Annotated in this window: 101 protein-coding genes and 6 pseudogenes; 48 read left to right on the top strand and 59 right to left on the bottom strand. The window is 68.2% G+C overall.

Annotated elements, in window-relative coordinates; translation table 11 throughout:
* Window positions 1-517, bottom strand: a 517-nt coding sequence (gene cmr6, locus KUTG_RS49120; protein ID WP_063753662.1) for a type III-B CRISPR module RAMP protein Cmr6, incomplete at its 3' end; no start/stop codon positions are given.
* Between the two features lie 173 nt (window positions 518-690).
* Window positions 691-1,011: pseudogene (locus KUTG_RS49115) on the bottom strand (ArsR/SmtB family transcription factor); the annotation flags it as partial.
* A 193-nt stretch (window positions 1,012-1,204) separates the two neighbouring features.
* Between KUTG_RS49115 and KUTG_RS49110 the strand changes: the two are divergent.
* From KUTG_RS49110 to KUTG_RS49105, 3 genes are read left to right on the top strand one after another with little or no spacing between them, the layout of a single operon-like run.
* A complete protein-coding gene (locus tag KUTG_RS49110; RefSeq protein WP_043726854.1) occupies window positions 1,205-1,816 on the top strand; it encodes a cation diffusion facilitator family transporter in 612 nt (203 codons plus the stop codon).
* Window positions 1,816-1,968 carry a hypothetical protein gene (locus KUTG_RS60090; protein WP_157495356.1) on the top strand — a complete coding sequence of 51 codons (153 nt, stop codon included), beginning with the start codon at window positions 1,816-1,818 and terminating at the stop codon, window positions 1,966-1,968. Before KUTG_RS49110 ends, KUTG_RS60090 begins: the two co-directional genes overlap by 1 nt.
* Window positions 1,959-2,378, top strand: a complete 420-nt coding sequence (locus tag KUTG_RS49105) for a manganese efflux pump (protein ID WP_043726852.1) — start codon at window positions 1,959-1,961, stop codon at window positions 2,376-2,378. Before KUTG_RS60090 ends, KUTG_RS49105 begins: the two co-directional genes overlap by 10 nt.
* A 123-nt stretch (window positions 2,379-2,501) precedes the next feature.
* Here the strand turns inward: KUTG_RS49105 and KUTG_RS49100 are convergent, their stop codons facing one another.
* The 5 genes and pseudogenes from KUTG_RS49100 to KUTG_RS66870 all read right to left on the bottom strand — a co-directional run.
* Window positions 2,502-2,906, bottom strand: a complete 405-nt coding sequence (locus KUTG_RS49100) for a hypothetical protein (RefSeq protein ID WP_043726851.1) — start codon at window positions 2,904-2,906, stop codon at window positions 2,502-2,504.
* Complete coding sequence (locus KUTG_RS49095; RefSeq protein WP_052396359.1) at window positions 2,899-5,070, bottom strand: hypothetical protein; 2,172 nt, start codon at window positions 5,068-5,070, stop codon at window positions 2,899-2,901. Before KUTG_RS49095 ends, KUTG_RS49100 begins: the two co-directional genes overlap by 8 nt.
* Window positions 5,067-6,878 (bottom strand): hypothetical protein, encoded by a 1,812-nt coding sequence (locus KUTG_RS49090; protein ID WP_043726849.1) that lies wholly within the window; start codon window positions 6,876-6,878, stop codon window positions 5,067-5,069. Before KUTG_RS49090 ends, KUTG_RS49095 begins: the two co-directional genes overlap by 4 nt.
* On the bottom strand, window positions 6,875-7,918 hold the full coding sequence (locus KUTG_RS49085) for a site-specific integrase (RefSeq protein ID WP_052396358.1): 1,044 nt from the start codon (window positions 7,916-7,918) through the stop codon (window positions 6,875-6,877). Before KUTG_RS49085 ends, KUTG_RS49090 begins: the two co-directional genes overlap by 4 nt.
* A 40-nt stretch (window positions 7,919-7,958) precedes the next feature.
* Window positions 7,959-8,309 (bottom strand): annotated as a pseudogene (locus KUTG_RS66870) (hypothetical protein); the annotation flags it as partial.
* Window positions 8,310-8,958: 649 nt separating this feature from the next.
* On the opposite strand from KUTG_RS66870, the gene fdxA reads away from it, so the two are divergent.
* Both fdxA and KUTG_RS49075 read left to right on the top strand, forming a co-directional pair.
* Complete coding sequence (gene fdxA / locus KUTG_RS49080) at window positions 8,959-9,315, top strand: ferredoxin (protein ID WP_043726847.1); 357 nt, start codon at window positions 8,959-8,961, stop codon at window positions 9,313-9,315.
* A 419-nt stretch (window positions 9,316-9,734) separates the two neighbouring features.
* Window positions 9,735-10,481 (top strand): helix-turn-helix transcriptional regulator, encoded by a 747-nt coding sequence (locus KUTG_RS49075; protein ID WP_052396853.1) that lies wholly within the window; start codon window positions 9,735-9,737, stop codon window positions 10,479-10,481.
* A 64-nt stretch (window positions 10,482-10,545) separates the two neighbouring features.
* Here the strand turns inward: KUTG_RS49075 and KUTG_RS49070 are convergent, their stop codons facing one another.
* Window positions 10,546-10,788, bottom strand: a complete 243-nt coding sequence (locus KUTG_RS49070; RefSeq protein WP_043726845.1) for a DUF2249 domain-containing protein — start codon at window positions 10,786-10,788, stop codon at window positions 10,546-10,548.
* A 683-nt stretch (window positions 10,789-11,471) separates the two neighbouring features.
* On the opposite strand from KUTG_RS49070, the gene KUTG_RS54995 reads away from it, so the two are divergent.
* Window positions 11,472-11,789, top strand: a complete 318-nt coding sequence (locus KUTG_RS54995; protein ID WP_157495355.1) for a hypothetical protein — start codon at window positions 11,472-11,474, stop codon at window positions 11,787-11,789.
* A 107-nt stretch (window positions 11,790-11,896) separates the two neighbouring features.
* The gene (locus KUTG_RS49060; protein WP_043726843.1) at window positions 11,897-13,228 is read left to right on the top strand and encodes an NAD(P)/FAD-dependent oxidoreductase; all 1,332 of its coding nucleotides are present in this window, start codon (window positions 11,897-11,899) and stop codon (window positions 13,226-13,228) included.
* 2 nt (window positions 13,229-13,230) lie between these two features.
* Here the strand turns inward: KUTG_RS49060 and KUTG_RS49055 are convergent, their stop codons facing one another.
* The 4 genes from KUTG_RS49055 to KUTG_RS49040 form a co-directional block, all read right to left on the bottom strand.
* Complete coding sequence (locus KUTG_RS49055) at window positions 13,231-13,554, bottom strand: hypothetical protein (RefSeq protein ID WP_043726842.1); 324 nt, start codon at window positions 13,552-13,554, stop codon at window positions 13,231-13,233.
* A 10-nt stretch (window positions 13,555-13,564) separates the two neighbouring features.
* Window positions 13,565-13,744, bottom strand: coding sequence for a carboxymuconolactone decarboxylase family protein (locus KUTG_RS66865; RefSeq protein WP_369794685.1), 180 nt, complete (start codon window positions 13,742-13,744; stop codon window positions 13,565-13,567).
* A 105-nt stretch (window positions 13,745-13,849) separates the two neighbouring features.
* Window positions 13,850-15,610: an aa3-type cytochrome oxidase subunit I gene (ctaD, locus tag KUTG_RS49045; RefSeq protein ID WP_052396356.1), complete on the bottom strand. Its 1,761-nt coding sequence runs from the start codon at window positions 15,608-15,610 to the stop codon at window positions 13,850-13,852.
* Window positions 15,611-16,135: 525 nt separating this feature from the next.
* Entirely contained in the window at window positions 16,136-16,879 is a 744-nt protein-coding gene (locus KUTG_RS49040; protein WP_043726838.1) for a DUF2249 domain-containing protein, read from the bottom strand.
* A 436-nt stretch (window positions 16,880-17,315) separates the two neighbouring features.
* Between KUTG_RS49040 and KUTG_RS49035 the strand changes: the two genes are divergently transcribed.
* Both KUTG_RS49035 and KUTG_RS49030 read left to right on the top strand, forming a co-directional pair.
* Entirely contained in the window at window positions 17,316-17,621 is a 306-nt protein-coding gene (locus KUTG_RS49035) for an OsmC family peroxiredoxin (RefSeq protein WP_198047635.1), read from the top strand.
* A 32-nt stretch (window positions 17,622-17,653) separates the two neighbouring features.
* Window positions 17,654-18,133, top strand: coding sequence for a hypothetical protein (locus tag KUTG_RS49030; protein WP_198047634.1), 480 nt, complete (start codon window positions 17,654-17,656; stop codon window positions 18,131-18,133).
* A gap of 87 nt (window positions 18,134-18,220) precedes the next feature.
* Here KUTG_RS49030 and KUTG_RS49025 read toward each other — a convergent pair whose 3' ends face one another.
* Entirely contained in the window at window positions 18,221-18,763 is a 543-nt protein-coding gene (locus KUTG_RS49025) for a DUF488 domain-containing protein (protein ID WP_043726837.1), read from the bottom strand.
* 50 nt (window positions 18,764-18,813) lie between these two features.
* On the opposite strand from KUTG_RS49025, the gene KUTG_RS49020 reads away from it, so the two are divergent.
* Entirely contained in the window at window positions 18,814-19,068 is a 255-nt protein-coding gene (locus KUTG_RS49020; RefSeq protein WP_043726836.1) for a hypothetical protein, read from the top strand.
* 3 nt (window positions 19,069-19,071) lie between these two features.
* Here KUTG_RS49020 and KUTG_RS49015 read toward each other — a convergent pair whose 3' ends face one another.
* The 8 genes and pseudogenes from KUTG_RS49015 to KUTG_RS48980 form a co-directional block, all read right to left on the bottom strand.
* Window positions 19,072-19,398: a cupin domain-containing protein gene (locus KUTG_RS49015; RefSeq protein ID WP_043726834.1), complete on the bottom strand. Its 327-nt coding sequence runs from the start codon at window positions 19,396-19,398 to the stop codon at window positions 19,072-19,074.
* 31 nt (window positions 19,399-19,429) lie between these two features.
* The gene (narI, locus tag KUTG_RS49010) at window positions 19,430-20,173 is read right to left on the bottom strand and encodes a respiratory nitrate reductase subunit gamma (protein ID WP_043726832.1); all 744 of its coding nucleotides are present in this window, start codon (window positions 20,171-20,173) and stop codon (window positions 19,430-19,432) included.
* Between the two features lie 76 nt (window positions 20,174-20,249).
* On the bottom strand, window positions 20,250-20,903 hold the full coding sequence (gene narJ / locus KUTG_RS49005; RefSeq protein ID WP_043726831.1) for a nitrate reductase molybdenum cofactor assembly chaperone: 654 nt from the start codon (window positions 20,901-20,903) through the stop codon (window positions 20,250-20,252).
* Complete coding sequence (narH, locus tag KUTG_RS49000; protein ID WP_043726829.1) at window positions 20,900-22,498, bottom strand: nitrate reductase subunit beta; 1,599 nt, start codon at window positions 22,496-22,498, stop codon at window positions 20,900-20,902. Before narH ends, narJ begins: the two co-directional genes overlap by 4 nt.
* Window positions 22,498-26,208, bottom strand: coding sequence for a nitrate reductase subunit alpha (locus tag KUTG_RS48995; RefSeq protein ID WP_052396354.1), 3,711 nt, complete (start codon window positions 26,206-26,208; stop codon window positions 22,498-22,500). The genes narH and KUTG_RS48995 overlap by 1 nt, the downstream gene beginning before the upstream one ends.
* Window positions 26,180-28,962 (bottom strand): annotated as a pseudogene (locus tag KUTG_RS48990) (aconitate hydratase). Before KUTG_RS48990 ends, KUTG_RS48995 begins: the two are co-directional and overlap by 29 nt.
* The gene (locus KUTG_RS48985) at window positions 28,959-29,726 is read right to left on the bottom strand and encodes a succinate dehydrogenase/fumarate reductase iron-sulfur subunit (RefSeq protein WP_052396353.1); all 768 of its coding nucleotides are present in this window, start codon (window positions 29,724-29,726) and stop codon (window positions 28,959-28,961) included. Before KUTG_RS48985 ends, KUTG_RS48990 begins: the two are co-directional and overlap by 4 nt.
* Before the next feature lie 22 nt (window positions 29,727-29,748).
* Window positions 29,749-30,579, bottom strand: a complete 831-nt coding sequence (locus KUTG_RS48980; protein ID WP_043726828.1) for a hypothetical protein — start codon at window positions 30,577-30,579, stop codon at window positions 29,749-29,751.
* Window positions 30,580-30,849: 270 nt separating this feature from the next.
* Here KUTG_RS48980 and KUTG_RS48975 point away from each other — a divergent pair, with 270 nt between their 5' ends.
* The 10 genes from KUTG_RS48975 (at window position 30,850) to KUTG_RS48935 (ending at window position 41,207) form a co-directional block, all read left to right on the top strand.
* A complete protein-coding gene (locus KUTG_RS48975) occupies window positions 30,850-33,003 on the top strand; it encodes a BTAD domain-containing putative transcriptional regulator (RefSeq protein ID WP_198047633.1) in 2,154 nt (717 codons plus the stop codon).
* Complete coding sequence (locus KUTG_RS48970; protein ID WP_043726825.1) at window positions 32,987-33,901, top strand: tetratricopeptide repeat protein; 915 nt, start codon at window positions 32,987-32,989, stop codon at window positions 33,899-33,901. Before KUTG_RS48975 ends, KUTG_RS48970 begins: the two co-directional genes overlap by 17 nt.
* A gap of 66 nt (window positions 33,902-33,967) precedes the next feature.
* Entirely contained in the window at window positions 33,968-34,975 is a 1,008-nt protein-coding gene (gene gap / locus KUTG_RS48965; protein WP_043726823.1) for a type I glyceraldehyde-3-phosphate dehydrogenase, read from the top strand.
* Window positions 34,976-34,988: 13 nt separating this feature from the next.
* On the top strand, window positions 34,989-35,456 hold the full coding sequence (locus KUTG_RS48960; RefSeq protein WP_043726821.1) for a CBS domain-containing protein: 468 nt from the start codon (window positions 34,989-34,991) through the stop codon (window positions 35,454-35,456).
* 10 nt (window positions 35,457-35,466) lie between these two features.
* Window positions 35,467-36,537 carry a pyruvate dehydrogenase (acetyl-transferring) E1 component subunit alpha gene (pdhA, locus tag KUTG_RS48955; RefSeq protein ID WP_043726820.1) on the top strand — a complete coding sequence of 357 codons (1,071 nt, stop codon included), beginning with the start codon at window positions 35,467-35,469 and terminating at the stop codon, window positions 36,535-36,537.
* The gene (locus KUTG_RS48950; protein WP_043726818.1) at window positions 36,534-37,526 is read left to right on the top strand and encodes an alpha-ketoacid dehydrogenase subunit beta; all 993 of its coding nucleotides are present in this window, start codon (window positions 36,534-36,536) and stop codon (window positions 37,524-37,526) included. The genes pdhA and KUTG_RS48950 overlap by 4 nt, the downstream gene beginning before the upstream one ends.
* 10 nt (window positions 37,527-37,536) lie before the next feature.
* Entirely contained in the window at window positions 37,537-38,142 is a 606-nt protein-coding gene (locus KUTG_RS64880) for a biotin/lipoyl-containing protein (protein WP_232241360.1), read from the top strand.
* 5 nt (window positions 38,143-38,147) lie between these two features.
* Window positions 38,148-38,807 carry a dihydrolipoamide acetyltransferase family protein gene (locus KUTG_RS64875; RefSeq protein WP_232241359.1) on the top strand — a complete coding sequence of 220 codons (660 nt, stop codon included), beginning with the start codon at window positions 38,148-38,150 and terminating at the stop codon, window positions 38,805-38,807.
* 43 nt (window positions 38,808-38,850) lie between these two features.
* A complete protein-coding gene (gene tal, locus KUTG_RS48940; RefSeq protein WP_043733469.1) occupies window positions 38,851-39,963 on the top strand; it encodes a transaldolase in 1,113 nt (370 codons plus the stop codon).
* A 5-nt stretch (window positions 39,964-39,968) separates the two neighbouring features.
* Window positions 39,969-41,207, top strand: a complete 1,239-nt coding sequence (locus tag KUTG_RS48935) for an NAD(P)/FAD-dependent oxidoreductase (RefSeq protein ID WP_043726817.1) — start codon at window positions 39,969-39,971, stop codon at window positions 41,205-41,207.
* Between the two features lie 78 nt (window positions 41,208-41,285).
* Here KUTG_RS48935 and KUTG_RS48930 read toward each other — a convergent pair whose 3' ends face one another.
* Together KUTG_RS48930 and KUTG_RS48925 are read right to left on the bottom strand one after the other, a co-directional pair.
* Entirely contained in the window at window positions 41,286-42,443 is a 1,158-nt protein-coding gene (locus tag KUTG_RS48930; RefSeq protein ID WP_063753661.1) for a tellurite resistance/C4-dicarboxylate transporter family protein, read from the bottom strand.
* Window positions 42,444-42,453: 10 nt separating this feature from the next.
* Window positions 42,454-42,828, bottom strand: a complete 375-nt coding sequence (locus KUTG_RS48925) for a DUF488 domain-containing protein (RefSeq protein ID WP_043733467.1) — start codon at window positions 42,826-42,828, stop codon at window positions 42,454-42,456.
* 155 nt (window positions 42,829-42,983) lie between these two features.
* Here KUTG_RS48925 and KUTG_RS48920 point away from each other — a divergent pair, with 155 nt between their 5' ends.
* The gene (locus KUTG_RS48920; protein WP_043726815.1) at window positions 42,984-43,196 is read left to right on the top strand and encodes a cupredoxin domain-containing protein; all 213 of its coding nucleotides are present in this window, start codon (window positions 42,984-42,986) and stop codon (window positions 43,194-43,196) included.
* 74 nt (window positions 43,197-43,270) lie between these two features.
* Complete coding sequence (locus KUTG_RS60085; protein ID WP_157495354.1) at window positions 43,271-43,636, top strand: hypothetical protein; 366 nt, start codon at window positions 43,271-43,273, stop codon at window positions 43,634-43,636.
* Here the strand turns inward: KUTG_RS60085 and KUTG_RS48910 are convergent.
* The 10 genes from KUTG_RS48910 to KUTG_RS54990 all read right to left on the bottom strand — a co-directional run bounded on the left by KUTG_RS48910 (window position 43,633) and on the right by KUTG_RS54990 (window position 58,481).
* The gene (locus KUTG_RS48910) at window positions 43,633-44,703 is read right to left on the bottom strand and encodes an integrase core domain-containing protein (RefSeq protein WP_043733465.1); all 1,071 of its coding nucleotides are present in this window, start codon (window positions 44,701-44,703) and stop codon (window positions 43,633-43,635) included. The genes KUTG_RS60085 and KUTG_RS48910 overlap by 4 nt on opposite strands.
* Before the next feature lie 384 nt (window positions 44,704-45,087).
* Window positions 45,088-47,970, bottom strand: coding sequence for a DEAD/DEAH box helicase (locus KUTG_RS48900; RefSeq protein ID WP_255361060.1), 2,883 nt, complete (start codon window positions 47,968-47,970; stop codon window positions 45,088-45,090).
* A gap of 56 nt (window positions 47,971-48,026) precedes the next feature.
* Window positions 48,027-49,469 (bottom strand): Wadjet anti-phage system protein JetD domain-containing protein, encoded by a 1,443-nt coding sequence (locus tag KUTG_RS48895; protein ID WP_052396352.1) that lies wholly within the window; start codon window positions 49,467-49,469, stop codon window positions 48,027-48,029.
* On the bottom strand, window positions 49,466-52,531 hold the full coding sequence (locus KUTG_RS48890) for a coiled-coil domain-containing protein (protein ID WP_052396351.1): 3,066 nt from the start codon (window positions 52,529-52,531) through the stop codon (window positions 49,466-49,468). Before KUTG_RS48890 ends, KUTG_RS48895 begins: the two co-directional genes overlap by 4 nt.
* A complete protein-coding gene (locus tag KUTG_RS48885; protein WP_043726810.1) occupies window positions 52,528-53,154 on the bottom strand; it encodes a hypothetical protein in 627 nt (208 codons plus the stop codon). Before KUTG_RS48885 ends, KUTG_RS48890 begins: the two co-directional genes overlap by 4 nt.
* Window positions 53,151-53,675 carry a hypothetical protein gene (locus KUTG_RS48880; RefSeq protein ID WP_043726808.1) on the bottom strand — a complete coding sequence of 175 codons (525 nt, stop codon included), beginning with the start codon at window positions 53,673-53,675 and terminating at the stop codon, window positions 53,151-53,153. The genes KUTG_RS48885 and KUTG_RS48880 overlap by 4 nt, the downstream gene beginning before the upstream one ends.
* A gap of 1 nt (window position 53,676) precedes the next feature.
* The gene (locus tag KUTG_RS48875) at window positions 53,677-54,861 is read right to left on the bottom strand and encodes a hypothetical protein (RefSeq protein WP_052396350.1); all 1,185 of its coding nucleotides are present in this window, start codon (window positions 54,859-54,861) and stop codon (window positions 53,677-53,679) included.
* 75 nt (window positions 54,862-54,936) lie between these two features.
* Window positions 54,937-56,958 carry a hypothetical protein gene (locus tag KUTG_RS48870; RefSeq protein ID WP_043726806.1) on the bottom strand — a complete coding sequence of 674 codons (2,022 nt, stop codon included), beginning with the start codon at window positions 56,956-56,958 and terminating at the stop codon, window positions 54,937-54,939.
* Window positions 56,955-57,722, bottom strand: a complete 768-nt coding sequence (locus KUTG_RS48865; protein WP_157495353.1) for a hypothetical protein — start codon at window positions 57,720-57,722, stop codon at window positions 56,955-56,957. Before KUTG_RS48865 ends, KUTG_RS48870 begins: the two co-directional genes overlap by 4 nt.
* 99 nt (window positions 57,723-57,821) lie before the next feature.
* On the bottom strand, window positions 57,822-58,481 hold the full coding sequence (locus KUTG_RS54990; protein ID WP_052396348.1) for a Crp/Fnr family transcriptional regulator: 660 nt from the start codon (window positions 58,479-58,481) through the stop codon (window positions 57,822-57,824).
* A gap of 338 nt (window positions 58,482-58,819) precedes the next feature.
* Here KUTG_RS54990 and KUTG_RS48855 point away from each other — a divergent pair, with 338 nt between their 5' ends.
* From KUTG_RS48855 to KUTG_RS48840, 5 genes are all read left to right on the top strand, one after another.
* Complete coding sequence (locus KUTG_RS48855) at window positions 58,820-59,068, top strand: hypothetical protein (protein ID WP_043726804.1); 249 nt, start codon at window positions 58,820-58,822, stop codon at window positions 59,066-59,068.
* Between the two features lie 455 nt (window positions 59,069-59,523).
* Window positions 59,524-59,685, top strand: coding sequence for a hypothetical protein (locus KUTG_RS60075; RefSeq protein WP_157495351.1), 162 nt, complete (start codon window positions 59,524-59,526; stop codon window positions 59,683-59,685).
* A 725-nt stretch (window positions 59,686-60,410) separates the two neighbouring features.
* Window positions 60,411-61,466: a PIN domain-containing protein gene (locus KUTG_RS48850; protein ID WP_043726803.1), complete on the top strand. Its 1,056-nt coding sequence runs from the start codon at window positions 60,411-60,413 to the stop codon at window positions 61,464-61,466.
* Window positions 61,467-62,712: 1,246 nt separating this feature from the next.
* Complete coding sequence (locus KUTG_RS48845) at window positions 62,713-63,021, top strand: DUF1540 domain-containing protein (RefSeq protein WP_043733453.1); 309 nt, start codon at window positions 62,713-62,715, stop codon at window positions 63,019-63,021.
* 478 nt (window positions 63,022-63,499) lie between these two features.
* Complete coding sequence (locus KUTG_RS48840) at window positions 63,500-64,012, top strand: transposase (protein ID WP_157495350.1); 513 nt, start codon at window positions 63,500-63,502, stop codon at window positions 64,010-64,012.
* A gap of 170 nt (window positions 64,013-64,182) precedes the next feature.
* On the opposite strand, the gene KUTG_RS48835 is transcribed toward KUTG_RS48840, so the two are convergent.
* Genes KUTG_RS48835 through KUTG_RS62695 form a run of 3 tightly spaced genes read right to left on the bottom strand, consistent with a single transcriptional unit; the run spans window position 64,183 to window position 67,041 of the window.
* Window positions 64,183-65,214, bottom strand: a complete 1,032-nt coding sequence (locus KUTG_RS48835) for a PAS domain-containing sensor histidine kinase (protein ID WP_043726802.1) — start codon at window positions 65,212-65,214, stop codon at window positions 64,183-64,185.
* Window positions 65,207-66,739 (bottom strand): circadian clock protein KaiC, encoded by a 1,533-nt coding sequence (gene kaiC, locus KUTG_RS48830; protein ID WP_043726801.1) that lies wholly within the window; start codon window positions 66,737-66,739, stop codon window positions 65,207-65,209. The genes KUTG_RS48835 and kaiC overlap by 8 nt, the downstream gene beginning before the upstream one ends.
* Complete coding sequence (locus KUTG_RS62695) at window positions 66,736-67,041, bottom strand: circadian clock KaiB family protein (protein ID WP_043726800.1); 306 nt, start codon at window positions 67,039-67,041, stop codon at window positions 66,736-66,738. The genes kaiC and KUTG_RS62695 overlap by 4 nt, the downstream gene beginning before the upstream one ends.
* Window positions 67,042-67,212: 171 nt before the next feature.
* Between KUTG_RS62695 and KUTG_RS62690 the strand changes: the two genes are divergently transcribed.
* Complete coding sequence (locus KUTG_RS62690; protein ID WP_052396346.1) at window positions 67,213-67,851, top strand: response regulator; 639 nt, start codon at window positions 67,213-67,215, stop codon at window positions 67,849-67,851.
* A gap of 129 nt (window positions 67,852-67,980) precedes the next feature.
* On the top strand, window positions 67,981-68,754 hold the full coding sequence (locus KUTG_RS48815) for an ANTAR domain-containing protein (RefSeq protein ID WP_198047631.1): 774 nt from the start codon (window positions 67,981-67,983) through the stop codon (window positions 68,752-68,754).
* A gap of 663 nt (window positions 68,755-69,417) precedes the next feature.
* Here the strand turns inward: KUTG_RS48815 and KUTG_RS48810 are convergent.
* The gene (locus tag KUTG_RS48810; RefSeq protein ID WP_052396345.1) at window positions 69,418-70,833 is read right to left on the bottom strand and encodes an NF041680 family putative transposase; all 1,416 of its coding nucleotides are present in this window, start codon (window positions 70,831-70,833) and stop codon (window positions 69,418-69,420) included.
* A 230-nt stretch (window positions 70,834-71,063) separates the two neighbouring features.
* Here KUTG_RS48810 and KUTG_RS48805 point away from each other — a divergent pair, with 230 nt between their 5' ends.
* The 4 genes from KUTG_RS48805 to KUTG_RS48790 all read left to right on the top strand — a co-directional run bounded on the left by KUTG_RS48805 (window position 71,064) and on the right by KUTG_RS48790 (window position 75,643).
* Window positions 71,064-72,524: a glycosyl hydrolase family 57 gene (locus KUTG_RS48805; RefSeq protein ID WP_043726797.1), complete on the top strand. Its 1,461-nt coding sequence runs from the start codon at window positions 71,064-71,066 to the stop codon at window positions 72,522-72,524.
* 95 nt (window positions 72,525-72,619) lie between these two features.
* A complete protein-coding gene (locus KUTG_RS48800) occupies window positions 72,620-73,684 on the top strand; it encodes a polysaccharide deacetylase family protein (RefSeq protein WP_255360993.1) in 1,065 nt (354 codons plus the stop codon).
* Between the two features lie 7 nt (window positions 73,685-73,691).
* Complete coding sequence (locus KUTG_RS48795; protein ID WP_043726796.1) at window positions 73,692-75,155, top strand: glycogen synthase; 1,464 nt, start codon at window positions 73,692-73,694, stop codon at window positions 75,153-75,155.
* A gap of 32 nt (window positions 75,156-75,187) precedes the next feature.
* Window positions 75,188-75,643, top strand: coding sequence for an Hsp20/alpha crystallin family protein (locus KUTG_RS48790; RefSeq protein ID WP_043726794.1), 456 nt, complete (start codon window positions 75,188-75,190; stop codon window positions 75,641-75,643).
* 61 nt (window positions 75,644-75,704) lie between these two features.
* On the opposite strand, the gene KUTG_RS64870 is transcribed toward KUTG_RS48790, so the two are convergent.
* Window positions 75,705-75,947, bottom strand: coding sequence for a hypothetical protein (locus KUTG_RS64870; protein ID WP_084580740.1), 243 nt, complete (start codon window positions 75,945-75,947; stop codon window positions 75,705-75,707).
* Between the two features lie 317 nt (window positions 75,948-76,264).
* Between KUTG_RS64870 and KUTG_RS62685 the strand changes: the two genes are divergently transcribed.
* Window positions 76,265-76,615, top strand: a complete 351-nt coding sequence (locus KUTG_RS62685) for a hypothetical protein (protein WP_198047629.1) — start codon at window positions 76,265-76,267, stop codon at window positions 76,613-76,615.
* Between the two features lie 285 nt (window positions 76,616-76,900).
* Here the strand turns inward: KUTG_RS62685 and KUTG_RS48780 are convergent, their stop codons facing one another.
* The 3 genes from KUTG_RS48780 to KUTG_RS48770 form a co-directional block, all read right to left on the bottom strand.
* Window positions 76,901-77,542, bottom strand: coding sequence for a protein-L-isoaspartate O-methyltransferase family protein (locus KUTG_RS48780; protein ID WP_043726791.1), 642 nt, complete (start codon window positions 77,540-77,542; stop codon window positions 76,901-76,903).
* A 24-nt stretch (window positions 77,543-77,566) separates the two neighbouring features.
* Window positions 77,567-78,697: a CapA family protein gene (locus KUTG_RS48775; protein ID WP_052396344.1), complete on the bottom strand. Its 1,131-nt coding sequence runs from the start codon at window positions 78,695-78,697 to the stop codon at window positions 77,567-77,569.
* Window positions 78,698-78,794: 97 nt separating this feature from the next.
* Complete coding sequence (locus KUTG_RS48770; RefSeq protein WP_232241357.1) at window positions 78,795-79,226, bottom strand: DUF2267 domain-containing protein; 432 nt, start codon at window positions 79,224-79,226, stop codon at window positions 78,795-78,797.
* 209 nt (window positions 79,227-79,435) lie between these two features.
* Between KUTG_RS48770 and KUTG_RS48765 the strand changes: the two genes are divergently transcribed.
* A complete protein-coding gene (locus KUTG_RS48765) occupies window positions 79,436-79,936 on the top strand; it encodes an adenosine-specific kinase (protein WP_043726787.1) in 501 nt (166 codons plus the stop codon).
* A 73-nt stretch (window positions 79,937-80,009) separates the two neighbouring features.
* Here the strand turns inward: KUTG_RS48765 and KUTG_RS62680 are convergent, their stop codons facing one another.
* The gene (locus KUTG_RS62680) at window positions 80,010-80,165 is read right to left on the bottom strand and encodes a hypothetical protein (RefSeq protein ID WP_198047628.1); all 156 of its coding nucleotides are present in this window, start codon (window positions 80,163-80,165) and stop codon (window positions 80,010-80,012) included.
* Window positions 80,166-80,182: 17 nt separating this feature from the next.
* Here KUTG_RS62680 and KUTG_RS48760 point away from each other — a divergent pair, with 17 nt between their 5' ends.
* Entirely contained in the window at window positions 80,183-80,854 is a 672-nt protein-coding gene (locus tag KUTG_RS48760; protein WP_043726785.1) for a hypothetical protein, read from the top strand.
* Window positions 80,855-80,861: 7 nt separating this feature from the next.
* On the opposite strand, the gene KUTG_RS48755 is transcribed toward KUTG_RS48760, so the two are convergent.
* From KUTG_RS48755 to KUTG_RS48750, 3 genes are all read right to left on the bottom strand, one after another.
* On the bottom strand, window positions 80,862-82,184 hold the full coding sequence (locus KUTG_RS48755; protein ID WP_043726784.1) for a phosphoribosyltransferase family protein: 1,323 nt from the start codon (window positions 82,182-82,184) through the stop codon (window positions 80,862-80,864).
* 146 nt (window positions 82,185-82,330) lie between these two features.
* Window positions 82,331-82,399: a hypothetical protein gene (locus KUTG_RS66860; protein ID WP_369794684.1), complete on the bottom strand. Its 69-nt coding sequence runs from the start codon at window positions 82,397-82,399 to the stop codon at window positions 82,331-82,333.
* Window positions 82,389-83,135 carry a sigma-70 family RNA polymerase sigma factor gene (locus KUTG_RS48750; protein ID WP_198047627.1) on the bottom strand — a complete coding sequence of 249 codons (747 nt, stop codon included), beginning with the start codon at window positions 83,133-83,135 and terminating at the stop codon, window positions 82,389-82,391. Before KUTG_RS48750 ends, KUTG_RS66860 begins: the two co-directional genes overlap by 11 nt.
* A 386-nt stretch (window positions 83,136-83,521) precedes the next feature.
* Here KUTG_RS48750 and KUTG_RS48745 point away from each other — a divergent pair, with 386 nt between their 5' ends.
* The 3 genes from KUTG_RS48745 to KUTG_RS48735 all read left to right on the top strand — a co-directional run bounded on the left by KUTG_RS48745 (window position 83,522) and on the right by KUTG_RS48735 (window position 85,939).
* Complete coding sequence (locus KUTG_RS48745) at window positions 83,522-84,940, top strand: RtcB family protein (RefSeq protein WP_043726782.1); 1,419 nt, start codon at window positions 83,522-83,524, stop codon at window positions 84,938-84,940.
* A complete protein-coding gene (locus KUTG_RS48740; RefSeq protein ID WP_043726781.1) occupies window positions 84,937-85,359 on the top strand; it encodes an archease in 423 nt (140 codons plus the stop codon). The genes KUTG_RS48745 and KUTG_RS48740 overlap by 4 nt, the downstream gene beginning before the upstream one ends.
* Before the next feature lie 181 nt (window positions 85,360-85,540).
* On the top strand, window positions 85,541-85,939 hold the full coding sequence (locus KUTG_RS48735) for a CBS domain-containing protein (protein ID WP_043726779.1): 399 nt from the start codon (window positions 85,541-85,543) through the stop codon (window positions 85,937-85,939).
* 125 nt (window positions 85,940-86,064) lie between these two features.
* Here the strand turns inward: KUTG_RS48735 and ltrA are convergent.
* A pseudogene (gene ltrA, locus KUTG_RS57585) lies at window positions 86,065-87,024 on the bottom strand (group II intron reverse transcriptase/maturase); the annotation flags it as partial.
* Between the two features lie 634 nt (window positions 87,025-87,658).
* Here ltrA and KUTG_RS48730 point away from each other — a divergent pair.
* Window positions 87,659-88,951 (top strand): annotated as a pseudogene (locus KUTG_RS48730) (IS256 family transposase).
* A 326-nt stretch (window positions 88,952-89,277) separates the two neighbouring features.
* Window positions 89,278-90,063 carry a CPBP family intramembrane glutamic endopeptidase gene (locus KUTG_RS48725; RefSeq protein ID WP_043726777.1) on the top strand — a complete coding sequence of 262 codons (786 nt, stop codon included), beginning with the start codon at window positions 89,278-89,280 and terminating at the stop codon, window positions 90,061-90,063.
* On the opposite strand, the gene KUTG_RS48720 is transcribed toward KUTG_RS48725, so the two are convergent.
* A complete protein-coding gene (locus KUTG_RS48720) occupies window positions 90,054-90,722 on the bottom strand; it encodes a response regulator (RefSeq protein ID WP_052396341.1) in 669 nt (222 codons plus the stop codon). The genes KUTG_RS48725 and KUTG_RS48720 overlap by 10 nt on opposite strands.
* Window positions 90,719-91,771 carry a sensor histidine kinase gene (locus KUTG_RS48715; RefSeq protein ID WP_052396340.1) on the bottom strand — a complete coding sequence of 351 codons (1,053 nt, stop codon included), beginning with the start codon at window positions 91,769-91,771 and terminating at the stop codon, window positions 90,719-90,721. Before KUTG_RS48715 ends, KUTG_RS48720 begins: the two co-directional genes overlap by 4 nt.
* Window positions 91,772-92,117: 346 nt before the next feature.
* Between KUTG_RS48715 and KUTG_RS62675 the strand changes: the two genes are divergently transcribed.
* Window positions 92,118-92,366 carry an MFS transporter gene (locus KUTG_RS62675; RefSeq protein WP_198047626.1) on the top strand — a complete coding sequence of 83 codons (249 nt, stop codon included), beginning with the start codon at window positions 92,118-92,120 and terminating at the stop codon, window positions 92,364-92,366.
* Between the two features lie 566 nt (window positions 92,367-92,932).
* Here KUTG_RS62675 and KUTG_RS48705 read toward each other — a convergent pair.
* On the bottom strand, window positions 92,933-93,886 hold the full coding sequence (locus tag KUTG_RS48705) for an alpha/beta hydrolase (protein WP_232241356.1): 954 nt from the start codon (window positions 93,884-93,886) through the stop codon (window positions 92,933-92,935).
* Window positions 93,887-93,906: 20 nt separating this feature from the next.
* Here KUTG_RS48705 and KUTG_RS48700 point away from each other — a divergent pair, with 20 nt between their 5' ends.
* Both KUTG_RS48700 and KUTG_RS48695 read left to right on the top strand, forming a co-directional pair.
* Window positions 93,907-94,809, top strand: coding sequence for a LysR family transcriptional regulator (locus KUTG_RS48700; RefSeq protein ID WP_043726773.1), 903 nt, complete (start codon window positions 93,907-93,909; stop codon window positions 94,807-94,809).
* A gap of 377 nt (window positions 94,810-95,186) precedes the next feature.
* Window positions 95,187-95,339: pseudogene (locus KUTG_RS48695) on the top strand (IS3 family transposase); the annotation flags it as partial.
* 32 nt (window positions 95,340-95,371) lie between these two features.
* On the opposite strand, the gene KUTG_RS48690 reads toward KUTG_RS48695, so the two are convergent.
* On the bottom strand, window positions 95,372-96,196 hold the full coding sequence (locus tag KUTG_RS48690; protein ID WP_043719977.1) for a transposase family protein: 825 nt from the start codon (window positions 96,194-96,196) through the stop codon (window positions 95,372-95,374).
* Window positions 96,197-96,549: 353 nt separating this feature from the next.
* On the opposite strand from KUTG_RS48690, the gene KUTG_RS48685 reads away from it, so the two are divergent.
* Window positions 96,550-97,557 (top strand): DDE-type integrase/transposase/recombinase, encoded by a 1,008-nt coding sequence (locus KUTG_RS48685; RefSeq protein ID WP_043724064.1) that lies wholly within the window; start codon window positions 96,550-96,552, stop codon window positions 97,555-97,557.
* A 256-nt stretch (window positions 97,558-97,813) separates the two neighbouring features.
* On the opposite strand, the gene KUTG_RS48680 is transcribed toward KUTG_RS48685, so the two are convergent.
* The 3 genes from KUTG_RS48680 to KUTG_RS60060 all read right to left on the bottom strand — a co-directional run bounded on the left by KUTG_RS48680 (window position 97,814) and on the right by KUTG_RS60060 (window position 99,002).
* Window positions 97,814-98,011, bottom strand: coding sequence for a hypothetical protein (locus tag KUTG_RS48680; protein WP_043726772.1), 198 nt, complete (start codon window positions 98,009-98,011; stop codon window positions 97,814-97,816).
* Window positions 98,012-98,247: 236 nt separating this feature from the next.
* On the bottom strand, window positions 98,248-98,421 hold the full coding sequence (locus tag KUTG_RS60065; protein ID WP_157495347.1) for a hypothetical protein: 174 nt from the start codon (window positions 98,419-98,421) through the stop codon (window positions 98,248-98,250).
* A gap of 407 nt (window positions 98,422-98,828) precedes the next feature.
* Window positions 98,829-99,002, bottom strand: a complete 174-nt coding sequence (locus KUTG_RS60060; protein WP_157495346.1) for a hypothetical protein — start codon at window positions 99,000-99,002, stop codon at window positions 98,829-98,831.
* Window positions 99,003-99,236: 234 nt separating this feature from the next.
* Between KUTG_RS60060 and KUTG_RS48675 the strand changes: the two genes are divergently transcribed.
* Both KUTG_RS48675 and KUTG_RS48670 read left to right on the top strand, forming a co-directional pair.
* Entirely contained in the window at window positions 99,237-99,908 is a 672-nt protein-coding gene (locus KUTG_RS48675) for a GTP-binding protein (protein ID WP_157495345.1), read from the top strand.
* A 125-nt stretch (window positions 99,909-100,033) separates the two neighbouring features.
* Window positions 100,034-100,861 carry a glycoside hydrolase family 16 protein gene (locus KUTG_RS48670; protein WP_232241355.1) on the top strand — a complete coding sequence of 276 codons (828 nt, stop codon included), beginning with the start codon at window positions 100,034-100,036 and terminating at the stop codon, window positions 100,859-100,861.
* Window positions 100,862-100,963: 102 nt separating this feature from the next.
* Here KUTG_RS48670 and KUTG_RS48665 read toward each other — a convergent pair whose 3' ends face one another.
* From KUTG_RS48665 to KUTG_RS48655, 3 genes are all read right to left on the bottom strand, one after another.
* The gene (locus KUTG_RS48665) at window positions 100,964-101,512 is read right to left on the bottom strand and encodes a GTP-binding protein (protein ID WP_052396338.1); all 549 of its coding nucleotides are present in this window, start codon (window positions 101,510-101,512) and stop codon (window positions 100,964-100,966) included.
* A 367-nt stretch (window positions 101,513-101,879) separates the two neighbouring features.
* A complete protein-coding gene (locus tag KUTG_RS48660) occupies window positions 101,880-102,269 on the bottom strand; it encodes a hypothetical protein (RefSeq protein ID WP_198047624.1) in 390 nt (129 codons plus the stop codon).
* A 133-nt stretch (window positions 102,270-102,402) separates the two neighbouring features.
* A complete protein-coding gene (locus KUTG_RS48655; RefSeq protein ID WP_052396337.1) occupies window positions 102,403-103,638 on the bottom strand; it encodes an ISAs1 family transposase in 1,236 nt (411 codons plus the stop codon).
* A gap of 701 nt (window positions 103,639-104,339) precedes the next feature.
* On the opposite strand from KUTG_RS48655, the gene KUTG_RS54980 reads away from it, so the two are divergent.
* Window positions 104,340-105,446, top strand: a complete 1,107-nt coding sequence (locus KUTG_RS54980; protein ID WP_052396336.1) for a PucR family transcriptional regulator — start codon at window positions 104,340-104,342, stop codon at window positions 105,444-105,446.
* A gap of 124 nt (window positions 105,447-105,570) precedes the next feature.
* Here the strand turns inward: KUTG_RS54980 and KUTG_RS54975 are convergent, their stop codons facing one another.
* From KUTG_RS54975 to KUTG_RS48635, 3 genes are all read right to left on the bottom strand, one after another.
* Window positions 105,571-106,197, bottom strand: coding sequence for a PucR family transcriptional regulator (locus tag KUTG_RS54975; RefSeq protein ID WP_052396335.1), 627 nt, complete (start codon window positions 106,195-106,197; stop codon window positions 105,571-105,573).
* On the bottom strand, window positions 106,198-106,707 hold the full coding sequence (locus KUTG_RS48640) for a hypothetical protein (RefSeq protein WP_043726763.1): 510 nt from the start codon (window positions 106,705-106,707) through the stop codon (window positions 106,198-106,200).
* A gap of 378 nt (window positions 106,708-107,085) precedes the next feature.
* Window positions 107,086-108,276 (bottom strand): AAA family ATPase (locus tag KUTG_RS48635; protein ID WP_157495729.1); only part of this gene is annotated, 1,191 nt, incomplete at its 5' end.

Below are 108,276 nucleotides of genomic sequence, written 5' to 3'. Positions count from 1 at the left end.
AGGAGCGGAAGGTGGTGTCCTGCACGGCGAGGAAGTGCACCGGGATGGGTTGGTGGTATTCGGCGGGCGCGGGCGGCGGTCCCTCGCGGCGCGTGTTCTGGAAGTACTGGTAGTAGGTCGCGACGTGCGGGGTGAGTACGTCGACGACCAGGCGCGGTGGGGTCAGGGGCAGGGCGTCGGTGATGGTGACGGTGCCGCGCTGGGCGGACTCGTTGGTGTCGGCGGTGCCGGTCGGTTCGTCGGGGCGGGGACGGGGCGCGCCGCACACTCGGATGAGCTCGGTGCGCTTAGCACTGCGGGCGGCGAGGCCTTTGAGGCTGGATCCGGGAATGATCGGCACGCCGTAGGTCGGGGACATGCTCAGGCCCGTTTCGTGGACGGTGTCCTCGCCGTGGCCGACGACCAGGCGCCACAGTGGGCTGAGGTCGATGCCGATCGCGACACGCGGGGCCTCGGTGGTGTGGCGGGCGGCCAGCGCGCGGGCGGCGGCGGCGCGGCGCTGCTGCAGCGCGATCAAGTGGGCGTCCGGAACAGCGGCCGCGGCCTGCCGGACGAGGGTGAGATCGCCGAGGCGGCCGCGCTGGTCGGCCTCGGCCTGGTCGGGAGTCCAGGGTAGATATTAGCACTGCCCCGCGCCGCCGGCTCCGCTGTGTCCGTTTCTGGTGCCGGTGCGGACATCGGGGAAGGGGCGGTGCGTAGGTCCTCCAACAGCTCGACCTGCCCGGACAGCACGCCGGTCAGGATCGCGCGGGCCACCGCCAGCAGCTCGGCCACCCTGGGGCTGGTCAGGGAGTAGAAGACGTTCGAGCCTTCTTTGCGGGTGGCCACCAGGCCGGCCCGTCGCAGTACCGCCAGCTGCTGGGACAGGTTGGCCGCCTCGATGCCCACCTTGGGCAGCATCTCGGCCACGGCGTGCTCGCGTTGGCTGAGCAGTTCCAGCACCCTGATCCGCGCCGGGTGTCCCAAGGTCTTGAAGAATTCGGCCTTGAGCTGATAGAGCGGCCTACTCATGCCAGCCCCTCGCGGGAGCCGATGTCCATCGTCGTCATGTCGTCGATCCTTCCTCGTCCGCCCTCGGCACGAGGACCGACCACATGCTTCCGCAGGACTCAACAATTGCAGACCTTAGCAAGTCTTCAGGACGCATGGTAACCGGACACCGGACTGAGCTCGGCACCCACGTGCTGTTTGCAAGACTGCCCCGGTGACCACTGCCGATATCACCGCCCGACAAGCCCTGGTTCGTCGCGGCTTCGCCCTGGAATACGCCACTCTGGGCTGGAACGTGGTCGGGCTGGTCGTGCTGGCGATCACCGCGATCGGCGCCCGGTCGGTCGCGCTGGCCGGGTTCGGGTTGGACTCGCTGATCGAGATCGGCGCCTCGGTGGTGGTGATCTGGGAACTCTCCGGCACCGACGAGGATCGGCAGCGCCGCGCGCTACGCCTGATCGGAATCGCGTTCGCTCTGCTCACGGCCTACCTGACTGTCCAGTCCACCCTCGTGCTGGTCACCGGCTTCCATGCCGCGCACAGCCCGGTCGGGATCGTCTGGACCGCGCTCACCGCCACGGCGATGTTCGCGTTGGCAGCCGGCAAGGCCCGCACCGGCGCCGCGCTGGACAACCCGGTCCTGCGCACCGAGGGCAGGGTCACCCTCGTCGACGGCATCCTGGCCACCGCGGTGCTGGCCGGTCTGCTCCTCAACGCCATGCTGGGGTGGTGGTGGGCCGACCCGGTCGCCGGCTACGTGCTGGTGTTCTACGCCGCCCGCGAGGTCCACGCCATCATCACCAGCCAGCACACCGAGCGACACTGATGCCGATCCTGAAGCTCTTGGCGTTCGTCCTGCCGCTCGGGCTGGATTCCTTTGCCGTCGCCGCCGCGATCGGCGCCTCTGGGCGACTCCCAGCACAGGTGCGGTGGCGGATCTCGGTGCTGTTTCTGGCGTTCGAGGCGGGATGCCGCTGATCGGCGTCGCGCTCGGTGCGCCCCTGGCCCACGCGATCGGCGACACCGCCGACTACGTCGCCGCCGCTGCGGTCATCGCCATCGGAGCCTGGATGCTGCTGCACGGTGACGCCGATGACGAAGAGGAGAAAGCCAGCCGGCTCGTCAGTGCCCACGGTCTGGCGCTGCTGGGACTGGGCGTCAGTATCAGCCTCGACGAGCTGGCCATCGGCTTCAGCCTCGGTCTGACTCACCTGCCCCTGATCCCGGTCATCCTCGCCATCGGCGCCCAAGCCTTTGCCGCCGCCCAACTGGGCCTGCACCTGGGCAACCAGATCGCCGAACGCTACCGCGAAGCCGCCGAACGACTGGCGGGCATCGTCCTGATCGCCCTGGGCGTGTTCCTGGCTACACAGCGGCTGCTCGCCTGAGAAGGCCGCACGCTGGCAGCGAGCATTCGTTCGCCGTGATCAGCTCCCACACGGCTCGGCGAGCCGGATGTGACCTGCCGGACCGACCCGGCCACCGCCGGGCTCCCTCCTCACCATCACGTTTCAGGGTCGGGATGGAAGAGCCCTGACTGAGGACGCCGGGATCTTGGTGATCTCCTTGCGGAGGTTGGTGTTCTCGATGGTGAGCACGTGCATGGCGCGGGCGAAGGTCTCGCTCGCGATCCGGTACTCGTCGCGTTCTTCCCGCAGATTCTTGATCTTTTCCTTCAGCGTGGCGATCTCCTCCCGCAGCGTGATCTCACTGTCCGGGACGCCGTCACGGGCCTTGCGTTCGGCATAGAACAGGTCTTTGAGGTCGGTGTGCTTGTGCGTCAGCTTGTTGCGTTTCACCCCTGCTTCCTCGGCGAGGGTCACGATGTCCAGGGCACCAGAGGATCGCAGAGGAGTGCCGGCCAACAGTCGGCTGATGGCCGCGGCGATCGCCTGTCGCTCGTGCTCGTCAGTCATCGGCGTTTCCCCTCGTCACGATGCGGGAGCGAACGTGACGGTCGACGATCGCTTGAAGAGTGGGGATCCGTTGCCGGTGGCGGCGCTGGAGGGGGATGGGTGTCAGCGGGTTCGCGGCCTCCTCGGCAAGTCTGGTCATCTCCAGACGGAGACGGGTGATGTGCTGGTCGGTGCGGGAGATATTCGAGCAAGCGGGGTCGCAACGGTCAGTGGCCGGCGGTCGGTCGCGTTTGCCTCCCAGAGCGCGGTCGGGGTGGCACAGCGCTTTCGCCGGGTCGTTGTTACAGGTGAGGAACGCCTCGGGATTGTCGTAGACCTGGAACTCCGGCTCGCGCAGGACCGCCTCGGTCTGTTTGGGGGTCAGGAACATGCCCTCGAAGCGTGTCTTCGCGTCCGCTGCGGCTTTGATCATCCGCCGGGCGGCGGGGCCGGACACGCCCTCACCGTGCTCGATGCGGTCGGACAGGTCGCTGAGGTAGTCGGCCATCGACCGGGCGGTCTCGATGTCCAGGACCCGGCCAAGGCCCTGGCGGGCTCGGCCGCTGTACTTCTGTCCCGTTGCGGTGCGGAGGTGCCCGTATTGAATGGCCAGCGCGATCCGCCCGCCGGGTAGGCGCGCGATATGCCAGGCTACCGTCCTGCGGAATCGCCCGAGGGTGATGTGACCGTCTGGATCATCAGGGATCCTCTCGCTGTGCAGGCCCCGTTCGGCCACGAAGGCGTTGACCCAGGCGATGAACTCGCGGACGCGGTAGCTGGCGCCAGCGGTACTCATCGCCTCGCCAGTACGGATCGTGTTCCTCGTGCTCTCCGGCGTCCACGGTTCGTGCGCCGGGAACAGGAAGCGGCTGGTGGCGATGCGTTCGAGCACCCGGACCGCCTGGGCCACCGGGAGGATTGTCGTCCACGGGTCGTTGCGTGGCAGTCCTTCTGGGACAAGTTGGCCGTCCTCGTCGTAGGCGCCCTTGAGGAAGTTGCCCCGCAGCTCGTAGCGAAGGGTTCCGGTGCCGTCGTCGTCGGGTTCAGGACAACAGCCGACCTGCAACTCCAGGGCCTCCCCGCCCCTCAAACCGCTGAGATAGGACACCGCGACCAGGCACGCTGTGGACAGCCGTCGCATGAGTCCGGGCGCGTCGTGGAAGTTGATGTGCGTCGTCCATGGACGGCCGTGGAGTTGGCCTCGGATGGGGATCTCCAACGGTGTCTCGGTACTGATCGCGAGCCCCGGTTTCCCCAGCTTCCGCCGACGACCGCGGTATCGCGACAGGACGTTGTGCACCTGCTTCACGCTGGTCTGATAGACGGCAGCCAGATACATGTCGGCGACCCCGAGCGTGCCTTTGGGGGCAGCGCCAGGCAGCGGGATGCCTTCCGCCGCACAGTGTTCGAGGAACATCCTCAGTGCGGCGGAGCCGCCGGGGCTCGCGGTGTCCTGAATGCGTGCGGTGAGTCGCTGGTACTCCGTCCACGCGGCGATCACGTCGTCGCTGAACTCGTCGACGAACCGCAACGCCCAGATCAGCAGCGGTGACATGACGGCCGGATGGATCGGCCAGGTTCTGTTCTCGGTGCTCCGGCCGCCGGTGGGCAGGTAGTCCTTGATCGCCTCGGCTTCCCACGGCGGCATCGGAATGCGGTCCTGGACAAGCAGATGCGGAGCGAATCCCCACAGGATGCTGACCGCGTACAGGTTCCCGACCGTGGCCGTGGTCGATCGCCCCTGGCCCTTGGCGTGGCGCGCGTAGTCAACGAGGATGTCCTCGTCGACATCACGCAGGTCGGCTATCCCGCGCTGGACCAGCCACCGAGCGAACTGACGCCACTGGCCGACAACACCTTGCACCGTACCAGCCGCCGGCCATTTCACGCGGGCGGTAGACGCCCGCTCCAGCAGTTCTTCCGGAGTCGGCAAGTTGGTCAGCGCCCACCCCGCCCGGCGAAACGACTCCCGCAACACAGCGGGGAACGTGTCCCAGGCGACCGAGCGGCCTTCCTCGTGGGCGCGCAGGGTGAGAGCGTTGAGAATCCACCGGTCGGCGCCGTAGCGGGACACACTGGTGGGATCCAGACCCTCCGGCAGACGCGCGCCGCTCACGAACGGGTCGTCGTCGCGGACGTGCCATCCGGCCCGATCGCCTGGGCCGTGCCGCAGTAGGACGGTCACGCGTCGAACCCCCGGCGGAGTAGTCGGTCGATGAGATCTCGATCGGAGCCGCTGATCGTGCGCACGGCTTCCTGCTGCTGGGCGCCGGTCGTGTGCCGTGTCAGCAGCGAGGACAGCCGAAGATGATGCTCGCGCCAATCCAGCTCCCACACCTCGGCCGCCACCGTCGCGCGCAGCGACTCCAAACAGTGGTGCAGATAGACCAGCCTGGGTAGGTGTCGCCGAGTCGCGATCGCGTTCTTGCAGGCCAAACACCACAGGAAGGACGCGGTGCAGGGACCAGGACCGGTGATGGGGCTGTTGTCGAAGTCGGTGCACGCGCTGGTGGCGGTGTCGTGTTTGCCGTCCAGGATCGCCTGCGCGAGGTCGGGGTGGTCGGAGAGCTCGATCAGCACATCGGCGTCCTCTCCCAGGAGCATTTTCATCGCGGTGATCGTCCGGGCGTGTTCCAGCGCGTCAGTGAGGCCCTCGGCGATGGTGTGCTTGGCCTGCTCGCGGGTCGCCGGGTCGGGCAGCATGTAGACGGTGTCGTGGGTTTCCTGGCTGTTGTGTGCGGGTTCCTTGCGGATCAGGACCTGGACGGTGCGGCGGATGCGTCGCAGGCTCACATTCATCGCGCTGCCGTCAGGGTTGTGGAGATTCGCGTGCGCGGCGAACTGCTGCATGAGGTCGTTGTCCGGTGGGATGCCCAGGCGAAAGAGTTGATCCTTCCGCCGGGGATTCCGCAGGCGGCAGATCAGCAGCCGATCCGTTGGTGTGCCCCGCAACTGGAGGTACTGGCGGGCCAGGTCCGTCGCTTCGATCGCGCGGCCCATCAACCGTCCAGGGCTGTCGGGTCCGGCATCGACTAGGTTGTTGGTGGTGTAGCGCAGGTGGACGGGCCGACGAGCTTTGTGGACCTCCACCAGGTGGATGTCAAAGTCGTCAGCCACCGCCGGGTCGTGTTCGGGGATCCGCATCCTGTGGAGCACCGATTTGTTCCAGCTCTCGCTGGCGACCAGCAGCACCGACAGGGCACAGGCTTCTTCAGGGGTCAGGAACAGGCGACCCCAGGTCAGTTCCGGATCGTTGCCGCCCAGCAGCCGCACAGTGGACTCCGACACGCGCCGCCGGGGCCAGCGGCTTCGGGTCAGGGGCACGTCGCCGGTGCGCAGCAGGCAGTCCAGCGCGGCGCCGATCCGATCCTCGTCCGTGCCGTCGGGGATCTGCCCGTTGTACCAGCGCCGCAGATGCTCGCGGTTGGTCCTGATCCGAATCAACGCGGTGTTGAACATCGTCGCCGCGGCCCCCTTGATGCGGTCAAGGTCCTGGCGCCGGTAGGCGACCTCTGTGATCTGCTGGCGGTGTGTACCGACGCGCCGGTCCACGGCGTGCAGTGTCTCCACGGGAATCCCCTCAACCTCGGGCAGCAGCCGCTTGAGGTAGAGGATCATGGCGACGCCATGGCGGGTGTCGGGACACGAGAGCTTCCAGGACGCCCAGACAGCCGGGGTGATCTCGGCCGCCGACCGAGGTGGCCGCTCCAGATCCGCGAGGTGGCGCGTGAACCGGCGAATCGCGTAGTAGCTGTTGTCGCAGGTGTCCCAGGCGCGCCAGCGGGCGGATGGTCCCGCCAATCGGGCGAATCCGGCCGCGAGTGCCTGCTTCAGCACGAGGCTGCCGGCGAGCCTGGAGAAGTCCCACGTGCCTTCGACTCCTCCGCTCTCACCGAACAGGGTGAACACCAGGCCGGTCTCGTCCACTACGTCAGGGCGGACGTAGGTCGCGGTCGGCAACGTCGCCTTCCGCCGGTTGCGGCCGGAACTCACGCGTCCTCCGCTGTGGGGTTGACGTCCATGACGAGACGGCTGGAGTGCGCGACCCGAGTCAAGATCGCGTCGAGGTCCTCGCTCTCGTTGCCGTCGAGGATCGAGCGCAACCGTAAGCCGTTGAGGGGCGCGAGGTAGATCGTGCGCGTGGTCTCCTCGCTGCTGTGCCCGAGCAGGTCCTTGACCAGCGCGAATGCGTCACCGTAGATCTTGCGGGCGTGATCACGTTCGGACCGATCCAGGCCGAAGCGCCGGTCCAGCGCACGGTCCAGGGTGACCAGCATCTTCAGCGCGAACAAGTGCCGACAGGCGTGCGGAGTCAGATAGATCGGCTTGCCGTGCTGCTCGCATCGATCATTGGCCGCTGAGAACACCTTCTCCCAGGACCGGTAGTCCATCGGTATGCCACCCTCGGTCAGCCACAGTTGCAGCGGTTCCAGCCCACCGTCGGCTTCGATGAACAACCGTCGTCGCTCACTGGCGTCGATGGCGTTGATCGGAGCATCGCCCTTGTGCCCCAAAGCGTCCCGCCAGAACACGCGGCGTTGCCGGCCTTGAGAGATCTTGGTGACGATCTGCTTGCCGCGCAGCCGGTCATAGCGGCCCGCGCGCCGCGCCTGCCGGATCGCGGCCCGGCGCGTGGTGGCCAGATAGGTTTCGATGCCAGTCAGCGCGTCCGCGTTGAGGTAGAACATGCGCTCGCTGCGTTTGGCGATCGCCGCGGCCACGGTGCCCTCGTAGTAGGCGTAGCCGTGGATCGCGTGCGGCACTTCGAGGGTGAGCAGGCAGCCGCCCTCCCGCAGCCGCAACCCGCTCTGGAACAGCAGGTCCGCGAACGCGGTGTTGCGGCCGTCGTTGCGGCCTCGCCAGCCCTCCTGTGGTAGCCCGTGCGCGGTGTAGCCGCACAGGCCGATGTCCCGACACAGGCGGTAGGTCCGCGGGGTGACCCACTTGACGTTGGAAGCCCGCACGTCTTTCGGTTGGTTGTCGGCCACCTCGGCCGTCGTGCCGTCCCTGCGCCGCACCGTGTGCGTCGACACGGGGCTGCGCTCGACATGGGCGACGGCTGGCGACGGCCCAGTCGTACAGCAGCTTGAACGCGGCCAACTCCCGAGCCCACTTGGCCCCGCCGATCCGACTCGGATTATCCGGCGACCGCCGCCGCCACGTCTCGTAGTCATCGACGTCGTCGTGGTCTGCCTCATCCCAGAACCTGCCGCGCTTCCAGAGGAAGGTGAAGAACAGCCGGTAGTCCGTCACGTACGACCGCTGTGACCCGTCGGCGAGAAACGCGAACCGCGACCGGGTGAGGAACCAGGCGAGCCGCGGGTCCACCCTGCCCAGTGGGTCGATCAGGATCGGCGTACCGCTCTCGATATCGAGCGCACGCTCCCGCGCGTCGATGTCGGACCACTCGTCAAGCAACGCCATCCGACCGATCGGAATCTCAGCGTCTCGGGTCGTCCAGTACAGCAACCACTCATCGTCGCCACTGACAACGAGACGGTCGGGTACGTCATCAAGAGGGGGCACCGGCGGACCGTACCGGCCTGCTCAACAACACGCTTAGACCTTCCAAGGAACGGTGCTTCCCCGGAAAATCGTTGTGTTGCTGCGCTTCGTGTTGCGCCTCTCCGAGCGCGGCCCTATCGGCTTGCCGCCGGACTGATCACCGGGCACCGGCAGCGCATCGCCGAACATCGCTGGCAGCCGATGTCGCGCCGTGGCGCCGAGTACATCAGCCACGACTGGCGCCGGCTCAGACTCCGTTGGTTCTTGCCGGTTGACCACTGTTTCCAATTCTCGTAGGTAGCGCTCCGTCGCAACTGTTACGTACACGCGTGAGGTTGGTGCCGAGCTCACAAGTCGCCATCGTGGTCAGACCAATCTGGGTCATGGTCGACCACATCGCTCGCAATACCTGTCCTGTGCAGAGTCGGGTTCGCGGCAGGCTGGGCCGTGGGGAGCGCGTTTGCTGGCCCCACTGGCTGTTCTGGGGTGCCTACACTGACATTTTTTGACTATAATGATAGTAAAAATATGTGCTGCTGGTTCTTCGAGTGCGGTGAGGGGCGCAGGGATGACGTACGTGATCGCGGAGCCGTGTGTGGACGTGATGGACCGGGCGTGTGTCGAGGAGTGCCCGGTGGACTGTATCTACGTGGGTGAACGCTCGCTGTATATCCATCCGGACGAGTGCGTGGACTGCGGGGCGTGCGAGCCGGTGTGCCCAGTGGAGGCGATCTACTACGAAGACGATCTGCCGGACCAGTGGCAGGTGTATACGGAGGACAACGCCCGATTCTTCAGCGAGACCCTGCCCGGTCGAGATGGCCCACTGGGCAGCCCTGGAGGCGCAGCGAAGCTCGGAGACCTGGGAGCGGACACGCCGATGGTGGCGTCGCTGCCTCGGCCACCGCAGGAGAACCGGGCATGAGCGCTGTCCTGGATCGAATGGTCGCCCGTGGCCGAGCCAAGCCGATCTGGGCCTGTACAGCGCCTCCGGCCGCCATCGGCAACTTCTGCACCAGTCCTGCGTGCGGTGTTGATCGTTTATGGGTGGCTTCGGACACGATCTGGGTGCGGGGGCGACACCTTGGCCAGGGCGGGGGTGCCGGTGGAGCGTTAGTTGCCGAGGTGGGCTGTCGGTCGGGGGTGCCTGGCGGATGGAGAGGCGGCGCGCGGACTGGCTCGCGCTGCCGCGTCCGGTCGTGCCGGCGGTCGTCTGACCGAAGGGGCGGTACGGTCGTGCGCGGCGTCGACGTGGTGGTCTACCTGGCCGGACTGCGTCATGGCACGACTACCCGTCCACAACCTGCCTAGTTTCTACAAATGTACTCGGCTAAAATGATGGGTGTGAGCGAGTTGACGTTGACCGATCCCGGTGTGGGGCCGGTGCTCGGCGAGAGTCGGGGCCGGGTGCTGGACATGCTGCGCGCGGCCGGTGGACCGGTGGGCGTCCAGGATATTGCCGAGCATGCGGGCCTGCATCCGAACACGGCCCGGTTTCATCTGGACGGATTAGTCGACGCAGGTCTTGCCCAGCGCGAGGCCGAGGAGCGCAGCCAGCCTGGCCGTCCCCGAATGGTGTATCGCGCCGTCGCGACGGATGTGCCTGCAGGCCAGCGCAGTTATCGGCTGCTGGCCGAGATGCTCACCAGTCTGGTGGCCGACGCGTTGCCGCAGTCCGACCAGGCCGCGGTCACGGCCGGCGAGGCGTGGGGGCGTTACCTCGCGGAGCGGCCGGCACCGTCGCAGCGGGTTGACGTCGCTGAGGGTGTCCGTCGTTTGTCGACGGTGCTGGCGGATGCCGGATTTGCGCCGGACGTGGTGGATGATCCGGTGCAGCCGGTGATCCGGTTGCGACACTGCCCGTTCCGGGAGGTCGCTGAGCAGCATCGTGAGGTCGTGTGCTCGTTGCATCTGGGTCTGATGCGTGGGGTCCTGGCGGAGGTGCGGGCACCGCTGAAGGCCGATCGGCTGGAGCCGTTTGTCGAGCGCTCGCTGTGCCTGGCGCATCTCACCCCCGTTGCGCGGCAGCCGACCGGAGCCGATGGCACGGCTACCACCAAGGGCCGTCGACAGGCTAAAAGCCGGCGGTGACCGACGCGCGGAAGGGAGGGGCTTGGTCGCGACCGAGCCCTTCCTCATCTCCGGGATGTGTCGGTTATTCGGCGGCGACGCGGCCGATGTGGACCTTCCAGACCTCGGGGCCCTGTTCGAGGTCGCCCCAGGTGAACCTGCCGGTGTGTTCGGCGGCGAACTGGTAGTACAGCGGCTTGGGGTCATGGTCGTTGACAAGGACGAAGTCGTCCCCTGCGGTGAGGGCGCCGTAGGTGGCGAAGATCCGTTCGTGGCGCCGTGCCGGGATCTCCTGGCGAACGTCGAGTTCGGGACTGACGGCGGTCATGTTGTTCTCCTTCGTGGTGCCGGTGTGTGGGCCTCGTCCGGGAATCGGGCGAGGTAGTGCAGCAGGCCATTGATGTGCTCGGTCGCGCGCGGCTGGTCGGCCCAGGAGTGACCACACCCGGGCGGCCAGGGTGCTGGCCAGTTCGGGCCGGCTGGCCCCGGCAGCCAGCGGGGTAGGCGCGCTGTGGCTGATCGTCGGCCCGCCGGCCAGCACCGGCCAGGTGCTGATCGGGTTCGCCGGCTTCGCTCTGCTGGGGTGTTCGCCGAACTGCACCGCATCCAGCCCTCGTGGCACAACGCGACCATGGCACTGGGCGTGGTGTGCTGGTGTGTCGCCGGGCTGTCCTGGCTGGGCGGTCGTGACCTGAGCACGCTGGTGTCGTGGCTGGCTGGGTTCCTCGTGCTCACCATCCGCCGGAGAACGCCTGGAGTTGTCCCGGTTGGTCGCGCTCACCGCACGGGGCGGGGACAGTTCCTGGGCGCCGTCGGGCTGCTGCTGGCTGGCCTGGCGATCTCGCTCGTCACCGAATCGGCCGGGGTGCGAGTGGCGGGCGCGGGCCTGCTCGGCCTGGCCGGGTGGCTGGCCACCCACGACATCGCGCCGCACTATCCGCATGCGCGGCGTGACCCGGTACATGGCCATCGGGGTTGGGTGCGGGCTACCTCTGGCTCGCGGTGGCCGGGGTGCTGTGGCTTGCGGCCGGCTGTCTGGGCGACGGGCGGGCGTATGACGCCATGCTGGACGCGGTGTTCCTGGGTTTCGTGTACTCCATGGTCTTCGCCCACACCCCGGTCATCATGCCGGCCATGCTGCGGGTGCGGTTCGGCTTCCACCCGGTCTTCTATCTGCCGCTGGGATTGCTGCACGCGTCGCTGGCGCTGCGACTACTCGGTGGCGACGCGTCGGGCAACAGCCTGGCCTGGCAGACCGGCGGTGTGCTCAACGAGGTTGCGATACTGCTGTTTCTCTCTCAGCGGCCGCGATCGCTGTCTTCCGAGTGAGGCATCGGGGCGCGGCTATGACCAAAGACCCTGGTGCGCACACCGTCAAACCCGCCTAATATTTACAATGGATACAGTGAATATCGGGGAAAGAGGTGGGGCGGATAATGACCACAGCGCGTGGGACGCCCAGGATCCTGATCGTCGGTGGCGGGCTCGCCGGCATGCACGTGGCGCTGCGGCTGCGGCGTAGGCTGCGGCCCGGCGAGGCCACGGTCACCGTGGTCGATGCGCATTCCTACCTGACCTATCAACCGTTGCTGGCCGAAGCGGCCGCCGGCAACGTGGAACCACGCCACGTGGTCGTGCCATTGAGGCAGGTCCTGCCCGGGGTTCAAGTGATCACCAGGGCGGTGGTCTCGGTCGACCACGCGCATCGCACCGCCTATCTGGCCTCCGACATCGGCGAACCGGTACCGCTGGCCTATGACGTGCTGGTGCTGGCACCGGGATCGATCTCCCGCGTGTTGCCGGTGCCAGGGCTGGCCGAGGTCGGCATCGGATTCAAGACCGTCGGCGAGGCGATCCACGTGCGCAACCACGTGCTTGCCCAACTGGATGCCGCCGCCTCGGCCACCGCGCCGGCCCGGCGGCAGGCGGCGTTGACGTTCGTGTTCGTCGGCGGCGGCTACGCCGGTGTGGAGGCATTGGCCGAACTGGAGGACATGACCCGCGATGCCTGTGCGCACTACCCGGAGATCGACCCGACGCAACTGCGCTGGGTCCTGGTCGAGGCCGCAGGGAAGATCCTGCCCGAGGTTGGCGACCGGATGGGCCGTTACACCGTGGATCTGTTGCGACGCCGGGGAATCGAGGTTCGGTTGGCCACCCGGTTGCGGTCCGTCCTTGATGGCCACGTGGTGCTCGATGACGGAACCGAGTTCGACGCGGGCACGCTGGTGTGGACCGCGGGTGTGGCACCGCATCCGCTGCTCAAGCAGACCGATCTGCCGCTGGATGAACGCGGCCGGGTGGTCACCACCGAATATCTCTCCGTTGTGGACACTAAGGACGCGTGGGCGCTGGGTGACTGCGCCGCCGTGCCCGACGTGACCCGTGACCCGGGCATGCTGTGCCCGCCCAGCGCCCAGCACGCGGTCCGGCAGGCCACGGTGCTGGCCGACAACCTCCTCGCCACCCTGCACGGGACGCGACCGGTGGTCTACCGGCACGCCTACGCCGGGTCGGTGGCCAGCCTCGGCCTGTATCGGGGTGTCGCGCAGATCTACGGCCTGCGGTTGCACGGATTTCCGGCATGGTTGGCGCACCGCACCTACCACCTGCTGAAGCTGCCGTCGTGGAACCGGCGGCTGCGGGTGGTCGCGGACTGGACGCTGGCGTTGCTGTTCCCCCGCGAGATCGTGTCGCTGGGGGTACTGGAACACGCCCGCGACGACTTCACCACGGCTGTGGCCGCGCGTACCCACAAGGCGAGTTGAGCTCACCGGCCGGTGGGTTGAAGGTGATGGATCGTGCTCTCGGTCGAGGCATCCTGCGCGACATCGAAGGTGGACTGCGCCATGACGACCGGTGGCCCGCCGCACGGCTGGCGATGCGGCGCATGGTGCTCTGCGTGGGCCGTCGCGGGGTTCTGGTGTTGATCGCCGCCGAACTCGCAATGGTGGCAATGGCGGTGGTCGGTGGACCGATCAACCAACACGTGCTGCTCGTCATCGGCGCCGGGGTCTGCGTGGTGCTGCTGATGGCCGTGGTACTGGTCCGGTCGGCGAAGGCCGACCGGCTGGCCACATCCGATCGTTTCCATGATCTCCTCGTCACTGGCCCCGTGTGCCGAGCGAGCGCCCCGTGTGCCGAGCGAGCGTGGTGTGTCCGGCAATGCAGTAGGAGCACCGGGTCACGTGCGCCACGGCGACCGCGACGAGTTGCTTGGTCCTCTCCGGCAGAGCGCTCTCGGCGAAGACCTGTTTGCTGAACGCGTCGAAGGCTCGGCGGATCTCGGGAGCGAGCTGGCGACGCCGCTCGGCGATCTCACGTGTCGCGTGGGGTACGCATCCACAGCCATGTCCAGATCCTTCCGGTAGTCGGGCCGGGGTGCGGTGTCAGGCCGTCGGACCGGTTCCGGAGTCATCCGTAGCAGAAGGCCCAGTCGCCGCGTTGGCCGTGTCGGCGGAGCGGGAGTGGTACCTGCGGCCGAGGTGGGCTTCGGCCCGCATGCGTCCGACCATGTGCGGATAGTGCAACTCGAACGCGGGGCGTTCGGAGCGGATGCGGGGCAGCGAGGTGAAGTTGTGCCTCGGTGGCGGGCAGGTCGTGGCCCATTCCAGCGAGTTGCCGAACCCCCACGGATCGTCGACCTCGACGACCTCACCGTAGCGGTATGACTTGATCACGTTGTAGATGAAGGGCAGCATCGACGCGCCGAGGATGTAGGAGCCGATGGTGGAGACCGTGTTGAGGGTGGTGAAGCCGTCGGTGCTGAGATAGTCGGCGTAGCGGCGGGGCATACCTTCGGCACCGAGCCAGTGTTGGATCAGGAACGTCATGTGGAAGCCGATGAATGTGGTCCAGAAGTGCAGCTTGCCCAAAGGTTCGTCGAGCATCCGACCGGTCATCTTCGGGAACCAGAAGTAGATGCCGGCGAAGGTGGCGAACACGATGGTGCCGAACAGCACGTAGTGGAAATGCGCCACGACGAAGTAGGTGTCGGTGACGTGGAAGTCGATCGCCGGGGAGGCCAGCATCACCCCGGTCAGGCCGCCGAACAGGAAGGTGACCATGAACCCGATCGACCACAGCATCGGGGTTTCGAAGGTGAGTTGCCCCTTCCACATGGTGCCGATCCAGTTGAAGAACTTGATCCCGGTCGGGACCGCGATCAGGAAGCTCATGAGCGAGAAGAACGGCAGCAGCACCGCACCGGTGGCGAACATGTGGTGCGCCCACACGGTCATCGACAGGCCCGCGATACCCAGCGTCGCATAGACCATGCCTCGGTAGGCGAACATGGGTTTGCGGCTGAACACGGGAACGATCTCGGTGACGATGCCGAAGAAGGGGATCGCCACGATGTAGACCTCGGGGTGGCCGAAGAACCAGAACAGGTGCTGCCACAGGATCGCGCCGCCGTTGGCAGGGTCGTACACGTGCGCGCCCAGTTGACGGTCGGCGAGCAGGCCGAACAGTGCCGCGGTCAGGATCGGGAACGCCGACAAGATCATGATGCTGGTGATCAGGATGTTCCACGTGAAGATCGGCATCCGGAACATCGTGATCCCGGGCGCGCGCAGGCACACCACGGTGGTGATCATGTTCACCGCGCCGAGGATCGTGCCCAGTCCGGCCAGGATCAGACCGGTGATCCACAGATCGGCGCCGATCCCCGGCGAGTGCACGATGTCCGACAGCGGGGTGTAGGCGAACCAGCCGAAATCCGCCGCACCTCCCGGGGTCACGAACCCCGACAGCACGATCAGGCCACCGAACAGGAACAACCAGTAGGACAGGGCGTTGAGGCGGGGGAAGGCCACATCCGGTGAGCCGATCTGCAACGGCAGGATGTAGTTGGCGAACCCGAACACCGTGGGCGTCGCGTACAGCAGCAGCATGATCGTGCCGTGCATGGTGAACAGCTGGTTGTACTGCTCCTGCGACAGGAACTGCAGTCCGGGACGGGCCAGCTCGGTGCGCATCAGCAGCGCCATCACACCACCGACCAGGAAGAACCCGAACGACGTGCTCAGGTACATGATGCCGAGCATCTTCGGGTCGGTCGTGCGGATCGCCCGCAGCAGGTACGCACCCTTGACCGACTCCCGTGCTGGATAGGGGTGAATGGTGATCGGACGCTGCGTCGTGGTCACAGTGCGTGTCCTCCCGGAAGGTCGGCACGGCGCAGTGTCGGCGGATACGTCGTCGCTGACCGGGCAGGGCGCGGTGGGTGACCGTCGCACGGTCGTTTCGGGTATCGGGAATTGACGGCGAGATAGGCCAGGCCGCCGGCGTCGGCCCTCACAGCGTCCCCATCATGAGACAGCCACAGCAGGATCCCGGGGCGCAGCCGCCGGGAACGAAGATGAGTGCGGACGCTGCCACATCCGGCGAGGACGAGGATCCAGGCATCGACATCCGGTTCGGCCGGGCTGCCGGTGCGGTGGCCCGGCGGGATCAGGACGAGAGTGGCGTCCGGCCGCTGACCGTGCCATGTCCACGGCCGCGGTCGTTCGATCGGGCCTCCCCGTGGTGCGGACCGTGCATCCATCGGGTGCGTCACCTCCCCGTTCTCCGTCGTGCTGTGTCGGCGGCCGGCACCTCTTCGACGTCCACCTGCGGTGGCCGGTGTGCTGTGGTTTCAGTATGTGTCGGGTGGCTTGCGAAATCCCTGCGCGCTACGCCGGTACCGCGGGGCGCCCGATGCGGATCCGCCACTGGCTCGGGCCGGATTCCAGGTAGTCCCAGGTGAACTCGCCAGGATGGGTGGCGGTGAACTCGCGGCGCAACGGTTTCGGGTCGTGGTTGTTGACCAGCACGAACGACTCACCGGGAACCAGTCGCGCGTAGCGACCGAAGATCCGCGGGTGTCGCTGTCCGTGCGGAACCGGGCGCACGTCAAGGACCTCTGGGACATCCAGTTCTCCGCCGTGCAGCAGGGTGCGCAGCTCCTCGGCCAGACTGGGTAGGTCGGCACCGGGCAACTCGGCCAGGGCGGGCAGCAACACGGTGTGTTCGATGTCCACGCATACCGCCAGTACCGCGCCCACCGCGCGCGCGGCGCGGGTCGTCTGTGCGGTGGTGCTCGCCGCGACGAGGTCGTCGATGTGTCGGCTGACGGCCTGCTGCTGGCGGCGCAGGGCGCGGACCAGCAGTCGGGTTCCGGGCGCGCCTGCCGCGGTGGCGTACAGGACGCGGTCGGTCACGGCCAGATGGTGGCGCAGTTGGTCGGTGCTGAAGTCCACCAGCCTGGTGTGCGCCTCCTGCCGGGTCGCGCCGTCGAGTTCCAGTTCGGTCACCAGGGCGGCCTTCGCCTGGTACGCCCGGAGCAGGCGGTCGGTATCCTCCCGGATCGCCGCCCTCGCCCGGAGTGCCGGGTCGTCGCGGGTGCCGCTGATGTAGACGTCGGATGTCGTGGTCATGAGGAGTCCTCTCGCTGACCGAACCCCCGAGTTCGTTATATTTACGATTGATGCTAGTATAAATGTGAGCCGCGTCAAGTCATCACAGTCGCGGGCCCGCGACCAACCCGGCGCGCCAGGACGGTGGTCATCAACCGCGATGATGGCATCGTGGGCAGCACCACCACGGCGCTCGACTGACCAGCACCCCTGCATTATTAACCAGAATAGTTGTAGAAATGGAAGGGATAGTGCGGTGTCCGCGGACGTGCCGGAGACCGAGCGCGGGACTCTCGGAGGAGTTGGAGGGAGACTGGCATGGCGATCGCGGAACGTCCCGCGGAAACCACCTGGGAGGGCACGTTCGGCGGTAGTCGAGGGACGGTCCGCGCCACCAATGGTGCCCGGGACGCCCTGCCCGTGACCTGGGCGGCCCGCACCGAGCACCCGGGCGGGGATGAGCAGTCCGGAGGAGTTGGCCGCGGCGGCACATTCCGCCTGCTTCGCGATGGCCTTGGTGTTGCGGCTCGGTGAGCGCAAGGCCCGAGCGGAGCGGCTGACCGTCACCGCTACCGTGACCTTGGCGGAGGTCGACGGTGTTTCCACCATCGTGTCCTCGGCACTGCGGGTGGGCGGCCGCGTGCCGACGGTGGACGCGGCTGGGTTCCAGTCCGCGGTCGACGAGGCCGCGGCCCTGTGTCCGGTGTCCCGCCTGTTCGCCGGGGCGAAGGTCACGGTCCACGCCGAAATCGAGCAGGTCTGACCCGAGCCTGCTCCGAAAGGATGCACCCAGCGGTGTCCACGATCACGTCCGCGGCGCATGCCGCACTCACTGGTGTACTCATCCTCGCCACCGCCGTCTGGCTCGGAGGTTTCATCACGATCGCCGTGGTGGCGCGGGTGGCCCAGCACGCCCTGGGGCCGACGGAACGAGTCGCGTTCTTCCAGGCGCTGGGCCGCGCCCACGGGATCGTCAGCGGTCTGGCCTTACTGATCGGGTTCGCCACCGGTGCGGTGCTGGTGTCCGGCCGGCCGTGGGACGGGCTGCTCGTCACGACGGTCGCGGTGGCCGGACTGTTGGCTGCGACCACCGCCATCGGCGTGGCCCAGGCACGGCGAATGACCCGCCTGCGCCGGCACACCCTGAATCAGACCGACAACCTGCTGTTGGCCAGGCTGGTGCGCCGGGAGGCACGCGGCGCGGGACTGTTGCGCGCGGGAATCGGCGGCCTCAGCCTTGCTCTGGTCGCCCTCGGCGTCCTGCTGGCGATGTGACACATCCGAGGGTGCTTAGCTCTGTGCCACGCGGGCGAGCAAGCAACGCTGAGGAAACCCGGCCATGCCCGCGGTCGGCGTCAGGGCTCACGACTTCAGAGGTGACTGGCCGGCGTCGTAGACGAGCAGGTTCCCCTCAGCAGCCGGCCGTGCTTCGGGACTGGTGTGGTGCGGGCGCAGCGTGCCGTCGTGCATGAGATGGCATACCTCGATCTCGCGGACCAGCACGAGGAAGTCGGCGATCATCTTGCGGTGGCAGCGCCACCACACAGATTCGGCGCACATCACCGTGGTTGGTTCCTCGGCCGCGGTGGTCAGCAGGTCGTCGATGGCAGCGAGGAACTCCGGTGAGCGCATGTGTCCGGCGTACCCGCTGAAGGCTCGGTTGCGCAGGGCGGTGTCCGGGGTGTCCGGCCGGGGTTTTCGCCAGCCGCCGAGCCGCTTGTCCCACCGGTAGTCGATGCCGGCCTCGGGCAGCCATCGCGACATCGCGTCCCGGGTGGCGTCGGGATTGTGCCGGCTGCCCGGTGCGGTGCGCACGTCGACTAGTCGCCGTACTCCGGCGGCGCGCAGCAGCCGGGTCATCTGTTCGGCATCCGCGGTGCCGTGGCCGAAGGTCAGGACACGCATAACCACCCAATATCACGCCGACGCGGCCGTGGAAGACGCATGCTGAAACTGTGAGTGCGGACGTGTCGGCCGAGGTTGTGGCGTGCGCGCTGCGTCGTGTCCGGCCCACCGCCTATCGGATCGAGCGCAGTAACGGCGTTACCACGATCACGTTGGTGGTGAACGTCAGCGCGGCCGGCCGGCGCAACGCCGCGGCGAGGATTGTCGCCGCGTTGGCCGACAGCGGCTTGGAGTTGACCGACGACGATCCGATCCAGGCGCTGGCCGGCGACCGCAGCCCGTTGGTGGTGCGGCGGCATCGGTGATGGCTAGGTAGCGACGGTCAGCAGGACGACGCTGTCCTCCAGCGCGTCCAGGCTGTGCCGGGCCTGAGGGATGACGAGCAGGTCGCCGGTGCGGCCGTCCCACGAGATCTCGTTGGCGTGCAACCGAACTCGCCCGCGCAGCACGACGAGGGTTGCTTCGCCGGGACTGGTGTGCTCAGTCAGGCCGGCGCCGGAGACTAGCGCGATCAGCGTCTGGCGCAGTGCGTGCTCGTGGCCGCCGTAGACGGTGGCAGCACTGCGCCCGGACGATGCGGCGGCGGCCCGTTCGAGATGTTCCCGGGCCAGGGCCTCCAGCGAGAACTTCTCCATACCCATGCTCCTTCCAGCCGCTGTCCGTTGGTCAGTACCGAACTCCGATGCGGCGCCAGCGTCGGCCGCTGGTGCCGGGTTCGCTGGGCGGTGCGGGGACGCGGCTGCGGTAGACGATGAACGGGCGCCACAGGTACCACAGCGGATAGCTCCAGGCGTGCACCAGGCGGGTGAACGGCCATACGGCGAGGATGGCCCAGGCCGCGGTGGCGTGGATTTGGTAGATCAGGGGTGCGTGGGTGATGGCGGCGACGTCGGGGTTGCCGGCGAACAGGCCACGGAACCACAGTGCCACGCTCTCCCGGTAGTCGTAGCCGCCGCCGAGCAGGTTGACCCCGATGGTGGGGATGATGCCGAGCACGATCACGATGCCAAGTAGGACGAGCGCGACCCAGTCGACCGGGCTGGTGGTGGCCCGGACCTTCGGGATGACGGTGCGCCGGTAGGCGAGCATGGCCACACCGATGATCACGCCGAGCGCGGCGACGGTGCCGGCGGCCGAGGAGAACCAGCGGTACGCGGTCTCGGGGATGCCGAGGGCGTGGGTGAACGATTCGGGAATGAGGATGCCGATGACGTGTCCGGCGATCGCGGCGAAGGTTCCGTAGTGGAACAGCGGGCTGCCCCACTTCAGCAGCACCCGTTCCTGCAGTTGGGTGGAGCGGCTGGTCCAGCCGAACTGGTCGTAGCGCCAGCGCCATACGTGCCCGACGACGAAAGTGGCCAGGGCGAGGTAGGGCAGGATCACCCACCACCACAGGTCCCACGCACTCATCGACGTCCTCGCTTCGCTGCGGGCGCGGATGAGGCTCCACGCACGCTGTGTTGGATGATTCGTTCGCTGCGCTCACTCATCGATGCTCTCCCGCGAGGTATTCGGGTGGCGCGAACGGCTCCAGCCCCACCACTTCGCTGGGTGGCCCGGTGGCGGCGAGCGCGCGCAGATTGTCCCGGTCCCGTTGGTGGAGTTCGGGTAGCCGGTCGCGGATCATGTCGAGCAGTCCGGCGTAGGGGCTGTTCGCGTCGCGTAGGGCATCGGCGAGCAGTTCCAGGCCCGCCTGGCACTGGATCAGGATGCGGTGGCCGGGTTCGGGTGCGAGCGCGGCGAATTCCAGGACCAGGGGCAGAAAGTCGGGCAGCTCGGACTCCGGAGCGGGGTATCCGGCGTTGCGGTAGAGGTGTTTGAGCGCGAGCAGGGCCATGCCGCGCGCCCGGGTGTCGCCGTGGCGGTAGTAGGTCAGGTACAGGCTACGGCGACGGGTGTGGTCGAACGTCGTGACATAGTGCGCAGCGGCCTCGGTCGGCGTCATTGCCGCCATCCAGTTCACGAAGCCGGCCACGGACGCCCGGGGTGTGGGAGCCCCGATCGTCGGGAGCGCGGCGGTCACGTCGTCGAGCCGAGCGTGTACTCGTTCGTCCGGGTAAGACAGCAGGATCGAGGCGATCTTGTATAGCAGCGCGGTGTCCGCCGGATTGGGCGCGCTGCGGCGCCGCAGCCGGGTCATCGGCCCCCCTCGCCGAACAGGTTGGGTGCGCGCGTGGTCGCGTTCCAGCCCAGCAGGTTGAACCGCACCCGGCCATCATCGTCCCGGAACTGGCTGCCGCCGCCGGTCGCCGCGAGGGTGTCCGCGGCGTGCGTGCTGGGGGCCGTGACCGGGTCGGGATAGCCGACGGAGCAGTGTTGTGCCTGCAGGCTGCCGGTGTCCTCGGCGTGCACCTTGGGGATGACGTAGCGCTCGTCGTATTTGGCGATGGCCAGGGTCCGGTACAGGTCCTCGACATCGTCAGCCGCCATGTCCACCGAGGACAGTAGTTCGTCGTCGATCGGATCGCCGAGTTGCTGGGCGCGCATGTGGGTGCGCAGCACGGTCAGCGTGCGCAGTACCCGCTCCACCGGTCGGGTGTCTCCGGCGGTGAACAGGTTGGCCAGGTATTCCATCGGGATCCGCAGGGATTCGATCGCGGCGAACACCTGGTCCGGGTCGTCGTCGTGGTAGCCGGTGGCGTGTACCGCGTCGGTGACCGGGGACAGCGGCGGGACGTACCAGACCATCGGCATCGTGCGGTATTCCGGGTGTAGTGGCAGCGCCACCCGGTGTTGCTTGATCAGCGCGTAGGCCGGTGACCGTTGGGCGGCCTGTATCCAGTCGTGGGCGATGCCGTCGCGTTCGGCCTGTGCCTGGACATCCGGGTCGTGTGGGTCGAGGAATACCGACAGCTGCGCCTCGTAGAGGTCAGTGTCGTCGGGGACGGATGCGGCGGCGAGGACGGCATCGGCGTCGTAGAGCATCACGCCGAGGTGACGCAGGCGGCCGACGCAGGTTTCCGAGCAGATGGTGGGCTGGCCGGCTTCGATGCGTGGGTAACAGAAGGTGCACTTCTCGGCTTTGCCGGTGCGGTGGTTGAAGTACACCTTCTTGTAGGGGCAGCCGGACACGCAGAACCGCCAGCCGCGGCAGCGGTCCTGGTCGACCAGGACGATGCCGTCCTCTTCTCGCTTGTACATCGCGCCGGACGGGCAGGACGCCACGCAGGACGGGTTGAGGCAGTGCTCGCAGATGCGGGGCAGGTAGAACATGAACGCCTGCTCGAACTCCATCCGCACCTGTTCGGACAGGCCGGTCAGGTTCGGGTCGGCGGTCGCGTGCTCGGGTGCTCCGGCGAGGTCGTCGTCCCAGTTCGGCCCGGCCGAGGGTGCCATGTCACGGCCGGTCAGCTGCGATTTCGGGTGCGCGCTGGGCAGGTCGTCGGACAGCGGTGCGGTGGTGAGCTGCTCGTAGTCGTAGGTCCAGGGCTCGTAGAAGTCGTCCAGCGACGGCAGTTCCGGGTTGTAGAAGATCGTGAGCAGCTTGTGCAGCCGGCCGCCGGCCTTGAGTTTCAGCTTGCCGCGCCGGTTGAGTGTCCAGCCGCCCTTGAATCGCTCCTGGTCCTCGTAGCGGCGGGGGTAGCCGACTCCCGGTTTGGTTTCGACGTTGTTGAACCACATGTATTCGCTGCCGGGCCGGTTTGTCCAGGTCTGTTTGCAGGTCACCGAACACGTGTGGCAGCCGATGCACTTGTCCAGGTTCATCACCATCGCGACCTGCGCCATGACTCGCATCAGAATTCCACCTCCTGGGCGCGGCGGCGGATGACGGTGATCTCGTCGCGTTGGTTGCCGGTGGGGCCGATGTAGTTGAAGCCGTAGGAGAACTGGGCGTAGCCGCCGATCAGGTGGGTGGGTTTGATCAGCAGGCGGGTCAGCGAATTGTCCCCGCCGCCGTGCCGTCCGCTGATCTCGGTTTTCGGCACGTTCAGGTGCCGGTCCATGGTGTGGTACATGAACACCGTGCCTTCGGGCATGCGGTGGGTGACCACCGCGCGGCAGGCGACCACGCCGTTGCGGTTGTACGCCTCGATCCAGTCGTTGTCCGCGACCTCGATCTTCGCCGCGTCGGCGGGGCTCATCCAGATCACCGGGCCGCCGCGGAACAGGGTGAGCATGTGCAGGTTTTCCTGGTATTCGGAGTGGATCGACCACTTCGAGTGCGGGGTCAGGTAGCGCACGACCACCTCCGGCCGACCATCCACACCGGACTTGGGTGTACCGAAGTGGGCGAGCATGTTCAGCGGGGGCCGGTAGGTGGGCAGTTGCTCGCCGAACTCGGCCATCCAGTCGTGGTCGAGGAAGAAGTGCTGTCGCCCGGTCAGCGTGTGCCACGGTTTGTGCCGCTCCACGTTGACGGTGAACGGCGAGTACCGGCGGCCGCTGGTCTCGCTGCCCGACCATTCCGGTGAGGTGATCACCGCGCGAGGTTGGGTCTGGGTGTCGGCGAAGGTGATCCGGTCGCCTTCCCGCTCGCCGGCGAGGTCGGCCAGTTCGACGCCGGTCTGTCGTTCCAGCGCACGGAATCCAGCCACCGCCAGGCGCCCGTTGGTGGTGCCGGACAGCGTCAGGATCGCCTCGCAGAACTGCTCGTCCCGCGCGATCGAGGGTCGGCCGTCGGCAATTCCGCCACGCACGGCGCCGTTGTGGTGGCGCAGGTAGTCGATCTCGCGCTCGGGTGTCCACGTGATGCCCTTGGTCGTGGTGCCCAAGGTGTCCAGCAGTGGCCCGATCGCGGCCATCTTCGCCGCGACCGCGCCGTAGTCGCGTTCGACCACGATCAGCTTCGGCATGCTCTGCCCGGGGATCGGCTCGCACTCGCCGACCTTCCAATCCTGCACAACGCCGTGTGGTTGGGCCAGTTCGTCCGGGGTGTCGTGGGCCAGGGGTGCGGCGATGACATCCCGGCGCACGCCCAGGTGCGTGCTGGCCAGTTCGGAGAACCGCGTCGCGAGCGTGTGGAAGACGTCGAAGTCGGTGCGGGCCTCCCAGGGCGGGGCGATCGCCGGGTTGAAGGCGTGCACGAACGGGTGCATGTCCGTCGACGAGAGATCGTGCTTTTCGTACCAGGTTGCGGCGGGTAGCACGATGTCGGAGAACAGGCAGGTGCTGGTCATCCGGAAGTCCACTGCCACCGAGAGGTCCAGCTTGCCCACCGGTGCCGGATTCCGCCAGGTCACCTCCGTGGGCCGCAATTCGGGTGGGGTTTCGGTGGCGGTGACCGCGTCGCTGGTGCCCAGCAGGTGCCGCAGCAGGTATTCGTGGCCCTTCATCGACGAGGCGAACAGGTTGGCCCGCCACACCATCAGCACGCGCGGGAAGTTCGCCGGGTCGTCGGGGTCCTCGGCCGCGAACCGCAGCGTGCCGGCCTTCAGTTGCCCGACCACGTAGTCCGCCACGGCCATGCCGGCGTGCTCGGCCTCGTCGCACAACTCCAGCGGGTTGCGGTTGAACGCCGGGTGCGAGGGCATCCACCCCAGCCGGGCGGCCAGCGCGTTGCAGTCCGGCAGGCTGCGTCCGGCCAGCCGTCCCGCGCCCAGCGGGCTGGCCAGCGCGTCAGCGGGAAAGGCTTCGTAACGCCACTGGTCGGTGGCCAGCCACCACAACGGCGTGCCCACCATGTGCCGGGTCGGGCGCTGCCAGTCCAGCCCGAACGCCAGATGGAACCAGCCGGTCAGCGGCCGCACCTTCTCCTGCCCCACGTAGTGCGCCCAGCCACCGCCGTTGACGCCCTGACAGCCGCACAACTGGAGCATGGCCAGGAACGCCCGGTAGATCTGGTCGGAGTGGAACCAGTGGTTGGTGCCCGCGCCCATCGCGATCATCGACCGGCCACCGGTGCGTTCGGCGTTGCGGGCGAACTCCCGCGCCACCCGCGCCGCCGCCTTCGCCGGCACCGAGGTGATCGTCTCCTGCCAGGCAGGCGTGTACGGCGCGGCCGCGTCCTCATAGCTGGCCGGCCAGTCGCCCGGCAGGCCGTCCCGAGCCACCCCGTACTGGGCCATGACCAGGTCGAACACCGTGGTCACCAGATGGCCGCCAACCCGCGTGGCCGGCACACCGCGCCGCAGCACGCCACCCGACTCGCCGGGTCCGGAATCGAAGCGCGGCAGGTCCACCGCCACCGCCCCGCCGCGAGCTCCGCCGTGGAGGGTGAGTGCCGGCCTGACGTCGTCCAGTTTCAGGTTCCACCGGCCCGGCGAGGCGCCCCAGCGGAACCCGACCGAACCGTTGGGCACGACGGGCCGACCGGTGTCCTCGTCCAGGAACACCGTCTTGAATGCGGCATTGTCGGTGTCCTCGGCAGTGTCATCGAGATCGGCGGCGGTGAGGAACTTGCCGGGCACGAACGCATCCCCATGTTCGGTCAGGGTGACCAGGAACGGCAGGTCCGTGTAGGACGTGGCGTAGTCGAGGAAACGCGGCACCTGCCGGTCGCGGTAGAACTCGGTGAGGATGACATGGCCCATCGCCATCGCCAGCGCTCCGTCGGTGCCGGGCGCGGCGGCGAGCCAGTCGTCGGCGAACTTGGTGTGGTCTGAGTAGTCCGGGGACACCACCACGACCTTCTGTCCTCGGTAGCGGGCCTCGGTCATGAAATGCGCGTCCGGCGTTCGGGTGATGGGCAGGTTCGTCCCCCACACGATCAGGTAGCCGGCGTTCCACCAGTCCCCGGACTCCGGCACGTCGGTCTGGTCGCCGAACACCTGCGGCGAGGCCATCGGCAGGTCGGCGTACCAGTCGTAGAACGAGGAGATCGTGCCGCCGATCATGGACAGGAAACGGGTGCCGGCCGCGTAGGAGACCATCGACATGGCCGGGATCGGGGAGAACCCGACGATCCGGTCCGGCCCGTACCGCTTGATGGTGTGCACCTGTGCGGCGGCCATCAGTTCGGTGACCTCCGCCCAACTCGACCGAACGAATCCGCCCTTGCCACGCGCCCGCTTGTAGCTCGCCGCCGCCACCTGGTCGTCCACAATGGATTCCCAGGCGGTTACCGGGTCGGCGTGCTCGGCGCGGGCGGTGCGCCACAGCTCCAGCAGCGGGCCGCGCACGTACGGGTATCGGATGCGTGTGGGCGAGTAGGTGTACCAGGAGAACGAGGCGCCGCGGGGGCACCCGCGGGGCTCGTACTCCGGCGAATCCGGCCCTACCGAGGGGTAGTCGGTGGCCTGTGTCTCCCAGGTGATGATGCCGTCCTTGACATACACCTTCCACGAGCACGAGCCGGTGCAGTTCACGCCATGGGTTGATCGGACTTCGCGATCGTGTCGCCACCGTTCCCGGGAGAACTCCTCCGCCCCCCGACCGCCCTCTCGATACAGCACCCGCCGGTCCGCGGACTGCTGGCCGGGGAAGAAGAACTGTGCCGAGCGCAGCAGCGTCTCGGCGGCATCGTGGGCGGGTCGCCCATCAGCGGGCGGCGATTCGGCGGAGCACATAGGGCAGGATCCCTCCGTGGCGGTAGTAGTCCGCTTCGCTGGGGGTGTCGATACGGACGTCGGCGTCGAATTCGCGGGTGTCGCCGTTCGCCGCGGTGGCGGTGACCCGCACCTGGTCGGGCACGCGCGCGCCGCCGGTCAGGCCGCGAACGGTGAAGGTCTCCTCGCCGGTCAGGCCGAGCGTGGTGGCGTTCTGACCGGGCGGGAACTGCAGGGGCAGCACGCCCATGCCGATGAGATTGGCGCGGTGGATGCGCTCGTAGGACGCGGCGATGACCGCTTTGACGCCGAGTAGCGCGGTGCCTTTGGCCGCCCAGTCCCGTGACGAACCGGACCCGTATTCCTTGCCGGCGATGACCAGCAGGGGCACGTGTTCGCCGGCGTAGCGTTGGGCGGCGCCGTAAATGGTCATCCGCTGCCCGTCGGGAAGATGCCGTGTGATGCCGCCTTCGGTGGCCGGAGCCAGCTGGTTGCGCAGTCGGATGTTGGCGAAGGTGCCGCGGATCATCACCTCGTGGTTGCCGCGCCGCGATCCGTAGGAGTTGAACTCGCCTGGTGGAATCCTGTGTTCCCGCAGGTACGCCCCAGCCGGCGAGTCGCGCTTGATGGCACCGGCCGGGGAGATGTGATCGGTCGTGACCGAGTCCCCGAGCAACACCAGGACCCGGGCGTTCTCGATATCCCCCACAGGGTCGGGTTCGGCGGGCAGGCCCTCGAAGTAGGGCGGGCGGCGGACGTAGGTCGAGGCGGGATCCCAGGCGAAGGCGTCGCCGGCTGGGGCCGACAGCGACCGCCAGCGTTCGTCGCCGGTGAACACGTCGGCGTAGTCGCGGGTGAACATCTCCGGGCGCAGGCAGGACGCGACGGCCTGGTCGATGTCGTGCGAGCTGGGCCAGATGTCGCGCAGGAACACTGATCGGCCGTCCGAGCCGATACCGAGTGGGTCGTGGGTGAGATCGATGTCCATCGACCCGGCGAGGGCGTAGGCGATGACCAGCGGTGGGGAGGCCAGGTAGTTCAGTTTCGTTTCGGGGTGGATGCGGCCCTCGAAGTTTCGGTTGCCCGACAGCACGGAGCACACCGCGAGGTCACCCTCGGCGATGGCGCGGGACACCGGTTCGGGCAGCGGGCCGGAGTTGCCGATGCAGGTGGTGCAGCCGTAGCCGACCAGGTCGAACCCGAGTTCGCGCAGGGCCGGCAGCGCATCCGCCTGCTCGAAGTAGTCCATGACGACCTTCGAGCCGGGCGCCAGCGAGGTCTTCACCCACGGTTTGCTGCGCAGCCCCCGATGGACGGCGTTGCGGGCCAGCAGTGCGGCGCCGAGCATCACCTGGGGGTTGGAGGTGTTGGTACAGCTGGTGATCGCCGCGATCACCACGGCGCCGTGGTCGAGTTCGACCGTCTGGCCGGAGTCCAGGGTCACCGCGACCGGTTTGCCGGGTCGTCCACCGGTGCCGCCGGCCTGGCGCGGCCGGACCGGCCGATCACCAGCCCGGTTGCCGGTCACCGCGATCGGATCGGAGGCAGGGAACGACTCCGCGCCACTCTCGTCCAGGCCGACCGATACCGGGTCGGCCGGCAGGTAGCCGTGCAGCGCCGTGCGAAAGACGGACGCGGCCTGGTCCAGTGGGATGCGGTCCTGCGGGCGCTTCGGCCCGGCGATCGATGGGACCACGGTGGACAGGTCGAGCTCCAGGGTGTGCGAGTAGGCGGGTTCGTGGTCGGGGTCGTGCCACAGTCCTTGTTCCTTGGCGTAGGTCTCGACCAGCGCCACGTGCTGCGGGGATCGGCCGGTCAACCGCAGATAGACCAGGGTTTCGGTGTCGATGGGGAAGAAGGCGCAGGTGCAGCCGTACTCCGGGCTCATGTTGCCGATCGTGGCGCGATTGGCCAGCGGCACCTGCGCCAGGCCGGGGCCGTGGAACTCCACGAACGTGCCGACCACGCCGTGCGCCCGCAGCAGCTCGGCGATGGTCAGCACCAGGTCGGTCGCGGTGCTGCCCTCCGGTAGCCCCCCGGTCAGCTTCACACCGATCACCTGCGGGAGGAGCATGCTCATCGGCTGGCCGAGCATCGCGGCCTCGGCCTCGATCCCGCCGACGCCCCAGCCCAGCACGCCCAGCCCGTTGACCATGGTGGTGTGCGAGTCGGGCCCACCAGCGTGTCCGGGAACGCCTGGCCGTCCTCGGCGAACACCACCCGGGCGAGGTGCTCGATGTTGATCTGGTGCACGATGCCGGTCTTGGGCGGCACCACCCGCAGGTTGTGGAACGCCTGCTGGCCCCAGCGCAGGAACTGGTAGCGTTCCCGGTTGCGCTGGTACTCCAGCTCGACATTGCGGTCGAACGCGTCGGGCCGGGCGACGTAGTCGGCGATCACGGAGTGGTCGATGACCAGTTCGACCGGGCGCAGCGGATTGATCGCCGCCGGGTCACCACCGAGCGCGACCATGGCCTCGCGCATCGCGGCGAGATCGACGATGCACGGCACGCCGGTGAAATCCTGCATCAGCACCCGGGCCGGGGTGAACTGGATCTCGGTGGCCGGCTCGGCGGTCGGGTCCCATCCGGCCAGCGCCTGGATCTGCTCGGCGGTGACGATGTGGCCGTCCTCGTGCCGCAACAGGTTCTCGGCCAGGACCTTCAGCCCGTAGGGCAACCGCCGCACGCCGGGCAGCCGGTCGAGGCGGTGGATCGCATAGGACGTCCCGGCGACCGTGAGGCGGTCGCGTGTCTCGAAGCTGTTGACGGTCATGGCTGCCCTCCGTCCGGTTGCGGTTTGTGCCGCCAGTTCGGGAACAACCGGCGCAGCGGGTCGTAGCGGCGATCGACGACGCGTTCCTTCATCGGGATGATCGCGTTGTCGGTGATGTGGATGTTCTCGGGACACACCTCGGTGCAGCACTTGGTGATGTTGCACAGGCCGATGCCGTGCGCCTCCCGGAGTTGGGTCCGCCGGTCGAGGGTGTCCAGCGGGTGCATGTCCAGTTCGGCGTGCCGGATGAACAACCGGGGACCGGCGAAGGCGACCTTGTTGTCCTCGTGGTCGCGGATCACGTGACAGACGTCCTGGCACAGCCAGCACTCGATACACTTGCGGAACTCCTGCGACCGCTCCACATCAGCCTGCCGCATCCGGTACTCACCCGCGGCGAGGTCCGTGGGTGGGGTGAAGGACGGGATCTGCTGGGCCTTGCGGTAGTTGAACGACACGTCGCACACCAGGTCGCGGATGACCGGAAACGTCCGCAGCGGTGTGACGGTGACGGCGTCGCGGGGCAATGCCGACAGCCGGGCCATGCACATCAGCCTCGGTCGCCCGTTGATCTCGGCGCTGCACGAGCCACACTTACCGGCCTTGCAGTTCCACCGCACCGCCAGGTCACCGGCCTGAGTGGCCTGCACGCGGTGCACGGCGTCGAGCACGACCTCGCCCTCCTCGACGGTCACCGGGTAGCCCACCAGACCACCGGCGGTGGCGTCGCCCCGCCAGATCCTCAGATTCAGCTGATAACCCATGCTCGGCGCGCCTCCCAACCCATCAGACGAAGCGGGGATCGTGCAGGACACCGGCCGCGTCCAGCCGCACGTACAGGTCGGTCAGCGCCACCCACACCAGCGACGCCCAGGCGAGCCGGCCGTGAATCGGGTTGATCCGCGACACCCACGTCCACAACCAGTAGCGGACTGGGTGGCGGGAGAAGTTGTTGATCCGGCCGCCCACGGCATGCCGGCAGGCGTGACAGGACAGGGTGTACAGCCACAGCAACACCGCGTTGATCACCAGCACCGCACTGCCCACACCGATCCCGATATGGCCGTCGAAGTCGAACGCGATGACCGCGTCCCAGGTGAGGACCAGATTGAACGCGACCGCCGCGTAGAAGAAGTAGCGGTGGATGTTCTGCAAGATCAGAGGGAACCAGGTCTCCCCGGTGTAGCGGCGACGGGGTTCGGGCACCGCGCAGGCCGGCGGCGACAGCCAGAACGCCCGGTAGTATGCCTTGCGGTAGTAGTAACAGGTCAGCCGGAAGCCCAGCGGGAAGATCAGAATGATTACTGCCGGGGTAATGATCCACCAGGTGCCGAACCATCCCAGGTGGGGCGCACCCGCCGAACCCGGCACCGCGCCGCAGTGGGTCGACAGGCAGGGCGAGTAGAACGGCGACAGGTACGGGTCGGCGTAGTAGTCGCGGTTGGCCAGCGCCGCGTAGGTGGAGTAGACGACGAACGCCAGCAGCACCATGAACGTTGACGCCGGGTAGGCCCACCAGGCATCGGTGCGTAGCGTCCGCGCGGTGATCGGCGCCCGGCCCGGTGCTCGGGTCCCGGACTCACCCCGACCTCCGGTCAGGGAGTGCGTCCGCGCCATCGCCGCTCCACCTCCTCACTTGCCGCCATGTCACCTGGTCTAACGAACGTTGATCCGAGGACCAAAGGCCCCATTTCGATTTCGCCAGCGTGGTTACAGTCACGGTGATGCCGGGTGCTTGCAGATTCCCTGCGAACCCACGAGCCACCGACACGACGGAAAGCCGAATCGGGCGGTGTCAGGAGCGAGGCGACACAGGGGTGTCCTGGGATGAGTGCGTCACCAGAGGGAACAGCGCCGATTGTCGCGGTCGCGTGTGTGGAGCCGCGGGTGCGCATCCAACTGCTGGGCCGGTTCGCGGTTCGCCGTGACGGCCGGGAACAACCCGCCCGACTGTTCGGAGGCCGGCTGGCCAGGCGGCTGCTGCGCATGCTCGCTCTGTCCCGCGGGACGCTGCTGTCCAAGGAGGTCGCGGCCGAGGCGCTATGGCCGACTCGGCCACCGGCCGACGCGCCGGGCAACGTGGAGATCCTGGTGAGCCGGATCCGGCGGGCGCTTGGCGACCGGTCGTTGGTCCAAACGGGTCCGGCCGGCTACACCCTGGTGGGTGACGAGCGGTGCTGGGTGGACGTGGAGGCGTTCCTGACCGGCGTGGTCCGCGGCGAGGCCGAACTAGCGCACGACCCGGTCGCGGCGCTGGCCGCGTTCCGCGGGGCCCTGGCCCTGTGGCACGGCGAACCACTGGCCGAGGACGCATACGCGGACTGGGCGGCCGAGCATCGCCGCCACCTGTGGCGCGCCCGGCTGGAAGCCCTGGAAGGGGCGGCGACGGCCGCCCTGGCGACCGGCGATCCGATCCCGGCGGTCGACTGGGCGCAGGCCGCCACCGAGCAGCAACCCCTGCGGGAAGCCTCGGCGATGCTCCTGGTCCACGCGCAGGCGGCCTGCGGCGATCGGGCCGCCGCCCTGACCATGTTCGACACGTTCGGCCGGCGCCTGGCCGACGAACTCGGCGTCAACCCGTCAGCGGAAGCCATGGACCTGCGGCAGCGAATCCTGCGCGACCAGATCCGGACCGACCACGTGGCCGCCAGCCCCCAGCCCGAGGCCGAGACCGTCCCGCCGCACCTGCCGCTACTCGACCGCGATGACGCGCTCCAGCAGATCACGGCCTCCACCGCAGGGGAGGGACCGCGGGCACTGCTGGTTCGAGGGCCGCCCGGGATCGGCAAGTCCCGGCTGCTCACCGACGCCGCAGCCCAGGCCGATGTGCCCGCGATCATGGTGCGGGCGATACGAGCGCACCGCTACGACGCCTGGGCGGTGGCCCGTGAACTGCTGCGCACCGCGACCGACGCTGACGTCGATGACGGGGATCGGCGCACGGTCACCCTCCCGATGGCGACCCGGGTGATCGAGTCCCTGGCCCGGCCGCGGTGCCTGCTCGTGGTCGACGACCTGCAGTGGGCGGATGAGCACAGCCTGGCCCTGCTGCGGATGCTGCTGCGCCGGGTGCCAGGGCTCATCCTGCTGGCCGCGTACCGACCCGAGGATGCCTCGACCGGGGTCACCCTGATGCAGGCGCTGTCCGGCGCGGACCCCGCGCTGCTGCGGTCGATCATGCTTCGAGGGCTGTCCGCGACCGCGCTGGCCGGACTGTTCGCCGACCCGAGACTGGGCGCGCTCATCGTCGACCACACCCAGGGCCACCCGGCCACCGTAGCCGAGACGCTGGCGGTCCTCGGGCGCGCGGGCCTGGTCGACGCGGACGAACACGGCCGCTGGCGCCTGCGCACGCCCGCCGACATACACCGGGCCCGCATCCTGGCCGCCGCCAGCGCGCGATCGGTCACCCAGGAGCGCATCGCCACACTGCCACCCCGCCACCGGGAACTGCTCGCCCTGATCACGATGCTTGAGCGGCACGCCCCGGCGAGCGTTCTCGCGTTGGCCGCCGGCTGGGACCTGAGGGACACCCTCGACGTGCTGGACACCCTGGCCGAGGCCGGCATGGTCGACGGGGGGACCGACGGCTGGACTGTCGCGACCGGCACCATCGGTGATGCGGTCCTGGCCCCCCTGGGATCGACCGACCAGGCCCGGCTGCATCTCCTGCTCGCCCAGGCGCTCCGGCAGCAGGAGGCCGATGCCGCCGAGATCGCCACCCACCTGGCCGAAGGCGGCGACCAACAGGCCTCGGCCGCCACCTTCGCCACGGCGGCCCACGCCCGTCTGGACCGGATCGCCGATGAAGACGCACTGCACCTGGCGGACGCGGGACTCGCACTGTCCGCCCACGGCACGGCCAAAGCCGCCCTGCTGGCGGCAAGGGCCGAGGTCCACCGACGCCGCGGCCGGCTGCCCCAAGCCCGCGCTGACCTGGAAACCGCGCTGGTCCATACGTCCACTGGACCCGACCGGTCCCGCATCCTGGCGCAGCTGGATTCTGGAGACCCGATCCCGCGACGTGATCGGCGGTGGTGAACTGGTCGAGCTGGCCATCGCGGAAGCCGGCGACGACCCAGCGGCCCGTGGCCAGGCCCTGGCCGCCGGAGCGATCACCGACCTGACTCTGCCGCGCCTGGACCGCGCGCGGCGACGCTTCCGCGAAGCCGAACACCTGCTGGATCAGGCCGGCGACACCAACGGGGCCGCGCGCCTGCTGTACTGGCGGGGTATGGCCCGGTTTGTCGCCGGCCGCCCGGCCGAGGCGGCCCGCGAACTGGACCCCCTCGCCCACCTGGTCGTCACCCCCACCGAGGTGCTGCGCCTGTGGCACCCGCGTGCGATCCGAGGTCACGCCCTGGTCTTCATGGCCGAGCCCGCCGCCGGACTGGCCGAAATCGAGGAGGTCCTGGCCTGGGCTCGCGCGGTGGAGCACCCCGTGGTGCACAGCGCCTGCCTGTGGCACCGCAGCGAAGCCCTGGCCGCGCTGGGACGCCACGCCGAGGCGGTGGACAGCGCACAGGCGGCGGTTGTCATCGCCCGCCGCGTCGGGCATGTGGAAGAGACCGCGGCGTCCCTGCGCGGACTGGGCGTCGCCTGGCACGCGGCCGGCGATCTGGACCGCGCCGAACAGGCATTCCGCAGGTCGCTGCACGCCGCCGCGACGGCTCCACTGTTCGCCGGCTGGGCAGCCGCCCGACTGGGCCTGGTCATGGTGGAACAGGGCCGCGTCGCCGAGGCCACGTCACTGATCGACACCGCGCTGCACCACCGCGTGCCCCTCATTCAGCACGAAGCCCGGTGGGCCCACGCCGAACTCATCCACGCCCGAGGCGACCACACGGCACCCCGGTTCGCCACGACCGCGCTGAACACCGCCCGAGCCAGCGGCTACCTCGCGCTGGTGCCTCGGCTAGCCGCGCTCGCGCAATCCTGAACCGCAGGCATTCCGCAAGCCACCCGTACCACGATCGAAGACGGGGACAGCGGAAGGCGGTGCGCGATGACGACGGCGGCCATCAACGGCCTGGGACGGATCGGCCGGGCCACCCTGAAAGTGTTGCTGGACAACGACCATCTCCGGATCACCGCCGTCAACGACCTCGTCCCGGTCGACAACCTCGCCTACCTGCTGCGCTACGACAGCGTGTATGGCCGCTACGCCAAGCCCGTGTCCGTCGACGGCGACACGCTGGTTGTCGACGGTCAGCCGATCCGGGTGTACGCGCGCCGCGACCCCGGTGCACTGCCCTGGGCCGAGTTGGGTGTGGAGTTGGTGTTCGAGTGCACCGGGGTGTTCCGCCGCGAAGCCGACCTGGCCGAACACCTCGCGGCCGGCGCCCGCTTCGTGGTGCTGGCCGCCCCGGCCCGCACCGAGACCATCGCCACCGTGGTGCCAGGCGCCAACCGTGCGGAAGCCGGCCAGCGGATCGTGTCCTGCGCCAGTTGCACCACCAACTGCATCACCGCGGTCGTCGAAGTGCTGCATCGCAGAATTGGGGTGGAGCGGGCGGTGATGACCACCGTGCATGCCTACACCTCCAGCCAACAGGTCATCGACGGGCCGAGCGCCGATTTCCGGCGTGGCCGGGCAGCGGCGGTGAACATGCTGCCCGCCTCGACCGGCGCCGCGCTGGCCACCACCAGGGCACTGCCCGACCTGGCCGGTCGGTTCGACGGGATGGCGCTGCGGATCCCGGTCCCGGTCGGGTCGATCGCGGACATCACCCTGGTCAGCGCGCGACCGACCACAGTGGACGAAGTCAACAGCGTGCTGCGCGAAGAGGCCGGGACCGAGCGCTACCGCGGGATACTCGGCGTCGTCGACGACCCCATCGTGTCCACCGACATCATCGGCGACCCGCGTGCCTCCGTCGTCGACGCGGCCATGACGCGTGTGGTGGACGGCACCCTGGTCAAGGTCATGAGCTGGTACGACAACGAATGGGGCTTCACCCACCAAATGGTCCGCGAGGCACTCACCCTGCTCGGCGTCGACGCCGAGGTCTGAGGGAGGGATCACGGTGAAGGTGAAGGAGATCATGACGACCCCGGTGGTGACCGTGCGGGTCGACGCCTCACCGGCCATGGTCGCGGCCGTGCTGGGCGAGCACCGGATCAGCGGGGTGCCCGTGGTCGACGACGCGGGCATGGTGGTCGGCCTGGTCAGCGAGTACGACCTGCTGGCCCGCTCCGGGGCGACCGTCGGTGCGGTGATGTCCACCGCGGTGATCAGCGTGACCGAGGACACCGACGTCGACGAGGTGCGCCATTTGTTGGTGGAGCGGCGCATTCGCCGGGTGCCGGTGCTGGCGGGGACCCGGCTGGTGGGCATCGTTAGCCGCGCCGACGTCGCCGCGCTGCTGGCCACCGAATGGGTCTGCCAGGTCTGCGGCGAGCCGGTGCGCGGCCAGCACGCCCCGCAATCGTGTTCGAAGTGCCAGGCCGGGGCGGACCGGTTCGTCCTGCAAGACCCCGACCCCGGCAGTTGAGGAGGAGAGCATGGCCGAACCGTCTTCGACCCCGGTCGTCGGCACGGGGGTCGGCAGCACCGAGCAACCCGAGACACTGCGCGGCTACTACCGGCAGATGATGACGATCCGCGTCTTCGAGCAGCGTGCCGCCGAGATGTACACCAAGGCGAAGATCGGCGGCTACTGCCACCTCAACCTCGGTGAGGAAGCCACCGTCGTCGGCCTGATGGCCGCCCTGCGCCCTACCGACTACCTGTTCACCACCTACCGCGAACACGGCTACGCGCTGGCCCGCGGCGCCGAACCCGCCCGCATCATGGCCGAACTGTTCGGCCGCACCAGCGGGCTGTCCGGCGGGCGGGGAGGGTCGATGCACCTGTTCGACCCCCAGCTGCGGCTACTCGGCGGATACGGCATCGTCGGCGGCCAGATCCCACCGGCCACCGGCGCCGCACTCGCCCTGGCCTACCGCAATGGGCCGGGGCCCGACTGCGAGGCCGTGATGTGCCTGCTCGGCGACGGCGCCACCAACATCGGGGCATTCCACGAGTCACTCAACCTCGCCGCCGTGTGGCACCTACCGATCGTGTACGTGATCGTCAACAACCAGCTCGGTATGGGCACACCCGTGGAGGCCGCCGCGGGCGAACCGGAGTTGTTCCGGCGTGGGTGCTCCTATCGCATTCCAGGGCAGCGGGTGGACGGCAACGACGTGCTCGCGGTGCGCGAAGCCGCCCGTGCCGCACTGGATCGCGCCCGAGGTGAACACCAGCCGATGCTGTTGGAGGCGGTCAGCTACCGGCTGCGCGGGCACTCGGTGGTCGACCCGGCCCGCTACCGCAGCGACGAGGACAACCAGCGAGTGCGCGCCCTGGACCCACTGCCTGCCTTCCGCGCCCAGTTGATCGACACCGGCGTCCTCGACACCCCGGCCGCCGCCGGGATCGAGACCGACGTCGAGCAGGCAATCGCCGGGGCCGTGGATGCTGCCGACCGCAGCCCCGCCCCCACCCCGGAGACGCTGTTCGACCACGTCTACGCCACCCCGGTCGCCAACACGTATCAAGGGTTGCCCGGCGACCCGGTGGTGTCCCCATGACGGTGATCAGCTACCGGCAGGCGCTGCACGACACGCTGCGCGCGGAGTTGCTGCGCGACGAGGACGTGCTGCTCATCGGCGAGGAGATCGGCGTCTTCGAAGGCCCCTACAAGATCACCGCCGGGCTGCTCGCCGAATTCGGGCCACGCCGCGTCCGGGACACCCCGATCTGCGAGGAAGGCTTCGTCGGCGCCGCGATCGGCGCGGCCATGCTGGGTCTGCGCCCGGTCGTGGAGATCATGACGATCAACTTCAGCCTGCTGGCCATCGACCAGATCGTCAACCACGCCGCGAAGATGCACTCGATGTTCGGCGGCCAGGTCCGGGTCCCACTGGTGATCCGCACTCCCGGCGGCGGCGGACAGCAGTTGGCCGCCACCCACTCGCAGAACCTCGAAGTCTGGTACGCCCACGTCCCTGGCCTGAAGGTCCTCGCCCCGGCCACCCCCGCCGACGCCAAGGGCATGCTGACCACCGCGATCCGCGACGACGACCCGGTCATCCTGCTGGAGAACCTCGCGCTGTACAACACCAAGGGCGAGGTTCCCGACGGTGACCACACCCTGGACATCGGCACCGCCTCGGTGCTCAAGCCGGGCCAGGACATCACCGTCGTCGCCTACTCCCGCGCCGCCGTGGTCGCCCTGGATGTGGCCCGCCGACTGGAGGACGAGGGGATCTCGGTCGAGGTCGTCGACCTGCGCAGCCTGCGCCCACTGGACCGGGACACGGTATGCGCCTCGGTCCGTAAGACCAGCCGGGTCGTGGTGCTGGAGGACGACTGGCTGTCCTACGGCATCGGCGCCGAGATCGCCGCCACCATCGGTGAAGGCGCCTTTGACTACCTGGACGCGCCGGTGCGCCGGGTGGCGGCCGCCGAAGTCCCGCTGCCCTACGCCAAACCGCTGGAACTGGCCGCCCTGCCCGACGCCGCCGCGCTGACCCGGGTCATCCGAGACACCCTCGACGCCACCCGCTTCGCCGGATAGGAGGACCGCCATGCCCGACGTGCTCATGCCCCGCCTGTCCGACACCATGGAACAAGGCGTGCTGGCCCAGTGGCGCAAGCACGAAGGCGACCCGGTGCGGCGAGGTGACGTGCTCGCCGAGATCGAAACCGACAAGGCCACCATGGAACTGGAGGCGTACGACGAGGGCACCCTCACCCGAATCCTGATCGACGAAGGCGTCACCGTCCCCATCGGCACCCCCATCGCCGTCATCGGCTCCACCACCGACACACCACCCGAACCAGTGGCCACTGTGGACACAGCCGAGCCTGCGGGCACCGTGGATACGGACGAACGGCCATCGCCGCCGGTCTCCCCGCCCGTAGCGGTGCGGCCGCCCGAACCGGCGGCCCCGAGCCTACGGGCATCCCCCCTGGCCCGCCGGCTCGCCCGCGAGCACGACGTGGACCTCGCCGCCCTCCCCGGCAGCGGCCCCGGCGGGCGCATCGTGCGCGCCGACATCGAGGAAGCCATCACACGCCAAGGGCGCCAAGCCCACCCCCAGCCTGCCGCACCGCAGCAGCCGCCCCCCACCGCGCCGCCCAGCCCGGCACCCCACCCGCCGCAGGTCCGGACGACGAGGAAGTTCCGCTGACCCGCGTGCGGCGACTCACCGCGCAACGCCTCGCCCAGAGCGCCCAACAAGCCCCGCACTTCTACCTCACCCGCACCGTGGACGCCGACGCCCTGATGGCATTCCGCACCCAGGCCAACACCGACCTGACGGACACCGGAACCCGAGTCAGCCTCACCGACCTGCTCATCAAAGCCTGCGCGCAGGCGCTCACCACGCACCCCGCGGTCAACTCCTCCTGGGCGGACACCCGACTGCTGCGCCACCACCGAATCCACATCGGCGTGGCCGTCGCCCTGGACGACGGCCTGATCGTGCCCGTCATCCACAACGCCGATGCCAAGACGCTGTCGCAGATCAGCCGCGAAGCCCACGACCTCGCCGAACGGGCCCGCGCTGGTCGGCTGTCGCTGAACGAGATCACCGGCGGCACGTTCACCATCAGCAACCTCGGCATGTACGGCATCGACCAGTTCACCGCCGTGATCAACCCACCCGAGGCGGCCATCCTCGCAGTCGGCGCCGCCAACCCGGGGCCCATCGTCCGCGACGGCCAACTCGTCGCCGGCACCACGATGACCCTGACCCTGTCCATCGACCACCGCGTCCTGGACGGCGCCACCGCCGCCCGGTTCCTCGCCGATCTCACCGCACTGCTCGAACACCCCGTCCGGATCGTGCTGTGAACCGCACCCGCCGAACCGGGCGACACATCGGAAGGAGGTCGTGGTGACCGACCCACTGACCACGCTCACCGACGCCGGCGTCTCGATCTGGCTGGACGACCTGAGCCGCGAACGACTGACCAGCGGCAGCCTCGCACGGCTGGTGCACGACCGGCACGTCGTCGGCGTCACCACCAACCCGACCATCTTCGCCAAGGCCATCACCGGCAGCGACACCTACACCGACCAACTCCAGCAGTTGGCCCAGCGCCGGCTCGACGTCGACACCGCACTGCGCGAGTTGACCACCTACGACGTGCGCTGCGCCTGCGACGTGTTGCGGCCGGCCTTCGACGCCACCGACGGCGTGGACGGCCGGGTGTCCATCGAGGTCGATCCGCGCATCGCACACGACACCGACCGCACCATCGCCGAAGCCAAGGCGCTGTGGTGGCTGGTCGACCGGCCCAACCTGTTCGTCAAGATCCCCGCCGCGAAACAGGGACTGCCCGCCATCTCCGCGTGCCTGGCCGAGGGCATCAGCATCAACGTCACGCTCATCTTCGCCCTGGACCGCTACACCGACGTGATCGACGCCTTCCTCACCGGCCTGGAACGCGCCCAGGCCAACGGACATGACCTCGCGACGATCGCCTCGGTCGCCTCCTTCTTCGTGTCCCGTGTGGACACCGAAGTCGACCAGCGGCTGGACAAACTCGGCACAGAACGGGCCGCAGCTCTACGCGGCAAGGCCGCCATCGCCAACGCCCGCCTGGCCTACCACCGCTACGAAAAGGCGTTCGCCACCGACCGATGGGACACACTGAACCGGGCTGGCGCCCGACCGCAACGTCCACTATGGGCATCCACCGGCGTGAAGGACCCCTCCTACCAAGACACCCGCTACGTCGCCGACCTGGTCGCGCCCGGCGTGGTCAACACCATGCCCGAGAACACCCTGCACGCCGTCGCCGACCACGGTCACGTGCCGCCCGACAGCATCCACGGAACCTACGACCAGTCCCAGCAGGTACTCGACGACCTGGCCGATCTCGGCATCGACTACGAGGACGTCGTGCAGGTGCTGGAAGACGAGGGCGTGGCGAAATTCGACGCCAGCTGGGACCAGTTGAGCACGCAACTCGCGCAGACCCTCACCACCACGCCGGGAGCGTGACAACCATGTCGGCACAACAGGCATTCGTGATCATCGGGGCTGGCCTGGCCGGCGCCAAAGCCGCCGAGGCCCTGCGCGACCAGGAAATCGACGGGCGCATCACCCTCATCGGTGACGAAACGTCGCGACCCTACGAGCGACCGCCACTGTCCAAGGACTACCTGCAGGGCAAGGTCGAGCGGAACACGATCTTCGTCCACCAGCCGGGCTGGTATGCAGGCCACGATGTCGACCTGCGGCTGGGCACCACCGTCCACGCCATCGACCGCGACCGGCATGAGGTCGTCCTCGACGGCGGCGAACGAGTGCGCTACGACAAGCTGCTGATCGCCACCGGCGCCTCCCCGCGCCGCCTGCCGCTACCGGGTGCCAACGCCGAACAGGTGCACTACCTGCGGCACGTCGAGGACTGCGACCGGCTGCGCGAGGTGCTGCGCACGGTGTCCCGGATCGCGATCATCGGCGCCGGGTGGATCGGACTGGAGGTGGCCTCCGCCGCCCGCGCCGCCGACGTCGCCGTCACGGTCGTCGAGGTCGCGTCCCTGCCGCTGCTGCGCGTCCTCGGCCCGCAGATCGCGCCGATGTTCGCCGACCTGCACCGTGGCCACGACGTCGACCTGCGCTTGGGCGTGGGCGTCGAGGAGATCACCAGCGCGGGCGGCGCGGTGACTGGGCTGCGCTTGGCCGATGGCACAGCCGTCGAGGCCGACGCCGTGCTCGTCGGCGTGGGCGCGACCCCCAACACCCAACTCGCCGCCGACGCGGGACTGGAGGTCACCGACGGGATCGTCGTGGACGCGTCGCTGCGCACCTCTGACCCCGACATCTTCGCGGCCGGCGATGTGGCTCGCGCCTATCACCCGCTGCTCGGTCGACACATCCGGGTCGAGCACTGGGCCAACGCCCTTAACCAGCCCGCCACCGCCGCCGTGGCCATGCTCGGCCAGGACGCCCGGTTCGACGCCCTGCCGTATTTCTACACCGACCAGTACGACCTGGGCATGGAATACACCGGCTACACCGAAACCGACGGCTACGACCAGGTCGTGGTCCGCGGTGATCTGCAGAGGCGCGAGTTCATCGCGTTCTGGCTCCGCGAACGGCGTGTGCTGGCCGGCATGAACGTCAACATCTGGGACGTCACCGACACCATCCAAGCCCTGATCCGTGCCCGAACCCCGGTCGACACCACCCGACTCGCCGACCCCACCGTCCCGCTGGCCGACCTGGCGCCGGCGCCATAACCACGGATCGAATGCCGGACGGAGACCACGGCCGGCACCGATCACCCGCTCTTATGTCGGGGCGTCGGTGCGGGTGCATCACTCGCCGACATCGGCGTCCCGTTCCGCCGTGCTCACCTCGCCGTCGCCGACCCACCCGGCTCGGGAGCCTGGTCCGCGTCGCCATAGCGCGCCGGTCGAGCACCCGATGACGCGGCGACGCCCGCGGCCAGCATGGCCACGAACACGACAACCCACACGGCGAACGCCACCCACGCCTCGCCGCCGCCCAGTGCGCTCAGCCATCGCGTGTCGGTGGCGTGACCCCAGTTGGTCGCTGGCCACGCCGTACATGCCGTGCGGGAAGACCATGCTCCACAGGCCGCTTTCGTAGCGCAGCGACACCCGGCGCACCAGATGCCGCCACACGCCCAGGGCCAGCAGCAGCGGGATCAGCCAGGTGCAGAACGACCACAACACCATGGACACGCCCGCGATGACGTCGTGCGGCAGCAGTCGGGCGACATCGGGCAGGCCGAGCAGCCGCGCGCCGGCCAGCACCGTGATCGCCGCGGCACCCATGAACACCCAGTACGGCGGAATCAGCTCCGCCGATCGCACCGGCTGGGTCAGCAGGCGAGCCAGGCCGAGCGCGGCCAGCAGCAGGTACAGCATCAGCCCGATCGCCCAGCACACCGACGCGAACACCACTACCGCGGCGACCGGGCCGAACGGCGGAAGCGATGCGGCGGCGACGGCGATGGACTCGGTGCCGACCACCCAGATGAACCAGGTGCCGTTGACCTGGCTCAAGGTCGGGTGCCGGCGCGGATCGGCGATCAGCCCCAGCGGCACGCCGTAGCCCAGCACCAGCCAGCTCAGCACGCCGATCGCCAGCAGAACGGCCGCAGGCCATCGCTGCCCGTCGGCGGCCAGCCGGCTGGCCAGCACGTTCGACGCGGCGACGAAGGTGAGGAATGCGAACCCGCGTGGGCTGACCAGATCGGCCAGCAAGCGCCGCCGCCAGGACAGCAAGCGCCACCCGAAGGTGGCGATCAGCGCGATGTATCCGGCCACGCCGATCAGCAACAGGATGTCGGACGCGGCCAGCAGGTTGTCGTTGCGCAGCGCGGTGGACACGATGCCGGTGGCCATGACGAACGCGAACACGCCCGGGTTGAGGTCACGCAGGACCGCGGACCATCGCGACCGCCTGACCTCCCGCTGTGGCAACGGCTCCGGTGCCCGTGCGGTCATCTCGACGGCGTCACGTCGACGACTTCGCATCTCCGCTCAGCCACCGTGCGAGGACGGCCGCCTGGCTGTGGTCGACATCGCGAGTAGCGGTGAGCAGGGTCAGGTCGTGCCCATGGGCGAGATGGCGAAGGTGGCGAGCGGCCTCCTGCCGTGCCGGCTCGTTCAGTTCGGCCAGGTACCGGCGGCTGAACTCGGCGAACCGGTCGGGCACGTGTCCGTACCACTGACGCAGTTCGGTGGAGGGGGCGATCTCGCGCAGCCACTCGTCCAGGTGCGCGTTCTCCTTGCGCATCCCTCGGGGCCAGACGCGGTCGACCAGCACCCGCGTCCCGTCCGACGGCGACGGCTCGTCGTAAACCCTGCGGTAGGTGATGTGCGTGTCCATGGCCTGCTCCACGTTTCGGTGTGCCGGGGAACCGCGGCCGTCGACAACCCGCCAGCGGCCGCCTCCCCCAATCCGAGTTTACTTGAATACACTTGTAAAAACATGCTCAGGTGAGAGTGCGCGAACCACAGAGCGACGGGAGCCAGCGATGCGGCGTGACCTGGCAGACGTGCCGGATCCGACCTCTCGCCCGACACGACCCACTCCGGTTATCCGGCACACCAAGCGCCCAGGAACTTGACCTGCAACCCGCCGAGGGCGGCTTCGCCGAACTGACCCTCACCCAGCCCGGCACCTACACGATCACCACCCACCGGCTCGCCGACGCCGAACGCGGCGCCATGGGCAGCCTCATCGCCGACCCATAGCCCGCCACCCAGACTACCGAGAACGCCGTGCTCCAGTCGGGGGAACATGTCTGCTGGGCACACGAAAAGGATCAGTGTCGGGATGGGAGCGGCCTGACGGTGGAGGACTGTGTCTTGTCGATCTCTTTGTGGAGGTTGGCGTTCTCGATGGTGAGCAGGTTCATGGCTCGGGCGAACGTTTCGCTCGCGACCCGATACTCGTCGCGCTCCTCCCGCAGGTTCTTGATCGTATTCTTGAGGGTGGTGATCTCCGCCCGCAGTGCGATCTCGTTGTCGGGGATGCCATTGCGGGCCTTGCGTTCGGCATAGAAGAGGTCTTTGAGGTCGGTGTGCTTGTGCGTCAGCTTGTTGCGCTTGAGCCCCGCTTCCCTCGCGAGGGTGACGATGTCCAGGGTGTCCTGGTCGAAAATGCTGTCACCGGCTGTGAACTGGGCTTTTAGACGGCTGGCTGATAGTCGTTGAGCAGTCCTGCGAGGCGTCGTGTGCGCTTGATCCGGTCCACTGGGGTGGGCAGTGGGATCACGTTCGGGTCGTCATCAGGTGCTCGTAGTCCAACGTCGTGGCCTTGGTGGCTACGGCCGGCGTTGTAGTGCTCGACGTACGCCTCCAGCACGTGGCAGAGGTGGCTGCGGCCGGTGATGAGCAGCCGGTCGATGCATTCGCGTCGGAGCGAGCAGATCCAGCGTTCGGCGATCGCGTTCATCCGCGGTGCCTGCGGTGCGGTGAGGACCACGCGGACGCCAATCGAGGCGAACGCCGCGTCGAAGGCCGCAGTGAATGTGGCGTCCCGGTCACGGATCAGATGGGTGAAACGGCGTCCGGCGTCGTCAAGATCCGCAGCGAGGTTACGGGCCAGTTGGGCTGCCCAGGCTCCGGTCGGGTGGTCGGTGACGCCGAGCAGGTGCACACGGCGGGTGCGGTGCTCGATGACGAACGCCGCGTACAGGCGCTTGAGTTTGACAGTGTCGACGTGGAGGAAGTCAATCGCGAGAAGACCGTCGGCTTGGGCGCGCAGGAACGTCCGCCACGTGTCGCCGCGGCTGGCCGGCGGCGGTATCCGGTAGCCGCGCACGATCCGGCGGATGGTCGAGGCGGCGATGCGGTGCCCGAGCCGCCGCAGCTCGCCCTGAATACGGACCACACCCCAGGTCCGGTTCTCCGTCGCCAGGCGCACAATCATCATGGTGATCTCGTCGCTGATGGGCGGACGGCCCGGCGGTTTCGGCTGACGCCACTTCCCGGCCACGAGCCGGCGATGCCACCGCAGGAACGTCGCGGGCGTGACGATACGGCAGCCCCGCAGGGATTTCGATAGGAGGCTGGATAGAGCCGCGAGCACTGCCCGATCAGCCCAATCCAGTCGTGGGCGAGGGTTGATACGGCGCAGCACCGCGACCTCGTGGCGCAACGCAAGTATCTCCGCGTCCTTGGAGGCTGAGCCCCGAGCCAGCAGCGTCAGCCAGGACAACACCTGGACCAAGATCACGTACAGCAGCCGAACAGCCACGGACCACCGATCAACGAACACAACAAACAGCAGGTCAAGGCTACCGACCGAGTTTCCGACCAGGACAGGGACTTTCTGGACGCTGCGTCCATGGCCGACTGAGCAAAGCAAGACCTGCGAACGTGGTTTCTGTCGCATGGAGCACGTGCGACAGAAACCACTCTCGAGGTCTTCCCACGCCGGGACCACCCTAATCGAGTGCCGACGAGCGGTACCGCTCCGATCGCCAGCAGCCCAACATCACGTTCAGCAAAGGAACAAGGTCGATACCCGTGTAGGGAAGCGAACCAGTGCAAGCGACGACGGACCACGCGGCCCGCTCGAAGCAGAGGCAGTCGACCTGCTCCAACTCGTGGCGGACGTCGTGGCGACGCAGCACGGTTCTCATTCGTGACCTATGACCACGAAGTCGGCATCCACCTGCAACGCCAACTCGCGCAGCTCGGTGACCATCACCTTGATTGTCGCCTTGGCGTTGACCGCCGCGGCCACCAGGCCCGGCTGCACGACGGCGATCCCCCAGTCGACGGCCACGCAGCCAGCGACCATGTCAGCCAGCAGCTGCTGGACTTGGTCGGGATCGCCGTGCGCGACCTTGCTGCCGGTCCGGAGACGGTCCAGCAGCCGCCGGGCCAGCTGCGCGGCGTGCAGCCAGCGCGCGCTGCGGCCGGCTTGGCCAAAGACCTCGTACAGGTCGCCGAGCCGACGGCCAGGCTTGGGCTTCGAGGAGAACTTCAAGTGGTACAGCCAGATCCGGCGTATTCCCCGGCTATCCGGGCGGTGGATCACAACCAGGTCGGCGGTCTCTCCGGCCCGGTCGTCGTCGATCACGAACTCGACATCGGGATCGCGGGCGAGCCACGCCACAATGTACTCCTTGATGGTGATCTTGCCGCGGCGAGGGTTCTTGGCCTCCGCCCTGATGTCGACGTGGTCGAACCCGAGGCTCCGCACGACCTGTGGCTGCAGGTCCGGATAGCCGTCCACGCGGCGGCGGTAGACCTGGCCGCCGATCGTGCTGGCGCCATCGGCGAAGAACACCGATGTCGCGGTGCGCTGCAGCACGCCGGCCAGAGGAGACACTGGCTCGCCCGCGCCGACATCCACGAGGATGTTGCTGTCGTTGGAATGCACGGCACCGTCAGTGGTGAGGACCCCGTGCCACCACGGCTGCCCATCGATGTTGCCGACCAGCTGCAACGCCCACGCCGAATGACTGTCGACCAGGAGCTCGAGGCGTTCGATCTCGTACCACGCGCCGGTCCTGGCGTCACCGACCCGGATCCCCTGCCCCAGCAGCAGAGGATCCACCGTGACCAGGTACGGGTGTGCGGGGAACGCCTCGAGCAGTCGTGGGCTGGGCAGGTCGAGGCCGGGCAGGCCGGCCGGCGCCGCGATGGAGCTGGCGGTCATCACGTCCGCCAGCTCGTCGCACCAGGTCCGGAAGGCCAGCAGATCCAGCCGAGTCGGGCTGAAGACCTTGCCACGGGCGTAGGCGATGCCAAGTGAGCTGCGCCGTGCGCCGCCCGGTTCGTCGATGTCGCCGGGCACACTCGCGTTCACGTGGGTGGCACCATAGGAACGGGCCTCCGACGGCAGCACTGCGCGGCCGACATCGGTGCCCGAGACCTGCCGGTAGCCGGCGAGCCTGCCGCCCGCGCCCCTGGTGCTGCGCATGCCGATCGCGTGGTATCCGTACAACGTTCGTGCCGCCATGACTCGGTCCAGCCAGGCGGGGTTCACCAGGAGGGGCCGCTCCTCGCCGAGTGCGCGGAGAAGGCAGCCGATGGTGTGGTCGGTTGTACCGTAGACAAACGCGAGGCGCTTTTCCTTGTCCAGCACCACCACGTGCAGCTCCGGCCGGATGCCGTCCAGGGCGTCGGACGCGATCCAATCCGGACGGTCGAGATGCTGGGTGATGAACACGGCGAGCCGGCCCTCGTCGTCGATCCCCCAGTCGGTCACGATGCCGCGGGCGATACCGGCAACCGGTGTCCGCAGGTCAAGAGCGCTGTCCTCCGGCAGCTGGAACACCTGGACGTTCTTGCTGGGGCGCAACGCGGACAGGCTCAGTGGCTGCGACAGAGTGGTGTCGAAGTTCAGCACGTAGGACCGCCGCCTGCCCTCGGCGGCGACGGCCGCGTCAGCAAGGGCAGGCACCAACTCGGCCCAGGCGACATCGCTGGCGTAGAGCTCGCGGGTTTCGTCGTTGACCTCCTCTCTGACCGCGACCAGGCAGGCCCGTGGTCCGCCGGGCAACACGCGGGCGATCCGGCCCAGGAACTGGAGCGTCGCCGGGAGGCTGGCGTGTCGACGGTGGTAGACCCCGATCTTCAAGCGGGGGAAGTCGAAGCCCTCACCGAGGACGCCGACACTGATCAGGCCGGCCAGTTCGCCGGCCCTGAGCCGGTCCAGGACGGCCCTGGCCTCCGATGCCGACGTGCCGGCCGAGATAAAACCCATCTCCAGGCCGGCCTCGCGATAGCGCTCGACGAGTTGCTCGGCGTGCGCGATGGTGCTGGTACGGGCGATGACGCACGTACCGGCCGCGGTGTGTTCGACTGTCGCAAGCAGACCGCGGGCCGCCTCGACCAGCGCGATATCCTGCTGGGCGGGGGTGGCCTGGGACGCGACGTCGATCGGCACGAAGTCGATCGGTGCGAGCACGCCTTCGGCCAATGCCTGGGAGAGCCCATAGTTGAAGACAAGTTCGGCCGGCAGGTGCTGCCGGTCCCGCCGGAACGGCGTGGCGGTGAACAGCACCACCGGCACATCCGGGAATGCGTCCAGCAGCGCCCGGTAGCTGGGTGCCGCGGTGTGGTGTCCCTCGTCGATGATGATCAGATCGAACGTGCCGGCAGGCGGCGCGGCGACGTCGGCCAGCACCGGGGACACCGCGTTGATCGTGCCGACAACGACATCGTGATCACCAAGACTGGCCCACACCTGCGCGTCAGCTTTGTGTTCCAGCACCGCCACTTTCGGCAGTGGTCGGTCGGGCGGGAACACTTCGCGGTCTCGAATCACTTTGAGCGACCGGAATTCGTCGGCGAGTTGCTCGCGCAGCACCTTGGACGGGGCCACGACCAGCACCCGCGCGGCCTCCAGTTCGAACGCAAGGATGGTCATCACGGCGGTTTTGCCGCTGCCCGTGGGCATCGCGACAAGTGCCGGCGCCATCGAGGTCGCAAAGTGCCCGCACACGGCGTGCACTGCGCCGCGCTGCGCCCGACGCAGACCTTCCCCGGCGTAGGGTGTGTTCCGCACCAACGATCTGCCGCGAGGCAGGCGCACCAACCGGCTGTACCGACGGAAATAGCCGCTCACGGACCTGCTCCTTCCTCGAACTCGGTAAGGATGCGGTCGAGTTCGGGCACCACGTGCTTGCTGATCAGCTCCTGTTCCGTCCCGTCCCCGTCCGGTGCCACAAGGGCGGCGAGGTCGCGCAGCGACTCCGGGCCGTCAACGGCCAGGTCCTCGGCCAGCCGGCGGCCTCGCTGCTGTGCCGTCGGCGTCTGACGGCGTTTCTTGGCAGCGAGCCAGAGCGTCGCGTCCATGCCGACGGTGCGGATCGGATGGCCGAGGCGTTTCACGAGATTGGCGATGATCCCGACGCCGTCGGCGTCCAGGTCGGCCCAGCCGGCGACCGGCAGCGACCCCATCGCCTTGACGACGGTGATCACGGCGTTGGGCGAGTAGCCGCGTCCCCACACGCACAGCCAGCGGTCGATGATGTCCTCCTGCCAGCAGACATCCTGGAACGTGTCCCGGTTCTCGATGACGAGCACGCCGCGCACGCGCGTCGGGTCGAGCACGCCGATGACGTCGAGGCTGTTGGCCGGCACGCCGACGAACGGCACGCAGGCGCGAGCGTCGGCCACGACGCCGCCGATCCGCCAGACGACCGGGCCGCGTAGCAGCACCGCGACGAACGGTTCTCGCACCGCGAGTGCGAACGGAAGGTTCACGAGGTTCGCGAACGCGGTCCGTCGGGCACCGGTCCAGCCGTGGGAGTTGTGGAACGCCTCGGCGGCGACCTTGGCCTCGGTCGGCGTCACGCCCTCGACCTGAAGGCCGTGTCGGGCACAGACCGCACGGATCGCGGCCTCGTGGACCGACCATCGCGTCGCGCCGGACTTCGAGCCCTCCGGGACACACAACGGATCATCCAGATGCTGTCGGGCCAACAGCGCTCGTTCGGCTGCCAGGTCGGGCACGGACTCCATGAGGGCGATCAGCTCGGCTCGGACCTCGGCCGGCGGCCGCCACCCGGTGAGGTCGGCCACCGCGTCGGCGGCGACCTCCTGCCAGGCCGCCGTCAGCCGGATGCCGACCGGCTGGTAGCCGAAGCCCTCGGTAGCGCACTCCACCACCACGACGCCGGCCCGGGCCAGCTGGATCGCCTTGTCCCAGGCCGAATCCCCGAACTTGGAGAGCACACCGCGCCACTGTCGCCGCGACGGCATGGTGAGCACCCACTTCAGCTGGCTCGTGCTGAATCCCGCCGGCAGCTGGAACGAGCCGTCCATCACCTCGACCACCAGGTCCACCCGCCGAGGATTGGGGCGCTGGCGCCGATCCTTCGGCACGACCGGACCCGCCTCGGTCTTCTTGGGCACCGTGTAGGCGGCGATTCCCGTTGGCAGTCCCGGCAATGGCCACCGCGTTCGGCCCTGCGCCTCGCCGACCAGCAGTGGACAGCTGACCGGGGTGTCGTCGTCGGCCTCTGTGTAGGCGTCGTCGCCGTGCTGGTCCCAGAAGCTCATGAGGTCCTCCCTGCCCGCAGGGCCGGGGCGGTGAGCTCCACGCGGCGGGACTGGTCGTCGAATCCCCAGGCCCGGGTGGGCCGGTTGAACGTGTCGTACTCGTGGGCGTGGTTGAACCACAGCAACTCACCGCACACCTCGGACGCGTCGAGCAGGACGCTGTCCTGGCAGGTGCCCAGCACCGTCACCCGCCGTTCCTCGGCGACGGTCTTCAGCACTCGCAGGATGTCCTTGCGGTTGACGTCGCCGAGGCTGTTGCCCAGTTCGTCGAGCACGAGCACGCGTCCCTGGGTGCTGGTGTCGGCGAGCAGCGCGGCGAGCACCAGCTGCACGGCGTGCACCTTGACCTGGGCGCCGTTGGCGATCACCTGATACGAGACCAGGCCGCCGCGCTGGGAACGCCGCCAGCGCGGCGTGACCTCCCAGCGCCAGACGCCGTCGTCGGCCGGTGGCGGACCGTGCACGACGAGGTCCGCGCCGAAGCCGCCGTTGTCCAGGTCGAGCCGATTGAATGCCTGCGAGACCTGGTCGAGGGTCCCTTCGATCGACCGGCCGATCATAGCTTGGAGATTGCGCACCGTGGCCTCGCGCCCGTCCACCTCCTCGCGCAGATGTTCGTTGTAGCGCCGGCGCTTGGCCTGCTCCTCGTCGATCGTCGTCAGCACCCGGCGGTCGTGCGCGTCGGTGTCTTCCAGCTGCTTGGACAGGGTGGACGTGACGTCCGCGAAGGTGACGGTCGGCACCTTCGCCAGGCCGAGCTGGCCTTCAAGGCGGGCCAGAAGTGTGAATGCCCGCCGCATGTCGGCCGGGGTCTGTTCACTGTCCGGAGTGAACTCGCAGGCCTCGAAGGCGTCGTAGATGCGGCGCATCGTCTCCGTGCCGAGCGACTCGGCCTTGCGGTCGGCGAAGCCGGGTTCGGCGTGCAACTGGTGGTCCGCTCCGTCACGGCCGGTCGGCCACAGCACACGCCAACGTTCGACGTCCAGGGCCACCCGGTCCTGCTTGACGGCCGCCATGCGCTCGTCATGCGTATCTAGAGCCTGCTGGGCTTGTTCGACTTTGCTCTCGGCGAGCAGCGTGCGGTACTGGTACTGGTCGGCGATGTCCTGCGCCTGCCGCCACAGCCCGAACTTCTCCCGCTCTGCGGTTTCCCGAGCGATGATCCGGGCGTCCACATCGGACAGTCTGGCGGCGAGATCCGCGTCCTGAGCAGCGATTGCCGTCAACTCGGCGGCCGCGACGGCGGCATCGTATCGCGTGATCGCGACGGCGAGCGCGGATGCGGCCGCCTGCTGGCCTTCCGCCGCGGTCCGCTGGGCCGCAGTCTTCTGGTCGAGCTCGCCTCGTAGTCGGGTGACCAGTGCCTCTCGCCCGGCGACCGGCCCCGCGAAGCCGCCGAACACCGTGGTCCGCTGCCCGTCGTCGTGGACCCAGCGTTCGGAATCCTCCGGTGTCCAGCGTTCGGACAGCGTCCGCAGGAAGCCGCCGATCGCGAAGCGGCAGCCGATGCCGGCCGGGCTGGCGATCGGTTCCTCGTCCTCGGTGACGAGCAGTGCGCCCGGGAACTCGGCCGCGACGCTGGCGACGTCCTCGACGCCGCCGGCCACGACCACCGCATCACGCCACGGCCACAGCCGCGGCTCCCAGTGCGCGCGCTGCGCCTCGTCGACAGTGACGGCATCGAACAACGGCGCCGCCGAGCAGCCGGCGGCGTTGAGCGCGGCCGTGAGCTGGCCCGCCGAGCCACCCAGGCCTTGTTCAGCGGCCATGAGCACGGCGGCGGCTTCCTCCACCGCAGCGGTGGCCGAGGCGACCCGCACGAGCGCGGCGACGTGCAGCCGCTCCGCATCCTCTTTGTTGTTCTGTGCCTTGGCAACGGATTCCTTGGTCCAGCCGGTGGCCCGAGCCCGACACTGCGCACGGCGGTCGGCCAGTTGGGCGCGGCCGGCCGCCAAGACCGCTCGCTCGTCACGAGCGCTGGCCAGGCTCTCTTTGGCGACCTCCCACTCCGCCAGGGTTCGCTCAGCCAACGACACGCAATCCCGTTCGGCTGCCAGGGCGTCCCGCTCGCCCCCTTTGTCCCGTAGATCTTCAGCCAGCGGCAGCCGTTGCGCGTCAAGTTCTCGCAGCCGCTCCGCGAGGTCCTCGTCGCGGGCGAGCACGTGGAGGTAGCGCTTGGCCAGGAACACCTGCCAGCTGCGGTCGGCCTTGTCCAGCATCGACCGGGACTTGTTCCTGGCCCGGACTTCCGACAGTCGCGTCTCCTCCTCGCGGCGGTTCTCGCGGTCGGCGGCCTCGCTCTCGGCCAGCGCGCGGCGCTGAGCCAGCAGCGCCGCCCGGTCTCGGCGTTCCTGGTCGATCAGGTGCTTCGCGCCGGACAGGGAGATCAGCGCGGCGCCGATCTCGTGCGGCTCCATCTCGGTCAGCTGGTGGCTGAGCAGTGACGGCGCGGGCGGTCGCAGGGAGGTGTCGAGGTAGCTCAGGCAGCGCGGGGCGTCCCCGAAGCAGACCTCCGCGAACTGGCGCGCCGAGATCGTGCCGTTTCGCTTGAGGGCGCGCCACTTCAGCGGCGCTTGGCGGTCGCGCTCGTCGTCGTCGCCGGCGGCGATCAGATGCGCGCCGTCCGCCCAGCGGACTTGCACATGGGGTGTGGTGGGCTCGATCCGGATCCAGATCGTGCGCGCCGTGGACTCGGGATCGTCCTGCTCGGCGAACACGCCAACGACAAAGCCCTGGGCCGCCGGTGGAATGCGCTGGGCGAGGTCGATACCGGCCGGGGCCGGCTTGAACAACAGTCCCGCGGCCGGCCGGCCGCCGTTGGTCAACAGGCCCCACTGGGGGTCCGCGAGCAGCAACGACACCGCCGCCAGGAATGTCGTCTTGCCGGAGCCGTTGGAGTCGCCCCGCGGTCCCTGCCCGGACACGGCGACGAAGGTGTTCGGCACGATCGGCACCGGATGGTTGGTGAGGCGGGCGATGTCGAACGTCTGCACCGCCAGCAGCTCCCGGTCGCCGATCACCCCGCGATCGATCCCGTTGTCGCCGCCGTTGCTCTCGCTCATCGCTGGTCACGCTCCTGTGCTCGGCGGACCTCGCGGTCCCGGCGGATCTTCCGGGCGGCGTCGCCGTCCGGTTCGGCGAACAGGATCAGCTCGTCGAACAGGTCCTTGAGGGCCCGCTCGGTGAGCCGGTCGAACTGCGGCCCGAGGCGCACCGCCCCGTCGACCCGCGCGACCAGGTCGGCCCGTGCCAGCTCCCGTAGCTCCGTTTCGACCCGGGACTCGTTCAGCGGTCCCACCCGCATGTCCTGCACGGTCACCGGAATCCCCTTCGTCCACGGCGTCTCGGCGGCGATCCGACCCTCGGCCCGTGGAATCGCGACGGACAGGACGAACACGAGCGCCAGCGTGGCGCGCTGCCGTTCTGGCAGTACACCGAAGCCCTCGGCGGCGAGCCTGCTCGCGATGCGATCGTCATAGCCGGACAGGAACCCGCGTCCCGACACGACCAGCACCCGCCCCAGCGAGCCCAGCAGCTCCACCACCGCGCCATGCAGCGTCTCGTCGGCCAGCGCCCGAAACGCCGTGCGCGGTACCGGCGCCGCCGCGACCTCAAGCGCGGCTACCGCAGTGCGGACCTCGGCCTTGGCGTCCTCGGGCAACGCGTCGAACCCCGTCGTGGTCATCGAAACCTCCCATCCGGTTCAGGCAAAAGCTCGTGTAGTTGGCGCAACGCGGTCAGCTCAGAGGTGCTCCACAGCGCAACCTTCGGCCCCAGCCGGATGAGATCGCCGTCGCGGCGGAGATATCCGGTGACCCGCAACGCCATGAGCGGTCGGCCAAGCCGTGGCGCGTCGTACGACTCGCCGAGCGCCGCGAGGACGGCCTGGATCTCTCCGACCGTCGTCGGCCGGCCCGGATAGATCGGCAGATCAGGGTCGAGCCAGCAACAGCGCAGACAGACGGCCATGACCAGGCGCACCGGGCCGGTCGCCACCGGGCGGGTGAACCCGTCGCCGTCCTCGGGCAGGAAGTCGGCGGCCGCGCCCAGGACCAGCACCGGAACCTGGTCCCCGTCTTCGGCGATGGCCAACGCCCGGCCGGCCCGCTCGGCCACCCTCACCAGCTCCGCCGCGTCCGGCACGGCAAATTCCGGCGCGGTGCGCGTCGCCCGCAGCCGGGCCAACCAGTACGCGGTCTCGTCCACGTCACGTTCCCCCGCTTCGGACCAGCTGGACGGGCGTGAGGTAGGTGACCGTGGCCGTGCTGTCGACCAACAACCGGTCCGACAACTCGATCCGGCAGCCGAGGCTGCGGTCGGCGACCGCGGCCATCAACCAGACCACCAATTCGACCGCGCCGGGCCAGCCCTTCTCCAACAGCAGCGGGGTGAGGTCGACCCTCCGCTCGCCGTCGAGCAACTCGCCGAGCCGGTGCCGTCGTGTCCCCCTGACCCGCTCCTCCCGGTCCCGCACCAGGTCGATGGGATCGGTCAGCGGTCCCAGGTCTATCGAGCGGGGCGGCCGGACCCGGCTCGGCGTCGGCCGGAACTCCTCCGCGGCCACGGCTACCTCGTCCGGCCGCAGTTCCAGCTCCGGCCGGTCGAACACGGTGCTTGCGAACACCTCGGCCAACTGGTCGACCGAGGCGGCCCGGACGGCATCGAGGTACTGGCCGGGCGCGAGCAAACTGAAGTCGCGACGAGCCCGGGCATAGGAGGCGATCCGGTCGACGACCGCGCTGACCGCCAGCGAGTACCGCTGCGCCTCGGCGATCAGCCGGGTCCCCAGGCCGTGCAACTCCGGAAACGTCGAGGCCACCACGTCGATCAGCTTCCTGGCCCGAGGCACCAGGGCGTCACCGTTGCGCCGCAGCCGGCGGTAGCGGAGCACATCCTCGACCGGTTTCGCGCTGAGCCGCTCCAGCCGAGGGCATTCGATCGACAGCTTCTGCCGCATCAGCACCAGCAGGTCCGACACCTCCTGGCGGCTGAGCAGGCCGAGGGCCAGGTCCTCCTGGGTCCGCTCGAGCAAAATGATCAACTCGGCCACGCCGTCGGCCCGCAGCAGCCGCTCGATGATCAACAGCATCACGGCACTGCTGTCGTCCAGCACGTACCGATGGCCGCCGGCCTTGTCCGTAGACAGCATCTTGGTGGTCATGAAGTGGTCGAAGCGGGGCTCGAACCGACCGGGCCCGGCGCCGGCGCAGTGCTGGGTGAGCTCCTCCTTGGTCAGGCCGTCGCCCTCGTCGTGGTCGCCGAAGGCGGCGTACACCGCGCGCGCCCAGTTCAGCGTCTCCGAGTCCGCGATCATCGCGTCCTGCCGCGTGGTGACCGGGGCAAGGCACTTGTTCAACAGTGCGGCGAAAGGGCTTTCGGTAGCCGTGCTCACGCGGGCTCCTCGGCAGGACAGGGCTCCGCCCACCACAGTTGGCGGAGCGGATCGGGTGACGGGATTTCGTGAGGGTCAGTCGGCGAGCGTGGCGACAATGGGATCGACCTCGTCCAGCCGCAGCCGGAGCAGGGCGACCACGGCGTCCCGGGCCTCGTCGGCGGCGGCCAACGACCAGTGGTAGCAGACGTAGCCGACCTTGACGAACGCGTCCGCCCCCTGGCCGGCCGCGTCCGCGAGCAGGTCGATCATCACCTCCCGGTGCTCGGTGTCGGCGGCGGCCGCGTTGAGCCACGCCACGACGGCCAGGTGCACCTCCTGGGTGCTCGCCTGCTTGAGCAGTGCCCGCCACCCGGCGACGACGGCCCGATCACTGCCGCCGTCCTCCACCGCCGGCCGAACCAGGCGCAGGCACTCGGGATGGGTCGCCGGATCGGTGATCGTGCGGAACGCGGCCAGGCCGACGCGACGACGCGTGGGCTCGGCGTCGGCGATCCAGGTGACCAACTGCTCCAGCACGCAGTCGAAGGCCGGGGAGCACCGCGCGACGGCCGACACGGCCGACACCACCGCATCGCCGACGCGCCGGTCACCCCAGCCGGCCAGCAGCCTCAGCCTCGTCATCGCGACGTTGCCGTACTCGGCCCCGATACCGCCACAGACCCGCGCGACAACTTCAGCCAACAGCTCATCCGAGTTCACCACGTACGCCCAGTCATAGAGCCGCTTGCGCACCGCGGAGCCGATACCTCCGCTCGTCGCCGCCTTGACCAGCAGCCGCTCCACCATCGGCAGGAGATAGTCGCAAGTCAGCGACCGCGCCACCCATGCCTCGGCGATACGGAGCACGGTGCGGGCGTCTCGCGCGCCGGACAGCAGCTCGACCAGCCGATTGACCAGGCGTTCGCCGTCTCGCACGTAGAGGCCGGTGCCCCGGCCGAGCTCGATGTCGGCCAGCCATCGCAACAGGTGCTCGCGGTTCTCCGGGTACTCCTGCCAGACGTAGCGCAGCACCGCCGCGCCGAATGCCGGCCGGTGGAACTCCACCCGGTCGTCGGAGGTCCTGGTCGCCCCGATCGCTGCCAGTCTGCGAGTGGCGCCGGGACCAGCGAACGGCCGGGACCGGCCCACCTCGGGCACGCCGAGAATGGCCATGAACCGTCGCAGTTCGCGGAACAGGACCTCGCATGGCGCGTGTTCGATCAACGCCACCATGGTCGTGGCGGCGCGCCATTCCTCGTCCCCGGAATCGAACTCTGCTCGCAAGTGGACGGTCCAGTCCCGAACCGCGTTGCTGAAGTCCTCGCCCAGGACCGCGGGTCCCCGGGAGCCGGCAGGATCGATACCGGCGATCAGCCCGGTGATCCGGGCAACCTCTCCGGGCAGCGCCCGCCTCAGCAGGGGCGGCAACTCGTCGAAGGAAAGCCAGTCGTCAATCCGGTGCTCGGCGAACCCTGCGGTGCGCAGATGCTCGCGGAAGACGTCGGTCGCGACCGGCACCGGCAGTGGGTGGCAGCACTTCGGCACCGTGGCGTTGAACAACGCGTGCACCTCAGCCGGCACCAGCACCACCAAGAAACTCTCGCAGTGGGCCAGCTGCTCGCCGAAGTGGACCAGCTGCTCGGCCACGCTGCCGAACACGGCGCAGTCGGCGACCGGGTCAGTGCCGGTCAGGTCGAGCAGGACGGCATGTGAGCGGTCGTCGCGACCCAACAGGTCGTCGAGCGAACTCTGCTCGTCGACGACGGCCGACCTCGGCCGCAACTCGACGCCGCATAGGGATGCGCATTCCCCCAACATGTTCAGCCCCGCCGTCCAGAGGCCGGACTTACGCTCGCCGCTCAGGATCAGGTACCTGCGCAGCTTGAGCACCGGCAACAGACGGTACAGGCCGGGCGGTTCGACGAACCGGCGCGCCGACACCGCGACGACATCCGGGTCGATGAAGCCCGTGACGCGAGGGACACGTGTCGGCTGGTCGCCCACGGGGATGGTCACATGGTGTTCGTGCTGGACGTTGCGGATGTCGCCGAAGACGAGCGGCCGGTGCACCGATTGCCCGGTGGCGAAAGGGAATTGCGCATTGTCCGCGGTCATCGCGCGGTCCCCGGGCCGTTGACGATGTCCCCGAACACCAGCGGCTGGTAGATGCCCTGGCCGCTGCCGGTGACCACCAGCCCCCCGGCCGTAGAGTCGGTCCGGGCCAACGGCTTGCCGGCGACGCCGTCCCGCAACAGGTCGCCACTCGGGCACGGCACGTATAGGTAGGCCTGGGCCGACAATTCCTTCACCTGGACGGTGCAGGCCGCAAAACGCGCGGCCGGCACAGCTCCGAGGCCGGTCGCGACCACGCTGTCGTAGACGGGCGCCGAGATCATCGCCACCAGCAAGGTCTGGTCGGGGTCGGACCGTTCCAGCGCGTCCCGCGCCGGCTGAGCGTCGAGCAGCCGGTGCGCGGTGATCACAGTGTTGCCCACGATCTCGCCCGACCGGCCCGGGTCGGCGATCGGCCCGACGTGCAGGCTGGCCCGCAGTCGCATACGCGGACCGCCTCGGTCCTCCAAGGCCATCCCCAGCAACAAGTCCTGGAGCGCACCGAATACACCGAGCAGCACCGGGAGATGGCTCGCCGAGCAACAGAACCAGTACCCGTCGCCCGGGTTGCGCACGAAGTGCCGGTCTCGCCAGGCGTCCTCCGCGCCGGCCTGGTCGAACGCACGGGCAACCACCGACGGCAACTGGTCCGCGAGTTCACGTTGCACGGGATCCGTGTTGCGCCCGAAGGACATCGTGTCCACCGCGAACACGGCGCGGAACGGCGGCAGGCCCCTGCTGCGCGCTGCTGCGTCACCACCTGACATGTCGACCTCACTTGGACGTGGCGGACACCTATTGGGCAGCGTGCCGGTCGGCCGGCACCGCCGCGCACAGAACTGAGAGCGCCCCTGTGACGGGCGTCACTACGCGGCGCGTTCGACGAAGCGGCGCAGCCCGTCGACGTCCGTCACCACAACCGCGCGGTGCTCGCTACGGATCAGGCCCCGGCCGGTCAGCCCTCGCATCGCGCCGTCCACGCTGCTCTTCGACACGCCCAGGTAGACGGCCAGGTCTTCGTGCCTCAACGGCAGCGTCAGCCGGTCGCCCATCCGCGTCCGTGCCACGTCGACGCACATCAGCAGTAACATTGCCAGCCGCGCCGGCACCTTGAGGTGCATGATGTCGTACGGCCGGACCTGCCGCCCGCGAATCTTGCCCGTCACGTACGAGCCCAGCAGCTCCGATTGCACCCGCGGGCCCCCGATCCGGAGGAAATCGCCCGCCCTCAGCGAATACACCGAGCACGCGTCGATCGCGCGGACCGTCGCGCACCGCGGCTGCGAGTCGAGCATCGGGAACTCGCCGACCAGGTCGCCCGGCCCCAACACCGCCTCCAACTGCTGGCGGCCGTCGGGATGCGAGTACACCGCGGCGACCCGCCCTTGGACGATGTAGTAGGCGTGCTCGGAGCGGTCTTCCTGCAGCAGGATCTCGCTGCGGGGACGGAACAGCGTCGAGGACTTGCCGCCGAGCAGCCGTTGCTGCTGCCCAGGCGACAGTATCTGGCGAAAAGTGATGCCCACTCGGTGACCGTGCATGGCCGGATGCCTACTCCGACGTCACCCAAAAGTCCCGACGATCCATCCTATTGCCACTCGATCGAAGGACGAAGCCTTGACATACCAACGGCTGTCGCAGCCAGCGATGGTGTGCCGCCACAGCGACTCCAGCAGGGTGATTATCCGCCCTTGTCCCGAAAATACGGGAGTGCGGACGTGAGATTGCTGCTTTCATGCACGCTCACGACAGATGCCGCACCGGCCCCCTCGACAGGCGCACACGCCACCGTCACTCGCCACAGCCGATCCGAAGGAGGGGAACACGTTGCCCGCGCACCGGTTCGTCCCTGAGACGACCCGCCGTGGCTGACAAGAGCGTGAACCCGGGCATCGACCCCGACCTGGTAGCAACCGTCGGGCCGCAACCGCCTTCCGTCGCACAGGTTTTCAACTGGGCCGCGGCCGCGCTCGAGAACTCCCCGTTCGCCGCTGGGCGTCAGTACTCGACGGCCCGGCTGGCGCAGTTCGGCGACGACGTCCGCGCGGATCGCCACCGCCCGCATCGCTCGGGCCAGCCGGCCCACATCAACGCGGCACGCCAATACCGTTGACCAATAACAGATCGCGTGCCGCACACTACAAGATATGCACAACGAGGTGTCAGCCGAGAGTGTCAGCACGGTGATTCAGAGCCGAGTGATCAATGGCAACATAGCACTGCATCATGAATGCACATCGCCACTAGTGGCTTACCTACAGGCCGCCGAGGCACTCACCTCAAACTCGCCAATCAGAGAGGCTGCGGCGATCGCCACTTTGACACAGTTGACAAAGACAAGCAAGGAAATGTTCGTGGCGACTATGGAACTAATGTCGGCATGGTGGCCGATCGCCAAGGAAGACGAGGCCCGCAGGAATTCCCTGTTCCGCGTTGTGGGATCTGGCGTCTGCTACATCCTGGTAGCCGAGAAGATTTGGCCCGACATAGCTAGCGGCACCAATAAAACAGAGTTCTCCTGGCGCGAAGGTCGCATATCCATCTCCGGGACGACGTACCGAGCACCGAATGGCCACCATTCGAAACAGAGCTAATACCATCCAGCGGGTTCGCCGGGAGAGGCTCAACAAGTTCCACGCCGAGCAGCAGTACATCCATGCCAACGTCAACACACTCGACCGGTCGGCCCAGATCGGACAGGTCTCCCAGCACCGCGAGACGTCACCGTGACGCGTACACGCGTCCACATGCTGGGCGAACTATCCCAGCACCACTCCGGCCCATGATCAAGACTCCGAATCGCAGACTCCTTTACTGCGGCAAGTACAGTTGGACCCGAGCTTGGAGAACGGCCGCGAGCACGCCGTTGACCCCGTCTTCAACTGGGGGTCAAGGGGTCGCAGGTTCAAATCCTGTCGTCCCGACGGTCGAAGGAGGTCCGCCGATCCAGGGCAAACGCCCAGGTAGGCGGGCCTTTTTCATGCCCGCCGACGATCTTCCATCGACCATCCACAGTGGACCAGAAACCCCGCCTGAGCCCCAAAATAGGAGCGAAACAGGAGCGGGTGCCCACAGTTTTTTACGTAACACTGTTACGGGGTCGCGGTTCACACCACCCGCCCAGGTAGATCCGCCAACCGACATCAACCGACCACAACCACCTCGAACCGAACGTAGCCGGCAACCGTTCGCCACCGTCGACCGCCGTTGCCGTCAGCTCCCACCCCTACACGCCCGACGCACGCCCTATCAGCCCATCACCAGCGGTTCACACCCGACCGGGCCCGTCGCAACATCACCGGGCCAGCCAAAGACCCGGATCACCACAGCCGGCGCCGAACTACCGGCGGGGCCGCAATGGTCGAACACCCACCCGCGCCCGGGGTGGATCGCGGTCGACCCGCGGTGCCCTCGCCGGCCAGAAAACGCATGGCCAGGGAGCATACGATGATCGGGTGGCTTCGCCGTTGGTGCGCTTCGGACCGCCCCGCCTGCTGGTGGGGGATACCGGCGTGCTGATGAACGAAGTGGTCCAGGGTGCTCGTCGCGGCGAACTGACCGGCCTGCTCGCAGCCCTTCATCATGACGCCGCGCGCTTGTTCGTCGCCGAGCATGTGCTCGTCGAGATGGAGCGAGACCGATCAGGCTTCGCCGAGGATCGACACGTCGACCCGACGCTCGCTGTGAGGCGCTGGCACAGCATGTATCTGCCGTACATCGTCGTGGTGCCGGTGCCGGAAACCTGGGGTGAGGGCGACGACCGCGTCACCCAGGTCGCAAACCGCCACCCGGTCGACCTGCCCACCGCCCGACTGGCTGTTGCTCTTGCACCCTGTCACGGGCTCATCCAGGACCCAGACCTGACCGACAACGGCTTCGGCGACCCGAACTGGTTGCCGCTCACGCTCGCGTCGGCGAACCAGGCCGAGATGGAACTTGTCGGCACCACCGTTCGGCTTCCAACCGTTCTCGCCATAGAGCTTGCCAAGGCCACAGGCCGGACGTTTGCCAAGCTGCCCCAGTGGGCGCAAGCCATCCTGCTCCTCGCCGGTTTGGCGGGACTGTACTGGTGGGAGCAGAGCGGCAAGGCCCACCAGCACGTCAGCAGAGTCCGTGAGCTGACCGGGAAAGCCTTCGACACCATCATTCCGCTCGCGGCGACGGTCTTCGAGCGGCACACCAAGGCGCAGGTCACCTGGGTGATTAACGTCATCCAGCCAGCTGAGCGTCAGGCGTTGTCAGAACAGATCGCCCGACTCCTCGCGGAAGCCGACGAGCCGATGACTGCGACCGAGATGGCCACGCGAATGCACCTGTCCGGCACACCGCGCGAGCGCGGCGACGCGATCCGGGCAGAACTGCGTCGACGGGACGCGTTCATCGAGGTATCCCGAGGACGCTGGCGGTTGGGTAATCCCGCCAGCACCGCGGACGCCGCCATCCAGCCGGCCGACGTGCGGGACTGGCTTCAGCGGGCACATCGTTATAGCGGGCAATCAACCGGGAAGTAGACGCCTGACCGTTCATGTAAGCCGAGACCTATGCGTCCGCGTCCGCCAGACTCAGCAGAGCACTTGACCTGCGGAGATGTCGAGCCTGACCCTCACACTGCCAGCGTGATCCAAAGAGGACAGTCACCTGCGGAAACCAAGGCACCGCAGGAAAACCGCCGTCCGTTCGGTGCCGTAGACCGCCGTTCCGTGCAGTACAGGGTCATCGGACTCTCCAGATTTTCTCCACCTGCAACCAGTGTGAGGACCGGCCTTCCAGCGACACATCCCTTGCACCACAGGATACTCCGAACGAGGGCGGCAACGCGACCCAGGACGTGTCAGCCTTCGACGATCTGACCGTCATCCTCACAACGACACCACAGGTCGCCGCCGGCCGCCGCTCCGCACGGAACGAACGCGCCCCGTTCCACCAACGGGTGGACCGAGAAGACTCGAACCCCGCCGCTGGGCGGACCGCCGCCAAGGGCTGAGCCTCGCCCTGGCCCGCCACGTCCTGGCCGCCGCCCAGCCCTGGACGTTCGCCCCCGGATGGGTACCGGTCCCCCGACCCGCATGTCGTCGGACCGGTACCCCCGCAAACCCGGCGCACATCGGGGGAGCGTGCCCGGATCTGAGCAGCACTCAACCAGAGACAACACCCCGACACCAGGGAGACATGACGCCACTGGCCAGGACTGGCCAGAACCCCACTCAAGCACCACAAACGCCATCCGGCCCGGCTGCCGTCCCACCACCCGGCCCTTCCAGATGCCGTCCCTCTGCCGCACAGGAGAAAACCCGCGATGACGCCCATTCTCGGCGGGCGCAGGTCGGCGCGCAGGTGCCCCCTTGACGGGCGTGATGGGCGTTGCCAAGTCGACGGGATGCCGCGAGGCCCCTCCCCTTGGGGGTCGAGGGCCCCTACGACTCTCGTTCTTGAAAATGATTCCGTTGGGCGGCTACCGGTGCAGAGTTACAGGTCAGCAAGGTTGTCTCCGCGCCAGCGGCGGCCCGGAGGCTACCGTGGTGAAGTAGTGCACTCGGGTGTTGTCCCCACACGAGCTGCTCTCCTGGCACGACGGCCGGCCCGAGGCGCGGAAAATGGCGGGGGCCAATTACCCGCTGGGGGCAATCCCGAATAGATTGATCACAGGGTTGACCTGCGGAACCTTTTTTTCAAGGTGAGGCTATCCTCACTACCTGCGTGTTGCGGGGGCCGGTTTTCGGTGGCAGCGTGTCAACCACTCACATCTGAGGAGTGCTCATGGCAACCACCGAAACACGGATGCCCGCTGTCCAGGAGTGCACCGTCAGCGGCTGCTCATACAACCAGGACGACGGCTGCCACACCTTCGCGATCACGGTGTACGGCGCGAACGGGGTCGCCGACTGTGGCACCTTCGTCCCGCTGTCCCGCAAAGGGGGCCTGCCGAAGGTCCTCGCCCAGGTCGGCGCCTGCTCCAGGGCAGACTGCATACACAACAGCGACCTGGAGTGCACCGCCTCCGGCGTGCGCATTGCCCCCGGCGAGGGCGACCACGCCGCCAACTGCCTCACCTACAGCCCGCGCTGACGACCCGACCACGCAGGCACGGCCGGTGCCCCTCAAGTAAGACACGGCCGTGTTCGGGGACCATCCCGAACTGAACAAGCCGACGCTCGGCGAGCAGATCGATGAGCGCCCCGCGCCAGAGGCGGCACCACGCCCCAACCCCAGCACCTCGCTTGCAACAGGGGCGGTCCCTGACACCTGGGGAGAAGTGCCAGGGCCCGCACCCCACACCGTCGACGCGAGGGGCCAACGCGCGGAACCCTCATGATTCACGACAGTGTCAACAACGCGCCAAGCCCTACCCCTGACAGCCGGCCCGTCGCCCTCAAGCAGTTGACATCGCAACGACGGCATCACGGGCACCGACAGCGTCCCTCCGCAATGGGCATTCGCCTGTCCTGGTCGAAAATGCTGTCATCGTCTGTGGGCTGGGATTTTAGGCGGCCGATTGATAGTCGTCGAGCAGTCCTGCGAGGCGTCTGCCAGGATCGCCGCGACCATGCAGCAGGCCGAGTGGGAGCAGGACATCGACAACCTCGACACGATTCCCGGGATCGGGCGCGCCGCCGCCGAGATCGTGATCGTGATCGCTGAGACTGGCGGTGATATGGCGCCGTTCACCACCGCCGGGCACCTGGCCTCCTGGATCGGGGTGTGCCCTGGAGTCAACGAGTCCGCCGGGGTCAACAAGTCTGGGCACACCCGCCACGGCAACGCCAACCTTAAACGGGTGCTCGGGATCGCGGCGATGGCCGCGATCAAACAGAAGGATTCCTACTACGGAGTCTATTACCGGCGTCTGTCCGCGCGTCACGGCAAGCAACGCGCCTTGGTCGCGGTCATGCACAAACTCGTCATCGCGATCTGGCACGTCCTCGCTGGCAAGGTCGCGTACCACGACCTCGGTGCCGACTACTTCGCCAAGCGCGACCCGACCCAAGGGATGCGCCGCATCACCGCGCAGGCCAACGCCCTCGGACTCACCGTCCGCTTCGACCCGATCGGAGCATGAGTACACCCCCGTAGCGATCACGCTGTGAGCTGCGAGTTCCGTTCATCTTCGTGTCAGTTGTTACTTGTCTAGGGGGCGCAGCAATGCGTCCCCGCTACCCGACCACATGTGCTCACCTCGGAGATCCTCAGACAACCATCAGCCCGGCAGGCCGGGGTCGGGACCTGGAATCAGCCAGACATCGCCCGGGTGGCGACGGCCTGCCGCAGGCGCAGACAGAAACAAGCACCTCGCCGCGTGCCGGGTTCGTACCAGGCGTCTCCACCGTTGGCCTGCGCGAGGTTGCGGACGATCCACAGCCCCAGCCCGGTTCCATCAGTCCGGCGCTCGCTGCCCGGACCGCGCCGGAACCGCTCGAACAGGTAGGGCACGAAGGAGGTGGGCACTCCCGGGCCCTGGTCGATCACCCGCACCTCGACCCAGCCCGCCTTCGCTCTCCCCTGGATCTGGACGGGTGGCTGCCCGTAGGAGAAGGCGTTCTCCAGGTAGTTGGCGAGCATCTCGCAGAACTCGGCCCGGTCGACGGCCGCCACCAGCCCCTCGGGGCACGTCACGCGGACGTCTCTCGACTTCTCTTCGATGCCGGCGAGTTGCTCGATGACGACTTCAAGGACGGGCACATGTTCGACGACAGGGCTCCCACCAGCGGCGTCGATCCGCGACGCGGTGAGGAGCTTGCGCACCAGCGCCTGCAAGTAGGCGATGCGCTCGATGATGCGGTCCGTGATCTCGGCCCGTCGCTGCTGGGTCAGGCCGGCCCCGTTGTCACGCAGCACGTGCGCCAGCACACTGATCGCGGCGAGCGGGCTGTGCAGCTCGTGCGCTGCCACCGCGAGCACGATGTTCTGCCGCTCCAGCGCCGCCTGCAGTGCGCGTTCGATGTCTCGGCGGCGGGTGACGTCCCGCAGCGCCGCGACATGCAGGCGCTTACCGTGCAGTGTTGTGGCGGTGACCCGCATCTCGACCACCCGCTTGCGACCGCCAGGCAGTATCAGGTCGATCTCGGACACGCCCACGGCGATCGGATAGCCGAACGGGGAGCCGACCAGGTCGGCCGCCGGGCGGGCGAACAGATCCTCCGCGGCCCTATTGCACAGCCGGATGACCCCTTCTCCGTCGACCGCGAGGATCCCATCGGCCGACGCCGTGACGATGAGTCGGATGATGTCGTCCGGGAACCAGGCGCTGGCGTGCTCACTCACCTGGCCGAGGGCCCTCTGGCCGCGCCAGGCCGACCAACCACCACGGGGCCGCGGAGACCACGGGGCTGTCGGACAGGATGCCCACCACGCTGGACAGGCGCTCACCTATGTGCAGACCGTCACCGTCGACGGTCACCCGGCGGATGGTGTGATCATGGGCGGAGCCTCGCGTCTGCAGGATGGCGATCGCGCGCTGGATCTCACCGGCACTCTCGAAGTAGCGGAGGCTGACCGTGACGTCGGTGAGACTGGCGATCTCGTCCGCGATCGTCGGTGTGAGCCGGGGGGTGAACCGCCCTGCGGGCGCCGAGGTGAGTAGCGTGGTCACTTGGTGGTGGCGTGCCACGACGGCCAACGTGATCACGAAGTCGAGCAGCGCTCGCGGCGAGACGACACGCTCCAACGCGGACAGCGTGTCGATGACCAGGCGGGACGGCCTGAATTCCTCGACGGCTCGCCTGATCCTGAGGAAGTGGTCCTCCAGCGACGCGACCTCCGGGTACTCGCACACGATCCGCAGCAGGCCCGACGCCTCCATGGCGTCGAGATCGAATCCCCAGCCGGAGGCGCTGCGCCCCAGCTGGGCCCGGCTCTCGTCGAGGGCGTAGATCAGGCAGCGTTCGTCGGCCTTGACCCCCGCCGCGGTGAACCCGAATGCCGTCAGTGTCTTCCCGGAGCCGCTCGGTCCGGTCAGCAGCACGATCGAGTCCTTGAACAGACCACCGCCGCACATCCCGTCTAGTCCGGTGTTGCCCGTGGACACGCGCACGCGAGACGCCGGCACGGGCGCCGTGAGGAACGCCAGCGGCATCACGACGATTCCATCCCGCGGATCGATCGTGAACAACCATTCGCCGGTGCGGTGTCCGGTGCCGCGGAACTTGACGACCTCCAAAGTCCGCCGTCGCCGCTCGTTCTCCAGGACGTTGCGAAGGATGATCACGTTGTCGAGTACGAACTCCTCGACGTTGTGTTGGGATACGCCTTCGTATTCGCCGGTGCGCTCCGCGGTGAGGACGGACGTGACCCCGAGCCGCCCCAGGAGGTGCGCGATCCGGTGAAGCTCCTGGCGGACGATCGCGGAGTCGCGGAACCGGCCGAAGATCGCGCCGAGCGAGTCGAGTGACACGCGCGTGGCGTTGGTCTCGCGGACCGCGTGTTCGATGCGGGCCGCCAGCCCGCCGAAGTCGTAGGCGCCGATGATCGACACTTCATCATCATTGGCCTCGGCTGCCGCGTCGACGAACGCCCATTTCCCCTCGCGTTCCCATTGCTCGATCGGGAAGCCGAGCGAGGCCGCGTTGTGGCGGATGTCCTCGGGATTCTCCTCGAAGTTGACGAACACGCCCGGCTCGCCGGAGCCAAGGACGCCCTTGGCGAGGAACTCGATGGCGAACAACGTCTTGCCGGTGCCAGTGGTGCCGGCGACCAGGGTGGACCGGCCGGCGGGCAGCCCGCCCAGCGCCACGTGATCGAAGCCGTTGATATCGGTGGGAAGCCGCCTGATAGGGGCGTTGTCGGTCATATTTCATCCTCCAGTGGAGTAGAAGTGGCCACTCCTGGCAGGCCGAGAGCCAACGCCGTGCGGCGGTGGTCGGACAGATCCCCGATCACCCTCCGCCTCGGCAACGGAGCCATCCTGATGACGGTCGGAGTGGCCAGTACTCGCTCCTCCTCCGCCAGGTCGGGCTGGTCGGTGACATCAACAACGTCAATCTGGTAACGGCCGGGAAGGCGGGAGTCGCACAGCATGCGGAGGTTCACCTGCGCGGCCTGGGACCGTTCCGTCTGCCCAGCCACGTAGAGCCGAAACGAGTAAGTGGTCACGGCATTCTGCCCCGCCCGTCCACCCCCGTGTGCCGCAACGCGTTCACACTATCCATCTCGTACGACACCTCCCGTCGCTCGAAGCGAGGTGCGCTCGCATCGCCAGGTTACGCCCGACCGAATCGCGGGCAGCGGGTACCGTTGACGCGGGGAACACGAAGGGCGACAGACGTGATCCGTGTGCTGGTGGTCGAGGACCAACGAACGCTCGCCGACGCCCTGGAAATCGCGGTCGACACTCAGCCCGACCTGGACTGCGTCGGCGCCGTGGGCACGGTCGAGGACGCGCTGGCGCTGGCCGGCCGCCAAAGCCCTGACGTCGTGCTCATGGACATCCGTCTGCCAGGCATGAACGGCATCGAGGGCACTCGGCGAATCATGGCGACACACCCCCGTGTCCGAGTGCTCATCCTGACCGCGAACACCGATCCCCGCCTGCTCACCGAGGCCGTCGCGGCCGGCGCCACCGCGTTCTTGGCCAAGGCGAGCACATTGCCTGACATCTTGACGGCGATCCGGACCCCGGTCGAAGGAAAGGTCCTGGTCGAGGAGACCTCCATCGCGGCGCTCGCACCGGTCGTCCTGGTACCTGATCTGACCGGGCTCACCCCCCGGGAACGAGAGATCCTCGGTTTGATGGGGGAAGGATTCGCCGCCACCGTGATCGCACAGCGGCTCGTCGTGAGCACGCACACCGCGCGGGGACACGTCAAGAGCGTCATGCGCAAGTTGGACGCGCACACCCAGCTCGAGGCGGTCATCATCGCCACCCGGATCGGGCTCCTGCCCACGCCTCCCACCACCAGTTGATCAGGCCAGCGCCACCGTTTCAGCCCACCTGAGGGGCGCGACCGGACCACCTGGGGGACGTTTCGCCAGGGCAGTCCCCCGTAGCGTCGTGGCCGGCTGACACATGCCAGCAGCTACGGGAGGAACAGGATGAATTCCTTGGACAGGCGAGCGCGACAGGCATTCGTCCTGCTCGCAGGCAGGTTGGTCACCGACGTCGACGCCATCGACTATCTGGGCGCCCTCGCCCAACTCAGCGTTGACCTACTGGACGTGGCGGCCAACGGGGTCCTGTTGGCCGATCATCGACAGGCATTGCGCCTAGCTGCCTCCTCGGAATGGCCCCGTGTCACGGAGCTGTCCGAACCGCAGAACGACAGCCCCGGCCTGGACGCCTTCCACGGCGGATCCCTGGTGTGTTCGCCTGATCTGGCAACGGAAGACCGTTGGCCAACCTTCACCGCCGCCGCGCGGGCGGCCGGATTCGGCGCCGTACACGCGTTCCCGATGCGGTGGCACGATCGGACCATAGGAGCGATGAACCTGTTCTCCGTCCAGCCCGGCAAGCTTGACGTCGAGGCCGCCGAACTCGGCCAGACATTGGCCGACGTGGCCACTATTGGCGTGCTCAACGAACGGGCCCGGAACAGCGCGGTGGTCATCGAACAGCTCGAACGCGCGCTCCAGAGCAGGATCACGATCGAACAGGCCAAAGGTGTCCTGGCGGAGCGCCTGCGGGTGACTGTCGACGACGCCTTCACCGTACTGCGGGGTTACGCCCGAAGGAACAACCTCAAGCTTGCCGGCGTCGCCCGCGCGGTCGCGAGGGGCGAACTGCGCGTCACGTCACCAGATGACGGCCGTGCCACGCCATCGGCGGAGTCTGGCCAGGGCCATCCCCTCAAGCCATGCGTGGCGGAGTAGTCGGCGTAGCCATGCCCGGTGCCCTGGGCTACAAGGACCCTACGAAGGCCCTCGAGCGGCTCAGCGCGGGGTTGACCCGATTCGACGGACAGGGTCGATATGGTGAACTCACGCTACCTCACGCCGAGGAACGGACACCTCCGTGGCTTCATAGCCGGCCGGGCTGAGATAGCCCAGGCTGGAATGCCGACGGCGGGTGTTGTACCACCCCTCGATGTGGGCGAAGATTTCCTTGTGTGCCTTGACTTTGGTGGGCCATGGCTTGTCCCCGCGTTGTCCCTTGCGTCCGACCGAGAGTCGGACAACGGTCTCGGCAGCCACGCGAGCGTACTGGCCGGAGGTGTATTGACCAGGCTCAACCGGTCGTCGCAACACCGGCCTATTGACAAGCACCGCGCCGACTACGCCGATGTGAGGGTGCGGCGACGAGACCGGTCGGCGCGGAGATATGCAAGCTTTCCTCGCAACGGGCGCCACGACGAACCCAACAGGACCCCAAGGCCGAGGAACATGGACTCTGCCGGCCAAGGACCTATGGCCGTCACAGCGTCGTGCCGACCGGTGCATGCTGATGGTGCCGGGAAGTCCCGGCGAGCCGCCCGAGGAAGCACAGGATTTTCGTGGCTGAGGAGCCAGTTTGACCTACCGCCCTAAGCTTGAGATTTAACCCTCAATGTCTGTTTTTTTGGGCTTGCCGGGGTCGTGTACCGGGGCTTGGCTGGAGTTTCGTGACCCTGCCGGACGTCCAGGACCGGGCCGGGAGAATTTCGGTGCGCTGGCAGGCAAAGCGGCCGTCGGGCGAACCGCGCGAAAACCTCGCCGGACCCGGGTCGGGGACAACCGGGCAGGTGTTGCCGACTTTCGCTCCCAGGGACGCCGTCGATCTTCCACGAGGTGACGGGCCAGCCGAAGCTGGATGTAGACCGCGATCATCAGCCAGGTCCACCGATCCGCGGCGTCGGGCGTACGGACGCGAGGCGTGGTCCAGCCCAGAGTTTGTTTGAGGAAACGGAAAGTGTGCTCCAGGTCGAAACGCCGCAGGAACATCTGCCACAGCCGATCCACCTGCTCCGGGGTTGCCGCGGTCGTGGAGTGCCACAGCCACAACGGTTTCGGGGTGCCGGTGCCGGGTAGCCGGTCGACCTGGAGCCGGATCACCGCGCCTTCCATGATCGGCAGGTGGCCGGCGTGGTCGGCCCAGGCGCCCGTGCGGGTCAGCTTGGGGTGCAACCGATCCCAGGAGCGAGCGTGGGCGGCGCCGTAGCGGGTGGTGTCGGTCGTCGTGGTGCGCACGGGGACCGGCCAGGTCGCCGGATCAGCGAACACGAACCGGGCTCCGTGCCGGGTGCTGCGGCCTCGGGCGCCGGGCTGCCGTGGCGGCGCGGGGAAGGCAAGCACCCGGTCGGACCGTAGTCGCACCAGCACCTGGACCGGGAGGTCGGCCAGCAGGAATGCCAGGCGGGGACCGTCATAGCCGCTGTCGCCGGTGATCCAGATCTCTGGATCGCCGGCGTGCCAGTGTCCGGCGGTGACCAGCGCGTCCACCACGGCGCGGAGTTGGGTGGCGGCCAGGTCGGTGTGGTCATCGTCGGGACGCACGCGCGTCACGTCGAGCATCGCCGTCCACGAGGTGCGGCCGGGTTCCAGGGCGGCGACGAAGGAGTAGGGCCAGCCGGGGATGATCTGGGCTTGGCCGCGACCGCGTGCGTAGGTGTGGCAGAACAGCCGCTCCGGGCTGGTGTTCGCATCCGGGCGTAGCCAGTGGCTCACGTCGATGGCCAACACGATCCGGCCGTCGTCGCAGCGGGGGATCGACTGGCGGGCGACAACGTTGCGGAATCGGGTGATGTCGATCTTGCCCTGGCGCAGGCCGTCGTACAGGGTGCCGTGGCCCCGTCGGTGTTCGGTGGCCAGTGATAACTCGACCAGCGAGGTGACCGGTCCCTCGGCGCACAGTGCCGCGTCGGCCAACTCGAACAACGCGTCCGCCCGTGCGGTCAGACACTGGTAGAACGCCTTACGGAACCCGGACAGGTCCCCCAGCACAGCGGTGGCGCTGGTGTGGTGCACACTGATCATCGAAGCCCTTGGTGTGATCTTCCGACTGTCGCAGGAAGGAATGATCAACCAAGGGCTTCATCCATGATCAACCGGGTGCCGTCGTGGGCACGCCAACCTTAAATCTCAAGCTAAGACGGGGAGTGCTTCCCGGGCAGGCCCTTGCTGGCAGACACATGTGGCCTCTGGTGCCTCGCACGAGTGGCTGCCACAGTTTGGTTGTCCGGCCGAGCACCTGCTGAGGAGGTTCGGTGGCTGAGTCTGTCTTCCCCGAACTCATCGATGGCTTGCCCAACATCTGCGGTCAGGAGGAGCGGGTCGGGGAGGCGATGGCGAACGGGCGGCTCGTGGGTGCCGCGGATGGCGTCGATCTACGTGAGCTGCGTAGTTGCTTCGCCGTCGCGCTGCACATGCACCAGCCCCTGATCCCCGCGGGTGGTGAGGACATCTCGACCGCTGCTGTCATTGGGAACCTGCAGTGGATGACCGAGCACCAGGACATCGGGGACAACCACAATGCGCCGATGATGCGGTGGTGCTACAAGAGGATGGGCGAGTTCCTTCCGCAGTTGCTGGACGAGGGCCTGCGGCCGCGGGTGATGCTGGACTACTCCGGCACCCTGTTGTACGGGCTGCGCCAGATGGGCGCGCACGACGTGCTCGACGCGCTCGTCCGGATCACGCGCGCGCCGAGGGAATCCCGGACGGTGGAATGGCTGGGCAGCACCTGGGGCCACGCGGTGGCCCCCTCGACTCCGGTGCAGGATTTCCGGTTGCACGTACAAGCGTGGCAACACCACTTCGCGTCGATCTTCGGCCTGGACGCCCTGTCCCGGGTCCGCGGCTTCTCGCCGGCCGAAATGGCACTGCCGAACCATCCCGACGTCGCCTACGAATTCGTGCGCACGCTGCGCGACTGCGGCTACCGGTGGGTGCTCGTGCAGGAGCACACCGTCGAGACCCCCGACGGTACGCCGCCCGCCAACCCACATGTGCCGCATCGCCTGGTGTGCACGAACTCCAGGGGCGAGACCGCGGACATCATCGCGATCGTCAAGACCCAGGGCAGCGACACCAAACTGGTGGGCCAGATGCAGCCCTACTACGAGGCGCTCGGCCTCGGGCCGGTCGAGTTGGCCGGCACACGGGTGCCACCGCTGGTCGTCCAGATCGCCGACGGCGAGAACGGCGGGGTGATGATGAACGAATTCCCACCCAAGTACGTCGACGTCGTCCGCGAATGCTCCGACAGCACCACACCGATGGTCAACGTCAGCGAGTATCTCGCGGGCATCGCCGAGCTCGGCGTGACCGACCGCGACCTGCCCCAGCTGAGGCCGCTGTGGCACCACCTGATCTGGCAGCGACTGTCCCCGGGCGACGGTCCGCTGCGGCTGGCGTCGGTGATCACGGATCTGGCGGCGGAGCAGCCGCGGTTCCACACAGAGGGCGGCAGCTGGACCAACGACGTGTCCTGGGTCCAGGGCTACGAGGACGTGCTGGCGCCGATGGACCGGGCGAGCGCGGCGTTCCACCAGTGGCGGACCGACACCGACGTCGCGACCAGCGACCCCCGGTACCGCCGGGCCTTGTTCCACCTGCTGTCGGCGGAGACCAGCTGCTACCGCTACTGGGGACAGGGTCGGTGGACGGAGTACGGGGCGGAGATGGCCCGGCGGGCCATGCAGGCCATCCAGGGGCGCGATGAGTGAGATCGCCTTCGCGCTGGTGCTCAACCTCCACCAGCCGGAGGGAAACCTCGAGTACCTGCTCGACACCGACGAGTGGGCGGCACGGGAGATCCTCTATGCGCTGGACCGCATCCCGCGGTCGCTGTGGCCGTACGAGGACTGCGCCCGCGTCCATCTGGCGCTGTCGGGGACGCTGCTGGCGACGTTGGCCGACCCCGCATTCCAGCAGCGGGTCTACGGCATCGTCGACTGCGGCTCGCTGCTGTGGCATCTGCAGAACACACGGATCATCGACATTCTCGGCACCGCCTACTACCACCCCGGTGCTACCACTGATCCCAGCCGTGGACCGCGCCGAGCAGCTGCTGCGGTGGCACGGTGTCGCCAATTTATTGTTCAACCGCTGCGAGTTCGCGGGGATGTGGCCACCGGAGATGGGCTTCTGCCCCGAACTCGTCCCGCTGATCCGCCGCCTAGGCTACCGGTACGTGCTCGTCGACAGTGTCCATGTCGCGCCAGTGACCCCGATGCGCTGGGACGAGCTGCGCTACCGGCCGCATGTGACACGGTACCGTGGGCAGGAGATGGTCGTGGTGGTGCGCGACCGGGAGTTGTCCGACGCGCAGGAATCGGGGATGGACGCGGACTGGTTCGTCCGCGAGGTGCGGGACCGCACCCGACGCTGCGATTTCACGCCGTTGGTGACCACGTGCACCGACGGCGACAACGGCGGCTGGTTCCGCAACACCACCGCCGGCAGCAACTTCTGGACCGGGTTCTACACCGAGCTGCTCGACCGCAGCCGCCGCGGCGACAGCGGCGGCATCCGGCCGGTGTTCATCCACGACTACCTGGCCGAGCATCCCCCGGTCGGCGAGGTGCGGATCCATGCGGGCGCCTGGAACACAGGGTGGCATGACGGCGTCGGATTCACCCAGTGGACCGGCAGCAGTGAGCAGCGTGCGGCGCTTGCGCGGGTGTACGAGGTCAGTGAGCGCGTGCACGAGGCCCGCTGGCGCGCGGACGGTGCACGGCCTGAACTCGCCGAGGCGCTGCGGCATGTGTTGCGGGCCGAGACCAGCTGCAGCTTCTTCTGGGGATCGGCATGGCTGGGCCGGTGCGAACGGGATCTCGAGCGTGCGCTGGAGCTGGTGGCCACCGCTGGGGTTGAGCTCGGGTGAGCGTCTGGTGTACGTGGTGATGATCGCGGCCGAATGCGCACCCGTGGCCAAGGCCGGCGGGCTCGCCGACGTGGTGTTCGGCCTGAGCCGGGAGCTGGAACTACGCGGCAACGCGGTGGAGATCGTGCTGCCGAAGTACGACTGCATGCGCTACCAGGACATCTGGGGCCTCCAGGTGGCCTACCGCGACCTGTGGGTGCCGTGGTTCGGCGGGGCCGTGCGCTGCACCGTCTGGTTCGGCCACGTGCACGGCCGCACGTGCTACTTCGTCGAACCGCACTGCGGCGACAACTTCTTCGGCCGAGACCGGCTCTACGGCTACCCCGACGACGTCGACCGGTTCACCTTCTTCAGCAAGGCCGCCCTGGAGTTCCTGCTGCACTCCGGCAAACGCCCCGACGTGATCCACTGCCACGACTGGCAGACCGGCATCGTCCCGGTGCTGCTCTACGAGCAGTACCAACCCGGGCTCGCCGATAGCAGGGTCTGCTACACCATCCACAACTTCGGCCACCAGGGCGTCACGGACGACCGAGTGCTCTGGGCGACCCAACTCGGCCGGCCCGACCACTTCCTGCACCCCGACCGGCTCGGCGACGGCGACGCCGTCAACCTGATGAAGGCAGGAATCGTGTACTCCAACTTCGTCACCACTGTGTCGCCCGCCCACGCCGACGAGGCACGCTACGGCGACCAGGGCCGCGGCCTCGGCCACACCCTGCACGCACATCGGGTCAAGTTCGGCGGCGTGCTCAACGGAATCGACTACCACATGTGGAACCCGGAGGTCGACCCGTTGATCCCGGCCGGTTTCTCGGCCGACCGGCCGGAGGGCAAGTACGCCAACAAGCGGGCCCTGCGCGAGCGGTTCTGGCTGCGGGACCGCTACTGCCCGATCGTGGCCTACATCGGCCGACTGGACCAGCAGAAGGGCATGCACCTGGTGCACCACGCCCTGTTCTACGCGCTGGCCAACGGCGCCCAGTTCGTGCTGCTGGGCGACGCCTTCCACCACAACGGCATCAGCGGGCACTTCCGGCACCTCAAGCGCTACCTGAACGACAATCCGGACTGCCACCTGCAGATCGGCTACACCGAGGAGCTGGCGCACCTGGTGTACGCCGGGGCGGACATCGTGGTGGTGCCGAGCATGTTCGAGCCGTGCGGCCTGGTGCCCATGGTCGCCATGCGTTACGGCACGGTGCCGGTGGTGCGCTCCACGGGCGGGTTGAGCGACACCGTGTTCGACCGCGACTACTCGTTCCGACCGCCGCACGAACGCAACGGCTACGTGTTCCACGAGACCGACAACGCTGCGCTGGAGTCGGCGTTGGGGCGTGCGCTGGGTCTGTGGAACCTGTTCCCGACCGAGTTCCGGCACCTGATGCTCAACGGCATGCGGGCCGAGCATTCCTGGGCCGGGCCCGGCCAGCACTACCAGAACATTTATGACCACATCAGGCACAAGTGAGGCACGATCAGAATTTCGAAGGAGTGAGGATCATGACCCTTCCTGTCGGCCGCTCGGCGCACATGCTGGGCAGATGGGATCCGTTCCGCGAGTTCGAGGACATCTACGGTCAGCTGGGCCGCTGGTTGGACGCCGCCGCGGGCCGCATCGACGAGCGTCTGCGCACCTGGACGCCACTGGCCGATGTGTCCGAGACGGCCGAGGAGTACCTGGTCGAGGTCGACCTGCCCGGCGTGGCACGCGACGATGTCGCCATCGACCTGGTCGGCAACGAGTTGGTCATCGACGGCGAGATCAAGGACAGGGAACGCGAAGGCGTGTTCCGTCAGCGCGCCCGGCGCGCCGGACGGTTCACCTTCCGCGTACTGCTGCCCCAGGACGTCGACGAGGACCACATCGAGGCGAACCTCGCCGACGGTGTGCTCAACGTGCGGGCGCCCAAAACCGAGCAAGCCAAGGCGCGACGGATCGCCATCTCGAGTGACTGAGCGCGCCTGACCGCAGCGGGCGTGAGCGGCTTGTCGTCTCGCAGGCCGCTCGCGTCCGCGATCAGGCGTGGTCAGCCACCCGGGCGGCAACCCTCGGTTCAACGATTCGGGCGCAGTGGGCGCAGCAGTAGAAGGCTCCGCCGACCTCCACCCCGTGGCCGACAACGCGACAGCCGCAGTTGCCACACGTAGGCGCGACGCGTTGGATGGCACATTCCAGGCTGTCGAACGTGTGCACTGAATTTTCGATGTGGATCTCGAAGGACTTGACGTATTCGTTGCCGCAGACATCGCATGTCGCCATGACTTCTCCTCACAACGGTGGCGCTACACGTCATGAGACACACCCGCGACGCCATCCGCAAGGGGCCACCCGCCCAACGCGACTAACACTCAGCTGAACGTTCTCCCCTCCATACAACGAACTCTGCTTGTCTGTCGAGCATCACGTCGGTGGGGTAGCGCGATCCTCGCGCGGGCATGTCGTCCGCAGGCTCTCATATTGCTCAGATGTCGCACTGTTATGGTCGGCGTAGATACGCCCGTAGGCTAACCAGCGTTTGTCACGGGTGGCTGCCCTCGGTGGGAGTGCTGGTAGCCATGTCCGTTGGGGGCGTCACGGTGGAGCCGCTGGAGGTTGTCGACAAGGTGGTGGAGGTGGACGTCGTCGTTGTGGTGGACGCGGTCGGCGGGCTGTTCACTTGCGTCGTGGTCGTCTGCGTCGGGCTCGTTGGTCTCGGTGTGGTGGAGGTCGATTCGGGAGCACGGGTTTGGGTTGGACGCTGCGTGGGTCGCCCGAACAGGCCGCCAATCGTGGTCCCCGCGTTGCCTCCGGAGATCGGGCCGCCGTGCAACAACTCCACGCCGGTCAACACCGCCATGCCCAGCACGAACATGGCGACGGCCGCAACGATCAGTGGCAGCCAACGGTGCTTGTGCCGGCCACTGCTCGTAGGCGGGTTGATCGGTTGAGGTGTTGCGAGTGACGAGTGCTCATCCGGCACAGCTCGGCCCGCGGCATCGCCGGAACCAGACCGCGGCGGCGCGGCCAACCGTGACCACAGCGATTGCCATGCGCGATCCAGTGAGCGCTGGTAGACAGCGGCGCCGACTGCTGAGACCAGGCTGGCGAGGGCAGCTCCGATCACCGTGCCGGCGACGCCGAACAGGGAGCCGAGAAATGCGGCGGTGACGGCAGCAAGAGCCCCGGCGAACAACTCGATGGGGCGGATCGCGGGTCTGGTGGCGCCCTTGTTTTCAGCCATGGTCCTGAACGGTGCCGCGTAGTCGCACGAACCGGGCAAGGGTGAGGACCGTTCGTCGTTGCGGTCCCTCGATGGTTTGTTGGAACAGGACGACCTCTGCGTGGCCGCCAGGGCCGATCGGTTGGACGAGTCGGCCGCCAGCGTGAACCTGCGCGGCCAACACTGCCGGCACCTCCGGGAAGGCCGCCGAGACGACGACGGCATCGTAGGGTGCGCGTGCGGGCACGCCACAGCTGCCGTCACCGACAAACAGCTCCACGTTGTGGATGCCGACCCGCGCCAGGTTGCGCTCAGCCCGGCGCGCCAGGTCCAGCCACCACTCGACGCTGACCACATCGTCGGCCAAGCGGGCCAGCAGTGCGGTCTGGAAGCCGAAGCCGGTGCCGATCTCCAGCAGGTGCTCGCTGCCGGTGAGGGCGAGGCCCTCGATCATCTTCGCGGACAGCGACGGCTGCGTGGTGACCTGGTTGTGGCCGATCGGAATGGGCGCATCGTGATTGGCGACCGCAGTGTGGCCTGCGGGGACGAACTCCGCTCGTGGCGTGGTCCGGATCGCCTCAAGCAGGCGCTCATCGCTGACACCGTTAGACCGCACGGCGCGCACCAAGTCTTCAGCTGTGCGGCCTTCGTGCATGTCACGCCTCCTGGCGGTGGTGCTTCAGCTGCGTGTCGCCCGGGCTCGACCAACAGTGAGCACACCGTCGGAACCGAGGACAAGGCGTGTTCCGAACGAGCGGCTGATCCGCTCGAGCGTGCCTCGCAACCACGCCGCATCGGCGGCCGATGCCCGCCGCAGGCGCAGGTTGCGCGCCTGCACGGGCACCATCCGCAGACTCACCAGCGCACCCGTGTCCGGCCGCACCGACACGAAATACAGCAGCCGCAGATCGTCACGGAACCGCTCGTAACCGCCGACGCCTTCGTAGTCGTCGATGAGATCGCCGCACCCGTACAGGACCAGCCGGTCGTGGTAGATCTCGATCGGGCGCGGATGGTGCGAAGAGTGCCCGTGCACGATGTCCACGCCCGCATCGATCAGCAGGTGCCCGAACTCCACCTGGTCCCGAGTGACCTGGTAGCCCCAGTTCGCCCCCCAGTGCACGGAAACGATCACGACCTCCCCCGGCCGCTTGACGGCCCGCACCTGCCCGGCGAGAGCGGAGGCTTCGCGATCGGAGCCATCCGGGAGGTAGCAGATGCCCGGCCGGTCCGCGGTGGCTGCCCAATCCGCCGGGATGCCGCTGGACGCCATGCCGCAGGCGAAGATCAGGACACGGCAGCCGCCCCTGCTGGTGACGATCGCGGGTCGGCGCGCCTGCTCGATGTCGACACCTGCGCCTGCCCCGCACAGGCCGGCGCCACGAAGCGCGTCGAGGGTGTCGATCAGTCCTCGCCGGCCGAAGTCGAGCACGTGGTTGTTGGCCAGCGCGCACACGTCCGGGCGAGCCGCGGTCAGGCAACCGATGTTGTCTGGATTCATGCGGTAGTGCACGGCTTTGCCTGGCGCGAACTCGCCATCGGCAGTGATGCTCGACTCGAGATTGATCACGCGTACGTCGGGTGCGATCGCGTCCAGCGCCGGCAGGGAGTCTCCCCACGGCCACGCGAACTCGACCGGATAGGGAATCGGGCCGTTGGCCGCTTCTGCCAAGTCCACGTACCTGCGCGCGTCGGTGACGTAGCTCTCCCGCAGTGACGGGTCACCGGGGTGGGGAAGGATTTGGTCCACTCCCCTGCTGGGCATCACATCGCCGGAGAGGAACACGGTCGTCGCCGTGGCGTCTGCCATGCCTGCCACTGTGCCAGCAGCGGCAACCCCCGACGGAGCAAGAAATCGGGACGGCCATGTCTTTGACGGCCCGGAATCCGTGGCACGCTCGCCTTCGTCAGCAGCCTGTCTCGACGTCGCCGGGAGCGGGCGGCCGTAGCAGTGTACGCACGTCCTCCGGCAGTTGGTCGAGTGTCTTGCTGACCTGCCCTGGGGACAGTCGACGCTGCGCGACCGCCGTCACCGCCGGGGCAGCCCGGTGCACGTCCTGCACGGAGATGTTGGCATCCCGCGCGAATCGCGACTCATAGCCCTTGGCGTCGAACCGGTGCGGGACCGCGGTGGGATCCCACCCCTCGTAATAGATTCCGCGCAGCAGTTCGGGGAGTTGCGCGGTGAGGTGCGCGCTGGCTTCCACCGTGAGCCGGTCGCGCAGGGTGTGTAGCCACGCGCGAAGGACCCGATAGGCGAACGGCCGGTCGTCGGTGTCGAACTCGTCGGCCACATCTCGCACCCATTCGTTCGCGGTATGCACGGCGTGGTCGAACACGGACGCCTTCGTCGATGGCATGATCGGCCTCCCGGGGCTTCACTCCTCCGACGACCAGCGTCCGGCCCGTCTGCGTGCCGTGGACAGAGGCGAAAGTCCGCCTCCGGTGAGTACGAGAGGTGGCAGCAGCCACCGGCGCCGTCGGCCATGTGGCGCTACTGTCGCCATGAGAACCGCCCTCGGCAGTGTCGTCGTAAGGGGTGAGTGTCATGGCCGCTGTGGCCTTCGAGGTGGTCCCGGTGGACAAGCCGGACGACACCAACGTCGTGATCGGACAGGCGCACTTCATCAAGACCGTCGAGGACCTACACGAGGCACTGGTCGGGGTGGGCTCCCAGATTGAGTTCGGCGTCGGCTTCTGCGAGGCGTCGGGTGCCCGCCTGGTCCGCCGCTCGGGAAACGACGAGGAGCTCGTTGACCTCGCGGCGGAAACGGCGCTGGCCATCGGCGCGGGACACTCGTTCGTTATCCTGCTGCGTGGCGGGTTCCCGGTGAACGTGCTCAACCCGGTCAAGCTCGTTCCCGAGGTGTGCACGGTTTTCTGCGCGACCGCGAACGCGGTCGATGTGCTCGTCGCGGTCACCGATCGAGGCCGGGGCGTCGTCGGTGTCGTGGATGGCGCACCGCCGGTGGGCGTGGAGACCGACGACGACGTGGCCGACCGGCACGCGTTGTTGCGGGAGCTGGGGTACAAGCTCGGACCTGTGTGACGCCTGTGTTCGGCGGTGTCTACGTTCCACGTGTTGGCCGAGCGGGTGTCGTTCTGTCAGCAAGACTCCGCGTTCATTCGTGACGATCCTCGGTGAGGCGGGCGTGGAGTCGCTCACGGATCTGCTCGGGAGTGAGCGCACGGCGTCGTCGCTCTTCTCGGAGGATCACCACACCAGTGGCGGCGATCCCGAGGAAGCCGGCCAAGCCCAGTATTTTCCACCAGCGCACCGGCCTAGGCTAGACCAGTGCCAGGAACGCAGCTCGGTCTCGACGCAGCCGTCGACCTGACACGCACCGGAGACGTGTGGCTGTTCCGCGGACACACCGCCGCCGACCGGCTCATCCAGGTCTCGACGAACAGTCCGGTCAACCACGTCGGCATGTCCGTGACCATCGAAGACCTGCCCGCGCTGATGTGGCATGCCGAGCTCGGCCGTTCCCTACCCGACCTGTGGTCGGGCGTCCACCGACGTGGGGCTCAACTGCACGACCTGCGCAGCGCGGTCCTCGTCTGGGCCACCAAGTACGACCAGCGGCTGTGGCTACGCCAACTCGACTGCCCGCGCACCCGCGACATGGAGGACGCCGTCCTACGCACCATCGCGCGCTTGGACGGCACCCCGTTCCCCTCCAGGTTCCGGCTGGTCACCCGGTGGCTGAGCGGGCGGGTTCCGGTCAGGAAGCGCGCATCCTGGCGTGGGGAGCTGGAGACCGCCTACTGCGCGGAGATCGTCGCCATCACCTACGAGGAGATGGGTCTGCTGCCGCCGTCTCACCGGCCGAACTGGTACGACGCCGGCAGGTTCTGGAGCGGCGACCACCTGAACCTGGCCGCGGGGACAGTACTCGGTGAGGAGATCGCCGTGAGCGTTCCTCCCGGCACATCTGCCGTCGCATCGATGACTCCCGCCAACTGACGCGCGGTCAACTGAGCTGGCTGCGCGACGTCCTCGCGAGATGGGCACTGAACCAGTCGCGGGCGAGGTCCGCGACGCGCTGGAGCGCACCAGGCTCCTCGAACAGGTGCGTGGCCCCCGAAACCACCACCAGATCGCTCGGACAGCGCAGCTGCGCACGCGCGCCACGGTTGAGGTCGAGGACGATCTCGTCGCGGCTGCCCACGATCAGCAGCGTCGGCGCCGCGACCAGGCGCAACCGATCCCCGGCCAGGTCGGGCCGGCCACCACGGGAGACAACTGCGGCGACATCCGCGCCTGGCTCGGCGGCGGCCCACAATGCGGCGGCACCCCCGGTGCTCGCGCCAAAGTAACCCACACGTGCGTACTCGCCCCGCAACCGGCCGGTAGCCTTCTCCAGCCGGTCCGCCAGGAGTGCGATGTCGAACACGTGTCCCTGGTCCCATTCCTCCTCAGGAGTGAGCAGGTCCATCAGCAGTGTGGCGAAGCCCGCATGGTTGAGCGCGGTCGCCACGAACCGGTTGCGCGGGCTGAACCGACTGCTGCCACTGCCATGGGCGAACAGGATCAGGTGTTCGGCTCTGTCCGGCACGGCCAGCCGTCCCGCAAGCGCAGCGCCGTCGGCCGTGATAGTGATGTCCTTCTCGCGGACCGGTGGCGGATCGGACTGCTGGGTCATGGCCGCCAGGGTGCTGTCGGTCGCGCCTGCGGTCAGCAGGGACGCGACCTCGGCGTCGCTGATCTGGGTGAAGTCGGCGTACCACTGGCCCACCCCGTAGAAGTTCCGTGGCGTTTCCAGACAGACCACCTCGTCGGCGACCCGGCTCAAGCTCTCCACGGTGTCGGGAGCTCCCACCGGCATCGCGACGATGATCCTGGCGGCGTGGTGCGCCCGGGCAACCTGGCATGCCGCACGTGCGGTCGCGCCGGTGGCGATCCCGTCGTCGACGATGACGACTGTTCGGCCGGTCAGCGGCAGTCGTGGCCGGTCGCCGCGCAGGTGCCGCACCCGCGAGTCCAGTTCCACCCGCTCACGGTTGGCCGCGGCCTTCAACTCCTCGTCGGTGACATGGGCCGCGCGCACGACGTCGTCGTTGAGGACTCCGACGCCTCCTTCCCCGATTGCCCCCATCGCGAGTTCTGGTTGGTAGGGCAGGCCGAGCTTTCGGACTACGAGCACATCCAGCGGAGCGTTCAGGGCTCGGGCGACCTCGTAGGCGACCGGCACGCCGCCGCGTGGCAGGCCGAGCACGACGACGTTCTGCTGGCGTAGGTATGCCAGCCGCTCGGCGAGTCGCCGGCCCGCGTCGGCCCGGTTGACGAACAGCATGTGGCCCTCCGCTCGAGGTCCGCCGCACAGCAATGACACCTCTGTGTCAGCTGACTGGACACCGAGCGGCGCCGCTAGTGTCCAAAGTCCCGCCTTGCTGAGGTGTGCTCACTATGGCCTCAGGCGGCCCATGCTTGCAGGCGCCGTCACCGTCCCTGCGTTCGAAGCCGTCCCCATGCCTCCGCTTCCAGTTGGCGCACACGTTCATGCGTCAGCGCCAGCTGGTCGCCGATTTCCTGTAGGGTCCGGGGCCCAGGCCCCATGCAGACCGAACCGTAGTGAGACGATCTCGGCTTGGCGTTGCGGCAGCATCGCCAGCACCGCATCCAACTCCTCGGCCAGTGCGTGACGCTCGGCCCCCTCCGGTGCCCGTGCCGCCTCGGCGTCCTCGATCAGGTCCACCAGCCGCAGGTCGGAATCTTCGCCGACGGGGGTGTCCAGACTGACAGCCTCGCGCCGCAGCTCGACCACCTTGTCGACAGGCATCCCCGACACAGCCGCCAACTCCTCAACCGTGGGCGCCCGGCCGAGACGAACCTCCAGCATGCCGTCGAGTCGACGGAGTTTGGCCACGTCGTCGAGGACGTGCACCGGCAAGCGGATCGTGCGCGCCTGCATTGCCGTGCCGCGCTGGATCGCCTGTCGGATCCACCACATGGCGTAGGTGGAGAACTTGCACCCTTTGGTGTAGTCGAACTTCTCGACTGCCCGGATCAAGCCGAGGTTGCCCTCCTGGATCACGTCCAGCAGCGGCATGCCCACGCGGGCGCGCTGCTTCGCGGCCTTCACGACCAGCCGCAGATCCGCGCAAATCATGTGTTCCTTCGCGCGCTCACCGACGCGGGCGACTGCCTCGAGTTCACGTCGCGTCGTAGGCAGCTCGTCCTCACTCGCGTCGGCGCGGCGCAGCAGCTCCGCGGCGTAGACGCCGGCCTCGATCCGCTCGGCCAACTGCACCTCTTCGGCAGCGGTGTGGCAGCGATCTAGTTGAGGTAGTAGCGCAGCGCGTCGGGCTCGCCGACCCGCTCGACACGGCGTGCCATGGGCTTGGGATTCTTCACCATGGTCGTCCCCCTTCCCTTCCTCCTCTCACGCGCCAGGCGCCACTCGTTTCCACTATTGTCAACGAAGTCGGGTACAGGGGTGTTCCAGCTCCGTTGCATCGAGCCTGCGGATCCAGCCCGAATCGAATGGTTCCTACCCACCGCTGTCGTTCGTCAGGTGCGATGGGTTCCGCCATCGTTTGGCCTTGCCCGTGAAGGACCTTGGCCTCTGAGCGTTCCTCGCATATGGTGCCAGGGTTGACGCTGGGTGCGGGGCGTCAGCGGAGGCGTGCGATGGAACTGGTTGAGGAGACGCCGTACCGCTTCCGCATCGAGCGATACGGATCGATGCGCGTGCCGGGCGTGGTCTTCGCGTCGAGGCGGCTGTTGCCCGATGCCGACCGGGATCACGCGCTGGAACAGGTGGCCAACGTCGCCGCTCTGCGCGGCATCGTCATCGCCTCCTACGCGATGCCGGACGTGCACCGGGGGTACGGCTTCCCGATCGGTGGCGTCGCGGCGACGGATGTGCGTGAGGGCGGCGTGGTATCGCCAGGCGGCGTGGGCTTCGACATCTCGTGCGGCGTCCGGCTACTCACGGCCGATCTGGACAGCGTGGAGTTCGACCATGTCAGCGAGGTGATCATGGACGCGCTCGCCCGTGCTGTTCCGCGTGGCGTGGGCCGGGGCGCGGTATGGCGACTGTCGGGGCGGCGGGAACTCGAGCAGGCACTGCTCGGCGGTGCGCGCTACGCCGTCGAACAGGGCTACGGCGACCAGCGCGACCTCGGCCGCTGTGAAGACGGCGGCACCGTCGACGGTGCTGATCTCGCTCCGGTGAGCTCCCGCGCGATGGAACGCGGGCTCGGCCAACTCGGCAGTCTGGGTTCCGGCAACCACTTCCTGGAGGTCCAAGTCGTCGACGCGGTCTACGACGAGCCGGCTGCCGCGGTGTTCGGCCTGCGGCTCGACCAGGTCTGCGTCATGATCCACTGCGGTTCTCGGGGGCTGGGACACCAGATCTGCTCGGATCACGTCCGGGTGATGGACAAGGCCATGCCGCGGTACGGGATTCAGGTGCCGGATCGGCAGTTGGCCTGTGCCCCGGTGACCTCCCCGGAGGCACGTGCCTACCTCGGGGCGATGGCCGCCGCGGCGAACTACGCCCGCGCCAACCGGCACATGCTGGGCGAGGCAGCCGCGACCGTGTTCCGCTCGGTGACCGGACGCGCCCTGGATCTCGTCTACGACGTGTCGCACAACCTGGCCACACTCGAGTCGCACGTGATCGACGGCGAGCGGCGCCAGCTCTGCGTTCATCGCAAGGGAGCCACTCGCGCCCTGCCACCTGGCCACCCCGACCTGCCATCGGACCTTCTCGGGGTCGGTCAGCCGGTCCTGATCCCAGGCTCGATGGGCACCGCGTCCTATGTCATGGCCGGCATCCCCGGCGGCAGCGCCTTCTACTCCACCTGCCACGGAGCAGACCGGGTACACAGCCGACACCACGCCGCACGCTCCGTGAACGCCAACGACTTGCGGAATTGCCTGGAACGCCAGGGAGTCGCCGTCCGCGGAGCGTCCTCACGCGGCCTGGCCGAAGAGGCTCCTTCGGCCTACAAGGACGTCGCCGAGGTAGTGGCGGTGGCCGAGGCAGCGGGCCTGGGTCGCACCGTCGCACGGCTGCGGCCGGTGGGAGTGGTCAAGGGATGACTCGACCCGAACGCGGGCATCGCGAGCTGCCGCACACAGCCGACATCCGCATCCAGGCATGGGGACCGACCCAGGAGTCGTGTCTGTCCGAAGCCGTTGCCGCACTCGTCGCCACCTTCGCCGACGTCTCCGGTGCGCGAGAGCAACGATGCGTCGAGTTCGATCTCGGTGCGGACACCGAAGAGGAGGCGTTGCTCGGGACGCTCGACGAGGTCATCTACTTGCTCGATACCCAGGACGTCGTCCCGCTGGGTGCAGATGTCGAGCGCGGTGCGGCCAGGCTACGGGTCCGGATGCCGGTGGCACGTGTGCAGGACGTGGACATAGTTGGTGCGGCGCCCAAGGCGGTGGCCCTGCACGGTCTACGTTTCTCCCACGAGACCGGAGCGTGGCGGTGCGCCGTGACGATCGATGTCTGACGCCCGATCGTGCTGCGCTGAACGAGCGGCGGCTGCCCCCGGGATGGTTTCTGAGAAATACTCGGTCCGGTCGGAAAGTGAGGACTTTCGACCCTTTCCAGCCGCATGGTGCCGCAGGACGGTGCAGATGTCTTTTCCAGCAAGACAGAGGAGGGCCTGATGACCCATCGCGAAAGACATCATGCACACAGGTGCCGAGTGCATCGGCGAACACGAGACGCTGGACACTGCTGCGCGGCGCATGGGTGAACTCGGTGTCGGCGCGCTGCCGATCTGCGGTGATGACGACCGGCTGCACGGGATCGTCACCGACAGGGACATCGTGATCAAGTGTGTCGCCGAGGGCCGCGACCCGAACACCATGGCCGCCGGTGAGCTGGCACAACGCAAGCCCTGCACCGTCAACGCCGACGCCGACGTCGACGATGTGTTGGCGCTCATGGAGGAACACCGGGTCCGTCGGCTTCTGGTCATCGAGAACCACCGACTCGTCGGCATGATCAGCGAGGCCGACCTGGCCCGGCACCTTCCCGCGGACGCTGTCGGGCGCTTCGTCGCAGCTGTCTGCGCGCAAAACTGACCATCACTCGGGTGTGGCCGGACCTGCCACCGCAGGTGGCCCCTTGCGTCGGCAATGTTGTGGTCGCACTGTGACGACATCCGACCCAAGTGAAGGCAGGTGAGTCTGGTGATCTTGATACGACCTTTGGTGGTGGCGCTGGTATAGCCAAGGAAGTCGAAGCTGGTGTGCTCGGAGTCTCCTCGGCGGTGCGTGTCTTTGCAGTACACGACTTTCGTCTTCTCGGGGTGCAGCTCCAGACCCAAGAGTCCGAGCCGCTCGGCGATGGTGGCCCACAGCGTTCGGGCCTGTTCCTCGGTGTCGCAGTGGGCGACGATGTCATCTGCATAGCGCTCGAACGGGCAGCCCGGGTACTCCCGGTCCATCCACCGGTCGAACGCGTAGTGCATGAACAGGTTGGCGAGCAACGGCGAGATCGGAGACCCTTGCGGGGTCCCCTTTTCTCGTGCGAGAAGGGTCCCGTCCGGCATCTGCATGGGGGCTTTGAGCCACCGCTCGATGTAGAGCAGGACCCACCGCTCATCGGTGTGGTGAGCCACCGCTTTGAGCAACAGATCATGGGGAACGCTGTCGAAGAAGGCCCTGACGTCAAGGTCCAAGATCCAGTCCTGTTTCCAGCAGCGCTTTCGAGTCACAGCCAGGGCGTCATGGGCAGAGCGCCCAGGACGATAGCCGTAGCTGTCGGGATGGAAGATCGGCTCCAGCTTCTGTTCCAGCAGCATCGCCGCTGCGGTCTGGGCCACCCGATCGGCCGTGTTCGGCACCCCGAGAATCCTCACCCCCGCCCCATGATCCTTCGGTATCTCCACCGCCCGCACCGGCCCCGGCATGTAACTCCCCGAGGACATCCGGTTCCACAACTTGTAGAGGTTGTTCTTCTCCTCGTTGCCGAACTCGGTGATGCTGACGGCGTCCACGCCCGGTGCTCCGTTGTTGGCCCGGACCTTCTCCCACGCCTCGTAGACGAGACGCTTGGGGATCTCAAACGACTTGCCCTCCGGCTTGGGTCGCCCGGTCGGCTCCTCCCCCGCAGGGTTGACCTCCAGATGACCCTGGTCTGCCCGGCCCCTTGGCTCCAGCCCCATTACAGGACCTTCCTCGCTACTACGAGCCGGTCCGCCCCTGTGTCCCGCATCGGTACTCTGCCCCTCGTGGTTCTGACCGCTTGGGGTTCTCCCTCTCGCCGGCCGGGCACAAACCCACATGCACGGCCGGGACGGTATCGAGACGACAGGTTCTCCTGTTCCATGCCAGCGCCTGCGACGAGCTCACGCCACCTATACACCGGGCACCACCAGGCCAGCACGCAGGCCACTTCCTGGCTGAGGGCACGCCTTTACGGGGCGTGCCTTTGTCCCGGGGACCACCTCCGCCCCCGGTTTCGACGCCTTCTTTGGGACATTTCGATGCGTCAGCAGTGGTTCACACACGTTCGTCTTCTCGTCGCACACCTGACCCGCTGGTTGCGGGCCTTGTCCGCAGTCGCTTCCCACCCCGGCTCTTGACCGGCATGACACTGCGGTGGTTTGGGTTCTCCGCCTGCACGGCGAACCCGGAGGGCCGACCTCCATCACTGGCACAGCACGGTTCGTGCTGGCGACCTACTCCATCACCATCACTCTCCTATCAGGACACACGAGGTGGCGGTCCCCCGCCTGACGCCTGCCGTGGGGTAGGTGTTGGGCGACCGCCAAGTCGACCCATGGAAAGGGGACCGCCATGACCACGGTACCGACCCTGCGCGTGGCCGAGAAACACGCCATGCCCGAGCTGCCCGACCTGCCCGAACAGGTGCGCCTGGCGTTGTCCGAGGCCGCCATCTCAGCCCGGGAGGGACTGCTGGCGATGAGCGTGGCCACCGGCCTGACGGTGATGGCCGCGATGATGGACGCGGAAATCACCGGGTTGGCAGGCCCGAAGGGCAGGCATGACGCCGACCGCGAGGCCGCGCGGCACGGCTGGGCGCCGACGTCGGTGACGCTGGGCGCCCGGCGGGTGCCGGTGCGGCGGCCGCGGGCCCGCACCGTCGACGGCCAGGAAGTGCAGTTGTCCACGTTCGCCGCGTTCGCCGCCGACGACCCGCTGGGCGAGGCGGTGATGAGCCGGATGCTGGCCGGGCTGGCCTGCCGTCGCTTCACCGCCGGGGACGAGCCGGTCGGTGAGCGGGTGGCCGCCCAGGCACGGTCGACGTCGCGCTCAGCGGAAAATAGTCCCGCCGGTTCGTCAAGGCCACCGAGACCGCACTGGCCGAGCTGCTGGCCCGCGACCTGTCGACGCTCAAGGTCGCCGCGATGATGATCGACGGGCTGCACATCGCCGAGCACCTGATGGTCGTCGCGCTGGCCATCACCACCGACGGGACCAAGGTGCCGGTCGGGCTGTATGAAGGCGACACGGAGAACACCACCGTGGTCACCGCGCTGCTGGCCGAACTGGTCGACCGCGGCCTGGATGCCTCCGACGGGCTGCTGTTCGTGCTGGACGGGTCCAAGGCGCTGTCCAAGGCAGTGCGCAAGGTGTTCGGTGCCAAGGCATTGGTTCAGCGTTGCACTGTCCACAAGCGACGGAACGTCGCTGACCACCTGCCGGAGCGGGAACGGGAACTCATTGACCGCAAGCTGGTTCGCGCGTTCACCCACCCCGACCCCGAGCTCGGCCTGCGCGCCGCCCGCGAGCTGGCCAGTGGCCTGCAGCGCACTCACCCGTCCGCCGCGGCCAGCATCCGCGAGGGCCTGGAGGAGATGTTCACCGTCCGCGGGCTGGGCGTCTGCGAGGCGCTGGAGCGCACGCTGAGCACGACCAACCCCATCGAGTCCATGATCTCCATTACCCGCACCACCCAGCGCAACGTCAAGAACTGGAAGGACGCGGCGATGGTCCGCCGCCGGCATGCTCGTCGCCGAGAGCAAGTTCCGTCGTGTCAAGGGCCACAAGGGCATGCCGCTCCTCGTGGCCGCCCTCGCCCGACACGCCCATCCCGTCAAGCCTGACACCCTCGCTGCGACCGCCTAACATGACCAACGACCGTCACCCAAGTTCAACAGCGGACGGGACATCCTCTCGCTCTGGCCGCATAGCGGCACGACCGAAAATTAGGCAACAGAGTCGTACAGGTAGATCGAAAGCGATGAACCGGACTTCGATGGCGGACTCGAACGGCTCGGCGCGGCAGATCGAGCTGCCGAGCTTACCGCCTGATGCCTTGTCCCCCGTGAGAGCTACAACCGAATGTTCTCACCACGGGGATTCCTGGATGCCCGAGGAAGGCTAGCTTTCCCGGCATGACAACGAAGACGGACACACCCAGCAAGTTCCGTTTCCCGATCCTGGTTATCGCGATGCTCGCCGTGGTGGCGATCGCGAGTCTCATCAACGCGGGCCTGTCCGGCCTCGGTCCCCTCTCGGTCGTCGGCGGTATCGCCACCGCGGCAGCCGGACTCTTCGTGTACACCCGCCTGTCGCGGCGGCTCGAACGCCGCCGCAGCGTCCCCGAGCTGGCCCGAACCGAGGCACTGCCAGGGCTCCTCCGCGGAGCCGCGATCGGCGCCGGCGCCTTCGTCACGACCATGCTGTTCATCGGGTTGTTCGGCGGCTGGGACCACTTCGCCAGTGGCTCGTTCTGGGGGTTTCTGACCAGCGTGGGCGTGATGGCCAGCGCCGCGGTCAACGAAGAGCTGCTCTTCCGCGGCGTGATCTTCCGAATCACCCAGAACCGGTTCGGCACGTGGATCGCAGTGACGCTGTCAGCGGTCCTGTTCGGCGGCTCGCACCTGCTCAACACCGGAGCGACGCTGTGGGGCGCATTCGCGATCGCCATCGAAGCCGGCGTCACGCTCGCCATCTGCTATGCCGCCACCCGCTCACTGTGGCTGCCGATCGGCTTCCACTTCGCCTGGAACCTTGTCGAATCCGGAGTTTTCGGCACCACCGTCTCCGGCGCTACGGGCACCGCGCACGGCCTGCTCACCACCACACTGTCGGGCCCCGCGCTTCTCACTGGGGGCTCCTTCGGACCCGAAGCGAGCCTCATCGCGGTGCTCGCCTGCTTGGCGCCTATCGCGTACTTCCTCCGCAAGATCAAGCGCGACAACCTGATCGTCCGGCGATCCGCAGCTCAGTCCTGAACTGCGACCAGCCCCGACTGGTACGCCAGCACCACAGCCTGAACCCGGTCACGCAGGTTGAGCTTCGTCAGGATCCGCGACATATACGTCTTCACAGTCTCCGAGCCGATCACCAGCTCCGCCGCGATCTCCGCGTTCGACAGGCCCTGCGCGACCAGCCCCAACACCTCCCGCTCGCGGGGCGCCAGGGCCTCCAGCGCCTGTCGACGTGGGGCCTCTTCGGCGGGGCGGATGCGTTCGGCGAACCGGCCGATCAGCGTGCGCGTGACAACCGGCGCCAGCAGCGACTCGCCCCTGGCGATCGTGCGAACGCCGTTGATCAGTTCCTCCGGCGGTGAATCCTTCAGGAGGAATCCGCTGGCGCCGGCCTTGAGCGCCGCGTAGACGTACTCGTCGACGTTGAAATTCGTGACGACAAGAATCTTCGCCGGGTTCGCGACCCCCGCGCCCGCCAGCCGCGTCGTCACCTCGATCCCGTCCATCAGCGGCATCTGGATGTCCATCACGATTACGTCCGGCTCGAGCCGCAGCGCCGCCTCAAGCCCGGCCGGCCCGTCCGCCGCTTCACCGACAACATCCAGGTCGGGCTGCGAGTTGAAGATCATCGCGTAACCGGCACGGATCAGCGCTTGGTCCTCGCAGATCAGCACCCTGATCATGCCCCGCTCTTCATCGGAATCCTCGCCCATACCCGGAACCCCCCATCAGCGTCGGGCCCCGTTACCAACTCGCCCCCTACGCCCTCCACTCGCTCCCGCAACCCGCTCAACCCCCGCCCACCCGAAAGCTCCCGTTCCGGCATCATTGTCCCCCCGGCGTTAGCCACCTCGATCTCCACGGCCGTCACCGAGTAACCGATCCGCACGCCCGTCGGACACCCCGCGGCGTACTTCACCGCATTGGTGAGTGCTTCCTGCACCACCCGATATCCCGCCAGCTCCATATTCTCCGGCAGTGCCATCGGGGCCCCCTCCACCACCAACTGCACCGGCTGCCCCCCGCTCTTCGTCAGAGCCACCAACTCCACGACGTCATCCAACCCGGGCACGTCACTCGCCACGGCCCGCTCACCCGTGGCCTCCAGCACGCTCAGCAACGACCGTAACTCCTTCAGGGCCCGCCGCCCCGTCATACCGATCGTGTCCAGCGACTCCGTCACGCGCTCCGGCAGGCCCGGCAGGTACTTCGTCGCACCGGCCTGCACGACGATCGAGGTCACGTGGTGGGTCACCACATCGTGCAACTCACGCGCGATGTGTGCCCGCTCCGCCGCCTTCGCACCCTCGGCCTCCAACCGCCGCCGCGCCACCTCTTCTGCGCGCCGCGCCCGCACCAATGCGCCGATCCCCACGCACACCACCAACGCCGCGTAGAACACGACAAAGTCCGCGATCCCCTCCGGCGAACGCCGCAGGACCAAGGCTAGGCAGAATCCGAGATACCCGGCGGTGCTCACGATCGCGACGGCCCAGCGGTGCCTCTCCTGCAGCGCGCCGACCGAATACAGCGCGGCCAGCAGCCCCAATGTGCCCGCCGTGGCGGGGTATGCAACCACCTCGTGCACCGCAAAACATGTCGCAATCACCGCGAACGACGCGGCGGGCCACCGCTGGCGGCCCGCGAGCGGCACCGTCATCCCCAGCGTGAGCAGGACGGCGAACACGTCGGGCGGCCGTTTCGGCAGATCCCCGAAACTCGCCCCGAGCACGGCCGGAACGGGTTAGAAAGCAGTGGCGTTCCCGTCGAACTGTGGTGGATTCACATGGAGGCAGTCTAGCCTGGCGGTTCTGCTGGATTTTGCCACGTCAAGCGATCTCTACCACACCAGCGATACGACTTCCGGGCGGATTCGACCTGGGTGCAGGGCGAATCCGACCCCGACGCGACGACCGGGCGGCACGGGCGAATGACGAGTTGGCGGCGCGGCCATCGCCCCCGACGCCGACCATTGCGCCGGGTTCGTCGGCGCGATACTGAACGGCTACACCACTATCGTCCACACCGGCTGGCCGACTGAGGGCGTTGCGGCGGGAGCGGCCGGGTAGCCGGTCGGCATGACTGTCCGATTCGGTCAGGTGAGGGTGCTGTCGCCGGCGTTGGTGGCGGTGTGCCTCGGCTACTTCATGGTCATTCTCGACAGCACGATCATCAACGTGGCGTTGCCGGCGTTGCGGCAGGACCGGCGGGCGGACGTGAGTGGTCTGCAGTGGGTGGTCGACAGTTACCTGCTGGTCCTGGCCGCCGGATTGCTGTCCTGGGGCGCGCTGGCCGATCCGTTGGGTCCGCGGCGGGTGTTCCAATAGGGGCTGGGCGTGTTCGTGCTGTCGTCGGTGGCCTGCGGGCTGGCGCCCGGGGTCGGGGTGCTGGTGGCCGCGCGGGTGGTGCAGGGAATGGGGCGGCTCTGGCGGTGCCGGCGTCACTGGCCTTGCTGCGGGGCAGCCTACGACGATCCGGACCGGCGGGCCCGCGCGGTGGGCGTGTGGGGCGGCATCGTCGGACTGGCGGCCGCGGCCGGCCCGATCCTGGGTGGGATCCTGGTCAGCGCGGCGATGGGTGTTCCTGGTCAACGTGCCGATCGGGCTGGCCGCGATGGTGCTAGGCCGACAACCCAGACGAGCAGGCGAAACGACGAGCGTTCGTCGTGGAGGCCGCTCAGCGGTTGACCGTCCTGCGGCCAACCGCGTCAGGTTCGGCTCTTCCGGTGACAGAGTCGTCAAGCCCTTCGTTCCAGGGCTGACCGACGGCACTCCGGCGGTCGGCCCCCGCGAGTACCTTGTCAGCCAGGGTTTGCCCGCCAGCCAAGCGAAAGAGAGCACGTCCCGGCCGCCGTAGCGATCGAAGCGCAGCACCGCACGCATCGTGGCGCCCGTCATCGCGCGGCTCCGACGCCAAGCGTCGTGCGCAGGAAATGCGTCGCCCGCGCGAGAGCGGCCTCGCCTTCCTCAAGCACCGCGGCGAATGCCTGGAACAGATGAGGGACACTCGGGGTGACCTCGATCGTGACCGGGACGTCGTCGGCGGCCGCGCGTGCCGCGAGCCGCAGCGCGTCGTCGAGCAGCAGTTCGTTCGAGCCGGCTTGGATCAACAACGGCGGCAGGCCGTGCAAGGTCGCAAACACCAGACTGATCAGCGGGTCCGCAGGATCCGCGGAACCAACGTAGTCCTTGGCCCGGACCGCGATCGCCTCCGCAGTGAACGACGGGTCGGCTGCGGCCTTGGTCCTCATGCTCGCCCCGCTCAGCGTCAGATCCGCATACGGCGAGAACAGGACGGCGGCGCACGGCATCGGGAGGTTGTGCTCGCGCGCACGCACCAGCAGGGCCACGGCCAGACCCGCGCCGGCGGACTCGCCGACCACCGCGATCGGCTTCGCACCGGCCTCCGAGATCTCCTCGATCAGGCCACGGTAGGAGCCCAGCGCGTCATCCAACGCGGCCGGGTACGGGTGCTCGGGCGCCAGTCGGTAGTCCACGGAGACGACGTTCATCCGGGTGCGGCGGGCGAGGTTCGACGCCAGAGCAGCCGAGGTGCGCGCCGAGCCGAGGACGTAGAAGCCACCGTGGAACCACAGCAGGGTGCCTTCCGGTTCGACGCCGTCGATGCCGACCTGCAGCACTGGCACGCCGCCGAGCGCGCCGGGGGTGAGGATGACGTCGTCGGGTAGCGGCCGGGAGGTGAGCATGCCGGCGAAGACCGCGCGCTGCTGCACGTGGTCGCCGCCGATCTGCAGCGGGCCGTTGCGGAACAGGGTGTCGAGCGCTTCGCGCTGTTCTCTACTCACAAACACCAGCGTGCCCAGCGCCAGACTATGCGGCAATGCCATAAGTCTCATACGCTGTATGCGTGCCGCGTATAGAGTCGGTGGATCTGAACCTGCTGGCGCCACTGCAGGCGCTGCTCGACGAGCGGCACGTCTCGCGCGCGGCCGACCGACTGCACATGAGCCAGCCGTCGATGAGCCGGGCGCTGCAACGGCTGCGCGCCACCCTCGGCGACGAATTGCTGGTGCGCGGGCCGAGCGGCTACCAACTCACCCCGCGGGCCGAGCGGATCAAGGCCGAGTTGCAGCACGCGCTGCCGCGCCTGGAGCACGTCTTCTCCGACGAGGAGTTCGACCCGGCCACAGCGGCACGCTCGTTCCGGCTGGCGGGCACCGACTACACGGTCACCGTGCTCAGCGGCGCGCTGCTCGCGCGGGTGTTCGCACAGTCGCCGGGATCGACCGTGTTCTTCTCCCGCTGGCACCACACGGTGTTCAGCGATGCCGAACACGGCATGGTGGACCTGCTGATCCACGGCGGTGTGGCACCGCCGCCGCTGCGTTCACAGGCACTGTTCTCACAGGAGTACGCCTGCCTGGTCGCCAGCAAGCACCCGCTGGCACAGAGTTCTGCCGTGTCGCTGGCGGACTACCTCGAATGCGCCCACATCGTCGTCGATGTCGCCGACGGGCGCCAGGGGCACGTCGATCGAAGGCTCGAAGCCCTCGGCAGGCCAAGACGAGCGAGCGTAACCGTGCCCTACCATGCGGCGGCCGCCGCCGCGGTGGCCGGATCCGCACTGGTGGCGACCCTGCCCCACAGCTTTGCGGTCCAGCACGCGACACCAGGACTCACCGCAGTGATCGCGGCGCCGGACGAGATCGGCCCGATGAGCTACGCCATGTCCTGGCATCCCCGCCTCGACGATGACGCCGCACAGCGCTGGCTCCGCTCCACGATCACCACGACGCTGAATGCCGGCTGACCCGACCTGATCCTGGTACCACATTCCGAGATCATGAGGCAGTGATGTGCCCCGAGTTTGAAGGAGTCGGCTCGTTGGACGTCAGGCCACGGGCTGAGCTGCAAGCAGCCGGTCGTCGTCGTGCCCATGACGGCGCAGCCAAGCCACGTCACCACCGCGGTACTCCTCGACCACACCAGCCGTGAGCCACACCAGAGCCGGCGACGCCCGCGACCAGTCGATCGCCCTCTTTGCCAGGATCGTGTGAGACACCCCGTGTGAGCACGAGGGGTTCCTGACCAAGGGCGGGATCGGAGATCCTTGTGCCCGTGTCCACCCCCGCTGACGACCAGCCCACCCGCTCGACCCCGCCGGCCGACCCCGCACCGCGACCCACACGGCGGGCGTTCACCCCCGAGTACAAGCTGGCGATCGTCACCGAGTACGAGAACGCCCCCAACGGCGAGAAAGGCGCGATCCTCCGCAGGGAAGGCCTGTACTCCTCCCACGTCATCGAATGGACACGAGCCCGCGACGCCGGCGCCCTGAGCCTTTCCGCGTAACTGTTCGTTGCTGTGGGTGATCATGTTGTGCGACCGTGCTCGACGTGAAGGATGACCAGTGCCGCCGCAACGATCGCGCCGATCCGCCAGGGGCAGAGGCTGATGTTGCGTAGCGCCTTGAAGCTGGTCTTGAGCAGCGAGTTTCCTCGTTCGCCGACCGCTCGTTTGCCGTTGTGGGCCTTGTTGTGGGTCTTCTGGTCCCCGGTGAGTTCGCCGTCCCGGGGTTTCTTGATCGCGACCGTGATGGTGTCGGCTTCGCCTTCGTAGCCCAGGTCGCCCAGGACCGGGCGCTCCGCGCCGGTCCAGGTGGCCAGGGCGGGCAGGATCTCGGGATGGGCGCGCAGCGCGGTGGTGTCGTGCTCTCGGCCCGGTCGCACGTCGGAGGTCCACAGTGGCCAGCCGTCGGGGGCGGTGATGACCTGGACGTTCCCGCCGTGGTTGGCGTGTTTTCCCGACCACCACAGGTCCACGCCGGGGGTGGGTCCGGGGGTGCGGCAGCGGTCGGTCTCGATCAGCGTGCCGTCGATGCTGATGTGGCCGTGGCCGGCCATCTTCGCGGCCAGCAGGGCCGATTCGAGCGCTGGCGCTTGAGCCGCCAGGACCGTGAACCCCTCGTCGAGGTAGTCATAGGCGGTGGACCCGCTGATGTGGTTGTCGGTGGCCAGTTGTCGGACGCGGGTGGCGTCCAGGAACCAGCGCAGGACGAGAACTGCCTGGTTGAAGGGGCTTAGCGCCCGGGTGCCGGTGCGAGTGCCCCGGCAGAGGCGTTCGGCGTGCAGCAGGCCGGACAGGTACAACACGGTCTGGTCGCGTACGGGCAGGGTGGCGGTGTATGTCACACTCATCGGGCGCAGAACCTCTATGAAGTTGATCTCGGAAGGACCACCTTCATACCGGGGTTCTGCGTTTTGTGTTGTACCGCAACGGGTTCGGCGTGTCGCCGCACATCCTACGCACTGTCACCAACGGTTACGCGGAAAGCCTCCCTGACCACCGGACCCACAGACCCCGCCGCCCCTGCCCGGCGCCCCAAGAAGACAGCCGAGCAGATCGAGCTGGACAAACTCCGCCGCCGCAACGCACAACTGGAAGCCGACCTCACCAAGACCCGACTCGCGCTGGACATCATGGGAAAAGCACACGCACTCTTGGAAGAACTCTCCGAGAGTGCGGACACCGACGAGCCGCCGACGACATCATGACGACCGCGTTCACCGAGCTGCGCGACGCCCATACCTCGGTGCAGAAAGCCTGCGCGCTGACCGGCATTCCCCGCGCCACCCACTATCGACGCGCCAGCCCGACAGGCCCGATGCACGGCCCATGGCTGCCCCGCACCCCACCGCCGGCGGCCTTGGCCGACGCCGAGCGGGCGGCCGTGCTCGCCCTGCTGACCAGCCCCGCCTACCGGGACCTGGCCATCCCCCAGGTCTGGGCCCGCGAGCTGGACGAAGGCCGCTACCACTGCTCGATCTCCACCATGTACCGGATCGCCCGCGCCGCCAGGCAGGTGTCCGAACGCCGCCGGCACGCCACCCACCCGCCCCGGGTCCGCCCGGAGCTGGTCGCCCGCGGCCCCAGCGAGGTGTGGTCCTGGGACATCACCGCGCTGAAAGGGCCCGCGAAGGGGATCTGGTACAAGTGCTACGTCATCCTGGACATCTTCTCCCGGTACGTCACCGGTTGGCTGGTCGCCGCGGCCGAGGACGCGGTCGTGGCCAAGGACTTCCTCGCCGACGCGGTGCGCCGTAACGGCTGCGAGCCACACACGATCCACGCCGACCGCGGCGGGGCGATGGTGTCCAAGCCGGTGTCCGAACTCCTGGTGGACCTGGGTGTCCTGCGGTCTCACTCCCGGCCGCGCACCTCGAACGACAACCCGTACTCCGAAGCGCAGTTCAAGACGATGAAGTACGTGCCGGACTTTCCCGACCGGTTCGGGTCACTGGCCGACGCCCGCGCGTTCTGCGAGGGTTTCTTCCTGGCCTACAACCATGAGCACCGGCATTCCGGAATCGGGATGCACACCCCGGCCTCGGTCCACTTCGGGACCGCGCAGCAGATCCGTGTCCAGCGGCAGGCCACGCTCAACCGGGCCTACGCCGCGCACCCTGAGCGCTTCGCCCGCCGGCCCCGCCCGCCCGTGCTGCCGGAGGTGGCCTGGATCAACCAGCCCGTCCACCAACAGTCGCAACCAGCCTCGTAGGCCACAACAGTCTCAATTGGACTTGACAACTACCGGATCACCCCGGCCGCGCCGAGCAGGTCCAGCATCGTCTCGTGCAGCCGGGAGCCCAGGCTGTCCAACGTCTCCACGGCCCAGTCGTGGTGGAGACGTTGTAGTTCGACCGCTCGTTCACACGGGTCCGTCCCTCGTCGCGGCGGCCGAGCCGGGCCGAGAGGTAGCCCACGGCGTTGAGCGCTTGGGGCTCGAAGCGGCACGTCTGAGCCGAGACCGACCGTCACGGACGAAACACCTTGTATGGCGGGAAAAGCCGCCCGGTGGCCGCGAAGGAAGGCAGCACTCCCACCGTGTACCAGGCCAACGCGGCGGCTCCGACGGCCAGCGGCTCGTCGACGGCGGAGATCTCCACCGACACGCCCTGCGAGGTGGCGATGTCCATCGCCACCTCGGGCGAGTCCCGCATGTCGGCGGCCACCCTGATCACCTCGACGCCGACACCGGCCGCCCGGAGGTCATCGACGTCGCGACCGGGCGAGCAGCCAGTGGCCGCCGATGCCCATCGTGGACGAGACCGACCGAACGGGGCGATCTCCCAAGGCGCACAACACACCCAGCCGGCTCGGATGCCATGGTCGCGTCCGGCCGGTGCAGCCCCATGGCGAGCGGCGCCAGGCAGGCGCCGGACGCGCCGACCACGACGGCCTGCCACGGTCAAGGCCGGCGAGTTCGGCGGCCTCCTCGACGAGCGGAAAAACTCTGATCGGGGCGGGTCAGCGGCGGCAGCTGGTGCGGCCACAGCCCGAGCGGCCGCAGCACCGCCATCGACCAGTCCATCGACTCCCGGTCGAGCAGGCCCATGGCGGACGCGCCGGAAAGATCGGCCACCAGCCGCCCGTGGAACCGGGACCACGAAGTCTTTGAGCCCGCACCAGTGCGACCGCCGGAGCATGTCGTCATGGGAGATGAACGTAGATCCGGAGGAGAGTCATACATTCACCGTAGGACTCACCGACAAAACATCGAACCCTGTGGCAGTAATCCCCTCGTCTTCCCCCTGGGACAGTCAGCACGGGACTGACCTGGCTAACGGCAGTTTTCAAGTGATTTCTAGGGCTCCTGTCTTAGGTGTAGCTACGTCTGCCAAGACTTATCTGCGCAAAAGGTGTCCAATGGTGATTATTTATCCCGCCTGTCCCATGCTCTCACGAAGTACTTGAACCCATACCCCATGTACCAGTATCTTGGGAGGCATCTTGAAAATGATACTGAACCTATGGTAACATGAGCAGCCCTCATGAGGATTTAGCGCGTGGGCGCCGGTCGAGGCCGTCCGTGACATCGGACGAATACCGTGCGCAGGTGGTGTCCAACACCTCGAAGTCCTCGGTGACCGAGACGACGACGACGCGGTCGGCGCCGATCTCGACCCCGATGGCGGCACTGTCGAACCGATCGTTCCACCACATCCCACCACGATGCCTCGGCGCACGCCCACCGGACACCCGACGAACGCGGAATCGGCTCCGCATCGTTGTGACCCGGCGCCGGTTCTCCGCGTACTTCGGACGGATCCCAGGCCCGCGCGGGTTACGGCCGGCCGGCCCGGATCCGATCATGAACCTCGTCCGCACGACGGCGTGGTCGCCGCGCTCGTCCGCCGCGGCGCGGCCACGTGGCCGCACGCACCGAAAGGCACACTCGTGGATCTCCGTCCACCGGCCACCGACCGGACGACGATGTCGGTGAAGATCGTGGTCGTCGGCGGCCCGCGAGCGGGTAAGACCGCTTTTCTGCGGTCGGCCGCGGCGGCCGCGCCGTCGACACTGCCGGGGACGGCGATCGCCGCCGATGCCACGGATTTCGTTCGCGTCCAACTGGACGAGGAACTGGCCCTGCATCTGGTCACGGCGGCCGGACCCGCTCTTTCCTCGACGTGGGGCCAGTTCGGGACCGGCGCGGTCGGCGTCGTGCTGCTCGTCGACAACCGCCGGGTGGCCGACGCGTGCCGGTCCGTCGCCTTCCTCGCCGGACAGGGGCTGCCGTACGTCGTGGCGGTCAACCGTTTCGACCGGAAGCGGTGTGCCCGGATCGCCGAGGCTCGCCAGGCTCTCGGTGTCGACCTGTCGGTGCCGGTCCTCGCGTGCGATCCCCGCGTTCAGGCACCCGTGCGCAGGACACTGGTCGCCCTGATCGAGCACACGATAGACCGACACCTTTCAGTGCCGCGCGACCTCACCATCGGCGCCGGCCACATCGCCGGTCCCCCAACGGATTCGGCACGGTCCGACGACCCGGGGCGTCAGTTCGGTTCCGCATCGCCCGTGCCGCCGGCGAACTACGGCGCGCCCTTCGCCAGCCGAATCACGTTGTAGCCCGAGCGCACCGGGCAAGGATCTCGGCCGGCACACGCGACGAGGACATGACGCCTCATTATTTTTCGGAAGTCCGGCGCATTCCTTGACCGGCTCATGGGTCCGGCCAAGACTTCGTGGACACCATGACGCCGACGAACGTGTTCGACCAGCAAAGGCGGTCCTCCATGCAACTCCGCACGACGCGCCGCGGTCTCCTGCTCGCCGCCGCGGCAGGACTCGCGGTCACGCTCGCCTCCCCGCCGTCGATCAGCCACGCCGCGCCCGCGCAGACCGTACTGAGTGGCTCGTTCGCCAACACCTCGACGTTGCAGGCGAACTGGGACTACCTCTACCCGTGGGGCTCGGACCACAACGGGTCCGCCCGCATGAGCGCCGGTCAGGTCTCCGCCTCCGGCGGCGTGCTCACGTTGACCGCCAACAAGATCACCAAGGACGAGGGCACCAGCAGCTCTCCGCCGCACCTGCACATCAACTACCACTCGGGCGCCGTGCACGCCAAGCAGCAGGTCACCGTCAGCGCGGCACATCCCAGCTGGGACGTCAGCGGCCAGTTCCAGGCCCCGGCGGTCCGCGGCGCCTGGCCCGCGTTCTGGCTCACCGCCGTCAACGGCTGGCCGCCGGAGAGCGACATCCTGGAGTTCAAGGGCCAGAACACCAACTGGTTCAACACCTTCCGCACCTCCTCCGACGTGTCGACGACCAAGGTGTCGGTGTCCAGCCCTGGCTCCTGGCACACCTACCGCGCCGTGCTCACCAAGGTGAGCGCCACCGACGTCGACATCCACTACTACTTCGACGGCGTGCAGCAGGGCGTGCACCACGCGACCGGGTTCGTCGACAAGCCGATGTGGATCATCATCAACCTCCAGATGGAGGGGTCCTCGGGTTCTCCCGGCCCCGGCGGCGCCACGGTGTACCGCGCGCGGAACGTCGTGGTCAGCCGCACGTAGCAACCCTCGTGTCCGGCGCCGCCCGTCGGCGCCGGACACGGGCGTCGTGATGGTGGGCGCCCGTCGACATCCGCACGGCCGCGAGCGCGACGACGCCGGTCGTCAACTGCCCCGCCGGCAGGACACATGCGGGCCACCGTGCTCGACCAGCGCGGCCAGCGTCCACTCGGCCGACTGACGATCACGGGCGTCGCAGCGGACGACCGGCGCCGACGAACTGAGCGCAAGCGCGCCGCGGACGTCCTCGACCCGAAGGTCCTGGTCGAGACGGGTGACTGCGACGAGATATGGCATGTGCCGTCGAGCAAGGAAGTCGATCGAGGCGGACACCGTGTCCAACCGGCAGGCGTCCGCGAGCAGCACGACGCCGATAGCGCCGCGCGCGAAGTGATCCCAGGTCGCCCACAGCGCCGGCCCGCTCGCGGCCGAGAGCAGGTTCACCACGAGGTCGCCGCTCAGCTGGATCCGGCTGAACTCGAAGGCCACGCCGCTGAGTCCGTCCGCGGTCGCGCCCAGTCGAACGACCGTGCTTGGCGGGGAGATCCGGGAGGCCGACCGCAGGAAAGCGGTCTTGCCCACGCCGGGCGCGCCGACGACCAAGATCGTCGCGGACGTCATCGCCGGCTCGGCGTTCGGCGCATCGAGTTTCACGAGGGAGCCTTTCGCGGACGCGGCGGTTCCGACGCCGCGCGATACCAGGTCGGTCCACGTCGGACGGTCATGATCACGTCTGGGACCTGGGTGAACATAACCTCGGCGGGCCACGGGGTCCATCCGCACAGCGAGGAGGAACGTCGCTGACGACGCGGCCCGCCGTCCCTGCCTGGCTTCCTGGGCGCGCCCGCCGCGCCTCGACGGATCGGTCGCGACCGCGCTGATGCCGTTCGGACTTCGCCCGGACCAGCTACTGCCACAGCCCGGCCGCCGAGGCGGCGCACGCCGAAGGGGTGGGTCCGTGTTCTCACGGACCCACCCCTTGTCCCCGTGATTCCCACGGGTCCCGCTCGACCGATCCGGGTCAGTCCGGCGTGCAGGGGCTGTGCGGCCCGGTGACGTTCCCGTTGCCGCTGGCCGGGGCGCGGTAGCACCAGTCCCGGTTGTTGGCCAGGTCGACGCCGATCATCTGCTGGCCGCGGTCGGCCGCGGTGAAGCGTGTCGAGGTGGCGTTGTTGGGCACCCAGAACAGGAACTTCTGCCCCGCCGCCCTCGTCTGGCACGAGTGACCGACCTCGGCGCCCTGCCCGTCCCTCGCCGTGGCGCACACGAACAGGACGACCGACTTGTTGGCGAGCAGGACGAAGTGGTTGGTCGGCCCCGCCGTGGCGGTCGAGGCGCTGGTGAGCGCGGCCGTGACGACGAGGGCACCGGCGATGGCGCTTCGTGCGACGTGCTTCAGTTTCATCCTCATCCCTCACATCATTGTGTCTACTCTTGCCCAGGGACTGCAAAAGGAAATTTACCGACCGGACGAGGCTGAGATAATGCGGAGAACGAGACAATAAATCCGAAAAACACCGAAGGGGTGATACCGCAGGGTGATTTCAATGTCGGTTTGCGTTGGTAGCGGCCGCGATGATCGGCAGGATCCGGGCCCGATCAGCGGTGATGCGTTGCAGGGTGCGGGTGATCTGGGTGACGCCGGCCAGGCGTAGCAAGCCCAGCGCCAGGTTGCGCAGGGTCGCCATCACCTGGGCTCCGGTGCCCGCGTAGGCGTGCTGGTGGTCTTCGCGGTAGACGACATCGCGTACCCAATGGCTCTTGTTCTCGATGCGCCAGTGATTGCGGACCAAACCGGCGATCTGTTCGGGGGTGGCCCGCTCGGCGGTCAGACTGGTGACGCCGTGCACGACCTCTTTGGACAGTCGGCGGCCGAGGTGGTCGAAAGTGTCTCGGCGGATCCGGAACACCTGTGCCACACCAGGAAAGTCGACCCCGTCGGCGGGCGCGACCCAGATGGCCCGACGCACGACCCGGCCGTGGCCACGGTCGTCGGTGACGTGGTGCTCGCTGCCCGGCGCGGCCGGCGGCAACACCGCGGTGGCCTGGGCGAGCAGGCCGGGGTGGTTGCCTTTCACGGTGAGCACGTAGTGACCGCCGCGCTCGGTCGTGATGTGCGAGGCGGTGCCGTGGCAGGCGTGTGCCGCGTCCCCGGTCACCACCACACCGCGCAGATCCACGCCGTCCAGCAATGCTGGGACCTGGGTGATTTCGTTGGTGCCGGCGGGAATCCGGTGCTGGGCGATCACGATGGCCTCGGCGTGGGTCAGCGCGGAGAACAGCTTGATCTCGTTGCCTTCCGGGCCGCCGGGTTCGATGGTGTTGCGGATGGTCTTTCCGTCCATCGCGACCGCGACCAGTGTGTCGGCCAGCACGCCGGCCGCGTCTCGGGCGGTCGTGCGGGCCAGGGCTTCGGCCCGCAGCCAGGCGCTGACCTGGTGGTCGGTGGCGTCTGCGTCGATGCCGTGCGCGACGCGGCGGATCGTGGCGGCGCTGGGGACCACGTGTTCACCGGTTCTTGGATGGACACGGCATCCCGCCAGGGTCAACAGGTCCGAGGGCAGTTCCGCGCTGCGGTCGGCGATTTCCCGGAAGTTGCGGGCGCCGGCCAGCACTGCGAGGACCATCACGGTCAGCACGGCGCTGATCTGGTGGCGGATTCCCCGCAGTTTGCGCGGGTCGGCTATCCCGTCGAGCATGTCGGCCAGCGCCCGGACACCGGCGACACCCGCGTCGGGGTGGCCGGTCGTCGAACAGCGCGAATCCAGGGCATGCGACACTGACAACGGTGGCCTCTTGTTCTGCGACGTGCTTGGTGTGAGAACCCGCATCTTCGCAGGTGAGAGGCCATCACCTTGTCTCGGTGTCACATGTCGACAGCGCCCCGGCCGGACTTCACGCCAAGATCACAAACTTTGAAATTCCCCTGGGTGATACCGCATGCCCCCACCGGGAAGCGTGCCGCGAGAATCGCCCGCGCCGAATGCGACGGCGAACACTGCCGACGAGTCGGGCGCGGCGCCATCGCCCGGCACGCCTACTCACGTCGCCCAGGTCGGCCCTTGTTCTCCTGTCCTCGACGGAGTGGAAAGTTCCGCGTTGTGCGGAATCCTCGGGCTCCTCCGCCGGCACGCCGCGCCGGATACCCGCCGGGCCGGTAGCGTCACCTCTGCTCAGGAGGTACCGACGCCCTCTTGCCGTGACATGGCCCGGCAGGCGCAGGTTTCCAGGGCTACCGCCTCGCGAGCCCGGCGCGGGTTGCCGTCGGCAACGCCGGCCGAGCCGCAAGACGCGAAGGAAGCCGGACCCGCGGTTCAGCATTTCTCGGATTGCAATCCGTAACTCACCGAACGTGCCGAGATGAGCGGCACATCGCCTGTGACCCGCGGCTATGCGACGCTTACACTGTGCACAAGGAGCGCCGACGTACAAATCCAACGCCATGAGTGCGCGCATTTCACGCGAGAGGGATCCACGATTGATGTCCGCGCCCGAAAGCGTGCCGATGAACTGCCTCAGCGCCGATATCTGGGACCGCGTTCTCGGCACGGTCGACCGCGTTTCCCCGGCCCGCCGGAGGAAAGCCACCGAGATGGTGAAGGTGGCAATCCAGTTGATGGCCGGGAACACCGAGCGCGATGAATGGGACGCGCGGGAGATCGCCGCGGTCCGCACCATGGGCCACAGTTGGGCCCTCGAGGGCTGGCCACTGGACGAGTTGCTCGAACTGTTGGGCCGGGTCTGTGAGGAGGCCGTCGCGGCCGGGGCCGGCGTGCCCGGCGTCCCCCCTGACCGGCTCAGGGCGCTCGCCGAGTGCAACAACAGGTTCATGCGCGAGCTGCTGCGCGGCTACCAGGAGGTTCCCCACACCTCGCCCCGGCAGCGTCCGACGCACCGCGCGGACGCGGTGGCGCTGCTGCGCGGGCAGGTGGGGTCGGACGACGGCCGGTTCGCCGGTGCCTACGCGGTGATGGTGTTCCGCACCGTGAACCCGGCCCGGACCAAACCCGTCCCGGTCCGCGAGTTCGGTGCGGACGTCCTCTCGATCGTCTGTGAGCAGGGCGGATACGCGCTCGTGCCCGCCGAGGACGACGGCGCCTGGCTGAAGCGGTGCAAGCGCATCCATGCCCTGCTGCCCGAGGCGAGCTGGGCCGGGGTCTCCCGGCAGAAGGTCCGTCAGGTGCCGGCCGGGCGCGGCGAGGCGATGCACGTGGTGGTCTCGGCGCTCGCGGCCAGACGGCCCCCGGGCTGCTATCTACTGGGCGACGTCCTGGTGGAGTACGCGGTCCTGACCCAGCCGTCGGTGGCCGGCCTGCTGGTGTCGAAGATCGAACCCGTCACGCGGAACCCGGCGCTGGTCGCCACCCTGCGGCAGTTGCTGGCCGCGGACGGCAACCGGTCGAGGGCGGCCGCGGACCTGATCATCCACCGCAGCACGCTGGACTACCGGTTGCGCAGGATCGAACAACTGACCGGGCACGACCCGACTTCGGTGCGGGGCCTCCAGGTCCTCGGAGCCGCGATCACCGCGCACGAGGCGGCGACCATGCCACTGCCCCCGCTGCGGCTGGACGGCTTCGGCGGCTGAGCCCGGACCGGAGAGGACGGCCGGCGGGCCGGTAGCCGTGCCGCGGAGATCGACGGTCTCAGCGGCAACGGCCCGACCAGCGCGCGGACCGCGGCGACACCGTCGTGCCCGGGCTCCCTGACCGTCACGGCGTGGGCATGGGGATTCCCATGCCGCGCCGGCGGATCACCTCCGCGACCGTGCTCGCCGTCATCGCCGCACTGAGCACCTGCGCTCCCCTGCCGCTCATCGGGTTGTGCCCCGTGACCTCCTCGATCCGCCTGATCCGGTAGTCCAAAGTAGACCGGTGGATGAACAGCGCCTGGGCGGCGAGGTTGCGGTTGAAGTCCGACTCGATCAGCGCGGCCAGCGTCCGGCGCAGCATGTCGTTGGCCAGCAACGGCTTGACGATCGCCAACAGGCTGTCGACCACGGCGGACTGGCGCAGCACGGCGTACTCGATCAGGAAGTCGTTCAGGCGGAACACGCCGGGGCGGCGGCCGGCGGCGGATGCCAGCGTCAGCACGTCGGTCGCCTCCTCGTACCCGGACGCGATCCGCTCCCGGGACCGGTGCGCCGTCGCACACCTGACGGCGACGCCCAGACCGGCCGCACACCGCTCGGCCGCCCGCTCGGCCGGGTAGTCCAGCGACCCGGGACGAGCAGGACCCGTCCCCGTCCAGCAGGCGACCGAAATGCCCGTGCGTTCGTATTCCTCCAGCAGCCCGGCCATCCGCTGCTGGGGCGCGTCGTCGGCCGGTCTCAGCACCATTTATGTCGTTTTTGGCGGCCAGCTCGTGCTCCGTTGTTTTGCCGGCACCTCGCCACCGAGGACCAACCGGCGCACCAGCTCGCGCCTGGGCCGTGTGCCCTGGTGCGCGCCGGCCTCGCCCGTCGCGGCGAGCAGATCCCGCAACACCAGGTTTCCCGCGGTCACCAGGATCGGCAGCGTCTCCGGGCACCGCCTGGCGACGACGCCGTCCACGGTGTGAGCGGCGATCCGGCCGAGATGGTCGGCGGCCTCGTCGGCGCAGCCGCCCGCAGCTGCGAGGGTCCGCGCGGCTGCCCTCACCCGGGCGCGCTGGCCCGGCGTGACGCCGGGCGCGCCGGCCAGGATCTGCCCGTACACCGCGGCCACCTCCCCGTAGAGCGCCCGGGCCGCGGGACGGGCCGCGGCGGTCAACACGTCCAGGCTCAGCCGGTCGGCGAGCGCCGTCAGCTCGTCCCCGATAGTCGCCGCCCTCGGCCACACCTGGCCGGGCCGGTCGTCTAGCACCGTCATGCTGGGCCCCGTTCATGTCGAAACACAATGCGCGCGGCGAGACACAACACCTCGTTAACCGAGCGAAATATGCACGAATCCGTACGTGAATTGCCGGCGCCGCGAGTTCACCTGCTCATCATTGTAGAAAAACACCAGGTCAGACGGGCGAGATCGGACGAGAGCGGAAGTGCGAGCGGGAAACCCCTCAGCAGTCACACATCTCTTCGCGGCAGGAGAAATGGGATCGGCGCTCGCCGAGCCACCCCGTTACGGCGGCCGGCGGCAGATATGCGCCGCCGACCGGCCGGCGCGGATGCGACGACGATCCGCGGGGACTGCCGCACCGACCGGCGGCGCGCCGCGCTCGCCCGGTCGGCGGCGCGGAACCCGCGCGGATCAGATCATGGCCTCGTCGAAGTCCTCGGCGGTCAGCAGGGTGAGCTCGGCCGTGGCCATCGAGCCCGACAGCGCCAGCCGCGACGCCTGCCGGTCGGCCATCACCTCGAACACCTTGCGCGCGGTGCGTCCGTTTCCGAACGTGCCGTCCTTCGGAATCCGTTCGAAGTAGTCCCGCAACAGCTCCGAGGCGGCGTCCTCGACGCGATAGTCGTGCCGCTTGCAGTGCTGGCGGACGATCGTCACCAGTTCGTCGGGCGAGTAGTTCGCGAACTCGATCGTCCGGCTGAACCGTGACTCCAGGCCGGGGTTGGCGCCCAGGAACTCGCGCATCTGCGCGGAGTACCCCGCGGCGATCACCACCACGTCCTCGCGGTGGTCCTCCATCAGCTTGAGCAGGGTGTCGATCGCCTCGCGGCCGAAGTCGGGCCCGGTGCCGCCCTGCCCGGCGCTGAGTGTGTACGCCTCGTCGACGAACAGCACCCCGCCAAGGGCGGTGGTGAACACCTCCGTGGTCTTGATCGCGGTGCCGCCGATGATCTGCGCGACGAGGTCCGCCCTGGCCACCTCGACCAGATGGCCCGAGCGCAGCACGCCCAGGTCGGCCAGGACCGCGCCGTACAGCCGGGCGACGGTGGTCTTGCCGGTGCCCGGGGCCCCGGCGAAGACGAGGTGGCGGGCCATCGGCGGGGCCGACAGGCCCGCCTCCTGCCGGCGTTTGGCCATCAGGTTCAGGTTGACCAGCGAGCTGACCTCCCGCTTGACCCCGTCCAGGCCGACCAGCGAGTTCAGCTCGCTCAACGGGTCGCTCGGCGTCCGCGCCGTCGACTGCGCCGGCGCGGCGGGCGCCGGCGCCTGAGCGGTCACGGACGCGGCGGCGGCCGATCCGTAGGCGTCGCGCACCCCGTTGCCCTCGCTGCGCAGCCGGCGACCGTCAGGTTCGCGCTCGGCCGGCCCTGGCGCAGGCCGGAGCCGCCGGTTGTCGCGGACCACGCACTCCATGAGCCGCACCAGGTCATCGCTGAGCACGTGGATCCCGTCGCCGCCGTTGGCCATGAACTCGGAGTGCTCCAGGGTCGCGGTCGCCCCCGCCCCGACGTGGCAGCCGCTGGCCTTGCTCTCGCGCACCCGGCATCGGGTCACGACGGCCTCGGCGCCGGCGGCCAGGTGCAGGCCGTCGCCGCCGACCTC

It is taken from the genome of Kutzneria sp. 744, assembly GCF_000568255.1.
In the GTDB taxonomy this organism is placed as follows: domain Bacteria; phylum Actinomycetota; class Actinomycetes; order Mycobacteriales; family Pseudonocardiaceae; genus Kutzneria.
The sequence above is the reverse complement of the archived record's forward strand: the minus strand, read 5'-3'. Positions and strand labels throughout refer to the sequence as shown.

Excerpts from the sequence above, each read along its gene's own strand:
- KUTG_RS60090 (WP_157495356.1), top strand. The coding sequence starts at position 1,816 with ATGCCGATCCTGAAGCTCTTGGCGTTCGTCCTGCCGCTCGGGCTGGAT.
- KUTG_RS49105 (WP_043726852.1), top strand. The coding sequence starts at position 1,959 with ATGCCGCTGATCGGCGTCGCGCTCGGTGCGCCCCTGGCCCACGCGATC.
- KUTG_RS49100 (WP_043726851.1), bottom strand. The coding sequence starts at position 2,906 with ATGACTGACGAGCACGAGCGACAGGCGATCGCCGCGGCCATCAGCCGA.
- fdxA (WP_043726847.1), top strand. The coding sequence starts at position 8,959 with ATGACGTACGTGATCGCGGAGCCGTGTGTGGACGTGATGGACCGGGCG.
- KUTG_RS49070 (WP_043726845.1), bottom strand. The coding sequence starts at position 10,788 with ATGACCGCCGTCAGTCCCGAACTCGACGTTCGCCAGGAGATCCCGGCA.
- KUTG_RS49060 (WP_043726843.1), top strand. The coding sequence starts at position 11,897 with ATGACCACAGCGCGTGGGACGCCCAGGATCCTGATCGTCGGTGGCGGG.
- KUTG_RS49055 (WP_043726842.1), bottom strand. The coding sequence starts at position 13,554 with ATGGAAACGATCGGATGTGGCCAGCCGGTCGGCCTTCGCCGACCGGAC.
- KUTG_RS49040 (WP_043726838.1), bottom strand. The coding sequence starts at position 16,879 with ATGACCACGACATCCGACGTCTACATCAGCGGCACCCGCGACGACCCG.
- KUTG_RS49035 (WP_198047635.1), top strand. The coding sequence starts at position 17,316 with ATGAGCAGTCCGGAGGAGTTGGCCGCGGCGGCACATTCCGCCTGCTTC.
- KUTG_RS49025 (WP_043726837.1), bottom strand. The coding sequence starts at position 18,763 with ATGCGTGTCCTGACCTTCGGCCACGGCACCGCGGATGCCGAACAGATG.
- KUTG_RS49015 (WP_043726834.1), bottom strand. The coding sequence starts at position 19,398 with ATGGAGAAGTTCTCGCTGGAGGCCCTGGCCCGGGAACATCTCGAACGG.
- narI (WP_043726832.1), bottom strand. The coding sequence starts at position 20,173 with ATGAGTGCGTGGGACCTGTGGTGGTGGGTGATCCTGCCCTACCTCGCC.
- narJ (WP_043726831.1), bottom strand. The coding sequence starts at position 20,903 with ATGACCCGGCTGCGGCGCCGCAGCGCGCCCAATCCGGCGGACACCGCG.
- narH (WP_043726829.1), bottom strand. The coding sequence starts at position 22,498 with ATGCGAGTCATGGCGCAGGTCGCGATGGTGATGAACCTGGACAAGTGC.
- KUTG_RS48995 (WP_052396354.1), bottom strand. The coding sequence starts at position 26,208 with ATGTGCTCCGCCGAATCGCCGCCCGCTGATGGGCGACCCGCCCACGAT.
- KUTG_RS48985 (WP_052396353.1), bottom strand. The coding sequence starts at position 29,726 with ATGGGTTATCAGCTGAATCTGAGGATCTGGCGGGGCGACGCCACCGCC.
- KUTG_RS48980 (WP_043726828.1), bottom strand. The coding sequence starts at position 30,579 with ATGGCGCGGACGCACTCCCTGACCGGAGGTCGGGGTGAGTCCGGGACC.
- gap (WP_043726823.1), top strand. The coding sequence starts at position 33,968 with ATGACGACGGCGGCCATCAACGGCCTGGGACGGATCGGCCGGGCCACC.
- pdhA (WP_043726820.1), top strand. The coding sequence starts at position 35,467 with ATGGCCGAACCGTCTTCGACCCCGGTCGTCGGCACGGGGGTCGGCAGC.
- KUTG_RS48950 (WP_043726818.1), top strand. The coding sequence starts at position 36,534 with ATGACGGTGATCAGCTACCGGCAGGCGCTGCACGACACGCTGCGCGCG.
- KUTG_RS64880 (WP_232241360.1), top strand. The coding sequence starts at position 37,537 with ATGCCCGACGTGCTCATGCCCCGCCTGTCCGACACCATGGAACAAGGC.
- KUTG_RS48935 (WP_043726817.1), top strand. The coding sequence starts at position 39,969 with ATGTCGGCACAACAGGCATTCGTGATCATCGGGGCTGGCCTGGCCGGC.
- KUTG_RS48930 (WP_063753661.1), bottom strand. The coding sequence starts at position 42,443 with ATGACCGCACGGGCACCGGAGCCGTTGCCACAGCGGGAGGTCAGGCGG.
- KUTG_RS48925 (WP_043733467.1), bottom strand. The coding sequence starts at position 42,828 with ATGGACACGCACATCACCTACCGCAGGGTTTACGACGAGCCGTCGCCG.
- KUTG_RS48895 (WP_052396352.1), bottom strand. The coding sequence starts at position 49,469 with ATGAGCTTCTGGGACCAGCACGGCGACGACGCCTACACAGAGGCCGAC.
- KUTG_RS48890 (WP_052396351.1), bottom strand. The coding sequence starts at position 52,531 with ATGAGCGAGAGCAACGGCGGCGACAACGGGATCGATCGCGGGGTGATC.
- KUTG_RS48885 (WP_043726810.1), bottom strand. The coding sequence starts at position 53,154 with ATGACCACGACGGGGTTCGACGCGTTGCCCGAGGACGCCAAGGCCGAG.
- KUTG_RS48870 (WP_043726806.1), bottom strand. The coding sequence starts at position 56,958 with ATGACCGCGGACAATGCGCAATTCCCTTTCGCCACCGGGCAATCGGTG.
- KUTG_RS48865 (WP_157495353.1), bottom strand. The coding sequence starts at position 57,722 with ATGTCAGGTGGTGACGCAGCAGCGCGCAGCAGGGGCCTGCCGCCGTTC.
- KUTG_RS60075 (WP_157495351.1), top strand. The coding sequence starts at position 59,524 with ATGGCCACCATTCGAAACAGAGCTAATACCATCCAGCGGGTTCGCCGG.
- KUTG_RS48845 (WP_043733453.1), top strand. The coding sequence starts at position 62,713 with ATGGCAACCACCGAAACACGGATGCCCGCTGTCCAGGAGTGCACCGTC.
- KUTG_RS48840 (WP_157495350.1), top strand. The coding sequence starts at position 63,500 with ATGCAGCAGGCCGAGTGGGAGCAGGACATCGACAACCTCGACACGATT.
- kaiC (WP_043726801.1), bottom strand. The coding sequence starts at position 66,739 with ATGACCGACAACGCCCCTATCAGGCGGCTTCCCACCGATATCAACGGC.
- KUTG_RS48815 (WP_198047631.1), top strand. The coding sequence starts at position 67,981 with ATGAATTCCTTGGACAGGCGAGCGCGACAGGCATTCGTCCTGCTCGCA.
- KUTG_RS48810 (WP_052396345.1), bottom strand. The coding sequence starts at position 70,833 with ATGATCAGTGTGCACCACACCAGCGCCACCGCTGTGCTGGGGGACCTG.
- KUTG_RS48800 (WP_255360993.1), top strand. The coding sequence starts at position 72,620 with ATGCGCTGGACCGCATCCCGCGGTCGCTGTGGCCGTACGAGGACTGCG.
- KUTG_RS48790 (WP_043726794.1), top strand. The coding sequence starts at position 75,188 with ATGACCCTTCCTGTCGGCCGCTCGGCGCACATGCTGGGCAGATGGGAT.
- KUTG_RS64870 (WP_084580740.1), bottom strand. The coding sequence starts at position 75,947 with ATGGCGACATGCGATGTCTGCGGCAACGAATACGTCAAGTCCTTCGAG.
- KUTG_RS48780 (WP_043726791.1), bottom strand. The coding sequence starts at position 77,542 with ATGCACGAAGGCCGCACAGCTGAAGACTTGGTGCGCGCCGTGCGGTCT.
- KUTG_RS48775 (WP_052396344.1), bottom strand. The coding sequence starts at position 78,697 with ATGGCAGACGCCACGGCGACGACCGTGTTCCTCTCCGGCGATGTGATG.
- KUTG_RS48765 (WP_043726787.1), top strand. The coding sequence starts at position 79,436 with ATGGCCGCTGTGGCCTTCGAGGTGGTCCCGGTGGACAAGCCGGACGAC.
- KUTG_RS48755 (WP_043726784.1), bottom strand. The coding sequence starts at position 82,184 with ATGCTGTTCGTCAACCGGGCCGACGCGGGCCGGCGACTCGCCGAGCGG.
- KUTG_RS48745 (WP_043726782.1), top strand. The coding sequence starts at position 83,522 with ATGGAACTGGTTGAGGAGACGCCGTACCGCTTCCGCATCGAGCGATAC.
- KUTG_RS48740 (WP_043726781.1), top strand. The coding sequence starts at position 84,937 with ATGACTCGACCCGAACGCGGGCATCGCGAGCTGCCGCACACAGCCGAC.
- KUTG_RS48735 (WP_043726779.1), top strand. The coding sequence starts at position 85,541 with ATGCACACAGGTGCCGAGTGCATCGGCGAACACGAGACGCTGGACACT.
- KUTG_RS48725 (WP_043726777.1), top strand. The coding sequence starts at position 89,278 with ATGCTCGCCGTGGTGGCGATCGCGAGTCTCATCAACGCGGGCCTGTCC.
- KUTG_RS48720 (WP_052396341.1), bottom strand. The coding sequence starts at position 90,722 with ATGATCAGGGTGCTGATCTGCGAGGACCAAGCGCTGATCCGTGCCGGT.
- KUTG_RS62675 (WP_198047626.1), top strand. The coding sequence starts at position 92,118 with ATGACTGTCCGATTCGGTCAGGTGAGGGTGCTGTCGCCGGCGTTGGTG.
- KUTG_RS48705 (WP_232241356.1), bottom strand. The coding sequence starts at position 93,886 with ATGGCATTGCCGCATAGTCTGGCGCTGGGCACGCTGGTGTTTGTGAGT.
- KUTG_RS48690 (WP_043719977.1), bottom strand. The coding sequence starts at position 96,196 with ATGAGTGTGACATACACCGCCACCCTGCCCGTACGCGACCAGACCGTG.
- KUTG_RS48685 (WP_043724064.1), top strand. The coding sequence starts at position 96,550 with ATGACGACCGCGTTCACCGAGCTGCGCGACGCCCATACCTCGGTGCAG.
- KUTG_RS60060 (WP_157495346.1), bottom strand. The coding sequence starts at position 99,002 with ATGTGGTGGAACGATCGGTTCGACAGTGCCGCCATCGGGGTCGAGATC.
- KUTG_RS48670 (WP_232241355.1), top strand. The coding sequence starts at position 100,034 with ATGACGCCGACGAACGTGTTCGACCAGCAAAGGCGGTCCTCCATGCAA.
- KUTG_RS48660 (WP_198047624.1), bottom strand. The coding sequence starts at position 102,269 with ATGAGGATGAAACTGAAGCACGTCGCACGAAGCGCCATCGCCGGTGCC.
- KUTG_RS54980 (WP_052396336.1), top strand. The coding sequence starts at position 104,340 with ATGTCCGCGCCCGAAAGCGTGCCGATGAACTGCCTCAGCGCCGATATC.
- KUTG_RS54975 (WP_052396335.1), bottom strand. The coding sequence starts at position 106,197 with ATGGTGCTGAGACCGGCCGACGACGCGCCCCAGCAGCGGATGGCCGGG.
- KUTG_RS48640 (WP_043726763.1), bottom strand. The coding sequence starts at position 106,707 with ATGACGGTGCTAGACGACCGGCCCGGCCAGGTGTGGCCGAGGGCGGCG.